Genomic DNA, 83758 nt, shown 5'->3' with positions numbered 1-83758 from the left:
GACCAAAAAAATCCAATATCTTTTTTGATTTCCCGAACCACTTGTAGGCGGATATAGCTTTGCTGATCAATGGTTATAAACGAAAAAAGTCGCCAATTGGCGACTTGTCAGTAAAGCTCCTCCTCTTGGGCTCGAACCAAGGACCCTCTGATTAACAGTCAGATGCTCTAACCAACTGAGCTAAGGAGGAATGTTCCTCTTTTAAGGTGGTGCAAAGATAATATGAAAAATAATATCAAGCAAATATTTTTTTATCAAAATTACCTAAAAAGTGCTATCGGATTATTTTTCAGGAATTTAAATTTTAAAATAATTTAAAATAGGAAAGTATTAGAATCAAAAAAGACAAGCATCGCTGTACTCTATATTGATCCCTATTTTGCGCTCGTAAGTGCTAAAGACCCTCTGATTAATCCCGAAGTTTCGGGATTCTAACCAACTGAAACAAATTTCCAGAAAATAGAGTTTAATAGAAATATTAAGGTATTAAAATCAAAAAAGACTTACATTATTGTAAGTCTTTTTTGCTCCTCCTCTTGGGCTCGAACCAAGGACCCTCTGATTAACAGTCAGATGCTCTAACCAACTGAGCTAAGGAGGAATGTTCCTCTTTTAGAGTGGTGCAAATATAGTATTGATATTTAAACCACACAAGTTTTTTATTTATTTTTTTAAATAAAATTAAAATTTATTGGTAATAATTTTAAATATGTCAGCTCCAAAAATCAGTAACATTAAGCCTAACAGAAAGATAACTCCAACCATTTGTGCATTTTCTAAAACTTTTTGTGGTACAGGTTTTCCTACGATCATTTCATATAGTGTAAAAATAACGTGACCTCCATCTAATCCAGGAATAGGAATTAAGTTTAAGAATGCTAACCAAACAGAAAACATTGCCGTAAAACTCCAAAAAGCTGTCCAGTCGATAGATACGCTTCCGTCTTGAGCTTTGTCAACTGGCATGTTTTTAATGATAGCCAAAGGACCGCCAACTTTTTTATAGCCTTGAACTTTTGAGTTGAAGATTAGCTTAAACTGCTTAATCTGGTAAGTTAAACTTTCAATTGTCAAAGTGAATCCTCTTTTTATAGATCCTCCAAAATTATATTCAATATGATTATTGTACTTATTAAGTTGCTTAGTTGCATTAATTCCAATAGCTCCTTCTTTAGAGACAGGCATTTTTAAATCTAAAATTTCAGCATTTCTGGAAACTCTTAGATCAACTGTTTTCCCGGCGAAAGGAACAACAATTGGTCTTACTTCATCAAAAAAAGTGATTGGTTTATTATTAACAGCAAGAATTTTGTCTCCAACTTTTAAACCTGCATCAGATGCTTCTTTGAAAGCAATAGTATCAATTACAGGAAGTAATCTCGGTGTTAAAAATGATTTTGGCTCAGGATCGTTGAATGCCAAAGCTTTTCCGTCGTCATTTGTGTGGAAAGTAACTTCTTTACCGCTTCTTTCAACTGTGATTTCATCGCTAAGTAAGACATCTAAAGCAAGTTTTTTAAAGTCTTTCTGAGTTTTTCCGTCAACTTTTAAAATTTTATCACCATCCTGGAAGCCCATTTTCTTTGCTGCTTCTGTATAATGAAGTGGTGTAGTCATTCTTTCAGCCTCAAAAATGTTTTCGCCATTGTTTCCGATAAGACATGAGTAAATTAACCAAGCCAAAAAGAAGTTCACCGTAACACCACCCAACATGATAATTAATCTTTGCCAAGCCGGTTTAGCTCTGAATTCCCAAGGTTGTGCAGGTTGTTTTAATTGTTCGGTATCCATGCTTTCGTCTACCATTCCGGCGATTTTCACATAACCTCCGAAAGGAAGCCAGCCAATTCCATATTCGGTCTCGCCAATTTTTTTCTTAACGATAGAAAAGTAAGGATCGAAAAAGAGATAAAATTTTTCTACTTTGGTTTTGAAATATTTTGCGGGTAAGAAATGCCCAAGTTCGTGAAGAATTACTAAGATAGAGATGCTCAATATAAATTGAAAGATCTTGATTGCTAATTCCATTAATTGTTTTTAGATTATAATTTGCAAAGGTAACAATTATCAAAAGGATGCCAAATAAAAAAGCTCCTCGAAATGAGAAGCTTTGTCATATATTGTGACATGTTTTTAGAAATTGAAAGAAACGCCTAAACTTCCGTTGTTCCCAACTTCCGCAAAAACTCCGAATTTATCGGTAAAGAAATATCTTGCGCCAATGTGAGCTCCGATTCCGAAATCTCTTCCTAAAACGCCCAAATCAACGCCCGGATAAATATCCAATTGCTCAGGTAATTGTAAGGCTTCTTTTAAATGGAAATTTACTCGACCGAAAATAAAAACTCTGTTATCTTTATTGTTGTCTCTGTAATTGTCAAAATAAGCATTTCCTCCGGCTCCAACTGAGATGAGTTGATTTAAACCGTAATCATAAGTTGCAGAAATTCCTGTTCCATATCCCCATGCATTAAGTCCCAAGTTGACTTTTTGATCTCCTTTTCCGGTGTAGGCTTGTGCGCTGACTGTCGCTCCGACAAACATCATCAACATAAAAATCAATTTCTTCATAGATTTTATTTTAAATTATTACTAATGACAATTTGCAGCAAATATAAAACCGAAACCATTTAAAAACTGTAAATTTATACAAGTTTTGAAATAGAAATATGAAATCACCATATTTATTTTTAAAGCATTTATGTAATTTTAGAAAGGCGATTATATATGACAATTAAAAAAATAGAAATCTGCGTATGAAAATTATAGGATTAAATCAGGATATTGTCTGGAAAGATAAAGCAAAAAACTTCGAACTGATTACGCAACAATTGGAAAATGAAACCGCAGATCTTTTTCTTCTGCCTGAAATGTTTTCTACAGGGTTTTGCATGGATGCAGCTGAAGTTTCAGATAAAAATGAAGAATCTCTTGAATTCTTGCAGAAAATATCAAAAGAAAAAAATGCGGCTTTTTGCGGAAGTGCCTCAGTTGAAGTTGATGGTCAATTTTACAACAGAATGTATTTTGTAAAGCCCCATTCTGAAATTGTTTATGATAAAAGGCATTTGTTTTCTTTTTCGGGAGAAGATAAAGTTTATACTCCTGGAAAACACAGAGTAATTGTTGAGTATAACGGAATTCGTTTTATGTTGCAGGTTTGTTATGATTTAAGATTTCCTGTTTTTGCAAGAAATAATGATGATTATGATGCGATTTTGTATGTGGCAAATTGGCCAGAGAAAAGAGTAGGAGCCTGGGAACATTTGTTGAAAGCGAGAGCTATTGAAAATCTTTCTTTTGTTTTTGGCCTAAACCGGATCGGAACAGATGGTAATGATTTGTCTTATAAAGAAAGTTCGCACTGTTTTTTTGCTGACGGAAAAGAAATTTCACAAAAAAATGAAAATCTTATTTCTGCAGAATTAGATATTAATGAACTGAAGGACTTTAGGGAACATTTTCAGTTTTTGAATGACAGAGATAACTTTGAGATTAAAATTTAAGACCAATATTATGGTAAAATTAATCCCAAAGATCGTAATATATCTTTGGGATTAATTTTTAATCAGTTAACTTAAATCTTATCCTCAACCTTAAATATACTGTTCTAAAAGTTGAGTCAAGCGATTCACGTCATGAACTCCGCTTTCTTTGTACAACAATTCTCCTCTTTTGAAAACGGCTAAAGTTGGAACTCCACGAACTCCATACTGAGAAGCAATCGCAGGATATTGGTCAATATCTATTTTTACAATTCTAGCACCTTCGCCAATTTTTTCTTTTACTGTCGTTAAAACAGATGACTGTACTTTGCATGGTTGACACCATGTAGCGAAAAAGTCGATGAGTACAGGTCTTTCAGATTCTATAAGTTCTTGAAATTTTTGTGACATTGTTTTAATCTTTTAATTGAAATGAATGATTTTTTATAATGTTTTAGACTGGCAAACAAAATCTGAAACTGGAAGTTTTTCTGTTTTTTTTATTCCATTAAAACCACCTTCAATTTCGGTGAAATTTCTGATTCCGTGTGAGTTAAGGATGCTTGCCGCAATCATGCTTCTATAACCTCCTGCGCAATGCAAAAAGAAATGCTCAGAATCATCAATCGTTGAAACCCAATCACTAATCGTATCTAAAGGTCGGCTGTAAGCGTTGTCAATATGTTCGGCAGAATATTCTCCGATTTTTCTTACATCAATGATTTTTGAATGTTCATTAAACTGTTCTACAAATTCAGTTGGAGTAATCCTTTTAATCTCATCACTTTCCTTTGTGGAATTTTTCCATGATTCGAAGCCTCCTTTTAAATAACCTAAAACATTATCAAAACCAACTCTACTTAATCTTGTGATCACTTCTTCTTCAGTTCCTTCGTCTGCAATCAAAAGCAGAGGGTGTTTTACATCAACAATTAAACTTCCGACCCATGGTGCGAAATCTCCTTTCAAGCCAATATTAATAGAATTTGGAATAAAACCTTTGTGAAAATCTGCAGGACCACGAGTATCTAAAATCAAAGCTCCGGTCTCTTCTGCAAAACTTTCAAAATCTTCTACAGAAATTGGGTTTAAGCCTTTTGTCATCACATCATCAAGGCTGTCGTAACCACCTTTATTCATCGCAACATTCATCCCGAAATATTTTGGTGGAGCCGTTAATCCGTCAAGAACTTCTTTAATGAATGATTCTTTATCTGGTTGATTTAGAGCATAATTTGTTTTTCTTTGATTTCCAAGAATGTCAACCGTTTCTTTCTGCATATTTTTTCCGCAAGCCGAACCAGCTCCGTGAGCGGGATAAACTGTGATGCTATCATCCAAAGGCAAAATCTTACTGTGCAAACTTTCGTACAAAATTCCGGCAAGATCTTCCTGTGTCATGCTTCCTGCTTTTTGGGCAAGATCGGGACGGCCAACATCACCTAAAAATAATGTGTCTCCTGTGAAAATTGCAGTTTCAACATCGTTTTCGTCAATTAACAGATAAGTTGTGCTTTCCATGGTGTGACCTGGAGTGTGCAGTGCTTTTATTTTGATATTTCCGATTTCGAAAATCTGATTGTCTTCAGCAATGATTGCGTCAAAATTTGGTTCTGCAGTTGGTCCGTAAACAATAGGTGCATCTGTTTTTTTACTTAAGTCTAAATGTCCCGAAACAAAATCTGCGTGAAAATGAGTTTCAAATATATATTTTAAGGTAACGTTGTCTTTTTCAAGGCGATCAAGATATGGTTTTACTTCTCTCAGCGGATCTATAATTGCGGCTTCATTTTCTGATACGATATAGTATGCGCCTTGTGCTAAGCAACCTGTATATATTTGTTCAATTTTCATTGAGTCTGATTTAATATTATGAATATACAAAGTAATGAATTAATTATAAAGAAATGATAAGTCTGATTGATAGTTTCTTTCAATATTATAATTTTCATATTTTCAATCTATGTGAAAGTGATTAAATATCAGACAGAAACTATAATTGAAAAGTGGATAAAATAGGTAGACTGTTTTATATCATATTCAACTATATTCATTTTAAATTTAGATTATTAAGAAATTCACAAAATTGAAACTCGAGATTTTGTAAAAATAATTACCTTTAAGAGTTAAAAATATCAAATGGCAGACAAAACAAAATTTATTGACGAACTTTCGACAAGATATACTCCAAAAGGAGAACATATAATTCTGGGAAAAGGTATGTTAGACGGCGATGTAGTTACAGAAGTTAATGTTACAATTCCTTTAAAAACCATCAACCGTCACGGTCTAATTGCCGGAGCCACCGGAACCGGAAAAACAAAAACACTTCAGGTTTTCGCTGAGCAGCTTTCTCATGCAGGAATTCCATCTTTGGTTTTAGACATTAAAGGAGATTTTTCTGGAATTGCTGAAGCTGGACAGATGAATTCTATAATTGAGGAGCGTTATGCAAAAACACAGCTGCCTTACAATCCGCAGGCTTTCCCGGTGGAATTAATGAGTATTTCTGGAGGAAAAGGAGTTAAATTAAGAGCTACTGTTACTGAATTCGGACCTGTTTTATTATCTAAAATTTTACAACTGAATGATACGCAGCAAAGTATCATGTCAATCGTTTTTAAATATTGTGATGACAAAGGTTTGCCTTTGATTGATTTAAATGATTTAAAGAAAGTCCTGCAATATGTAACAGACAATCCTCAAGGGAAAGCAGAGTTGTCTGCTAATTACGGTTCGATTGCATCTGCTTCCTTAGGTGCAATTTTAAGGTCAATTGTTGCATTGGAACAGCAGGGCGCCGCAGATTTCTTCGGAGAATTGAGCTTTGATGTAAATGATTTATTGGAAACAAGAGATGGAAAAGGGGTTGTCAATATTTTAAGAGTTGCTGATATTCAGAATAAACCGCAACTATTTTCAACGTTTATGCTTTCGCTTTTTGCTGAAATTTACATGACGTTTCCTGAGGAGGGCGACAGCGGAAAACCCAAATTGGTTCTTTTCATCGATGAAGCACATTTGATTTTTGATGAATCTTCCAAAGCTTTGGTTTCACAGATTGAAACGATGGTAAAACTGATCCGTTCAAAAGGGGTCGGGATTTATTTTATCACTCAGATTCCTGGTGACGTTCCGGAAAATGTGCTTTCTCAATTAGGTTTAAAAATCCAGCATGCGCTGAGAGGTTTTACCGCAAAAGATAAAAAGGAAATTTCAAAAGCTGTTGAAAATTATCCAACCACAGAATTTTATAATGCTTCTGAATTAATTCAGAATTTAGGAATTGGTGAAGCATTTGTAACGGCTTTGGACGAAAAAGGAATTCCAACGCCACTGGTTCATACCTATCTTATTTCTCCTGAGTCCAGAATGGATGTTCTGAACGATGCTGAAGTTTCAGAATTAACTTCAAGATCGGCTTTGGTTTCAAAATATGAAAAACCGATCGACAGCGAATCTGCGTACGAAATTTTAGTAAAAAGAATGGAGCACGCAGTTGAAAATTCTACCCCGACTCAAAAAACAAAGCCCGTAAAGGAGGAACCGGGAATGTTTGAGCAGGTTTTAAACAGCCGACAAGGAAGAACTTTTACTAATACTTTGTTGCGCGAAGGAGCTAAAGCAATTTTAGGAATGTTAGGTTTGGGCGGAAGAAGGAGATAAATGTGAATAGATAGTTTTTGGATTCTTTAATGTAATTTCATTATTTTAGCAGAATTGCCTTTTAGCAAATCATTTTGTCGAAAGGTTTGGTTTTTGATTATAGAAGTTTAAGTTATAATATAATGTATTCAATTATAGATATAGAAAGCAATGGTGCAGGTTTTAGGAAAGAATGCATTATAGATATTGCCATTTTTAAATATGATGGGCATAAAGTTGTCGACCAATTTATTTCGCTTGTCAATCCGGAAAGTGATATTACCCCTTTTGTTCAGAAATTGACGAATATTAGTCCGAAAATGGTAAAAACTGCTCCAAAATTCCATGAATTGGCAAAGAGAGTTGTTGAAATTACCGATGGAACAACTTTAGTCGGTCATAATATCGATTTTGATTACAGAATGCTTCGCCAGTCGTTTCAACGTCTTGGTTATGATTTTAAAATCAATACTTTAGATACAATTCCTTTAGCTAAAAAACTGATTCCGGATGAAGTAAGTTATTCTTTACAAAAATTAGTAAAATCTTTAGGAATTCCATTAGTTAATGCTCATCGTGCAGAAGGTGATGCAAGAGCGACTTTGGAATTATTTAAGCTTTTGGTTTCGAAAGACACGGAAAACGAGATTATACAGAAGCAGCATGACGAAACAAATGCCAAAACGTATATCAACAAAATCAAGCTTTTAACGCAGGATTTGCCAAGCGAAAAAGGATTTGTTTATTTCCAGGATGACGCTGGGAAGATTATACTTTCAGATTACGTTCAGGATATTAATAAATTTTCTAAAAAATTATTTAATTCCAAATCGAAGAAGTTTGAAGAAATTCAGCGTGAGGTTGAGCAGATTCATTTTGAGCTCACGGGAACGGATATTATTGCTAAATTGATTTTAAATTCAAAAGGAGTTAAAAAGAGAGAAGTTTTGCCTTTCGGACTGTATTTTAGAAATAATAAATATGTAGTAGAAAAAAACACTTTAAATAAAACCGAGAAACCAATTTTGAAGTTCAGAGCTTTTACACAAGGCTCAAAAGCAGTTCAGTTTATCAAAAACATTGAGGAATTTAAAAACATTGAAAACTTCAAGAAGAAAATCGATTTCAGAAAACGTAACGAACTGTGGCTAGGAAGTGGCAGAAAATTGGGTGAAAAAATGTTTTTAATTATCGAAAACGGAAAGGCCGTTTCTTATGGGTTTTATGAATTGTTTACTCAAATTCAGACTTTAAGTAAAATTTCAAAGTTAAAAATCGATTTGCCTCTGCCCACTTCTGATCTTACCAACGATTTGCAACTGGCTTTGCTTCGTGGTGATTTTGAGACTCTGCCATTACCAAGATAATTTTACTTTACTGTCATTTTGAAATTTTTAATAAGATTGTTATCCGAGTTTAAAACAGATAAAATATAGTTTCCTGTTTTTAAAATCTCATGATAATTAAATTGCTGCAACTCATTATTTGACAGTTTTTCTTCTGTCACAAATCTTCCGGATAAATCATAGATTTTAAAACTGCAGTTTTCCGTTTGAAGAATTTTTCCTTTTAGAGAAAATTTTCCGTTGTTGGGATTATCAAAAAGTTGTAAATCGGTTGCTACCGAAGTTTCGGAAGTTGATAATGATTTAACTGAAAATTTTGCGAGGTATGTTCCAATTCCTTCATTATTAGAATTTGGGAAAATCATATTTTGCTGTAAGCTTCCTGGTGTTGTGTGCCCAGATTGAGAATTTGTTGCCCCAAAAAGATAAAAAGCATCTTCTGTTTCTGAAAATTTTGCACGTGCAGCCCAACCAATATTGTTGTTTGCAGGAGGAGGTCCACCGTAATACGATGTTACAATTCTGTTACCGTTTGTACTGAACATTGTAAAAGCGATGTCGGGCATACTGCTTGGTTTTGTCGTTTGATAGGCTCCGGGTGTAGAATAATTGTAAGTACCGGACTGCAGATATGCAAATAATAATTTGTCACCAGAAAGACATAGATTTCCTGTAGCTCCTATGAAATATTCATCAGTAGGAGTTCCGTAATAGGTTCCCCAAACTCTGATTCCTGATTGGTTAAATTTAGTAAAATAATAATCTGAGTTTCCGCCAATCTGGGTTTTGAATGCACCTGATGTAGCATAATACGAACCAGGATTTCCACTTGCTGTGCTTATTGTTCCGATGATGTATACAGCATCTTCAGAAGCTACAATCCTATCAACTGTTGAGCTGCTTGAAAATCCGTAATACGTTCCCCAAATTCTACTGCCGTTTGATGCATTGAGTTTAGTAATTGCTCCCTTTATTTTTGTTTGCTGAAAAGTTCCTGCTGTAGCAAGATTTGCGTCACTGGCATTAATTTCGTCATTTGTGATTACAAATACATTTCCATTGTTCACATCGAAGTCTGTATAATTTTGTGAAGGGATATAAGTTGCCCATATTTTTTCACCTTGAGGATTAAGTTTTGCAACATAAACATTTGGTTTAACTAAATTTCCATTAATATTTGGAAAAGTATAGGATGGAAATGCAGTTCCTATATCGCCTAAACTCTGCCAATAAGTACTTCCTGAGATATAAATATTTCCTTCATTATCAGTTTTTACTTCGCTTAATGTCGGTATGTAGGTTCTCCATTGCAAAATATTATTTGCATTGTATTTAGCTAAAATAATCTCGTTATTGCTTGATTCAACATTTGATGTTAACCAAACATTTGAATTTACAGTAATGGGGGATGTGTAAAATTCCCTTTGGTAATAGTTGCCATTTCTTTCGCGGTGATATATTTTTTTTCCTGGCGGATTGTAAAAATAGCTTAGAAGTGTAGCTGCATTTGGTGATATTTTTGCTGATGCATTATTAACGAATCCCGTTGTAAAACCTTGTAACCCCGGATTTACAAACTGGTTGTAGTAAGATATTGGTACAGAGGAACTACCATTGGTGGAATTATAAGCAATACCTTCAGTATATATATTGTTTTGGTTGTCAAAAAAGATTTTGTCAATAAATGAATCTACAGGACCTATGTGCGTGGCCCATGTTCTTTCATAGTTAAATGTTTGCGTGTTGAACGTAACAGAACAAAATACAATTAAGAATGTTAAATATTTCCGCATAAAATTTTGTTTTGATTAATGATTTTACTGAAATTCAATTCAAAAATGTTTTAAATTTTTATCCAAATGTAGTGAAAAATAAAATAAATTGTTGTCTTCTAATTAAAATCTGAAAAATGCAATTTAATACACATATTTCACCAAATTAAACGAACATTTTACCATAAAATTAATTTTCATCAATAAGAAAGTACGTTTCAAATTAAATATTTCAAAATAAATAGTACTTTTGCAAAAGAATAAAAAATAGCAATGCAAAATTTTAAACATAAACAAACCGGAAAGAAGGGAGCTGTAAAGTTTTCAAAGGTTTGGAATACCTAAAAGAGTTGTATTGCATAAAAAATAATTGTAATGGCAGACTCTTTTCCCAAAGGATCTGCCTTTTTTTATGTTAAATTTAAAAAAATATGAATTCAAAAGAATTACTAAAGATTGCCAATGAATTTGGCACACCGGTGTACGTTTACGATGCAGAATCCATCAAAATTCAATACGAAAAGCTTACATCTTCTTTTTTAAAACACACTAAGTTTTTTTATGCTGCAAAGGCATTGACAAACATTAATATTCTAAAATATGTCAAGAACTTGGGTGCATCTTTGGATTGCGTATCAATAAATGAAGTAAAATTAGGTCTGAAAGCAGGTTTTCCAAAAGAAAAAATCCTGTTTACACCAAACTGTGTTGATTTGGCTGAAATCGAGGAGGCGATGTCTTTTGGAGTTCATATCAACATAGACAACATCTCGATTTTAGAGCAGTTCGGAAACAAATACGGAAGTTCTTATCCTATTTTAGTCAGAATTAATCCACATATTTTTGCAGGCGGAAATTATAAAATTTCAACAGGGCACATCGATTCAAAATTCGGTATTTCAATTCATCAGGTTCGTCATATTGAAAGAGTGATGAAATCGACCAACCTTAATGTAGAAGGACTTCACATGCATACCGGAAGTGAAATTAAAGACCCGGATGTTTTCCTTCAGGCTTTAGATATTATGCTTGAATTATCTGAGCATTTCCCGAATCTAAAATATCTGGATATGGGTAGCGGTTTCAAAATCCCTTACCAAGACAGCGAGGAAGAAACTGATGTGAAAACTTTAGGAAAAAAAGTTGAAAAAGTAATTGCCGAGTTTTCTAAATCAACCGGAAAGAAATTCGAACTTTGGTTTGAGCCGGGGAAATTTTTAGTTGGAAAAAGTGGTTATTTAATTGTAAAAGCAAACGTTATTAAGCAAACAACAGCGACAGTTTTTGTTGGGGTAAATTCAGGATTTAATCATTTGATTCGTCCTATGTTTTACGATTCTTACCATCAAATTGAAAATTTATCAAATCCAAAAGGTGCTGAAAGAATTTATACAGTCGTTGGAAACATCTGCGAAACCGACACTTTCGCATGGGACAGAAAATTGAATGAAGTTAGAGAAGGCGATATTTTGGCTTTCCATAATGCTGGAGCTTATGGCTTTGAGATGAGTTCAAATTTCAATTCAAGATTAAAACCTGCTGAAGTTCTTTTCTTAGACGGAAAAGCACATTTAATCAGGAAAAGAGACGAGTTTGAAGATTTGCTGAGAAATCAGATTGAAGTAATTTAAAACGATAGAACTCCACAAGAAATTGTGGAGTTTTTTTATATTTAAAATTTAATGCTTCATTTTGAATCTTTATTTATTCATTATCTTTGAAGATTAAATATTTTGCATCAGAGAATCTGTTCGATATGATTTAATATTCAATTTTCTTTTCGTGATGAGTGATTCTTTGAAGAAATTTTATGTGATTGCCTGGGTTTTTGGGCTGTTTTTTTATTTTCTTGATTACGTTATCAGATCTGCTCCGGCGGTGATGTTACCGCAACTTTCAGATCATTTTGATACCAACAATTTAGATTTGATTTGGATGATTGGGACATATTATTACACGTATTCCACTTGCAGTTTGCTTGCGGGTATCGCTTTAGATAAATTCGGAGGTAAAAAATCGCTTTTTGTAGGAACGTTTATTTTAGGAATGGGAGCTTTATTATTTCTAATTTCCAGTCAGTTTGCCGGAATTTCGGGAAGGCTTTTACAGGGAGCGGGGTGTGCTTTTGCATTTCCGGGATGTGTTTATCTCGCAAGCAAAGGTTTTTCATCCAAATCTTTGGCAACAGCAATCGGTTTCACGCAATGTATCGGAATGTTGGGCGGAGCTTCCGGACAATTTTTAGTGGGGCCATGGGTGGATTCTGGAATGGATATTTATACTTTTTGGCTTTGGTCAGGTATTTTCACAGTGATTACTGCGTTTGCACTTTATTTTATAACTCCAAAAGAAGATTCAGAAAAAGGAACTGACGCGAATTCTAAAAAAGTCGGTTACTTTGAAACCTATAAAGTTGTTTTTAAAAATCCTCAATCCTGGCTTTGCGGCTTAATCTCAGGATTATTATTCGCTCCGACAACTATTTTTGCGATGACTTGGGCAGTTGCTTTTTTCGAAAAAGACAAGCAATTTGTATTTCATGATGCTGCAGTAACAAGTGGAATGGTGGCTTTCGGTTGGGTTTTTGGCTGTCCGTTATTAGGATTTATTACTGATAAATTAGGTCGAAGAAAACCTGTTTTAATTGGTGGAGCTGTTTTAATGATCTTAAGTTTGTTGCAATTGATTTTCCTACCGGAATTATTTCCCGCAAAAATCAGCATGTTTATTTTAGGAGTTGGCTCTGGGGCGGCGATGATTCCGTATTCGGTTATCAAAGAAACTAATCCGGATTATGTGAAAGGAAGTTCGACCGGAGCGATAAATTTTATCACTTTCGGGGTAACCACTTTACTGAGCCCGATTTTTAGTAATATTTTTGGTGAAAATTTAGGAAATGTAGCTTCAGGAGATTTACACTTTCAAAACTCTATTTTATTTTGGATTGGAGGAATTGTGTTGGCAATTTTAATCTCATTCATGCTAAAAGAAACTGGAAGAAAAGTTTCAAATGTTGTGAACTAATTTGTAATTATTAGTTTTAAATCAAGATTTGTTGAAAAATTAATATTACTGTTCGAAAATTAAAAAGTAACTTTATCAAACTAAAGATTAGTAGATTATGAAAAAAACATTATCCCTTTTAGCTATTGCAATATTTACTTTTTCTTTCTCTCAGCAAAATAAAACAAGTATAGAAATTAAAACCGATAAAGATAAAATTGAAAAAGTGTATTCTAAAGGTTTTGAGAAATTTAAAGATGATTTAGTAAATAATTTACAATATACTGCAAACTCATTTCAGGTTTTGGGTGATTTTAAAGTAAACTTTACCATTAACGAAAATGGGAAAGTTTCCGATGTGAAGGTTTTTCCTGAGATTTTTGATAAATCTTTTGAAAATGAAGTGAAAAGAGATGTCTCAAGAATGCAAAAACATTTTAGTTCAAATCAAAAAGAAAATATTTCTATTAATTTGAGCTTTTCAAGAGGGTACAGAGATTTAAATGAAAGGGTACAATTTGCGTCTTACAGCAGGTAATTTTATTTAAAATATAGTAAAGAAACTTCGTTATCATGCGAGGTTTTTTTCTTTTTTGGCATAATTTTGCGTTCTATTTTCAGTAAAAATAAATTTATGAAAACATTCACTTTATTTATAGGACTTTTTGTGGCAAATTTTGCTTTTGCTCAGGATCTTGAAGACAGAGATGACTCTTTCATCGTTGAAAACAATAAAAATCTGATAAAAATCGACATCAAAGAACCTTTTATGCAGGTTGCAATTAAAGGTTGTAATGATTTTCAGGCAGCAAGCTTCGAAGGCGGAGCTACTGCATATAGAGAGATTTTAAGAAAATATATGTACACTTACCTAAATTCTGATTTTTATACTTTGACAGGTGATTTCACCTTTACTTTAACAATCGATGCAATGGGAAAAGTTGTCGATGTAATGGGAGATCCCAAAGTTTTGAATAGTGAAGTTTTCTTTGATGATATGCAATATGTGGTGAGAAGAATTAAAAAAAATTGGAAACCTGCAATGTGTAACGGACAACCCGTAAAATCTGAGATGAAATTGAAAATGAATTTCTCATCTTTGTCGGCAGATATGTAATTTATGAATAAATATTTTTTTGTACTCCTTTTATTAATAGGATTTAAAAGTTTTGCACAGGAAACAAAAGTTAGCTCTGAAAGCTTAACGGTAAATAAAACTGCTGAATTTCCAGGTGGAGATGCCGCTTTCAGTAAAGAATTTCTAAGAATGATTCATGGTTATATTGACATGAGCAAATATGCAGTAAACGGACAATTTACCTTTCTTTTTGATGTATCTGCAGAGGGAAAAGTAGAGAATCTAAATGTTTTACCAAAAGTGAAAAACAGCGAATTATTTATAGAAGACATGGATTTTGCCATTAAAAAAGTTAAAAAGAAATGGAAACCTGCAATACAAGATGGGAAACCTATTAGTTCAAAAAAAGTAATTAAAATAAATTTCACATCAGATCATTTCGATCATGGAGATTAGACTAAATTAATTCTCATTAAAATACACTAATAAATGATTTAATTCGTTTATTTTCGCCGTTACATTTAGTAATGGCTTTTTTAATATTTTTATCATGAAAATTAAAATTTTAATTCTTATTAGTTCATTTATTTTTTGCTGTATTCATGCACAGGTTTTATATAACTACCCTACTGGTCAGGATTTTTATGAAGGAGGGCGACAAGCATACAATAATGATATCCAGAAAGCAATCATAAAAAACAACCTAAAACCTTGTGCTAAAACTGAAGCTTTATTTATGAGATTCATTGTTTACCCAGATAATAAGGTTAAATATGTTTCAGATGATGATTCAGATGCAGTTGAGAATAATAAATGTATGAAAGATAAGGTTTTGGAAGTTATGAAGGATATGAAAAACTGGAAAGCAGCAGAATTGAACGGAAATAAAACGGCCGCTATGTTTTGTACTCTTTTTACTGATGATTTGCTATTTAAAGGGGAATTCAGTGAAGACGAATTTTCAAAGCCTGTATATATGCATAAAGACAAAGAAAGCAATATTATGAAGTTTAGAGAAAACTTTGTAAAATGTTTTGATGCAACTGGTTATAAATCTAATATTGATTATTCTTTTACAATTAATTTTGATGTAAATACCAAAGGGGAAGCTGGCTTTTTTTATATTGATAATGAGTCAAATTTAGAAAAGTTTAATAAAATGGTTGTTGATTGTGCATCAAATACAAAAAAATCTTACTGGAAACCAAGTTATTATAAAGGCGTTCCCATAAAACAGGTTTTTAGAATGCCAATAAGGTTTAATGCTAATTAATCTAAATATGTTTGATAAAGTATTTTAACTCTAATTATTTGGGTCTGACAATCTGTCACAATATTTTGTATCTTTGCAAATTCAATTTGTTCAAAATTTAAATTCATTATTGCATAATCTTGTATTTTTGAATTCTGAACTTTAAATCGACTACAGTGCAGGAAAAATATATAGACGAAACAAAACAGGGTGAAGCCTTTGCCATTGCAGAAAAGACCGGAAATTCTAAAAAACTGTTTTTAGAAAGCTACGGTTGTCAGATGAATTTCTCAGATTCTGAAATTGTTGCGTCAATTCTTAACGAGCAAGGTTACAATACCACTTTAAAAGTAGAAGAAGCAGATTTAATTCTCCTTAATACTTGTTCAATTCGTGAAAAGGCTGAACAAACTGTGAGAATGAGACTTGCGCAATTCAAAAATCTAAAAAAAGAACGTCCAAACATGACGGTTGGAGTTTTAGGTTGCATGGCTGAAAGACTGAAAACCAAATTCTTGGAAGAGGAACAATTGGTTGATCTTGTTGTTGGTCCCGATGCGTACAGAGATTTACCAAACTTATTAAAAGAAACTGAAGACGGAAGAGATGCCATCAATGTAATTCTTTCAAAAGAAGAGACTTACGCAGATATTAATCCGGTTCGTTTAGGCGGAAATGGCGTTACAGCGTTCGTTACAATAACGAGAGGTTGCGATAATATGTGTACTTTTTGCGTTGTTCCATTTACGAGAGGTCGTGAGAGAAGCCGTGATCCACATTCTATTTTGGAGGAATGTAAAAGTCTTTGGGAAAGCGGTTACAAAGAAATTACCTTATTGGGCCAAAACGTAGATTCTTACCTTTGGTATGGAGGCGGTCCTAAGAAAGATTTTGCCAAAGCATCTGAAATGCAGAAAGCTACAGCGATTAATTTTTCTCAACTGCTTGATTCTGTTGCAAAAGCAGTTCCTCAAATGAGAATAAGATTTTCAACATCCAATCCTCAGGATATGGATTTGGAGGTTTTCAGAATGATTGCTAAACACGATAATATCTGTAATTATGTTCACTTACCTGTTCAAAGTGGAAGCAACAAAATGCTGGAAGCTATGAACAGACAACATACAAGAGAAGAATATTTAGAATTAATTAGAAAAGCGAAAGAAATCGTTCCGGATATTTCGTTTTCACAAGATATGATTATCGGTTTCTGCAACGAAACTGAAGAAGATCATCAAGATACTTTAAGTTTAATGAGAGAAGTTGAATTCGATTACGGCTATATGTTCTCATATTCTGAAAGACCAGGAACTCCTGCTCACAAAAAAATGGAAGACAATATTCCGGCTGATGTTAAACAGAGACGATTGGCAGAAGTTATTGCTTTGCAAGGCGAACTTTCAAGAAAAAGAATGGAAGGTTATGTTGGAAGAGTACACGAAGTGTTGATTGAAGGAATTTCTAAAAAGAACAAAAACCAATGGAAAGGAAGGAATTCTCAAAATGCGGTTTGTGTGTTCGATATGCAGGAAGGTCAGAAATTGGGTGACATTGTGAACGTTTTTGTTTTTAACAATACTCAAGGCACGCTTTTAGGAGAAACGGTGAAATAGTAAGTTAGCCTAAATTTAGAATTAAATAAAATTATTATCAATATTAACTCAATAAACTAGACAATGGAAAAATTTCAAAAATATTGCCTCAGTGTTTTATTGGTGATGATTTGCAGTAATATCTCGGCGCAGGTAAGCAACGGATCTATCAAAAGTGAAGATTGCAAACAACTGTTCGAGATTTATAACCGAATTTTAGGCAATGAATGTGAAATTTCGCAAGAATATTGTTTTAGAAATGAAACAATTCGCAATTTTGCAATTGGTCATAAACAAAACGCCATTGATCTTATTGAGAAATTCTTCTCAGGAAAACAAAAAGATAATTCTTATAAAAATAAATCGGAAGCAGATTTTTCTGAAAAAGAAAAACATAATCAGCTTCTGAAAAGCTTTGAGAAAAATAGTAAAGAAAATCTCTTTGCTAATATTTTATATTTTAAAACTAAAGTTTCAAAAATCAGAAATAAAGATTATTTAAATGTAATCAGTTAATTATTATAAAGATAAAATTAAAATCATTCTTAACAAATTAACTAATCTTCTACAGATAAAAATTGAACTGTAGAAAAATAATCTAAAATTGACTATGAGCAGCGAGCTACAAAATATAAAAAACCGTTTCGGAATTATCGGAAATTTTCCCGCACTTAACCGTGCTTTAGAAAAATCAATTCAAGTTGCACCAACCGATATTTCAGTTCTTGTAATTGGAGAAAGTGGTGTTGGTAAAGAATTTATTCCAAAAATTATTCATTCAGAATCTAAAAGAAAACATCAACCGTACATTGTCGTAAACTGTGGAGCTATTCCGGAAGGAACTATTGATTCCGAGCTTTTCGGGCACGAAAAAGGAGCTTTTACAGGAGCAACAGCAACAAGAAAAGGATATTTTGAAGTCGCAGATGGCGGAACAATTTTCCTTGATGAGGTGGGCGAATTGCCTTTACAGACGCAGGTTCGTTTGTTGAGAGTTTTGGAAAGCGGTGAATTCATGAAAGTAGGTTCTTCACAGGTTCAGAAAACTAATGTGAGAATTGTTGCGGCAACCAATGTGAATATGATGAAGGCAATTCATGACGGAAGATTCCGTGAAGATTTGTTTTATCGTCTGAATACCGTTCAGATAGACATGCCTGCTTTGAGAGAAAGAAAAGGTGATATTCATCTTTTATTCAGAAAATTTGCAATCGATTTTGCCGAAAAATACAGAATGCCTGAGTTAGAACTCGACTCAAGCGCAGTACATTATATTGAAAGTTATGCTTTTCCGGGGAACGTTCGTCAGCTGAGAAATTTGGTTGAGCAAATGACAGTTGTGGAACGTGAGCGAAACGTAACGGTTGCAAAATTGGCAGAATATATTCCAATGGATGCGCATTTGCCAATGGTGGTGAATCATACTCAAAACCATCAGAAACAGAGTGATTTTGGTAACGAAAGAGAAATTATGTATAAAATTCTCTTCGATATGCGTAATGATTTAAATGATTTAAAATCCTTAACTTCGGAACTGATTAAGAACCGAGGAACTGCAGATCTGAGCAATCAGGAGAAAAATTTAATTAACAGAATTTATACTCCTGAAACACAGCAAACTGCAAATGCGAATTCTTTGTTATATTTTGAAAATAATAACAACAATAATCAGAATATTCAAAATGTTCAGAATCCGACGATTATATCAAATTCAGATGATTCGTACGAAGATTTTGAAGACATTGAAGTAGAAGAAAATACTCCCGAATCGTTGTCTCTTCAGAATAATGAAAAAGATTTAATTATCAAAGCATTAGAAAAGCACAATGGCAGAAGAAACAGAGCGGCAGATGAGTTGGGTATTTCACAAAGAACTTTATACAGGAAAATAAAACAATACAACTTAGAAGAATAAAATAATACACTAAATTATGAATGTAAATTTAACACCTAAACCAATCAATTTTAAATTTGGCGAGTACATCAACAAAGGTTTTGAACTTTTAAAGAGAGATTTCGGAAGTGTTTTCGTAGGCTTTTTGGTAACTTTTCTGATGTCGATTATCCCATTTTGTGGACTTTTAGCAATGGGGAATTTCTACAAATATTTACGTAAACTAAACAAAAATCAAAATCCAAGTGCGGGCGAAATTTTCGATTTTAAAGACTTTATGCCTTATTTTATTTTACAGTTGATTATAATTGGAGGTGTGTTTGTTTTGTACATTCCGTTTATTATTTTCGGAGGATTAGCCGCAATTACTGCTGATGGAAATGGAGAAGCAAACCCAATGTTTGCAGTTCTGATGTTCCCCTATATGTTTGTTGTGTTTTTTGCTATTTACTATTTCTTATTAAAAGGATTTTACATTTCCCCATTAATTAGTTTCAAAGGAATTACAGATATCAAAACTGCCTGGAATATTTCTAAAGTAATGACAAAAGGAAATCTGTTAAACATTTTCTTATTCTCATTGGTTGCAAGTCTTTTATCTCAAATTGGTATTCTTGCATGTGGTATCGGACTTTTTTTAACAATGCCCTTTCTTTATGCTGCAAACTATTTTGCATTCGAAGACGCTATTCAACAAATTGAATACGACGAAATTACCGAGATCGGTATCAAAGAAAAATATTAAGATTAAAATATAATTTATAATGAATCAGCTTAAAAATCTTTTACTTTTAATTGTATCTGTAGGATTGCTCAATTCTTGTTACAGCTTCACAGGATCGTCTCTTACCGACGAAAAAACTGTGCAGATTAATGAGTTTCCTAATAATTCTGCATTGGTAAATCCTACTTTATCACAGCAGTTTTCTACAGATATTCAAAACAGATTTTTACAGCGTACCACTCTGAAAGGAACAAAATCAAATCCCGATATTCTGATTGAAGGGGAAATCACAGATTATACAATTTCTCCGACAACGATTACTTCCACAACCCAACAAACTTCTGCGGGAACAATTCAGGAGTCTCAGAATAAACTGACAATCACCGTGAAAGTTCGTTATGAAAATAAATTACATCCAGAACTGAATTTTGATAAAAATTTCTCTGATGAGGCGGTTTTCAACACAAGTCTTTCGCAAGATCAGATTGAAACTTCGCAGGTGAAAATTGCAACAGACAGAATTATCAACAAAATATTTAACGACATCGTAGCGAATTGGTAATATGATGAATACTAGAGTTTTAGAATTATTAAAAAATCCGAAAAATATACAGTCAGAAGATCTCCATCTTTTGAAAGAAGAAATTAATTCTTTCCCCTATATTCAAAACATTCGTGCGCTGCATTTATACGGAGTTCATCTTTTCGATAAAGAAAATTATCAGAAAGAATTATCAACTACGGCTGCTTATACAACAGATAAGAAAATTCTTTATCATTTAATTAATGGTAAAATTCAGCAGATGAAAGCTGAAAAAGTTGTAGAAGAAACTCCTGTTATTGAAGAAAAGATAGAAGAAACTTCGATACAAAAAACAGAAGACGCTGAAATTTCAGTTGTTGAAAATATTGCTCCAAAACATGATTATGAAGCTGTTTCTGAATCTTTATTAACTCCAAAACCAGAAATAAAACACGTTTTTGTTGATGGAGAGCGCAACCGAATTTTATTTGAAGGCGAAGAAAACTTCCTTGAAGAAGTAAATAACGAAACCATTGATCTTGAATCTACTTTGGAATCGGGTGTAATTGTTACTCAAAAGCCAATTTCATCACAAGAAGAAAATCTTTCGGATAAAGAGGAAATTAAATTTGAAAATGAAGCTGATTTTGTTGCTGCACCTTCAGAAACTATTATCAATGAAGATAAAATTGATTCTGAAAAAATAGAAGAAAAGATAAATGATGAATCTGAAATAAGCTTTCAAAAAATCGAAACTTTTACGCCTGAAACAGAGGTTGTAGAAGATGAGAAGCCGGTTGAAAATGAAACCGTTTTAGATTCTAACCCAACTGAAGAAATTTCTGAAGATTTAAATATTGAAACGGTTATCAATGAAGATAAGATTGATTCAGAAAAAGTTGAAGAAAAAATTAATGACGATTCTGAATTAAGTTTCATCAAAATAGAATCTTTTAAACCTGAAACTGAAATTTCAGAAGAAAGTATTCAGGAAGAAAATAGTAATGAATCTTTAGAATCAGAAGCGATTTCAGAAGTTTTGAATCCCGAAACTATTATCGAAGAAGATAAAATTGATTCTGAAAATGTTGCCGAAAAAGTAAATGATGATGCAGAATTGAGTTTCCACGCAACCGATTCTTTCCTTCCTGAAATAAAAATTGAAGCGAATAAATCTGAGCAAAAAACTGTTGTTGCAATTCCAAAATCTAATATCAACAAACATGAAGACGAAATGCGTCGCCTGATTGAAGAAGTTGAAAAAAAGATGAAGACTCAGAAAAAAGAGGATGCAGAAAGCTCTGAAATTCAGGAAGAAGTAAGTGGAGAAATAAGTTTTGCTGAAACTCAGGAATTTCATGTAGGTGAAGAGCAAAAAGCAGCAGAAGAAACGGTGGTGAAAATCGCTGAATCAATTGTTGAAGAGAGATTAGAAGAAGGAAATTCTGACGAAAAAACGGAAAATGTAATTGAAGAAGTAGTTTCGGCTTGGAAACCAATGAGTTTTGAATCTCATACTCCGGATTCTTTTAGCAGAAAAATCGAGGTTAAATCTGAAGACGTTTTAAAAACAGAAGATATTGCAGAGGTTTCTGAAGAAATTGTTTCAGAGGAAAAGAGCTCAGAAGTTGTCGCAGAAAATAATTCAGAAGGAATTGTCGATGAAGTTGAAAATGTTAAAGAAATAGAAACTGAACAAATCTCAATAGAAAAAGATGACGTTCCTGTGATGAATGTTTCGTTTTTTGGAACTGATATTTCAAGTTTACCGATTAAGAAAGAAGAAGAAGAAGAAGAAGAAGAAGAAGAAGAAGAAGATCAACCAGTTGAAGGAAAAGTTCAAAAACCGATTTTGAGTACGGAATCTAAAATTCTTGACGATAGTAATGTCCCAGGATTTATCAATACTTGGCAAAGCTGGCTGAAAATCGACAGAACCGAAGAAGTTGAAAAAGCTAAAGTTGAAAATAAGAATAAAGTCATTGAATCATTCATTGAAAACAATCCAAAAATCAGTCAGCTGAAAGATGAGGTAAGTTTTGTTGTAAAAGAAAAAACAGACGATATTTCGCACTTAATGACCGAAACTCTGGCAAATCTTTACATTGAGCAGAAGCTGTACACAAAAGCAATCAATGCTTTTCAAGTATTAATCAATAAACATCCTGACCGAAAAGAATATTTTGAAAATAAAATTCAGGATATTAAAGATAATCGAGGAAAAAACTAAATTAAAATACAAACGGCAGAATTTCAAAGTTCTGCCGTTTTTTTATAAATAATTAGAAGTTTCTTTTCGTTTCCGTAATTTTTTTAAAGCTTTTCTTCCTAAAATCACTACTATAATTACCGTTGCGATTGCTAAAAATGCTGCAATTACCGGAGCAATCATTGCTAATATTGCCATAACTCCAGCTCCTGCGGTTTCTGTAGTTCCAACTACGGAATTTCCCAATCCGCCCGTTGTTGCTGTTGATGCCGCCCGAATTCCTGCAAACCCTGAACTGATTGTGGCTGCAGTTCCTCCTCCCGCAATTAAGGCCAATCCCCATTGTGAAAATGTTCCTAAATCTGCAAACTGACTCGCAAAAAGTAACGAACCGGCAATCGTTGCCATCGGAACAGAAATCGTATCTAAAAAATTATCAATAACAGGAATATAATACGCTAAAATTTCTGCAATCGTCGCAATTCCCGTTGTAATCAAGGCAGGAAGACCAGAAAGCCAATCAAAACTTTCATGGGTGGGAATCCATTGAAAATAGGAAGCTAAACTCACAGCAAATAATGGCAGAAAAACTCTGAAGCCGGCAGAAGCAGCAAGTCCGATACCAATAAATGCACTCAGAACATACGGAAGATAAGGAATTTGATCAAGCATTTTAATTCGTCAATTGTTTTCTTAAAGCTACAAAAAATATTCAGATTGAATTTAGAAACAATTTTTATGAAGTTTCATTATTAAAAAGTCATTTTGCTCCGTAGGAGTAAAAACCTTTGTAGAAATATGGTAACAAAATCAAATTGCGCTCCGTAGGAGCGCAACCATTATCTATAAAACGAAATTGTTTAATTTAAACAGATGGTGATTTCTTTTGAGATTGAGACTGACATAATTTTATAAATTCTGCCTCCACATCCTGAAATTTTTCGGGAAGTTCATTAGAAACCCAAAATAACATCGCAATGGTTTTGTCTCCAAAACTTTCTCTAAAAAGATCTTTATTTAAACGATAGCATTCTCGCAAAAGCCTTTTGACACGATTTCTATAAACTGCTTTTTTGAAATATCTCTTTGAAACCGAAACTCCTAGTTTTACATTTTCAGTTTGTAAATCAGCATGGTTTTTAAGAATAATAATTCGCAAATTTCCAGAACTTCTCCATTTACCTTTTGCGAAAAGTAAGGTGATCTCAGTGTCTTTTTTGAGTTTTTCTTGTTTTGGATATTTAAAATCAGACATTAGTCTTTATTCACTAAGTAATTGATGACTTCTGCAGCAGCGTACAAACCGAAAATTGCCGGAATAAAACTTATTGTTCCATAAAAAGATCTTTTGTAATTGCTTCCGTCGGTCATTTTTAAGCTGTCTTCATCCTGAATTTCATCAGAAAATACGCAACGAATTCCTTTATCGATTTTTACTTTTTTCAATCTCTTTCTCACTTCACGGGCAAGATGACAATGCTGAGTTTTGCTCAAATCACGTACAACAACTTTAGAAGGATCGGATTTTCCTCCTGCACCCATCGAGCTTACAACCTTTATTTTTCTTCGTTTTGCGGCAATTAATAAAGTGACTTTTGGGGTTACGCTATCGATACAATCTAAAACGTAATCGAAATTTCCGGCATCCAAAATTTCTTCCATTCTTTCAGGATTCAAAAATTCATTAACTTTTAAAAGTTCAAGATTGGGATTAATGTCCATCAATCGGTCTGCAACAACATCTACTTTGTGTTTTCCTATGGTAGAGTGTAAAGCGGGAAGTTGTCTGTTGATATTGGTAATATCTACTGTGTCCCCATCAACAATAGTCATTTTTCCTATTCCGGCTCTGGCTAAAAACTCAGCTGCAAAAGAGCCAACTCCTCCCAAACCGACAACCAAAACAGCTGCTTTGCTTAGTTTTTCTACACCTTCTTCTTTTATCAGTAACTCTGTTCTTTCAAGCCAAAATTTATCCATTTTGTATCGTTTCTAAATTTTCTACAATTTGTTTGTTGAGATTTTCTAAAGAAATTTCTTTTAATTCTGAAACTTTCAGGTATAATTCTTCGATATTAAAATCTTCATTATCAGTTTCTAAAAATATTTTATCTAAAGGAATTGTCTTTAAAATGTTCTGCAAAGATAGATTATACAAAACAGGTTTTCCAAAACTCAAATAAAAATTATTTTTCAGCAAATCGTCGGCAATGCTTTGTTTTTTATTAAAACCATGAATAATCATCGCTTGATGAGCGTATTTTTTAAATGAAATCACTTCATAAAACTTTCTTACACAATGAATGATCAAAGGTTTTTTAAGCTCATTTGACAGCTCAATTTGCTTTTTAAAAACGTCTCCCTGTGTTTTTTGATCAACTTCAATCAATCCATCCAATCCGCATTCTCCGATAGCAAAACAATTTTCTGTAATGTTGGAATTTAGCCAATTGAATTGATTTTCAATATTTTCTTCTTGAATATCTTGCGGATGAATTCCAATTGAATACAAATGTTGAGGCGGAGTTTTTCCATAATCCAAATTGTAAATTCCAAGCTCTTTATTTTCTTTATGATGATGAAAATCAAAAAAATCCATATTCAAAAATACTACAATTAAGCAAGATTTAAAATAATTAAACATCTGTTTATAGATATGTTAAAAATTTGCTAACTTTACTAAAAACGTAACTATGGGAAAAAAATTCTCTGAGAAGCAAATTCATATTCTTGATATTGCCGAAGAACTTATCGCCAGAAAAGGTTATGAAGGCACATCTGTAAGAGATATTTGTACAAAAGCCAACATTAATGTGGCAATGATTTCTTATTATTTCGGCTCTAAGGAAAAAATGATGGCTTATCTTTATCAGTATCGGGTTTTGAAAACGAGAGAAAATTTTTCAGAATTTGCAGATACAATCAAAGATGGCAGACCGGAAATGCAGATGAAAGAAATGATTAAATATATTGTCAGTCAACTTTTCAGGTATAATTATTTTCACGGTTTTGTTACTCAGGAACTTCGTCACACTGAGAATTTGAAAGATGAACTTTTAGATTTTTACCAGCTTTTCGTTAGAAAATTAGATGAAGTCATTAAAAAAGGTGTTACTACAGGAGTTTTTACTTTCACTCCAAAGCCTGAAGATATTTTGACTACAATTATTGGTTCTACTTTATTCGTTATCAGAAATAAAAATTTCTACGAGTTGTATGTTCCTCACAAAGATGATGAAACATACACCAAAGAAGCCGAAAAAAAGGTGAGAATGAATCTTTTAATGAATGTTTTTGCTGTTTTGGGATACGCAGCTGACTAAATTTACGTTAAATAATCATAAAAAAAAAACTTTTAGCAAAAAAGTTATATTTTTGCAAATTAATAGGTCGGTAAACCCGAGAACTGTTACATTTTATATGAAAAAGTATATTTTAGGTATTTTCGCTATTGCTGTTTTGGCAGCGTGCAAGAGTCAACAGGAAAAAGCATTGAGAAGTGCAGACAAAACCTTTATTCTTAAAGCTGCAAACGAAAATTTTGCTAAAAAGAAGTGGAAAAATGCATTGGCGCTTTACGACAGACTTCCCAATTTGGTTGCGGGTACAGATGATGCTCCAAACGTAGTTTTCAATTCTGCATATGCCAATTATTACGATAAAAACTACAGATTAGCGGGAAATCAGTTTAAGAATTTCTCAGTAAGTTTTCCTCAGGATAACAGAAAAGAAGAAGCTGCATATATGTCTGCATTGTGTTACTACAACGGTTCTATGGATTATAACCTAGATCAGTCGAGTACAGAATTGGCAATCAATGAGCTTCAGGAATTTTTGAATAACTACCCAAATTCTGAAAGATCAAAAAATATCAATACTTTAATTGATGAGCTTTCTTATAAATTAGAATTTAAAGCCTACGAAAACGCTAAGCAGTATTATAAAATGGGAGATTATAAAGCTACATCTACCGCTTTTGAAAATGTTTTAGACGATTTCCCAAGCACAAAGCTTCGTCCGAAAATCTATGATTATATGATGAAAGCTCGATATTCTTTAGCTGTAGGATCTACTTATGAATTAAAAGATGAGCGTATTACAAGTGCTTTAGCATTTACAAGACAGGTTGAAAAAGAACTTCCGAATACAGAATATGCTAAGACTGCTTTAGATTTAAGACAAAAACTTGAAAAAGAAAAGAAAGATTTTGTAGTAGTTAAAAAACAAAACGAAGAAAGAATTGCATTGTTTACTGCAAAACAGAAAAAGATTGCAGATAAGCTCGCAGAGCAGAATAAGACAGAGCAGCAAGTGAAAGATCAGATTTCAAATGAGAAGAGTGCAATGCAAATTCAAAGAGATAGTGCAGCGTTACAAACTCCTCCTCCTGCGGCGACTTTCAAAATCCAAAGATAATTCGTAAATTTGCCAACTTATAAATAATTAATTTTCTCAAAATGAGCGTAAAAGATACAAAAGCAGAAGTAAATACTATTACTTACGATAAAGACAAGATTGAAGAGAAAGTAGGTTCAATCTATGAAGCTATTGTAATCATGGGGAAAAGAGCAGAGCAGATCAATGCAGAAATCCGTACTGAATTACACAATAAATTAGACGAATTTGCTGTTCACAACTCTACTTTGGAAGAAGTTTTTGAAAACAGAGAGCAAATCGAAATCTCAAAACACTACGAAAAACTTCCAAAACCAACATCTATCGCTATCCAAGAATGGTTAGATGGTGATGTATACTTCAGAAAAACTGAAGACAGAAAATAAAACAATTTTATTTTTATAAAATCTAAGGTCATAGAAGATTCGGTTCTTTTATGACCTTTGCTGTTTTGATATGGTGAGATAATTTTAAATTAAATTTTATTTTAAACCATTAAGATTCTATTACAGAGTTAAGAATATTAAGTTGAACTTCTTAATTATCTTAATGATTTTGAATTTTCAATTGAAGTATTTAATTAAAAGAACTTCTAAGAAAAAATAAGTAAATTAGTGCTTTAAAAAAATCTACATGAGTATTTCCGGGAAAAAGATTCTCATTACCGTTTCTGGTGGAATAGCTGCGTACAAAATTCATTTTCTTATCAGAGATTTGGTGAAAAAAGGTGCCGAAGTTCAGATCATTATGTCTCCCGATGCGGAACATTTTGTAACAAAGCTAAGTCTTTCCACACTTTCAAAAAATCCTGTTTATACTGAATTTTACAGCGACAACGGAACTTGGAACAGTCACGTAGAAATGGCTCTTTGGGCAGATGTGATGATTGTTGCGCCTTGTACAGCAAATACTTTGGCAAAAATGATTCATGGAATTTGTGATAATTTGATGATTGCAACGTATATGTCTGCAAAATGTCCTGTTTTTATTGCTCCTGCAATGGATTTGGATATGTATCAACATCCTTCAACCAAAAATAATTTAAAGCTTGCGGAAGAATTTGGCCATACTGTTATTCCAGCCGAAAGTGGTGAATTAGCGAGCGGTTTGGTTGGGCAAGGAAGAATGGCTGAACTGGAAACAATTGTTAAGACAATTGAAGAGTTTTTTAATTCGGATAAAAAAAAATCTCTGGAAGGAAAAACGGTTTTAATTACCGCTGGACCAACTTATGAGGCAATTGACCCAGTACGTTTTATTGGAAATCATTCTTCCGGGAAAATGGGTTTTTCATTAGCTGAAGAAGCTGCAAAAAGAGGAGCGAAAGTGATTCTTATTTCAGGACCAAGTTCTTTAAAATCTACTCATCAAAATATAGATTTGCATCGAGTTACATCCGCAAAAGAAATGCTAAATAAAGTTTTTGAATATTACGACACAATCGACATCGGAATTGCAAGTGCAGCCGTTGCCGATTATGCTCCAAAAGTAGTAGCTTCAGAAAAGATTAAAAAAAATGAAGATACTTTTTCGATAGAATTAATCAAAAATCCGGATATTCTCAAAACCATGGGCGAAAAAAAATCACATCAGTTTTTGGTGGGTTTTGCTCTGGAAACTCAGAATGAAGAAGAAAATGCAAAAGGAAAACTTGCAAAGAAAAATTTAGATATGATCGTTCTGAATTCACTTCGTGACGAAGGCGCCGGTTTTAAAAATGATACCAACAAAATCAAGATATTCACCAAAACAGAAAAGCTGGAATTTGATCTTAAATCAAAAGAAAATGTGGCAAAAGACATTCTCGATTGTATTGAAACTCAACTTTTAAAATAAATGTTATAAATTTCCGTTTTCAATTTTTAATTAGATAATGAAAAAAATAATTATACTCTTTTTTCTGATAGTATTCAATTTCGGGTTTTCTCAGGAAATTCTCGCTACGGTACAAATCAACAATCAGCAAGTACAGGGAAGTAACCAAAGTGCTTTTAAAGCTTTAGAAAAAAGTCTTAGAGATTTTATCAATAATACAAGCTGGACAGGGAAAAAGCTTCAGAATTTTGAGAAAATTAAATCAAATTTCGCTATCGTTATAAGCAATCGAGATGGCAATAAATTTACCGCACAGATTGTTGTTCAGGCGGTTCGTCCTGTTTTTAGCAGTTCTTATGAATCTCCTCTGTTAAATTTAAAAGATAACAGATTTACTTTTGAATATGCTGAGAATGAGAATCTTATTTTTAATGAAAGACAGTTTTCCGGTAAAAATTTAATTGATGTTATCAGTTTTTATGTGTATGTAATTTTAGGTTATGATGCTGATAGTTTTCAGTCGATGGGCGGGACCCAATGGTTTTCAAAAGCGCAGCAGATTGCTCAGAATTCTCAAAACAGAGGTTATGAAGGATGGAATCAAATTAACGAACCAAGAAGCCGTTCAATTTTAATCGGTGAAATTCTTAATCCTAATATGAGTCAATTGCGTTCTACGATTTATACGTATCACAGAGCGGGTTTAGATGGTTTATTTAATCAGGATCAGACACAGTCAAAGAAAATTATTTTTGATGCTTTAATGCAACTGAAAACATACGAAAACTCTTTCCAGCAGAATTATTTCTTCAATCTTTTTATGGATACAAAAGCGGATGAAATATTTAATATTTTCAATTCTGGAAATAACGGTTCGGTAAACATCGGTACGCTGAAACAGCAAATGATTGTTTTTTCGCCGAAAAACGCAGAATCTAAGTGGAATAAATGGAAGTAAGAGGTATAATTCTTGAATTCTGAGTTCTAAATTTTATATTTGCAGTAACAAACGTAATCTGCTTTTGATCTATGCTTTCAAGAATTTATATTAAAAATTTTGCCCTTATTGATGCGCTCGAAGTATCTTTAAAGAATGGTTTACAGGTGATTACCGGTGAAACGGGAGCGGGTAAATCTATCATTTTGGGTGCGTTACGATTGATTTTAGGCGAAAGAGCAGATATAAAATCGATTTCTAAAGCAGAAGAGAAAAGTATTGTCGAAACAGAATTTGATCTGAATAATCAGTTTAAAAAATTCTTTATCGAAAACGACCTCGACTATGAACATCAAACGATTATCAGGCGCGAAATTTTGCCTTCAGGGAAGTCCAGAGCATTTATCAATGATGTTCCGGTGACTTTGGATATTTTGAAAGAACTTACTTCTCAATTGATTGATATTCATTCTCAATTTGAAACGTCTAATCTTTTTACCGCTGAATATCAATTTAAAATAATCGACGGACTTTCAGATAACAAAAAACTGATTGAAGATTACCAACATGATTTTTACGAATATCAGACTTTAAAAACTCAGCTTAAAAAATATCAGACTCAACTTTCTGAATGTACTAAAGAAGGTGATTATAAGCAATTTCTTCTTAGTGAACTGGAAGATTTGAAAATGGATGATGTCAATTATGAAGATTTACAAAACCAGCTTTCCGTACAGGAAAACGCTGGAATGATCTCTGAAAATTTAGCTCAGCTTTTATCAAGATTTCATCAGGAAGAAATCGGAATTTTTTCATTTTTTAATGAAGCAAAATCTAAACTTTCTAAAATTGCTGAAGTTTCAACCAATTTTTCTGAACTTAATACGAGATTGGAAGGCTCTTTCGTGGAAGTAAAAGATATCATTTCTGAATTGGAAGATGAGTCTGAGAAAATTGAAATGAATCCTGAAACATTAGCCCAGCTTTCGGAGTTTAATAATAAAATAAATATGCTATTCCTTAAGCATAATGTTTCAGACATTGAAGCTTTAAGGGAAATCAGAGATCAACTTTCGGGCGAACAAAAAGGAACGGCAGAAATTGAAGCTTATATAACAGAAATTCTTGAAAATATTTCTAAAAAGGAAAAATCTCTTGAATCTTTAAGTCAGAAACTTTCAAAAAACAGGAAGAAAAGTATTCCTGTTTTCATTAAAAAAGCAGAAGATTTGCTCAAAAAACTTGGCCTTGAAAAAGCAAAAGTTGATATTGAAATCAAGGATTCTTCAGAATATAATCAGTTTGGAAAAGAAAATATTCAACTTTTATTTCAGGCAAATTCAGGATTTCCTTTAAAACCTATTCAAACTGCAATTTCAGGTGGTGAAAGATCTAGAGTTATGCTTGCTGTGAAAAAAATCATTGCAGAAAGTGATGAACTTCCAACGCTTATTTTAGACGAAATCGATACAGGTGTTTCCGGGAAAGTCGCCGAGGAAATCGGAAATTTGATGCGTGAAATGTCTGGAGATATGCAGTTAATTGTTATTTCTCATTTAGCACAAGTTGCTGCAAAAGGAAATGATAATTACAAAGTCGTGAAACATGATGTTGCGGGAAAAACCCAGTCAACGATTATTCCGCTCAATGAAGAAGAAAAACTGAATGAGATTGCACAACTTCTTTCCGGAAGTAAAATTACTGAAGCTGCTTTAACACAGGCTAAAGAGTTGATAGGGTAATTTTAGTAAAAGCTTAATGGCATCTGATTTTTTTCTTTTCCCAATTTAAATAAACTTACTAAAGCTTCTCTCCACAGAAGCTTTTTTTATTCCCACAACTTTGCGTATTTTTGAGAAAATCCTTCACAATGAATTTTAAACCAATCTTATTAACTGCTGGAGTTTTGTTTTCAGCAACTATTTATGCTCAGAAAATGACGTATCCTAAAGCTACAAAAGGGAATCAAACCGATACTTACTTCGGAACTGCAGTTGCAGATCCGTACAGAGACTTAGAAAACGACTCAGAACCAACCAAAAAATGGGTGGATGAAGAAGTAGCTTTTAGTCAAAGATATTTGTCGCAAATTCCTTACAGACAAGATATTGTAAAGCAATTAACCGATATCTGGAATTACGAAAAGATTGGCGCACCTTTTAAAGAAGGAGAATATACTTATTATTACAAAAACAACGGGTTACAGGCGCAATCAGTTTTGTACAGAACAAATCATAAAACAAAAGCGACTGAAGTATTTTTAGATCCGAATAAATTTTCTGAAAAAGGAACAACTTCTCTTGCAAATCTATCTTTTAACAAAAAAGGAAATTTAGCAGCATATTCCATCTCAGAAGGTGGAAGTGACTGGAATAAAATCATCATTATCGATGCAGTAACTAAAAAACAAATCGATGAGACTATTGTTGATGTAAAATTTAGTGGTGTTGCATGGCAAGGTGATGAAGGTTTCTATTATTCAAGCTATGACAAACCAAAAGAAGGGACAGTACTTTCTGGAATGACTGATAAGCATAAGGTTTATTATCACAAATTAGGAACAAAACAATCTACAGATAAATTAATTTTCGGTGGAGAAAAAACTCCTAGAAGATATTTAGGAGCTTACCTTTCTGAGGACGAAAGATATTTAATTATTTCGGCGGCTAATGCAACCAATGGAAACGAAGTTTATATTAAAGACTTAAAAAAGGGTGGCGATTTCATCCAGATCAACAGCGGTTTTGATATCAATGCAAATATTGTGGATACAGACGGTGATGATCTATACATTTTTACTGATAAAGATGCTCCAAATATGCGTTTGGTAAAAACAACTATTCAAAATCCATCTCCTGAAACGTGGAAAGATGTTATTCCTGAAACAGAAAATGTATTGGGGATTTCCGGCGGTGGAGGTTATTTCTTTGCAACCTACATGGTTGATGCGATTGACAAAGTAAAGCAGTTCGACAAAAACGGAAAGCTGATCAGAGAAATTGCTTTGCCTGGAAAAGGAAATGTAGGACGTTTTGGAGGTAAAAAAGCTGAAAAGGAAATGTATTATTCTTTCAGCAATTATATAACTCCGGGAACAACCTACAAATTCAATGCTGATACAGGAAAATCTGAGATTTATCAAAAACCTAAAGTGAAATTTAATCCAGAAGATTATGTTTCGGAACAGGTATTTTATACATCAAAAGACGGAACAAAAGTTCCGATGATGATTAACTATAAAAAAGGGATTAAACTCGATGGTAAAAACCCAACGATGCTTTATTCTTACGGCGGTTTCAATATCAGCTTACAGCCTTCTTTCTCAGTGGTGAATGCAATCTGGATGGAAAATGGCGGAATTTACGCTGTTCCAAACATCCGTGGAGGAGGAGAGTATGGTAAGAAATGGCACGATGCAGGAACGAAAATGCAGAAGAAAAATGTATTTGAAGATTTCATCGCAGCCGGAGAATATTTGCAGTCAAAAGGTTATACTTCTAAGGAATATATGGCACTTTCAGGAAGATCAAATGGCGGTTTATTAGTTGGTGCAACGATGACGATGCGTCCTGATTTGGCAAAAGTTGCATTTCCGGGAGTTGGAGTTTTAGATATGTTGAGATATAACAAATTTACAGCTGGAGCAGGTTGGTCTTACGATTACGGAACTGCAGAAGACAACAAAGAAATGTTTGATTATTTGAAATCATATTCTCCAGTTCACAATGTTAAAGCAGGAACTTGTTATCCATCTACCATGATTATCACAAGTGATCATGACGACAGAGTTGTTCCGGCGCATTCATTTAAATTTGGTGCAGAATTGCAGGAAAAACAGAAATGTGCAAATCCAATTTTGGTAAGAATCGAGAAAAATGCAGGTCACGGAGCAGGAAGAGCAACAGATCAGGTAATCAGCGAAAATGCAGACTTGATTTCTTTTGCTTTGTATGAAATGGGGATTAAAAAGCTCGGAAAATAGGTGCTATTAAATTTTAGCAAATCGGGTTAACTATGAATTTACAAGATTTAGTGCCAAAAGAAAAAGGCAACGATAGCAACATTAGAAAACTAAAAAAGCTATCATTCGAGGAAATTCAGCCCATTATTCCTGACTTATTGGAGTGGCTTCAAGATATCAATTGGCCAATACTAAATGATGTTGCTGATGTTTTAGAACCATTTTCAGATAAATTAACGCCTTATCTGATGGAAATCTTTAAAACAAATGATGGTATGTGGAAATATTGGATTTTAACCATTTTTGGTAGAGAAACAAAAGATGAAGTTTTCTTAAAAGAGATTAATAGAATAGCGACAATTCCAACACGAGATGAGATTGATTGTGAGGTTGATATGGAGGCACAAGCAATTTTAAATAGAGATTATAAATAAATTTACCATATTTTAGATCTAAAAGCGATTTTGTAGCAGTACAAAATCGCTTTTTTAGATTAAATCCATAATAAAATCTACTCATTATAAGGAAATCAAAAGATTTTCAGAACTAATATGCTCTTCTAAAACAGAATAAAAATCAAAACTCTCTGTGATTTAAGTGTCAAAAAATCTCATTTTTAGACATATAAATCTTTCCTATTTGTATTGAAAATCAGAAGTAAAAGATTAACCCAAAAATGCTTACTTTTAAAATCTTAAATCAGAACGCATGAGAAGGGAAATTCAAAATAAAAATCCCCAGTTTAGTATATCAGAAAAGCATCTTGAAATTTATCAATTTGAGAAAGACGGATTAGAATTAAAATCAAAATATACGGCTGAAGATATTAAAGATAAAAGTATTGCAGACAGTTCTCCCGGAATTGCACCGTATTTAAGAGGTCCCTACTCAACGATGTATGTCCAAAAACCTTGGACAGTTCGTCAGTATGCCGGTTTTTCAACAGCTGAAGAATCCAACGCTTTTTACAGAAGAAATTTGGCAGCGGGACAAAAAGGACTTTCGGTAGCTTTCGATTTGGCGACGCACAGAGGTTATGATTCAGACCATGCAAGAGTTGTCGGAGATGTTGGTAAAGCTGGTGTTGCCATTGATTCGGTTGAGGATATGAAAATTTTGTTCAATGAAATTCCTTTGGATGAAATCTCGGTTTCCATGACCATGAATGGAGCTGTTTTGCCTATTCTTTCATTCTATATAGTTGCCGCAGAAGAGCAGGGAGTTTCTCAGGATAAGCTTTCAGGAACGATTCAAAATGATATTTTGAAGGAATTTATGGTGCGTAACACATACATTTATCCACCGACGCCTTCGATGAAAATTATTGCCGATATTTTTGAATATACCTCGAGAAATATTCCGAAATTCAATTCCATTTCAATTTCAGGGTATCATATGCAGGAAGCGGGTGCAACTCCTGTTTTGGAAATGGCTTACACTTTAGCCGATGGTTTAGAATATGTAAGAACCGGGATAAAAGCGGGAATGAATGTCGATGATTTCGCTCCAAGATTATCTTTTTTCTGGGCAATCGGGATGAATCACTTCATGGAAATTGCAAAAATGCGTGCTGCAAGATATATTTGGGCAACGCTTTTAAAACAATTTAATCCTCAAAATCCGAAATCTTTAGCTTTAAGAACTCATTCACAAACTTCAGGTTGGTCTTTAACGGAACAAGAGCCCTTCAATAATATTACAAGAACGGCGATTGAAGCCTTGTCTTCAGCTTTAGGCGGAACCCAATCTTTGCATACAAACGCTTTAGATGAAGCAATTGCACTTCCTACAGATTATTCGGCGAAAATTGCAAGAAACACACAGATTATCCTTCAACAGGAAAGTGGAATTTGTGATGTTGTTGACCCGATGGGAGGAAGTAATTTGGTTGAATCTCTGACTCAGCAAATGATCGAAGAAGCTATGAAATACATCGATGAAGTTGAAAAAGAAGGCGGAATGACAAAAGCCATTGAAGCAGGAATTCCAAAAATGAGGATTGAAGAAGCTGCTGCAAGAAAACAGGCAAAAATAGATAGCAGTGAAGAATTTATTATTGGAGTAAATTCATTTAAATCAGCTTTAGAACAGACTCCAATCGAAATTTTAGATATTGATAATACGGAAGTTCGCAGAAAACAAATCGAAAGATTAGATAAAATTAAATCTGAAAGAAATTCTGAATCTGTTGAAGATATTTTAAATCAAATCAGAGAATCTGCAAAAACAGGAAACGGAAATCTTTTGGCATTGTGCATTGAAGCAGCTCGCAGAAGAGTAACTTTAGGCGAAATGAGCGATGCTATGGAAGAGACTTTCGGTCGTTATAAAGCAAATATCAGAACAATTCAAGGAGTTTATGCTATGAATGCGGGTAAAAACGAATACTTTGGAAAAGCTTTGGAGCTGACTCAAAAATTTGAAGAAGAAGAAGGTCGTCGCCCAAGAATTATGGTGGCAAAAATGGGACAGGACGGTCATGACCGTGGTGCAAAAGTAGTTGCTACTGCATTTGCAGATATGGGATTTGACGTTGATGTCGCACCTTTATTTCAAACTCCGGAAGAAGTGGCGAAGCAGGCGGTCGAAAATGATATTCATATTTTAGGGGTTTCTAGTTTGGCGGCTGGTCACAAAACTTTAGTTCCACAAGTTGTTGAAGAACTGAAAAAACTTGGAGCAGACGATATTACAATTGTTGTCGGAGGCGTAATTCCACAACAGGATTATGAATTTTTATATGCTAATGGGGCTGATTTTATTTTCGGTCCGGGAACTAATCTTCCGAAATGTGCAGTGGATATTCTGAACCGTTTTTTAGATTAAAATGTGATTAGAATCCAATAAATTGCACGACGTTTGTACTGTAGACCATAACCAAAAAATAAAATGTTATGGCTTATACAGTAATTTCAGTATTTCCAGAGACTGTGGATACAGCGGAAATCAAAACAGAACTAGTGAATAATGGGTTTCAAGAAGCAGATATTGTTGTTTCTACTTCAAAATTTGATAATGATTCTACTTCTGAAGATTATCAGGAAGACGAAAAAACAAAAAGTTTCTGGGATCACGTTTTCGTCAACGATAATGAGATTTTAGCAGCTTACAGTAAGCAAAGTGTTGGGAAAATTAATTTGGTGGTTTATGCATCCACACTTGTAGAAGCACAAAATGCTAAGAAAATTTTAGACCAGCATGGAGCGCTGAAAATTTATAATAAACCGTCTTTCAATGAAGGAAATTCTGAAACAGCAGGTTTACCGGAAGATGTGTACAACGGAATTATCGCAAAAGCAAAACACGATGTTTACTTTTTAGATAAAGAAAGAGTTTACTCTCCAAACAGCAAAGGAATGGATAATACGATGGACGGACTAGGTTCTAAGGATTAAAAAGTTCTACTTTATAAACAAAAGAGACCATCAATTTGATGGTCTCTTTTTATATTTTCCAGGATTTTATTAACCATCGATAAATAAGAATATTCACGAAGAAATAAACTAAAATTGGAATGATAATAATTGCTGTCCAAAGCAACGGATTAATATACATCGATAACAAACCGTTTGAAACCTCCGATTTTGCAATAAAATATTGACCGGCTGCAATCATTCCTAAACTTAATAGTAGTACAAACATTAAACTCAGACTGAATTTTCTACTAATGTCACTCACCATTTTCTTTGGCGAATATCCTAAACTGTTTTTAATAGAAACTTCTTCCTGTTTTTCTAAAAACTGAATCTTTATAAAACTTACGATAATATAAAGACACAATGCAAAGATGAAAACTCCCAAAACAGCTATTATTTTTAAAACTAAAAACAATTTTGACTTTATTTTTGCTGAACGAAGGCTTTCTTGATTAGATTCGTAGCCATTTTCTTTCATTTTAGAAATCAAACCTTCATCACCGGAATCTTTTACCTGAACCAAAACCCGATTATAAATTTTTGGTTGTGTAGCCAGTTGAGGTTTTGCTGCGATGTTCAGAGAATCAAGGAATTTTTTTGGAATTAAAACAGAATGAATCCTGTCTGAAAGACCCACCATTTTTCCTTTATAAGTCTTATTTTCATTGTTAACGGTGATGTTGATGTTGACCACGATTTTCTTAGCAAAATCTTCAGAAATCTGTGGTAAGCCTTGGTTTAAAGCAAATCCGTAATTGTAAAGATTCAAATATTCTCTTGAAATGATAATCGGAATTTCATCTCCTTTTGCCTGAAACTCTTCCTTAGTCAAATCAGTATCAATTGCTTTCAAATCCAAACCTTCAAAATACAAATCAGTATAAAAAGGAATAAAATCTCCACCATTTGCCGAAGCCTTAAACTCATTCGCAGAAAAAGGATAAATACTTTTTACTTCAGCCCAGTTTTTGATTTTTGAAACGTCATTTTCATTAAAACCGAGAAGTTCTTTTCTTCCGATATTATCAGGCGTAATTTTCTTGCTGAAAGTCAGCCAGTAATTGCTGTCACTACTTTTACTTCCGAAAAGGCGGTTTGCATTTTCGTAAAGTTGCAGGCAAGACAAAACTAAAATAAAGGCAATGAATAATCCTGCGTATAAAATAATTGAATTAAAAATTTTCTTCATAAGCTTTTATAAATGAAGAATTTGATAATCGTGTGCAAAAGGAAACTCATTCAGCTCAAAAAAGATAACTGAACTTCCGCTTTCTTCAGAAACTTCGTTAATCAATGAGAAAGCAATCTGCTTATTATTCATATCCAAATGACTGAAACATTCATCGTAAATCAGAAAATCTGTAGGATTGATGAGGCTTCTCACAATCGCACTTCTTTGGCGTTCTCCGTAGGAACAGTTTTCTGCTTTTTTATTCAGAAGATTTTCTATTCCCAATCTTAGGGCATATTCTTTCATTTTAGGAATAAATTGTTTTCGGTCTTTATTAAAAACACGAAGCAGAATATTTTCAGAAATCGTGAGATTTTTAATCAATCTTACATCCTGAAAAAGCAGACTTACTCCATCTTTTCTATTTTTCACAATCTCTTCCAAATGGAGGTTTTTTACAGTTTGCTGGTCATATTTTATATTTCCTTCATACTGAAAATGAGCACCCAAAATTGCGGTTGCCAAAGTAGATTTTCCACTCCCGGAAGGTGCGACAATCAGAAACTTTTTTCCTTTTAAAAAAGAAATGTTTTTATTCCAGATTTCAGATTGTTCGATATTTCTGGGAGTGAAATATTTTGGGGAAATGTTTTCTAACGTTAAATTAGTCATTCATGATAAAATAATACAGTGCATTTTCGTCTTTCTTGTCTAAAGTAATTACCGATTTAGAAACTAAATTTCCAGCATTTTCTTTAGATTCGTTCGAGATTTCAACAACTTTTGCCGGAGCAGCTTCTTTTCTGTTGTAATCGCTTCCGTCAGACCAAGAGTAAGAAGTAATTCCTGATTTTTTGTTAAGCTTAGAATTTTTTGCTGCTTTTTTCGCCTGAAATTGTGCATTTATACTTTGATCATCAGAGAAAATAATCTGATTATCTACAATGGTGTATTTTTTACTTTCACCTAAAGGACCTTGAAGCAACGAAGTAAGAATACCTTTTTTCTTAGGATTAAAACCTAAAACCATTGCTTTTTTGTTGTTGTAATATCCGTAATCAGAAGAATCTGCAGGATTTGGTTTTGACTCCAGATAAGCATAATCTCCTGTGAAAGTTGTCGTAATATCTTCTAATGTTGTGTTTGTAGATGCTAAATAGTGATTTACAGTTGCTTCAAAACCGGCTTCTTTAATCAGATATTTCATAAAATCTAAACTGAAATATCCGATTGAGAAAGATTTTGCGTTGTCAAGTTCTACATTTTTTACAAGATCGTAATTCACATTGTTTTTGTTGTAATATTTCTCCACAACCTTTTTCATATCGCTGTTGAAGAACGTTTTCATATCAACTTCCACTTTTCCTTTGTCGAAACTGAAATCAAAACCAAGCCCTGAATCTTTTATCAATTTATTTACAGCAAGAGTTTCGATGTAGCCTTTAGAAACATAGCTTGCAACAGCTCCAAGGTTCATCCATCCGCTAATGTCTTTTTCGCTTACCAAAGATTCGTTTACCTGGTCGATAATTACTTTGTTTGAAGTTCCTTTTCTAGCCCAGAAATCTGTAAAGTATTTTTCTGTAAACTGAGACGGGTTATATTTTGTGTAACCTCTCATTGAGTTTTCATTTGCCATTACAGCGATGTCACCCTTAATGCTTCCGGTAAGTTTACCATCTGCAAAAATGAAATCTTTTTTATCAATGGTAATTTTAGATTTAGTAAGATCAGACATGCTTTTCTGGAACTTTGCTTTGTCGCTTATCCAAAACACAGCCTTTACATCAGGCTCAGAATTTGTCGATTTTCCTGCTTCTACCATTAGATAAAAAGGTTTATCTACATCAATACCAGATTCTTTTGGTTTACTTACAAGCTGTAAAAATAGTTTTCCCTCATTTTCGAGGTTCTTCTTTTCTTTAAGAATTTTTTCCACTGGAATTTTTTCCGAAATAGAGTTCAGATTTATTCTCGATAAACCTAGAGTAGTGTCTGTTGTGTACTTTAAAACATCGTCATTCTTGTTCGAATTACAAGACAATAGAATTACAAATGCAAATACATAAAACAGAGATTTCATTAATGTGTTTTTCATATATTTTTTTAGTTAAGAAAACAAATATAACATTTTGAATCTAATGGAACTCATTAATAAGTGATAAATAATTTTGAAATTTTATTTTGTTTTTCAGAAAATTGTATATCTTTGCATCTGAAAATCAAGTTTAACCAATTAAAAACAACGAAGCAATGTTCAAATATAATCTACATTCAACAGTAGGATTGCCTTTTGCAAAGGCGAAGCTTCGTGGTTTGGTACACTCATAGAATAACAGTATATCGAAATATCAAAACCCGGAGTCGTAAGATTTTCGGGTTTTTTATTGCGCAATATTTCAAACTCAAGACAGTTTCCCCGAAAATCTTTTTTATGAAAATTTTGGAGCTTTTCCGAAATAGCAGATAATTTTTTATTTGAAGCTGTTTCCCGCTTTCCGCTGTATCTTTTTTCGCCCTCGCTTTTTTCAAGCCAACGCAAAAAAAGGATGTCGCTGCAATCGGGGCTAGGAATTACAACTCCAAACAAACCTTTGTCAGAAAATTGAAAAATCTGACAAAAAAACAAATCAACTAAAATTATAGTTGAAAAAATAGTGTGATTTATTGAAGGCCTAACTTCTAATATCTCACATCTAAACTCTAAAACAAAACAATGGGAAATTTAAAACTAAAAGGAAAAGATATATTAAAATTAGGTTATCCAAATAATCAGAGCGTCAACATTGCTTTGGAAGTAATGAAAAGAAATTTTGCAACGAAAAATATTCATCATGTGAAATCTCTTTTAAAAGAAATTTTGATTAATCCGGAAGATTTCGAAAAAGATTTAACCTTCGGACAAATTGCGGAAGCTTTGCTTTCATCCAAGAAAACCGAAAAAAGAATGCTCAACACCAATCGGGCGTCTTTCCAGATTTTCGGAAATAATATTTCGGATGAAGCTAAAAATCAGCTTTACACCGCCCTGAAACTGCCAATTGCAACACAAGGCACTTTGATGCCCGATGCACACAGCGGTTACGGACTTCCAATCGGTGGAGTTCTCGCCGTAGAAAATGCCGTGATTCCTTATGGAGTCGGGATGGATATCGGTTGTAGAATGTCGCTCAGTATTTTGGATACACCAGTTTCATATCTCGACGGTGCTAAAGACAAATATGAAAAAGCGCTTGGCGAACACACTAAATTCGGAATGTATGAGACGCACAAATCTCACGTTGACCACGAAATTTTCGATAGAGATACATTTGATTTAATTCCGATTTTGAGACGATTAAAAGGAAAAGCCATCAAACAAATGGGAAGTTCCGGTGGTGGAAATCACTTTGTGGAATTCGGGGAAGTGGAAATTACGGAAGAAGATGCACAAATCAATCTCCCAAAAGGAAAATACCTCGGAATTCTTTCTCACAGCGGTTCGCGTGGCTTGGGAGCAGAAATCGCTCAGTATTATTCGAGAGTGGCGACCGAACAATGTCCGTTACCAAAAGAAGCGCAAAACTTTGCCTGGCTGGATTTGAACACGCATCTCGGATTAGAATATTGGACAGCGATGAATCTCGCAGGAGATTACGCTTCGGCCTGTCACGACGATATCCACCGAAGATTGGTGAAAGCGGTCGGCGGAAGAGTGAAAGCGAGAATCGAAAACCATCACAACTTTGCGTGGAAAGAAATCCACAACGGGAAAGAAGTGATAGTTCACAGAAAAGGCGCAACTCCGGCTAACGAAAACGAGTTGGGAATGATTCCCGGTTCGATGACGGCAAAAGGTTTTATCGTGCGTGGAAAAGGAAATCCGGATTCACTGAACTCGGCTTCACACGGAGCGGGACGGGCTTTTTCGAGAGGAGAATGCAGAAACCGCTTCACCCAAAATGACATCAAGAAAGAATTGAAACTCAAAAATGTCACCTTGATGGGCGGAAATGCGGAGGAAGCACCGATGGCGTACAAAGACATCAACGAAGTGATGAACGCACAAAGTGAACTGGTCGATATTCTCGGAACTTTTCAACCTCGAATTGTGAGGATGGATAAATAAGTGGTTGTTAGTTTTTGGTTTATGGTTGTTAGATTTTTTTAACACCATCAACTGACACCCATCAACAAACAACAAAAATTAGTAAAATGGGAGCACCACATAATATAAAAAGATACGGTGAAGTCTGGCCGGAATTTAGAATTCAACACGGACTGGAAATTTTAGAAAAATTAAAAAATAAAGTCATTTTATCAGGAGGTTGGGCATGGCATTTTATGTCTGAAATTGGGCATACAGAATACAAACATGCACACGACCATAAGGATATTGATGTTTTTGTAAATAAAGAAAATGTGGCTGAAGTGGTTATAATTCTTCAGCAGGAAGGTTTTCAGAAAGTCTGGACAAGATATGATCATCTTCCAAGCGAAGAAAATTTTCGCAGATATGAGAAAACAATCGAATTCGACAACGAAAAGTTTCACAGAATTACAATTGATTTCTTTGAAAGAAACGACTTGGAAACTGTCGAAACTAATGGATTTACGGTTGTAAAACCTGAAGTTTTACTTTCATTTTACAGAAATATTCATTCCAGTGATAAATGTTGGGCAGTCATGGCTGCAAAAGATTTATTGGAAAAAGGAATTAATCCTGTCGGTCATCCAAGATTAATTGAAATGCCAAAATAACAATGAACAAAATAATACAAATCACCTCGGGAAGAGGACCTTTGGAGTGTCAATGGATAGTTGCCAAAGTTCTGAAGGTTTTCCTTGAGGAAGCAAAACAAAATAAAATTGATTACGAAATCATCCACAGAGAAAATGGCGATGAGAACCTGACTTTGAAATCTGCAACCTTATTATTAAAAGGAAAAGATTTAAATGAATTTTTAAAATCTTGGCTCGGAAGCATCCTTTGGATTGGGAAAAGCACCTTTAGAAAATTCCATAAAAGAAGCAACTGGTTTATCGGAATTTTTGAACTGGAAGGTTTGGAGAAAATTGAATTTAATGAAAAAGAAATTCAGTTTCAGACCGCAAGAAGTCAGGGAAGTGGCGGACAAAATGTGAATAAAGTAGAAACTGCGGTTCGTGCGACTTATCCGAAAAGCGGACAAAGTGTTTTCGTGCAGGATTCCCGTTCGCAACTGGAGAATAAGAAGATTTCCATTATTCGCTTAAAAGAAAAAGTGATGAAATTTCACATTCAGCAACTGGAAAAACAAATGCAGGAAACGTGGGATAATCATTTGAATGTTCAGAGAGGCAATCCAATCAGAACGTTTTCAGGAACCGATTTTAAAAAGAATCATCAGGAGAAAACTTTCAAAAAAGAGAGGAATCAACTGAAAAACGAATTAAAAAACTACAGAAATGACCTTAACTAAAAGTAAATATTATTTCGAAGCTTTAGATAACTATCCTTACAATTTGCCGGATTGTATGGAAGCTTTGAATTACGCGCTTTCTTACGATTCTGAAGATGCTGACAGTTTATGTTTGATGGGAAGAATCTATTCCGAGCAACTAAAAAATTACGATTTGGCAAAACAATATTTCGAAGAAGCAATGCAGTGTGATATTACCAACTTAAATGTTCCGCAATATTATATCAGCTGCCTTTTGAATAACGAAGATTTCCATGAAGCTGAAAAGCTGATTAGATATTCCTTAAAAATAAAAGGAATCGACAAGTCTACAATTTGGTTTTGCAGATCTTTACTTTCCGAAAAAAGAGGAAGCTTTGTCAATGCTTTGAAGTTTTTAAAGCAAGCTGAAAAATATTGTTTCAATTCGCACAGTTTAGACGTTGTAAAAAGTCGCAAGAAATTTATTAAATCTAAAATGCCAAAACAAAAGAAAGTAAAAAAGAAAAAGGAGACCAATTAAGTCTCCTTTTATGTTATTTCTTATTCACAGAAATCAGATAATCATAAACCATTTGATGTTGCTCATCACTCAATTTCGCTTTTGGAGCCATTCTGCTTAATGTTTTTATCCATCCCTGATCATCATGTTTTGCAGGATCAGGTAATTTATGACATCTGTTGCAGGAATTTTCGAAAACCGTTTTTCCTTGTGCTAAATGTTCAGCTGAAGAAAATTTTGGTCCTGTTACGGCTGTACTTTTCGGCCCGCAGGAAACCATAAAGGCAGACCCTAAAATCATACTCAAAACTACTTTTTTCATAATGATATTTTTTGTTGGTTGAATATTTATTTCTTCACAGAAACCACGTAATCATAAACCCACTGATGTTGTTCTTCAGTTAGTTTTGCTTTTGGAGCCATTGCATTCATAATTCCTACCCACTCTACAGACGTAAATTGTGTGGGTTCGTATAGTTTATGGCATCTTTTACAAGATGTTTCGTAGATTGTTTTTCCTTGTGCGATTTGTTCGGCTGTGCTTGTTGCAGATTTTGGAGCTTCTGCTACAGTGGTTGCTTTTGGAGTACAAGAAGTTAATAAAACGAGGATAAATGTTGCAGAAGCAAATAAACTTTTCATGAATTTTATTGTTTAAAACAAAAATAATCAATTTTGAAGGCGCTTGATACTAAGATGTTTAATTTAGAAGCAATAAAATTAACGAACTTTTACTCGGATTTTGAAGCTTATTTTTATATTTTTGAATTCATATGAAAATATCAACTGAAGATTTTATCAATGGGATTAAATCGGGCAACAAACGTCTGATTGCGAAAGCCATTACTTTAGTTGAAAGTATAAAACCTGAACATAGAAATCAGGCAGAAGAACTTCTGAAGCAAATTCTTCCTTTAACGGGAAAATCAATCAGAGTTGGAATTACCGGAGTTCCAGGAGCAGGAAAATCTACGTTTATTGAAAATTTCGGAAGATTAGCGATTTTAAATGGTAAAAAAGTCGCCGTTTTAGCCATTGATCCAAGTTCTGCAATTAACAAAGGGAGTATTTTAGGCGATAAAACAAGAATGGAGGAATTGGCGAAAGAAGAAAATGCTTTCATTCGTCCTTCCCCAAGTTCTGGTTTTTTGGGAGGAGTTGCCAATACAACTTTTGAAACGATGATGATTTGTGAAGCTGCAGGTTATGATTATATTTTAATTGAAACTGTTGGAGTAGGGCAGTCTGAAGTTTTAGTTTCAGATATTACTGATGTTTTTTTATTTCTAAAAATTATCGGTGGTGGAGACGAACTTCAAGGTATTAAACGGGGAATTATGGAAATGGTTGATGTAATTTTCATCAATAAAGTGGAGGAATCTAATCTTCAAAAAGCAAAAAACACCAAACTCGAATTAAAACGTGCACTGGATTTTCTTCCTTCGAAAGAAAAAGACTGGAAAGTTCCTGTTTTACTAGGTTCAGCCTTAAATAATATCGGTTTGAATGAGGTTTATCAAAAAATCGATGATTTTATTTCTTTAAAAAAGAAAACAAACCGTTTTGAAGAAGTTCGAACTCAGCAATCTGAAAAGCGCTTTGAATATTGGGTTCAGGAATATATTCTGGCGATGATGAAAAAAAACGATTCTGTGGAAGAAGCATATATTCAACATAAAAAAAATGCTTCAGACCTGATTTCCAATCCAAGTACTGAAGCAAAATTATTTGTAGAAAAATTTCTTAAGAAAAATTAAAGTTTCTCTTGTTCTTTTGTTTCTTCGTTTTTAGAAATATATCCATCATAAGAAATCGGTTGTCTGTCATTACTTCTGATTGAAGTTGAAGCCTTACCATTTTTGTAAATTTCAATATTGATATCAGAAACATTTTTCACATCATTTGGTTTAATTTTATACACCCAATTTCCTTTTTTACTTTGAGATTTAGTTACTGCATAATCTTTTGATGTAAATCGATAACTTGTATCTGAACTACCATATCCAGCGTTGAATGATCTTCCGAAATAAGGAAGCGTTACTTCCATCACGCCTTTTTTAATTTCGATTCCATAGTTTTCGCCAGAAATTTGAAACGTTCTAAGTTGCTGGGCATTCGGCATTGAATTGACAACATTGATAACATCGAAATTCGTGGGATTTGCTTTTTCAGCATGAAATGTAAATTCATCAGTACTTACCAAATTGTTTACTATTTGTGGATCAGTCTTTTGCGCTGTACAATTTTGGAAAAATAAAATTAAAGCAAAAGCTGATATGATTTTTATATAATTTTTCATGATAATAAAATTAGTAAATTTATACATCAAAATACGTGCAAAAATAATTTTTAATTTTTTTTTTGGAATAGAAATTGTTAAGGTTCAAATATAATAAGCAAATTATGAAAATTACTCATCTTTTAGGAATAGGTGCAATTGCTTTAACAGTTGCTGCGTGTACTACAAATCCAATGACGGGAAGACAATCATTGCAAATAGGAACATTAAATCCTCAAATAACTTCATCTGCTGTTCAGCAATATCAACAGACTTTAAAAGAATCAAAAGTTGTAACCGGAGCTCAGGCTACAATGGTAAAAAAAGTAGGTGCAAATATCAAAACGGCAGCCGAAAAATATTATGCAAGTATTGGGAGAAGTGCAGATTTGGCAAGTTATCAATGGGAATTTAATCTTCTTCAGGATAATCAAATCAACGCTTGGTGTATGCCGGGTGGAAAAGTTGCTGTCTACACGGGAATTCTTCCGATTACTAAAGATGAAACAGGATTAGCTGTTGTAATGGGACATGAAGTTTCTCACGCTTTGGCAGGTCATGGAAATGAAAGAATTTCACAGGCAATGGTCGCTCAATATGGCGGGCAAATTCTTGGAGGGTCAATTTCAAATGCACAATTAGCAAAAGTTTTTGAAGCAGCTTATCCGATAGGTTCTCAAGTTGCACTTTTAAAATATGGCAGAACGCAGGAGTCAGAAGCTGATGAAATGGGTCTGAATTTAATGGCAATCGCAGGATATGATCCAAAGCAGGCAATTCCTTTCTGGAGTAGAATGGAATCTGCATCTTCGGGAGCGAGACAACCTGAGTTTTTATCAACTCACCCAAGTCCGCAAACAAGAATAAGTGACATACAAAAAGATTTACCAAAAGCTTTAGAATATTACAGAGCTGCAGGTGGAAAAGGATAACTATCTTAAAAACTTAAGCCCTTTCTTGAATTTGAGTAAGGGTTTTTAATTCTAAAAAAATATAGATATGAAAAGTCTCTCAGTAATCGGAATGATACTTCTAGCGGTATCGGCTTTATTATTTTATCTCACGACAGATTTTACCGTTGAAAAAATAACTATCTCTCACGTTATGGGAGTAATGGCAGGAATCGGAATCGGCTTAATATTTGGCGGATTGATTGGCTACGTGAGCAAAGGTAGTGCTATAAAAGCTGAGGCGAAAAGAAAAGAATTTTTACAGCTTCAAAAAGATAAAGTTGAGCTTGAAAAACAGGCTTTAGAAATTGAAAAACGTCAGGCTGAGCTTGAGCGAGAAAATATAAATAAAAATCCTCAAATTTAATTTGAGGATTTTTTATGTTTTAAATCCAAATTAGAATTTATATCCTAAACCTAATAAAAATAGACTTGATCTGTTGTCATAATCAATCTCCTGACTTGATCCGGCAACTGTATTGATGAATTTTCTCTGATCTTTAGAAAATGCTCCTTCGTATCTTGCAGAAAGAATAATCTTCTTAATTTCACTTTGTACACCTAATTGATATCCTACTGTGAATTCTTTAGCATCAACTTTCTGAACGAAGTTATCAAAATTATCACTTTTCGCTAAGTTAAAACTTCCAACTGGTCCTGCGTAAGCGCTTAATAAGTTCCCCAAAACATTTACACCAACCAAAACAGGAATGTCTACTCTGCTGTTTTTAGCTTTAATGGTTGTTTGAGCTGCATTAACGTCATTCTGAACCGTAACTTCATTACTGAAATTAGTATAATAAATTTCGGGCATTAAGTATAATGCAGTGGGCAAATCAATTTTCAAAGATAAACCAACATTGAAACCTGTAATATTTTTTCCGTTTTGCTCTACGGTATTCGATGCTGCAGTTTTAAAATTCTTCCAAGAAGCTGAGCTTGTAGGTATTGCTACATTTGCTTTTGCTGCCAAAGAAATCTGTGCCGAAGCAAAAACCGAAAAACCGATGAGTGCTGCACTAATTATTTTTTTCATTATCGTCAATTTTTGTAATTGTATTTTCAATAGTTTTATTATTCTCTAATAAATACTCTCTCAATTCTTTAAATAGTTCTGATGAATAAACGAAATCAATCAGATTTTTATTACCTGCTGTAATAAGAACGTCTTTATTTCCTTCCCATTCTTTGATGCCTAACCTCAGATATACAATCTTTTCACCAATAGTCATTACCGAGTTCATATCGTGCGTATTGATGATTGTTGTGGTGTTGTATTCTTTGGTAATTTCAAGCAATAAATCATCAATTACATTAGATGTATAAGGGTCTAATCCTGAGTTTGGTTCATCGCAAAAAAGATATTTCGGGTGATTCACAATGGCTCTTGCAATTGCTACACGCTTTTGCATTCCTCCTGAAATCTCTGACGGAAATTTTCTGTTTGCTTTATCTAAATGTACTCTTCCAATTACTTCAAAAACCCTTCTTTTCTTTTCTCGGAAAGTAAGATTGGTAAACATATCGAGTGGAAACATGATGTTTTCTTCTACCGTTAAAGAGTCAAACAATGCACTTCCTTGAAAAAGCGTTCCTATTTCTGAACGTAATTGTTGTTTTTCTTCACGGTTCATGATATTGATGTCTCTTCCGTCAAACAAAATTTCTCCTGATGAAGGTTGATAAACATTCAATAAACTTTTTAGGAAAACGGTTTTTCCGGAACCACTTTGCCCGATAATAAGGTTTGTTTTTCCTTTTTCGAAAGTGGTTGAAATTCCTTTAAGCACTTCAACATCACCAAAACTCTTTTTAAGATTTTTTACCTCGATCATCAGCTTAATATTAATTGTGTTAAAAGTAATTCAGAAATAATAATGAAAACCATCGTCCAAACTACCGCTTGTGTACTTGCTCTACCAACTTCCAATGACCCTCCTTTCACAAAATATCCAAAATAAGAAGGAACAGTGGCGATTACGAATGCAAAAACAATAGTTTTGGTAAAAGCGTAATAAATAAAAAGATTGGGCATATACATCTGTATTCCGGTGATGTAATCTGCAGTCGTCCAGCTTCCTGTAATCATCCCTGCAAGATAACCTCCCCCAATACCAAAAACGATACTGATAGCAATCAAAATGGGATTAAAAATTAAACATGCAATAATTTTAGGTAAAATCAAGAAATTCGGAGAGTTTACTCCCATAATGTCTAAAGCATCGATTTGCTCAGAAACCCGCATTGTACCAATTGTAGATGCAATATAGGATCCTACTTTTCCTGCTAAAATCAAACTGATAATTGTTGGGGCAAATTCCAAAATTAGAACTGCTTTTGTTGCATATCCTACAAAAGCCGGTGGAATAGGGAATGATGAAGCGTCAAAGTTATTAAACATCTGAATCGCAACCACCGCTCCCACAAATATAGAGGTGAAGATGACCAACCCAAAAGAGTTGACTCCTAAATCGTTTATTTCCCGCATAAACAGCTTCCAGAAAACTCTCATTTTCTGAGGCTTTTGCATAGATTTACCGATAAGAATCATATATTCTCCTACCGCTGAAAAAAACTTTTTTAACATTCTGCTAAATTAGACTATTTTTATTTAATTTGGTCAACGTTGAGGTCAACTGATATTAAGCTTATTTTGCGTTTTTATCTCCTTTTATAACTAATAAAATGGTTTTTAAAATAATTATAAAATCTAAAACGAAGCTCCAGTTTCTTACATAAAATGCGTCAGCCAAAATACGTTTGTTCATTTCAATTTCCACGTCTCCTGCATCTCCTCTCAACCCATTTACTTGTGCTAAACCTGTAATTCCAGGATTGGTATGACTTCTCAAACTGTATCTTCCAATTTTGGGCTTGTAATAATTATCAACAGCCAACATGTGAGGTCTTGGTCCTACAACAGACATTTCACCTTTTAAAACATTGATAAACTGCGGCATTTCATCAAGGCTGGTCTTTCTTAAAAACTTCCCGATTTTTGTTATTCTTGAATCATTCTCACTCGTTGTCTTCTTTGTTGAATCTTCATTCACAACCATCGTTCTGAATTTGATGCAATTAAAAACCTCTTCATGAAAACCATATCTTTTCTGAATGAAAAATACAGGTCCTTTAGAGCTTCTTTTAATTAATAAAGCTATTAAAGGAAATAACCACGAACAGATAAATAGCAAAACAAATACCGAAAAAATAATATCAAAAGTTCTTTTCAATAAAAAATTAGAATAATAATCTAAAGGGTATTTGGTCTGCGTTAAAACCGGTTGAGTCTGAATGTAATCTAAATCATAAAAGAAAAAGTTATTCTGAGAGATATTGGGAATCAAAGAAATGTGTACTTTGTTGGCTTCAGCTAATCTGAAAATTTTATCCTGTATTTCCTCATCAAACGAATTTTCAGTTGGAAGAAATAAAGTATGAATTCCATTTTTTTTCCAAAAATCAACCAAATTTTCAGGATTAATTTCGGAAGAATTATAATTAAATGTTTTGTAGCCGAAATCTTTTTTTTCTTCAATTATCTTTTTTAAAACATCCGTTGAATTGTTTTCGTTCAAAAACATCACATTTCTATGGTTGATTCCCATTGTCCGGATATATCTGATCAAAAAATAAACACCCGATTTTAGTAAAAAGATGAAAAAGAAAAGATAAAGTGACAGCCAAGTCAATTCTGAACCGAAAAACTGATTGCTGCTTACTTTTCGAATAAGAACCAAACCTATTATGAATAGCAGAAAATGTACAATGATACGTTCTACGAAAAGAATGTAGGTAAGGTTTCTGGAAATATTATAAATTTTTGTTCTTCCGCTTAGTAGAACCCAAAATGAAATAACCAAAAGCAATGGAAAAGAATTTTCGTACCAAATGTCCTGATTATGAACCAAATCCCGGTTTGTATTTATAAAATAGAATATAAAAACCGCTGCAATAACCAAAAGGTCAAGCAAAATGATTAAGGATTTCAGATATCGGGAATATCGTATTCTTTGCATTTATCTTTTATAGAACACAGAAGCTAATATAAGAATTTTACGGAATATTCAAGTATTTATGAGTCTGAACTGAGGCTTGCCAACGAGGATTTGCTAAAATAAAATCAGTGATTTTAGGATAAATTTCCTCACGCTTGCTCCATTCACTTTGCAGATATAATTTACAGTTTTCCGAAACTTTTGCAGCTTGTTCTTCTGCAAATTTTAAGTCATTATTATTAAAAACAATCACTTTTAGTTCATGAGCTTTCTGGTAAATTTCTTCTTTTGGTAAACCCGTTTTCTTAGGTGAAAGGGTAATCCAATCCAATTTACCGCTCATGGGATAAGCTCCAGAGGTTTCTATGTGAACAGTACAGCCTAATTCCTTTAACTTTCCAGTTAAAATATCTAAATTCCACATCAAAGGTTCGCCACCTGTTAAAACAACAATTTTACAATGTTTTGCTGCAGTTTCTGCAATTTCCTCAGCATTCATTAAAGGGTGAAGATTCGGATCCCAACTTTCTTTTACATCACACCAATGGCAACCAACATCGCAACCGCCCAATCTGATAAAATAAGCTGCTTTTCCTGTATGAGCACCTTCTCCCTGAATAGTGTAAAAATGCTCCATCACCGGGAGCATTTTACCTTCTTTTAATAATATATCTTCTACTAAATCCATTTTAAATTAGTCGTTATAGACTGAAGTTTTATAGGCAATGATGGTGTTTTTCATCAACATTGCTCTTGTCATCGGACCTACTCCTCCCGGAACCGGCGTGATCCAGCTTGCTTTTTCTGCACAGCTGTCAAAATCTACATCACCTGCCAGATAATATCCTTTTGGAGACTCGTCATCAACTCTTGTAATTCCTACGTCCACGATCACTGCTCCGTCTTTGATCATTTCACCTTTTAAAAAGTGAGGATCACCTAAAGCGGTAATAACAATGTCTGCTTTTTTTGTATATTCTTCGATGTCTTTTGTGTAAGAGTGCGTCAAGGTAACCGTAGAATTTCCTGGGAAATCTTTTCTTCCCATTAAGATACTCATCGGTCTTCCTACGATCTTGCTTCTTCCGATGATCACGCAGTCTTTACCTTTTGTTTCGATATTGTATCTCTCCAATAAAGTTAAAATTCCGAATGGAGTTGCAGGTAAAAACGTATCCATTTCCAAAGCCATTTTCCCGAAATTTGTAGGGTGGAAACCGTCAACATCTTTCCTCGGATCAATCGCATTAATAATTTTCTCCTGATCCACCTGATCGGGTAACGGTAACTGAACGATAAAACCGTCCACCGCTTTAGATTTATTTAATTCATCGATTTTCTCCAACAATTCAGACTCAGAAACCGTACTTGGAAATTTCACTAAGCTCGATTGAAAACCAACTTCTTCACAATCTTTCACTTTTGCGTTGACATAAGCTTTACTTGCTCCGTTGTTTCCAACAAGAATGGCTACCAAATGTGGCGCTCTTCTTTTGCTTGCAATGATTTTATCAACTTCAACCTTGATTTCTGCTTTTATTTCTTTGGAAACTTTTAATCCGTCAAGAATTTCTGCCATTTTTACTTTTATTACTTTATTAGACTTTCTAGATGTAGAATAAATGAATTTCAGATGAATTTACTTTCATTATTTCATCAATCATTTATCTAATATCTTCTTATTTGTTTGATTTATAATAATTAATTAACCCATTTGTAGAACTGTCATGAGAACTGATGGCCTCCCTATTTTCCAACTCGGGTAAGATTTTATTTGCTAAAACTTTTCCTAATTCAACTCCAAATTGGTCAAAACTGAAAATATTCCAGATCACACCCTGCACAAATATTTTATGCTCATACATTGCAATCAGTTGTCCTAGTGAAAAAGGAGTTAATTCTTTGATTAATAACGAGTTTGTAGGCGTGTTTCCGTGGAAGACCTTATAATTTAATAAGAAGTCAATTTCTTCTTCAGATTTTCCCGATGCTTTTAATTCAGCCTCCACTTCTTCTTCATTTTTACCGAAAGCCAGAGCTTCAGTTTGTGCAAAAAAGTTAGCCAGCAATTTATCCTGATGGTCAGAAACCTCATTCGGACTTTTTGCATACGCAATAAAATCTGCAGGAATCAATTCTGTTCCCTGGTGGATTAACTGATAGAAAGCGTGCTGCCCGTTAGTTCCCGGTTCGCCCCAAATAATGGGTCCGGTTTCATATTCTACGAATTCTCCATTTCTGTCAACACATTTTCCGTTGCTTTCCATGTCTCCCTGCTGAAGATAGGCTGCAAAGCGGTCAAGATATTGAGAGTAAGGTAAGATCGCATGCGTTGTTGCTGCGTAAAAATTACGGTACCATATTCCTAAAAGCCCCATTAAAACAGGAACGTTCTCGGAAAAATCTACCGTCTGAAAATGCTGATCTGTATTTTCAGCTCCTTTTAATAACTGTTCGAAATTGTCATATCCTACTGCAAGTACGATACTTAAACCGATCGCGCTCCACAAAGAATATCTTCCGCCAACCCAATCCCAAAATTCGAAGATATTTTCTTCAGCAATTCCAAAATCTTTCACTGCCTGAACATTGGTGGATAAGGCTACGAAATGTTTCGCAACATCTTCCTGCTTTCCTGCTTTCAAAAACCAGTCTTTTGCAGAATTGGCATTCGTCATCGTCTCCTGAGTGGTAAACGTTTTCGAAGCGATGATGAATAAAGTGGTTTCAGGATTTAAATTCTTCACCACTTCGGCGATATGATTTCCATCCACATTCGAAACGAAGTGAACATCAAGTCTTGTTTTAAAATGCTTCAACGCTGAAACTACCATCACGGGGCCCAAATCTGAACCACCGATTCCGATATTTACAACATCAGTAATTTCTTTTCCGCTAAAACCTTTATGATTTCCTGAAATTACGTTTTCAGAAAAAGATTTCATGTGATCCAAAACTCTTTTGATTTGAGGTTTGATATTTTCGCCATCAACCAAAATCTCTTTATCAGAAAAATCTCTTAGTGCTGTATGTAAAACCGCTCTTCCTTCTGTCTCGTTGATTTTATCTCCTGAAAACATTTTAGAAATCGCATCCTTCAACTGACATTCTTCTGCAAGATTTAATAATAATTCTTTTGTTCTTGCATCAATTAAATTTTTAGAATAATCGAATAAAAAATTGTCTTTTTTAATAGAAAACTCTTCGAAACGGTTCGGATTGTATTGAAAAAGACTTCTTAATTCAAAATCATTATCTCCAAAATGTTCGTCGAGAGCTTTCCAGCTATTAGTTTGTGTAGGATTTATTTTAGATAGCATATTTAGGGTTAAATTATAAGATTTCAGGAATTAATTAGAATAAAATTCTCTAAAATCGGTGTTGTTAAATTCTGATTTGCAAATTTACGGAATTTTCATGCAATGATGTTAATTGTGGATTAAAAATCAATTGGTGAGCTTTAATTCTATTCCAAGATTTCCGATACTTCGGTTATTATTATTTGAACCATTTACAAATGTCCAGCCTTCATCCGATAGATTACCGAGAATAATATTTTTAGAAGTTTCTTTAATAGAACCAATCATTGGGTCATGTGCGGTAATTTCTTTTTTCTCACCATTCATAATCATCATTTTCTGATATGAATTTTCCTGATTCAAAATCCATTCAAATCCTACAATAATTCCTTCTTTTGGAAGAAGAAATGCTTTTGGAAAGATATATTCTGTAATTTTTTTATTTTTAAAACAAGTCACAATAACTGATTTGTACAGCTCACCAGGAATTCCATTTTCATTATAATATATATTAACTTTTATTGTGGCAGATTTTTTAGAAAATAGTCTTGAGTAAAACTTGAGGGATTGGACAAATAATGGCTCTTCAGAAACGTCACTTTTCAATTCTTTAGCAACCATCCAAATGATACTGTTTACTCCATAGAAAGTGCTTTCTTTAGCTACTTTTCCTATTGTAAATGTTTTAGAGGATTTGGGTTTAGCAATTTTTACTTCATCAATATCGGTGAATTTTGGTTTTAATAAATAATTTTGCTGGATTTGTTTTACTTGAAAATTTTCATATCCAAAAGATTGTATTTCCGATATTTCTTCACCTTGTTCCAGAGTAATTTCTCCGTTTTCTTCTGTGTTTTTGTAATAATCCTTGTTTTTAAGGATAAGCTTTGCGTAAGGAATCGGCTTTTGGTTTTCTGAATCTAAAATTTTGATTCGATTTTGAGAAAAAATTGATAAGCTTAGAAAAAAAAATAGTGCAGTAAAAATTTTGGTCATTGTTTTTAATCATGAATGATTAACGCACTTTCCCGAGTTTTATTGAATGGATAGAAAATAAATATCTTCTTGTGTAGATTTATTTTTTATAAAACAAAATAAAAAAACCTCCGCAAAAGCGAAGGCTCAGAAAAATCTATGTTGATAACCTAAAGGTTAGGATGCCGTATTTTGTTCTTTTGTTTGTTGCTGAATTTTATTGTTAGATTTGTTTTTTTGGTAAAAGTAAAATGCGATTGCTGCAATTAATACAATTGGCCAAATCATAATTAATCCGACAATCAATCTTTGAATTAAATAATACCCTTCCACAAAAGCATTTTTAGCGCTGTACAAGAAATCGAATTTGTATTTATTGTCAATATTTTTAGAATTGTTCACTGCAATTTCTGCAATTCGAAGCTTTGGTTCTTTAATGTAAATATCAACCGTGCTGTATTTTAGGTTATCTGTTACATTAAGATTGGCAAATTGTTGCGAGTTGTTTTCAGACATATTTTCATCGCTCATTTTCACTTTATCTTTCGTAGTTTTAAGCTCAGAAATATTTTCACCGGTTTTTTTAATTCTTTTTTCTTCTAATTCTGCATATTTAATACTTGAAGTCACATCTTCGGCATTGATAATTCTTGAATGCAGAAACAATTTTTCATCATTAATTAAAGTTAACAATTCTCCTAATCTCGAAGTAGGAACTCTTACCTGCATTGAATTTTCGGTCTGATATTTTTTTATGAGCATTGCGTCTTCATCGGAAGTATTATAAGTTTCCTCAGAAATGACTCTGCTTTGTAAATTACTGTTTGTAACAAATCCTCCAAGTTCCTGTACTGATTTCTCAATGGAAATTGTTGCGTTATAGACATCTTTGACTTCCATATTAACATCGGCTGTCTTGATGAACTGTTTGTCTTTTACAGACATTGTTGCAACCGATGAAATACTGTCGGAGACAATTTCGTTACTTGCTTCTAATGTTTCATATGCATTTGTTGTTGCTTCACCTTTTTTACAAGAATAAATTCCTGATAAAATTGCAGTTGCAATAGTTAATCTGATGTAAGTCGTTTTCATAGTATTGATTTTTTAATGTTTTGCTCAGTTCAAAGTTCAAACAGAATCATTTGTAATGTTTGAAAATAGGAAGTAAAAAATTTGTAAATAAAATATTCAATTTAAATCATTGTAAAGCAATGTTTTGTAAAACATTATGGTTTGTGTATGTGGTGTTTCGGATTGATTTTTGCTTAAATTTTACAAATCAAACCAAAATCAATATGTCTAATACTTTTTCCAAAATCAGAAACGCCATAGAATTATTTAAATCAATCGATTTTGATCAGCTAAGCCAAATTTCGCAAAAAGTAAATCTCCCAAAACTCATGGAAAACTTTTCCAAACTGGATGATAAGCAGCTCGGCGGAATGATGAAAATGCTCGACCCCAATAAAAAGAAAAAAGAACTTCCACCGATTGATGGAGATTTCTATGATATTTACCACACTTTGACTCCTGAACAAAGAGAAGTTCAACTGAAAGTAAGAGCGTTCATGGAAAAAGAAGTGAAACCTTTAGTCAATCATTATTGGCTAAGAGATGAATTTCCTCATGAATTAATTCCAAAATTTCAAAAATTAGATATCTGTGGCGTAACGTACGAAGGTTACGGCTGCAAAGGAATGCCTTTTCTGATGGAAGGAGTTATTGCAATGGAGATGGCAAGAATTGATGCATCGATCGCTACTTTTTTCGGTGTGCAATCTGGTTTGGCAATGGGCTCTATTTACATTTGCGGCTCAGAAGAACAGAAACAAAAATGGCTTCCTCAAATGCAAAAATTTGAAAAGATCGGAGCATTTGGTTTAACAGAACCTGAAGTAGGTTCCGGAGCAGCGGGTGGTTTGACAGTAACCTGCAAAAAAACTTCAGAAGGCTGGATTTTGAACGGACAAAAGAAATGGATCGGAAATGCCACGTTTGCTGATTTAATCATTATTTGGGCAAGAGATTTAGATGATGGTGAAGTGAAAGGTTTTATCGTTGAAAAAGATAATCCCGGATATTCTGTTGAGAAAATCAGAGGAAAAATGGCTTTGAGAATTGTTCAGAATGGTTTGATTACTTTAAAAGACTGTATCGTAACAGAAGAAAACCGTTTGCAAAATGCTAATTCTTTCAAGGACACCGCAAAAGTTTTGAGAATGACAAGAGCCGGAGTTGCTTGGATGGCAACGGGTTGTGCAAGAGGAGCTTATGAAAGTGCTTTAGATTACACCAGAACAAGAGAGCAATTCGGAAAACCGATTGCTTCGTTCCAAATGATTCAGGGGCATTTGGTGGAAATGCTTTCTAACTTAACTGCAATGCAGACGATGGTTTTCAGACTTTCGGAAATGCAGGATGAAGGGATTTTGAAAGACGAACATGCTTCTTTAGCCAAAGTTTTCTGTACGATGAGAACAAGAGATATTGTTTCACGAGCACGAGAAGTTTTAGGCGGAAACGGAATTCTGCTTGAATATGATGTCGCAAGATTTGTCGCCGATGCAGAAGCCATTTACTCTTACGAAGGTACGAAAGAGATCAATTCATTGATTGTCGGAAGATCAATTACGGGCTTTAGCGCATTTGTGTAAAAGTCAATAGTGAATTGTTAATTTTACTTCTCACGTGAATTTAAAAAATTAGCAAGCAAAGCGAATTGACAATTCACTCTATTTCAAATTCTTATGTAAGCAAAGCTTTATATTTTTCTTTATTATCAAAAATCATCCAGATATTAATCAGGAAAAGAACTCCTGCAATCGACATACCCATTTGAGATTTGTCTATTGTAAATACGTGCAGAACAATTCCGACCATTACCGGTAGAATCACGATTGCTCCTAAAGCTCTTGTTTTTTGAAAGATAAATAATAAACCTCCAATTACTTCTACAGCTCCCACTAATGGTATTAACCAATGTAACTGATTGAAAGCATCGAAAACTTTCATTTGTTCGGGTGTAAATTCGGGCATCGGCATGTAGTGAAGAAATTTGTCTAATCCTGCATTGATGAACATTAATCCAAAAAGAAGACAGATAATAAATTTAACAATTTTCATAAGATGATTTTTTATTAAAATTAAATAAAATTCTAATTCGTTATCAAAAAATCAATTAAATTTTAAATTAAGAGAAGATTGTTCATTGCTTATTACCAATTATTCATGCCTCAATCCATTTCCTTCAAAGTAATATTCTTGGAAATTTTATAGCTTTTCTTTTTCTTATTGGGTTTCTCATCTTCACCTAAAAGTTTCCCCCAGGGTTTCAACCCATCCACTCTTTCAAAAATAATTTTGATGATTGCAATTGCAGGAATGCACAAAAACATTCCTGAAATTCCCCAAAGATGCTCCCCTAAAAGAATTCCGATGAAAGAAAATAAAGCGTTGATCTTTACTTTTGAACCTACGACAAACGGAAGAACAATATTTCCGTCAATTACATGAACGATGATGTAGCCGATGGCAACATACACACAAGTTGAAACTGTTCCTGTTGCAAAAGCGATGAAACATGAAATTAATAATGAAATACAAATTCCGATGTAAGGAATGACATTTAATAATCCGGTTAAAACACCTAATAAAATGGCGTATTTTACGCCCAAAATGGTAAGAACTATTGTCGTAAGAACAGAAACGATAATTACCTGAAGACACAATCCGATGATGTATCGTTTGGTCATAATTCTTACTTCAGAAACAACTTCCTGGACGCTCGCTTTATGTTTTTCATTGAACACATTCACAATGAAATTATTTAAAATTCTTCTGTAATTTAAAATGAAAATAAAGAATAAGATGAAAAAGGCTAAAAAACCTAAACTTGAAGAAAAAATACCAAAAGTAAAACCTAAAATCACTCCGGATGAAGACAGCAGCTTGCTTAAACCTTGATCCAGATAATCCAGCTGTTCATCTATTTTCACATTAAAAGTATGTGAAACCCACGTCTGAAGATTATGAAAAACCAGATTAAACTGTTTCGTGAGATGCGGAACATCACGACTAAAACTGGAAATTTGCGAACCAAAGAAAAAGATCATTCCTGTCAAAATAATCAACATCATCATCACAGAAATAATGGTAGAAATTGATCTTGGAAACCTTAGTTTCTTTTCTAAAAAATTAGCAATAGGTAAAAAAAGCATCGCCATCAAAAACGCCAGAAAGAAAGGAGCTAAAATGCTCTGCCCTAACTTGATGAGGTAGCCGATTCCGATAATGGAAATTATAATAAGGGCAAGTTTTAAAAGAAAAGGAAGTTTAAAAAGGTTCATGATGAAGTTTTTCTACACATAACAAAAACCTCACCGTTTACGATGAGGTTATAAATTTATAAATAAAAATTTTATTTTTCGATAGCCAGTTCAAGAACTTCAGTCATCCAATTCACGTAGTTTACTTTAAGATTTTTCAGATAATCCTGTTTGATTTCTTCTACGTCTTTTCTGTTGGCTTCGCAAAGAATTACTTCTTTAATTCCGGCTCTCGTTGCGGCAAGGAGTTTTTCTTTAATTCCGCCTACAGGAAGCACTTTTCCTCTTAAAGTAATTTCTCCGGTCATTGCCAGATGAGGTCTTACTTTCTTATTTCTGAATGTAGAAACCATAGAAGTCAGCATTGCGATTCCGGCAGAAGGTCCGTCTTTTGGAGTTGCGCCTTCCGGAACGTGAACGTGAATATTTTTCTTTTCTAAATCATCTTCTGTAATTCCTAAATCTTCATGTTTAGCTTTAATATATTCCAAAGCAATCGTTGCAGATTCTTTCATCACCGTCCCCAGATTTCCGGTCATGGTAAGATTTCCTTTTCCCGTGCTGGTAATACTTTCGATAAATAAAATGTCTCCTCCGACACTTGTCCACGCCAATCCGGTTACAACACCTGGAACATCTGTTAATTCAGACAAGCTTTTCGGTCTAGGAACACCTAGAATTTCATCTACTTTTTCCACGGAAATTTTAGCATCATAGTCTTTCATCATAGCAGTTTGCAGGGCAACCCAACGAGCAATTCCGGCAATTCTTTTTTCTAAAGATCTTACACCGCTTTCCGAAGTATGTGCTTCAATGATATGTTTTAATTCAGGATTTCCTAATTTGAAAGATTTTGCCGTTAAACCGTTTTCTTCTTGTTGTTTTTTAATTAAATGTCTCTTGGCAATCTCGATTTTTTCTTCCAAAGTATATCCGGCAATCTGAATGATTTCCATTCTGTCCAACAGCGGAGTCTGGATTGTGGAAAGCGAGTTTGCCGTAGCCAAAAACATCACTTTAGACAAATCATAACCCATTTCAAGGAAATTATCGTAGAAAGCATTGTTTTGTTCTGGGTCAAGAACTTCAAGTAAAGCTGAACTTGGATCGCCGTGCATTCCTTTTCCTACTTTGTCGATCTCGTCTAAGACAATCACAGGATTTGATGTTCCGGATTTTTTAATGGATTGAAGAATTCTTCCTGCCATCGCACCGATATAGGTTTTTCTGTGACCACGAATTTCACTTTCGTCATGAAGTCCGCCCAAAGAAACTCGCACATATTTTCTTCCCAAAGCATCGGCAACCGATTTTCCAAGCGAAGTTTTACCAACTCCCGGAGGTCCTACCAAAAGTAGAATAGGGGATTTCATATTGTTTTTTAATTTTAAAACAGCCATGTGCTCTAAAATTCTTTTTTTGATGTCTTCTAAACCAAAATGAGCTTTGTCTAAAACTTTCTGAGCTTTTTCAATATCAAAAGTATCTTTTGTGAAAGTATCCCAAGGTAAATCTGTAAAGAAATCTAAATAATTTCTTTGCACATTATAATCCGGCGAATTCGGGTTTTGACGCTGTAGTCTTCCGATTTCTTTTTGGAAATGCTCTTCAACTTCGGCGTTCCAGTTTTTATCTTTTGCTTTTTTCAGTAAATCTTCAATGTCGCTTTCCGGACCACCACCCAATTCATCCTGAATCGTTCTGATTTGTTGGTTTAAGAAATATTCTCGTTGTTGTTTATCAAGATCTTTTGAAGTTTTCTGATGAATTTGATTTCTCAATTCCAGCTTTCTGAAATCTTCGTGCATCATTTCATAGCAAGTATTTGCTCTTTGCATTAAGCTTTTTTCCTCCAGAAGTTTTTGCTTTTCAGAATATGGAAAATTAGCATTTGTACTGATGAAATTTAACAGATCATCATTGTTACTGATGTTTTTTATTGCAAAATTTGCAGCATTTGGAATGTTGGGATCAAGTTCAATAATTTTTAAGGCTAGATCTTTTACATTTTCCAATAATGCTTCATATTCTTCTTTGTTTTTTGCTTTTACATCTTTTAACTTGGTAATTTCAGCTTTAAAATAAGGCTTAGAATCTACAATTTTTTTGATTTTAAACCTGTGAAAACCTTTTGTAATTGCAGTAATATTTCCTTCAGGAAGTTTAATAATTTTAATAATCTTTGCTAAAGTTCCTGTTTGATAAAGATCTTTTTCAGTTGGCTGCTCAATATCTGAGTTTTTTTGGCTTACAATTCCAATATACTCTCCGTTTTGCTGAGCTTCTTCAAGCAATTGAATGGATGTTTTTCTTCCTGCAGTAATAGGAATTACCACATTCGGAAACATCACCATATTTCTTACAGGAAGTATCGGGAAAATGTCTTGATCTGAGTTTTTATCGTTGTCAACACTCAAGTCAGAAAGATTGATTTCTTCGGCTACAATATTAAAACCCTCACCAAGAATATCCTCAAAATTTATATCTTCAAATTCTGTCATAATAAATCGAATGACAAATTGTCATTTTCAGTTAAATTCGTTATAATGATATTTCACAATATGCTTCAAAAAAGCATGATATATGAACTCTGCATAAATTTGTCAAGATTAATGCCATTTCTTAATCGTTAAAAAATACGGTCAAAATTTCCATTTTAATAGTAATTGAATTTTAAAAATTAAAAACACGACTTATATTTCTGTAATTTCTTAAAAATGTGTATTTTCGCACACTGATATAAAAACTATATTTATAAAATGGCAATTTTAGGACAGATTAGAAGTAAACCTTGGCTATTGATGGGAGTTATTGCATTAGCACTTTTGGCTTTTTTGGTAAATCCTGACAGTATTGATAAGGTTTTCGGAAAAAACCCTGATGTTTTAGGAAAAGTAAATGGTGAGAAAATTACCCGTGAAGAGTATAATGATCAGCTTTTCGTATTACAGCAGCAAGCTGAGCAACAACAGCAACCAAAAACCGGACTTGAAGAGCAGGCTTGGCAATTGCTTGTACAATCGAAATTGGTAAAGCAGCAATTTGAAAAAATGGGCTTTGAAATGACAGATGATTTGTTCTGGAATCAAATTCAGTATGATCAAATGTTTGCTCAGAATCAACAGTTGTTTGACGAAAAAGGTAATTTCAAACTTCAGGAATTGAAGAAAGAAGTTGAAACTTTGCAAAATACCAATCCTGAAGCGTACAGTCAATGGCTGAAAACAAAAAAAACTATTGAGTACAGAATAATGGCAAGACAGGTTTTTGCTAATATTTCTACAGGAATCACAACTGGTAAAAAAGAAGCTGAAGAATTAATGAAAGAAAGAGATCAGCTTGCTGATATTGATTTCGTGAAAGTTGATTATGCTTCTTATCTTCAGAAAAATAAAATCAAAGTTACGACTGAAGATTTATCAAAATATATCAACGAGCATCCGGTTCAATTTAAAACTGAACCAAGCAGAAACTTAGGAATTGCATTTTTCCCTTCTAAGCCTAGTCCTGCTGATGAAGCTGCGGTACAAAAAGATATTACAAAAATCTTTTCAGGAGGTACTGATGCGAGTGGAGGAAAGGAAAATTTCCAAAACACAACAAACGATTCTATGTTTGTAATGGCAAATTCTGATATGCCTTACAATAATACATATGTTCAGGCAAACCAAATGCCTCAAGGTTTACAAGGTAAAATCGAAACTGCTGCAATCGGACAAGTTTTTGGTCCTTACAAAGAGCAGAATCTTTATGTACTTTCTAAATTAGTTGATAAAAAACCGTCTGATTCTACATTGTCAAATCATATCTTAATCGCTTATAAAGGTGCTGAAAGGTCTACGGCAACAAGATCAAAAGAAGAAGCTAAGAAAATTGCTGATAGTTTAATGGCAGGAATTAAAGCTAATCCTGCGAAATTTACTGAAGGTCTTAAGCTTTCTGACGAGCCAGGTGCTGCTGAAAGAAAAGGAAGTGTGGGTTGGACGACTCCTCAAAGTCAGTTTGCTCCGGGATATTTAGCATTTTTGGCTAATAATCCTAAAGGAACAACTGGTTTAGCTGAAACAGCTTTCGGTTACCATATTATCAATATCGAAGATAAAAAAGCTGGAACGATGGGGTATAAAGTTGCACACATCGTAAAAACAATCAAGCCTTCTGATGCTACTGAAGCTGAAGTTGATAAAAAAGCAAGAAGATTTATCCAACAAATTCAAGGAAAATCTTACAACGATTTCGTGAATATTGCTAAAAAATCAAACTACCAATATTCTAATGCTAAAACAGCAAAAAGATTTGACGGTCAGTTGCAAGGTTTGGGAACTGATAAAGATGGAGAAATCATTGCTTGGGCTTTCGATAAGAAAAGAGAAAAAGGAGATACAGAATTCTTTACAGTAGAAGGGACAGGTGATAAAATTGTTGTTTACTTAAACGGAAAACAAGAAAAAGGTCTTGCAGATCCTGAATCTGTAAGAGAGCAAATTGAAACAATTGTTCAAAATAAAATGGCTGCAAAACAGATTTCAGAGAAAATCGGAAAAGCAGGGAATTTAGATCAAGTTGCTAAAACTTTTGCTACAACAAAACAGTCTGCACAGGTTAATATGCTTAACCCTTCTGTAGCTGGAGCAATGGAGCCTAAAGTTGCAGGTGCTGCATTTGGTATTGCAAAAGGTAAAACTTCAAACCCAATTGAAGGTGGAACTGGAGTTTATGTTATCGTTAAGAAAAACGAAACTGTAAACAAGCAACCAGGAGATGCAAAACAGTTTACAGAGTCTGTTACTCAGAGAAATCAAGGAATGTTTGGTCAGGCTTGGTTGAAGAGTTTACAAGATAATGCAGATATCGATGATTATAGAATCGAAATCTGGAGCAAAATTGGAAATCAACAATAAGAATCTGATTTAAAAATATAAAAGCGTCAAAATTATTTTGGCGCTTTTTTTGTATTTAACGCAGAGCAATAAAGAGATACATTAATTTAAAATGTACTATATTTGCTAACATTAGAAAAAATTTAACAAGTGAAATTCAGTAAAGAATTAAAAGCTGGTTTAATATCGCTTTTGGCCATTATTGGCTTCGTGATTTTATTTCAGTTTATGAAAGGTAGAAGCCTTTTTACTACCGACAATATATTTTACGCAAAATATGATAATGTGGAAGGTTTAACACAATCTTCCCCAGTTTCCATTAATGGTTTGAAAGTAGGGCAGGTTGACAAAATCCTTCCTCAAACATCTAAAGATGGAAAAATTCATTTTATTGTTAAAATTACTGTTGATGATAATTTTGAATTTTCAAAAAACTCTAATCTTGAGATTTTTGAACCTAGTTTAATGGGCGGTAAAGAGATGAGAGTTAATCTTTTTTATGGCGGTCCTACTGCAAAAGACGGAGATACTTTAAAAGGTGCTTTCAAATTGGGAATGATGAACAGTCTTTCTTCTCAGGTTGGCCCGGTAAAAGATCAGTTGCAAACTGTTTTGCATAGAGTAGATTCTTTGATGGCAAATGCGAATATGGTGATGAATGCTCAAAACAGAGAAGAAATCAAAGCTTTGCTTCATAATTTAAACAAAACTGTTGGTGCATTAGAAACAACTGCGGGAAGCGTAAACAGACTGGTTGGAAACAACGATCCTAAACTTCAGAAAGTTTTAGACGAGGCAAGTCTTACCATGAAAAGTGGTAAAGTTACCTTAGATAAATACGGAAATCTTGCAGAAAGTATTGATACAAAACAGTTGAATCAAACCATTGCTAATTTGGATCAAACAGTTGGTAAGTTGAATAGTGTAGTTTCTGGAATTGACAAAGGCGAAGGAAGTTTAGGTAAAATCATGAAAGACGATCAGTTATATAACAATCTGAATTCTGCTTCTACCAACTTGAATTCTTTAATTGAAGATATGAAAGCCAATCCTAAGAGATACATCAATTTCTCAGTTTTCGGTAAGAACAGTAAAGACTAAAATCTACGCTATGCAGTATCTTGATAATGTATTATTCCTGATTTTACTTATTGCAGGTTTCGGATTATTTGGAAAAAGTCTTCTGAAAATCTACAGGAACATCAGATTAGGAAGAGAAATCAACAGAAGTGACAGAAAAGCTGAGCGCTGGGAAACCATGGCAAGAGTTGCAATGGGACAAAGCAGAATGTCTGCAAGACCTATTGCGGGAATTCTTCACCTTTTTGTTTATGTGGGTTTTGTTATTATTAATATCGAATTAATTGAAATCATTATTGACGGTATCTTCGGAACTCACCGTTTTTTAGCAACAATTTTCGGGCATACTTTTTATAACTTTTTTACGGCAACATTAGAAATTTTAGCACTTTTAGTAATTATTGGAGTTGTACTTTTCTTTATCCGTAGAAATTTTTACGGAGTGAAAAGATTAACGATGAAAGAACTTTTCGGATGGCCAAAAAATGATGCCAACTGGATTTTAATTATCGAATTTGCTTTAATGGTCGCTTTCTTCACGATGAATTCTTCTGATTTCATTTTACAGCAAAGAGGAGTTTTAGAAGAGCATGGAAGTTTTCCAATCAGTCAAATAACTTTAGTTCCGTTTTTAGAGATTTTCAGTTTCGACAATATATTTTTAGAAGTTGTTGAAAGAGGAGCATGGTGGTTTCACTTTGTGGGAATCTTGTTCTTCATGAATTATCTTTATTATTCTAAACATTTACATATTATTCTTGCTTTTCCGAGTACTTGGTACGCAAATCTGGATTTGTATGGAAAGTTTAATAATCTTGAATCAGTTACCAAAGAAATCAAATTGATGATGGATCCGAATGCAGATCCTTATACTGCACCGGCAGAAGGTGCGGAAGAAGCTCCTTCAAAATTTGGAGCAGAAGATATTTTTGATTTAAATCAGGTTCAGCTTTTAAATGCCTATTCTTGTACAGAATGCGGAAGATGTACTTCGGTTTGTCCGGCAAATATTACAGGCAAGAAACTGTCTCCGAGATTGATTTTGATGAAAACCAGAGATCGTTTGGAAGAAGTTGGAAAAAATATTGATAAAAACGGAAAGTTTGAAGATGACGGCAAAAAGTTGTTGAATGATTATATCACGAAAGAAGAACTTTGGGCTTGTACAACCTGTAATGCTTGTACACAGGCTTGTCCGGTACTTTTAGATCCGCTATCTATTATTTTTGAAATGAGAAGATTCCTGGTAATGGAACAGTCGGCAGCGCCACAGGAATTAAACCTGATGATGACCAACGTAGAAAACAATGCCGCACCTTGGCAATACAATCAGGCTGACCGTCTGAATTGGGCAAAAGACTAATTAATCAAACAATAATAAATATAGCGATGTAACATCATTGATAAACTGTTACAATGTTATATTGATAAATTTGAAGCTGATATGGATTTCAATATAAAAACAATGGCGGAATACGCAATGGAAGGCAAATCTCCAGAAGTTCTTTTCTGGGTAGGATGTGCTGGAAGTTTCGATGACAGAGCCAAAAAAATAACCAAAGCTTTCTGCAAAATTTTAAATAAAATAGGAGTTGAATTTGCTGTTTTAGGACAGGAAGAAAGCTGTACCGGTGATCCCGCAAAACGTGCAGGAAACGAGTTTGTTTTCCAGATGATGGCCATGACAAACATTGAAGTTCTGAATGCTTACGACGTGAAAAAAATCGTTACGGCTTGTCCGCACTGTTTTAATACACTTAAAAATGAATATCCGAATTTAGGCGGGAATTATGAAGTAATTCATCACACTCAGTTTTTAAGACAATTGATGAATGAAGGCAGGTTGAAAATTGAAGGCGGAACTTTCAAAGGCAGAAGAATTACTTTTCATGACCCATGTTATTTGGGAAGAGCAAACGGTGAGTATGAAGCTCCAAGAGAACTCTTGGAAAAACTTGATGCCGAATTAATTGAAATGAAGCGTTGCAAAACCAATGGTCTTTGTTGTGGAGCGGGTGGAGCACAGATGTTTAAAGAACCTGAAAAAGGGAATAAAGACATCAATATTGAAAGAACTGAAGAGGCTTTATCTTTCGAGCCCAAAGTGATTGCAACAGGTTGTCCTTTCTGCAATACGATGTTAACAGATGGTGTGAAGCATTTTAATAAAAATCACGAAGTAGAAGTAAAAGATATTGTAGAACTTTTGGCAGAAGCTGAAGATCTATAAAAGTTTTCCTGAAAGGATAAATCTTGTGTTTATGAAATTAAAATGGGGTTTATCCTTTCTTTTATTTATTCTTGGACTAAGTTTTCTTACTTATTCCTGTTATCAAAATAGAGTTTACGATTGGGATATGCCTGGTTATTTGGGCAGTATTTACTCTTGGGATTATCCTGATCATCCTCAAAAAGTACATGAGCTTACTTATTCCAGTATGAAAAGGGAAGCTCCGCAAGAAAAGTACAGCGATATTGTGGGTTTAAATTTACCCAATAAAGTTTTCGAGAAAAATTACAGCGCATTTTCTGAACAAATTCCTTATTATAAAATAAAAGTTGGCTTTAATGCTGCAGTGTATGTTTTGTATAAATGCGGGTTTTCGGGACCTTCTTCTGTATTGTTAGTCAATATTATTGCTTATTTTATTTCCGGAATTCTTCTGTTTTTATTTCTGAAATATTTTTTTCCAGATAATTATTTTATCGCTCCGGTTCTGTCACTTTTTGTGATGTGGATTCCCGCTATGAGAGGAATGGCAGAAAATCCTACACCCGATATGTTTTTGCTTGTGTTCATGATGCTTTTTGTAATAAGTGTTTTGCAAAAGAGAAGTAGCTTAATTCAATTTGTCTTTTTGCTGTGTTGTGTTTTAATACGACCTGATTATATTTTATTTGCATTGAGCTTTCTGTTTGTTCGTTTCATATATGAATATTTTAATGAGTCAAAAAAAATCAATTACCACTTAATTTTACAAGGTTTCCTTTTCGTTTCAATTTATATTTTTATTATTAAAATACATCATTATCCAGGTTGGAAAGATGTTTTTTATGACAGTTTTATCTCAAGAAGAGTTGTTATATCAGCCGAAAAAGCAGATTTTACTTTTAAACAATATTGGGATATTTTAATTTTTAAATTGATCAATTTTAAAAGAATAACACTGGTTTCTTTCGTTTTGGTTTTCTTGATTTTCTATTTTTCAAAAGACTTGTGGATGAGGATTTTGGCAATTTTGTTTTTTGCAAATATTTATATAAAATTTGTTTTCTTTCCTGATGGTGGGACTTTGAGATTCTTTTTGGGATTTGTAGTCTTACTTTTTATGGTTCTTCTTTACGTTTTAAGCAAAAAATATGATGGTTTTAAACTCAGGAAAATTGCGTAATTTTATACTTTAATTTATGCAAAATGAAAATTGAAGAATCTAATATTGTTGAAGCAAACGATTACAGAGTTATCATATATCCAGCCTCGAGACCTTTTAGTACAAAAGAAGCTAAGGTAATTACCGAAAAATTATACGACTTTTTAGCAGGTTGGGCAGCGCACGGAAAACCACTTTCCTCATCGTTTAAAATCGAAAAAAATCAGTTTATCATTATCTGTGTAGATGAAGAAAAAGAAATGGCTTCAGGATGCAGTATCGATGCTTTAGGTAAAATAATGAGAGAAATTGATGCAGAATATCAATTGGGATTGTTCGACAGAATGAAAGCCAGTTTTGTAGAAAATGGCGAAGTAAAAACGCTAAAGTTAATAGATTTTAAAAATCAAATCAGAAACGGTGAACTCTCAAAAGAGATTGAAGTTTTCGATTTTTCTAAAAATACCTATCTTGAGTTTTTAGGAAATTTCCTTTTGCCATTTAACAAAAGCTGGGCTGTTACGATAAAATAATTTTTTTGAAAATACTCTTTATTTCTTCGTGGTTTCCAAGTGAGGTAGAGCCTACAAATGGGAATTTTGTACAACGTCATGCCGAAGCAGCAGCTCTTCTGAACGACGTTGAAATATTGCATTCCATCGGAGATTTTTATCAGAAAGAAAAGTATAGAGTAGAAGAGAATATTATTAATGGGATCAGAACCTTAATTATATATTATAAAAATTCAAAGAATCCGATTCAGAATTTTTACCGTCGTATGAAATCTTACCAATTAGGATTTTCAAAAATGAGAAAACCTGATGTAGTTCATGCCAATGTAATGCACAATTCGATGCTTTTTGCGGTCTATTTAAAGAAGAAATTTAAGATTCCCTATGTTATTACCGAACATTGGACTGCATTTCAGGAAAATGCTTCAGATTCTTTAGGTTTCGTGGGAAATTTTATTGCAAAAGTTATTGGTAACAATGCGTCAAAAATTTTACCTGTTTGTGAAAGACTCGAAAGAGGAATCAGAAATAATGGAGTAAAAACGCCCATAGAAATAATTCCAAATGTTGTAGATACTGATGTTTTTAAACTCAGGAATGATGACGGGAAAAGAACCAAATTTCTCCATATATCAAGCCTGACTTACATGAAAAATATTCCGGCTATTTTGGATGTTTTTCTGAAACTGCATAAAAATGGATACGAATTTGAACTTTCCATTGGCGGAGATGGCGACACTAAACCTATCGCTGATTTTATACATAAACATGATTTAGTTGATAAAATAAATTATTTTTCTACACTTTCTCATGCGGAAGTAGCCAAGAAAATGAAAGATCATGATGCTTTTGTTTTGTTCAGCAGGTATGAAAATCAGCCTTGTGTAATCAGTGAATCCATGAGTGTGGGCTTATTTGTTTTCAGTTCTGATGTAGGTGGGATTTCTGAATTTTTTCCGGATAAATTTGGGGTTTTAATTGAAAAAGAGGATTCTGAAAGTCTTTATAAAGCATTAGAAAACTATCTTCAATATAAAACTGAAATTGCACCAACTGATGAAATGCATCTTTATGCCGTAAAAACTTTTGGCAAAAAAGCGATTTCAGAAAAATTTGATAAAAACTATCGTGAGGTCCTGCAATCATGAAAGCTTTCATACAGGATTTTATTGCAAAAAAAGGAATTTGGGTGGGCTCATCACTTCTCATTTCAAGGCTTTCTGCTTTTCTGCTCACCATATTTGTTGCTAGGATTTTAACCAAAGAAGATTTTGGTGTTGTCACCTTTGGGCTCAATTTTCTTACAATTTTTCTCGCATTTTCGGGTTTTGGCGCTTCACAGGGAGTTTTGAGGTTCGGATCTGTTATAAAAGATGAAAAATCTAAAACAATATTATTCAGGTACGCATTTTCTTACGGTCTGATTTACAATTGTGTTCTAACCGGAATCATGTTTTCAGCAGCGTTGTTGCTGTATTGGAATGAAATTTCAAAAATAGAACTCATCGCACTTTTCAGCATTCGGTTTTTAGGAATTTATCTTGTCGAACAAAAAAAAGCAGAATATCGAGCTCAACATGATAATCAGTCTTTCGCGAAACTCGATATTTTTCTTTCGGTGGCTGCACTGATTTTAGGAGTTGTTATGACTCATTTTTCAGGAATGAAGGGGTTTATTGCAAGTTTATGTCTCGCTCCATTCTTCCTGTTTTTTTATGATTTTAAATTAAATTTTTCTTTAAAAAAACATCAATTCAAAGATTTTACGACAAAAGAATTCTGGAGATTTTCCTGGACGACAGCTTTAACTACACAAATCGGTGAACTCGTTTTCATTCTTGATATATTTTTTATCGGATTATTAATGGGCGATCATGATGTGGCAAACTATAAAGTCAGTTCGATGATTCCGATGAATATTTTGGTTTTAGGTTTTATTTTTATGCAGACCGAATATCCTAAACTTTGTCAGCATCATAAAGACAGAAAATACCAATATCATTTTATTTTCAATTACTGGAAGCTTTTTGCGATTCTAAGTATTGTCATTTTAGGAATTGGTTTTTTCTTTGAAAACGAAATTCTGTCAATTTTTGGCTCACAGTACAAAAACACAGAGATTTACAGGATACTTCTTGGTGGAGCGGTTGCATCTCTTTTATTCAGGGTTTTGTTTGTCTACATGCTCGCTTCGATCGGAAAGCCAATTTGGAATTTGGTGATTTCAGTTTTTATGCTGCTACTCACTTCTGTAAGTTTGTATGTAATTATTCCTCAATATGGGTTAATTGGTGTCTCGTATGTGACATTGGGTTGTCTCAGTTTATCAGGTATTTTGCCGATGTTTGCGTATTTTTACGAATCTAAAAAGCTTTAAATTATGTGCGGAATCTGCGGTTATTATTCATTTAAGAAAGAAATTTCTTCTAAAAATATTTTAGAGATGAATAATGCAATCCGTCACCGGGGTCCGGATGATGAAGGTTTCTGGATTTCTGATGGCTTTTATGGCAAATCTTTCTCAGGACATGATTCTACACAGAAAATCAAAGAAAATTTTCCTGTTCTAAATGAAAATTCTTCAAAAATTGCTTTAGGTTTTCGTCGACTTTCGATTCTTGATTTGTCTGAAAAAGGTCATCAACCGATGCTTTCTGACGATGAAAAAATTACAATCACTTTCAATGGTGAGATTTATAATTTTAAAAAGATCAGAAAAGAACTTGAAGATTTAAATTATCAGTTTGTAAGCAATTCGGATACGGAAGTTATTTTAAAATCTTACGAAGAGTGGGGAACTGAGATGTTTTCTAAGTTTGATGGGATGTTTGCAATTGCCTTGATTGATTTAAATGAGCAGAAACTTATTCTTGGAAGAGACAGAATCGGTTTAAAACCTTTATTTTATTTTAAAAATGATGCTGTTTTAGTTTGGGCTTCAGAAATAAAATCTATTCTGAAAAATGAATTCATCAAACCTGAAATCAATTGGAACGGAGTTTATACCAATTTTCTTTTTCAGACCACTTTAGCTGCGGAAACCTGTTTTCAGAATATATTTTCTTTAGAGCCGGCTTCTTTTTTAAGTTTAGATTTAAATAATTTAACGACATCAAAACAGTTTTATTGGAGTTTTCCTTCTGTTCAAGATGAAAATATAAAGGAAGAAGAAGCGGTTGCAAAAGTCAATCAACTCCTTTCTGAAAGTGTAAAAGAGCAGCTTTTTGCAGACGTTCCTGTCACAAGTATGATGAGCGGTGGAATCGATTCTACATTGATTACTGCGAAATCAAAACCTTTTAAAGATGATATTAATGCATTCACCATTTCTTATCAGTTTTCAGAAAGTGAAGTTGAAAATGCATCTTTGTTAGCTGAAAAAATTGATATTGAACATCATGTTAAAAAAGTTTCAGATGATGAAATTTTAAATCAATTAAAAGAAAATATTCAGCATTTTGAAGAACCTTACAGCAGTTTGGAAGTGTTGATGAACGCTGCAGAATATGCAAAGAATCTTGGTTTTAAAGTTGTTTTAAGCGGAAACGGTGCCGATGAACTTTTTGCAGGATATTCCCATTCTTTGAAACTGAATAAATGGCTTTCAATAAGGAAGTTAAATTTTATCCGTCATTTTATTTTCACAAATGATGATTTTTCTAAAAAAGTTAAAAATTACTTTTCTCAGGATGATATGCTGGATTTTTTCAGACAGAGCCAGGTCGGAATGAAACCATTTGAAGCTAAATCTGTTTTTGTGAAGAATATTTTTAATTCAATTCAAACCGATTTAAAGAATAAAAAGTTGTCTGAAGCCAAAGATTATCAGGGACTTTTTGAATATGATATGAAATATTCTTTGTCTTCACATCATGTTTTCAGAGATGATTTAAGTGCAATGAAATATGGGGTAGAATTCCGTTATCCTTATCTGAGTAACGATTTGATCGACTATATTTCTTCTTTACCTGAAAAATTACGCTACAACGGAATTCAAAATAAACCATTGTTAAGAAAAGTTGCTGAAAAGTATCTTCCTTCCCGGATTTTACAAATGCCAAAACGTGGATTTTCTTTTCCTTTATCGCATTTCATTAAGACTGAACCTAAAGTCAGAGCTTTTATTGTAGAGAATTTGGAAAGTTTAAAGAAGAGAAGCTTTTTTAATTCTGAAGTTATTGATGAGTGGTGGAGTAATCAAAAAAATGAATACGACTGTGTGAAAATCTGGCAATTGGTAACTTTTGAACTTTGGTATCAGAAATATTTTGAAAATGAGTAAACTTCTTTTTCATTAATATTTTATCTTTGTGGTAATGAAGAAATTATTTCCCTTATTGATGCTTTTCGGTCTTACACTTCTCAGCTGCGGAAGTGATGAAGATTCTCTGCAGAAAATTGACCAGATTATGAACATCTACATTCAGGATGCTTCGGGTAATAATTTGTTGGTTCCGAATAAAATTGGTTCTTATACGACAGTAGGTTTCAATGACGAATTAGCGCCTAAAGACGATGCTCCAGTAAGTATGTCTCGTAAAGAAGTTATTACCGATTCGATTTATAATTTAGAATATATTTCCGGAGCGACCAGAGAATTTGTAGAAGATGCAGCCGATGGAAGTAAAATCTATAAATCTGATCTGGAAGTTTCTTTAATCAAAAAATTGTCTGATACACAGAATGCTCCTGTAGTTTTAGACAGACTCGAGATATTTTACCGATCATCTGCTAATGTTTTTGAAGTCTCAAGAGTACTTTACAACAATCAATTGGTTTTTACCAAAATTCAGGATCAACCCAATAGGGTTACAATCATAAAATAATCTTAAATTTGCACAATTGCGGGATGTATGATGTCTTAATGATTGAATTTAAACACGTTTATTTTCATTAAGTAACATCAAAACCCTATCATCAAACACCCAACAACTAATTTATGTTACAGGTTCAATTTTTGCGCGACAATAAAGAACGCGTTTTAGAAGGTCTTCAGAAAAGACAATTCAAGAATCTTGAGTTGGTAGACGAGGCTATCGTTACCGATGAAGAAAGAAAGAAAATTCAGTTTGAATTAGATTCGCAACTTTCCGAAATCAATAAAATTTCCAAAGAAATTGGTATTTTAATGAAAGAAGGAAAAAGAGAAGAAGCAGAATCATCCAAATCTAAAACAGCACAGTTTAAAGAGTCGAGCGCAGAGTTGAAATCTCAATTGGAGGCTATCGAAAAAAAATTGCTTGATATTTTATATCAAATTCCAAACGTTCCTTACGAATTGGTAAAAGCAGGTGTTTCAGCAGATGATAACGAAATAATTTATCAGTCTCACGATGTGGAAGGTCTGGGAGAGGGAGCTATTCCTCACTGGGAACTGGCAAAAAAATACAACCTTATCGATTTTGAATTGGGGGTAAAGATTGCCGGAGCCGGTTTTCCTGTGTATTTCGGGAAAGGCGCAAGATTGCAGAGAGCTTTGGTTCAGTATTTCTTAGATAAAAATGTTGATGCTGGTTATCTTGAAGTAAATCCGCCTCACGTTGTAAATGAAGCTTCTGGGTACGGAACGGGGCAGTTGCCCGATAAAGAAGGTCAGATGTATTATATTAATGCAGATGATTTATATTTAATTCCAACCGCGGAAGTTCCGGTAACGAATTTATACCGTGATGTTTTGTTGGATGAAAAAGATCTTCCGATTAAAAATACGGCTTTTTCACAATGTTACAGAAGAGAAGCGGGGAGTTACGGAGCTCATGTAAGAGGTTTGAACCGTCTTCACCAGTTTGAAAAAGTAGAAATTGTAAGAATCGAAAAGCCTGAAAATTCTTATGCTGTTCTCGAAGAAATGGTAGTGCATATCAAAGGGATTTTGGAAGACCTTGAATTGCCTTACAGAGTGTTGAGATTGTGTGGTGGCGATACAGGTTTTGCTTCAGCAATGACGTATGATTTTGAAGTTTGGAGTGCTGCTCAGGAAAAATGGCTGGAAGTAAGTTCTGTTTCAAATTTTGAGACGTTCCAGGCAAACCGATTGAAGTGCCGTTATAAAGCAGACGGAAAATCTCAATTGGTTCATACTTTGAATGGCTCTGCAATGGCGTTACCGAGAATTATGGCGGCTTTGCTTGAAAATAACCAAACAGAAGAGGGAATTAAGCTTCCTAAGAAAATCGCTGAGTATGCGAGATTTGAATTGATTAATTAATTTTAAGAAAATTTATATAATAAAACCCACCGAACTTCGGTGGGTTTTGTCATTTTGACATATTATTTTGCAAGACTATCGCTGTACAGTCGCTGTACCCTTTCTGTACCCTTCATCGTTTTCTTGATATTATAATGTTTTGGTCTCTTCTGTCAAATTGGCAGGTGCATCAGATGCCGTTACTGTGATTTTATCACCTGCTAAATCAGGATTGGATGCTGTTGCAGTATAAATCCACTCGGCACCATTATTTACTGCTGCTCCCTGCTCTACCAGACTTCCATCTGCGTTCTCTATTTTCACATTGACTGATACGACTCCAAAATCATCTGTAGCCATAATTTTGATAATATCTCCAGGATTCCCTGTATATCCAGATAGGTTGATTTCTTCAATGTCCGGAGCGTTTAATAAATCGGCGACAGCTACGTTATAGGTGCTCATCCCAATAGAATTATCAGACTTAGCCTCGTACAATTGTCTTTTAACCGGATCATTCAAAACTGCTTTTGCATATAAGACTGCTTTTTGGAATCTTAGTTTGTGTGCTTCCTGCTTATCCGAAAGTTCACCTGTTCGTTCTTTCGGAGCTTTTGAAACGATGGTTTTTCCGTTTCTTTGGCTGAACACCAATAAATCTCCTACTTTTCCACTTAATCCGTGGGTTACAATGTTGTTTTTACTTTCTGCCATTTTTATGTTTTTTAATTGTGAATCAAATATATAAAAATAATTATATTCAATACAGGTAGGGATATAATTATTTAAATTAAATGCATTTTGTGTGAGTTTATTTCAGATTTGTTTTCTTAATTATTAATTTATCATAATATTTACCCAATTAAATTACGTCTTATAAATCATCATATTTAATGCAATGATGAAATTTTAAAAATATTTATTATATTCGCAATAGATTTTAACGAAAAAAATAAAAGCGTAAGCTATCATAATTGGTATTAGAAAACCGCGAATTTTCTCTAAAAGACCAAATTTTGATAGACTTACGCCTGTGTCAACTACTGGCGCGGGCGTAGTCTTTCTGGTCTTTGGGCTCTTCGCGGTGCCTCTAATACGGATCGACTTCTGCTCTGCGCCTTTCTTATTTTCTATAATCAAAAATCAGTTTAATAAAAGAAAGTTTTGAATTAAAAATACTACGTCATCGTTTGTCGTATTTGCGATTGATATTTGCATTAAAGTAGGTTATAACATCAACACAAACAGATGAAATGGAAAAAAGAACATTTAAAATTAAAAAATCATCAATTTTTAACCAACCTTATGGTTTTCCTCATAGCAGGAAATAAATATAGTTTTATATTAGCAAAAATTTAATAATCATAAAAGCTCAAATTATGAAAAAACTCTACATGAGTGCATACTTTTTATGTGCTGTCACGGGCTTTTCAGCCCAAGAAGTTTTGTGGCAGAAAGACATTAAATCCTCTACGCAGGATTTTCTTTCGCAGGTTACCACAACCATCGACCAGCAATATCTTATCACAGGTAGTTCCATTCAGACCAAAAACCAACAACTATCAACCAACAACCAAAACAACGGTTACGATTTCCATTTGGTAAAACTTGACCAACAAGGGAAGGAAGTTTGGGAAAAGTATTTCTCAGGACAGAATCATGATTTTTTATCGGCAACAGTTGCTACACAGGAAGGAGGTTTTCTTTTAGCCGGAACTTCATTCTCAGGAAAAGGTTTAGATAAAAAAGATGACTCTAAAGGTGGTTCTGATGTCTGGCTGATAAGAATCAATGAATTCGGAGACGAGCTTTGGCAAAAAACCTTGGGAACTTCACAAGATGAAGAAGCAAAGTCTGTCATTCAAACCACTAATTTTGGATTTATGGTGGCAGGAAATGTTCAGAATTCACGCAACGGTTTTGGCTCTAAAGATGTCACGGTGACCACATTGGATAAAAATGGGAAAGTTCTTTCGGAACTGATTTTAGGTGGAAGAGGTTTGGATGAAGTGGAAAAAATGATTCCAACTCCGGACGGAGGTGCTTTGCTGGGGATGTATTCCAGAAGTTCAGAATATGCCGGAAGTGGGAAGCGGGAGGATGGAAGTTCGACGATCAGCTATCAACCAAAAACCACCAACAATTTCGGAGAAGGCGATTTCTGGATTGTAAAGCTGAACAACGACGGAAAAGTGGAATGGGAAAAGAATTTCGGAGGTAAAGGAGATGATCATTTAAGAACCATGGCTTTTACTTCATCAGGATATATCATTGGCGGAGAATCGAGATCTGAAAGATCAGGAAATAAAACCGTCGGAATTGAAGAAGGAACAGACATTTGGTTAATTTCTTTAAATACAAAAGGTGATGAACAGTGGCAGAAATCGTATAATTTTAAAAACCGTGATATTCTGATGAGCATGAATGTGATCAGCGGCAAACCATCAACCGACAACCGACAGCCATCAACCAAAGGCGTTTTGCTGGGCGGTTACACTCAGGCGGAAGGAAGAATTGAAGCCGATGATGAAACGTTTTGGATGTTATATATTGATAATAATGGCAATGAGCAGTGGAGAAAACACGTAAAAGGAGAATCGAGAAAAAAAGAGGAAAGACTTTCTGATCTGAAGATGAACAAGGACGGTTCGATTGTCTTGGCAGGAACGAGTGCTGAAGAATTGGGAAAAGAAAACTGGAAGATTGTGAAATTGGGAGACAGCCAGATTGATCAGCTAATCGAAAAGCAGGATATTAAGATTTATCCGAATCCGGTTTCAGATTACTGTTATGTAGAAGTTGGTTTTGATTTTAAGGAAGCGGAGATTATTCTTTATGATATGGGCGGAAGACAATTGCAAAGTCTGAAAACTAAGAATAAAGTAACAAAGATAAATACGCAGAATTTGATTCAGGGAGCTTATCTGATTGTTGTGAAAACGGATACTGAGAAAACTGCGAATGCTAAATTGATAAAAAAATAAAACATGATGAAAAAAATTTTAACAATATTACTATTCCTGATAAATCTTGCCGTTATAGGTCAGGCATACGAGTCTACCATACCGGGATTAAATATCACAGCCCCATCGGCTTCAGGTATTGCCAGCAAAATTAAATCTCCTTCAGCGCTTTCTACAGGTATTCCTGAAATAGGAATTCCATTCTTTTCATTAGCAACTCATGATAAAAATGTTTCTTTTAATCTTGGATTAAGCTATCATCCCAACAATACATTTATGGAAAGCAAGGCAAGTGATGTGGGATTAGGATGGAACTTATCGGGATCCGTTAATCTTATTTACCGGGAAGTAAATCCTGCTAACGGAATCCCTACCGATAAATATCATTTTAGTTTTTTAGGTAAAGCAGGAAGTTTTCAGTTTAGAGATCAGATACTTTCTAAAATTACAGAGAATCAGTATAAGATTTCTGCCACAGAAACGGGAACCAATCTTTATAAATTTAAGATTATTGACGAAAACGGGATTTCTTATTATTTTGAGACGCTGGATAATTCTTATTATTTTCAGGATGGAAATGGAGGCATGAATAATGCATTTACAGGATGTTATTATCTCACAAAAATTGATGATGCCAATGGAAATGAGGTAGCAGTGTTTGAATATCAACAGGATAATTACACAGTACCCAGATACATCAATACCCCCAATTACATTCAGATTCCTGTAAAACTATTAAAACCGAGTAAAATTACTTCCCCAGATTTTGGAAGTATTCATTTTGACTACACATTTAATGCGAATGATAGAAAATCATACCAGGATTCTTTTAGATTAAACTCCGTGGAACTTAGAAACAAAGCAGGTAAGCAAATCGAGAAATATGTAATGCAATCAACAGAGACTCCTATTAATTACCCTTTAGGATTTATCGCTCAGGGACCTAACTATGGTTGCCTTACCCAAGAAGAGCAATCAAAAAGATTATTGAACAAGGTTTTGAGATATGGAACAGGCACTTCGTATGAAACGACTGAGATTAAATATCCTATGTTCTATCCCGGAAATAATTTTGATTTCTTGGATTACTGGACAGAATATCCGAATTTTGATCAATCATACAAATGTTTTCCTGAAGAATATAAAAATCCTAAATATTTAGGAATTGGGCTATTGCAAAGTATCAAATATTCTAACGGGACTGAAGTAAAATACACTTTTGAACCCAATCAATATTTCGTAGATAAAAGCTCTCCCGATTATGCCACATCTCTACCACCCTACGAAGTGAAAGACAGAGAAGCTCAGTATTATGAAGATATTCTCACCTATCCGTTTGATGTACAGTCTGGTTCTAATGTAAAGACATTTACGCTTCCGTCTAATCCTGATGAAACTGATGGACACAGCTATCTTCTGTTTCATTTGGCAGTAGGTGAGCTGTATACCAACGGACCAATCCAGCCCGGAGATGGGAATTATTTTATCAATGGTACATTAACCGGAGGAGTTGATGGGAACAGTGGATACAAAAAATATCCACCAGGGCAAAACACATTCTCAATTAGTGGTACCGGAGGAAAAGGTACTGTTATTATTAAAAGGGTAAGGTATAAGTTTTTGCCTGTGGAAAATTATATAACCGGAAAAGGAGTTCGTATCAAAAAAATCGAATATCTTGACAATAATGTTGTGGCGGAAGCATTAACAAGAAAATATGAATACAAGAATTTTGACGGAAGCAATAAAACAAGCGGTTATCTTAATAACATTGAAGATGTACAGACCGTTGTCTACAAAAATGTGAAGGAAACGGTTGGGGAAAACAAAGGATATGCAAAATATTATTACAAAACACTTTTTGATAAAACTGAAGCAGTTCAGAATCCTCAGGATTCTCTGGTAGTTGTAGGAAACGAGATGCGTTATGTGAATATTTTGTCTAATGGGTTGCTTGAAAAAAAAGAAATCTATAACAGCAATAACCACTTAGTGCAAAAAGACACTATTATTTCAGATATGAGATCTCTAAGCAGCTCCTACATTGCTGTAGCAGATTACTATGGTGCAACGATAGATGCCATCAGAAACGGAATTGTTCAGAATCAAAAAACAATTTCTACGATTTACACTCCATCAGGTAATTATTCAAACACATCTGAAATTACAAGAGATATAAGTGACTACAATATTGTTTATCAAAAAACTACAGGAGCAGAAGGGACGGTTACAGAATCTAATATTACTTACCCCAAAGGAAGAGTCAATAGATTTGTCGCCAACAATGTGAAAAGTATTCCATTGGCTGTAGAAACCAAAAAGAATGGTACAGTCATTTCAAAATCAGAGACGAAGTTTGAGAATACAGCTAACTTCTATCCTACTTCACAGGTTAGCTTTTTACCGGATAATCTAAACCAGACCTTAAAAAGTACTTCTTATGATATCTATGATGACAAAGGAAACCCGGTACAGTTTACCGCTTTTCCAGATGCGGGTTCGGGTGGAGTTTCAACAACGATTATTTACGGATATAATAAAACGCTTCCTATTGCAAAAATAGAAGGTGCAAAACTTTCGGATATTCCTGCGAATCTTATAACTGCCATTGTGAACGCATCCAATGAAGATGCAGATGCTGCTCCGGCTCAAGAAGAAGCCAAAGAACAGGCACTTGTTACAGCTCTGAATACTTTTAAAAATGATCCTGCTGTTAGGAATTTTATGATTACCTGCTATACCTACAATCCATTGGTAGGAATCACCACCACAATTCCACCAAATGGGCTTATGGAACTATATAAATATGACTCTTTCAACAGACTTCTTAAAGTGGTAGATGTAAACGGAAATACGGTAAAAGAGCACCTATACAATTATAAAAACTAACACGAATCATGAAAAAACTTATTATCATATTTTTGTTGTTTGCGGCTCATTGTATATGGGCGCAAACATTGCCAAGCAACGAAAATTACATCTATACAAAAACCTATCTCTCAGCTGACGGAAGCAAGAAAACAGAAACCGTACAATATTTTGACGGTCTGGGAAGAGCCAAGGAAGTAATACAGGTAAAAGCAACAGTTTCAGGGAAAGATATTGTGGCGCCTGTTATCTATGACGAGTTGGGAAGATCGTCTAAAACACTTCTGCCAATTCCTGTGGCGACTTCTAACTATGCAGCACACAACACAACGGAAGCCGATGTCAATACCTATTATGGGGTTGCCAATGCTTTTACTGAGCAGAAGATTGAAGCTTCCCCTTTAGCCAGGGTCTTTGAAGTGGCTAATCCCGGGACAGAGTGGGCAATGTCTTCAGGGCATACCACCAAAATGCAGTATCTCACCAATATCGAATCTGATCAGGTGAAAAGATATAACACCGATGTATCTTGGGCAAATGCGACTTTAACGACAACCATTAGCAGTATTACATTCTATACTCCCAATCAGTTATGTAAAAGCGTTGTAACCGATGAAGACGGCAAAATAACCACAGAGTTTAAAAACTCTGAGGGGCAAACCATATTGCTGAGAAAAGGAACTGGTTCGGGAAAATTGGATACTTACTATGTCTACAATATTTACAATCAGCTGGCGTTTGTAATTTCTCCGAAAGCCGAACAGCAGATTGCCGCAAACAATAATGTCATCACTTCACAGATTTTAAATGAATTGTGCTATCAGTATGTGTATGACAACCGTTTCAGACAGGTAGAGAAAAAACTTCCCGGAAAAGGATGGGAATACATCGTGTATGACCAGCAAAACCGTGTGGTGGCTTCTCAGGATGCCAATATGAAAAACAATACCGAGCAGCCCAACCGATGGTTATTCTCCCGCTATGACAAGTTTGGAAGAGTGGTCTATACAGGGAAATTTACTGGAGGAACAAGGCTTCAAGAGCAAACCAATGCCAATGCAAAAGGTCTGAACAATGAAAACAGAAATACAGCATCATTTACCCTGAACGGGCAACAAATTTTCTATACCAATACAGCCTATCCTACTGCTGCATTTGTTCCTTACACGGTTAATTATTATGATTCTTATACGGCAACCGGTCTTGCTCCTACTTTTTATCCGCTTAATACGGATGTTTTGGAATTTTACATGGTCAACGGATCACAAAGTTTTTCCAGCAACGGGGTAAACAGCATCAGAAGTCTGAAATCTATGCCGACAAGCTCGTTTGTGAAAAATCTGGATGATGACAGCTGGTCTGCTTCACAAATATGGTATGATGCATTACTGAGACCGGTAGGAAGCAGGAGCGTTAATCATTTGGGAGGCTATACCAATACCGAAAAACAGCTTGACTTTTCGGGAGCCGTTTTAAAAGCCAATAGCTATCACAAAAAGACCAATGCAGACCCTTCTGAAATAGTGATAAAAGAAAGGTTTGTGTATGATGACCAGTTTAGAATGAAGCAGCATTACCATCAGGTAAATGGTAATCCCGAAGAGCTTCTTTCTGATTACACCTATAATGATCTGGGACAGGTTACCACTAAAAAAGTGGGCAATAATCTGCAAAGCATAGACTACACTTACAATATTCGGGGCTGGGTAACCAAAGTAAACAATCCCTCCAATCTCGGAACCGATCTTTTCGGATATGAGCTGAAGTTTGCATCTACCTCCAATGCATCCGTGGCACAGGCAAACTACAACGGAAACATCACTGAAATGATTTGGAAAAATTCGTCAGAAGATGTATTGAAAAAGTACAGTTACCAATATGACACCTACAACAGATTAACCGCAGCATTATATCAGGAGCCCAATTCTA

75 protein-coding genes and 2 tRNA genes are annotated in these 83758 nt (G+C 34.0%); 47 read left to right on the top strand and 30 right to left on the bottom strand.

What is annotated here, in order from left to right:
* Positions 1 to 116 precede the first annotated feature (116 nt).
* The 4 genes from OEA66_RS19655 to OEA66_RS19640 all read right to left on the bottom strand — a co-directional run bounded on the left by OEA66_RS19655 (position 117) and on the right by OEA66_RS19640 (position 2571).
* Positions 117 to 190 (bottom strand) — tRNA-Asn (locus OEA66_RS19655).
* Between the two features lie 337 nt (positions 191 to 527).
* A tRNA-Asn gene (locus OEA66_RS19650) sits at positions 528 to 601 on the bottom strand.
* An 80-nt stretch (positions 602 to 681) separates the two neighbouring features.
* A complete protein-coding gene (gene rseP, locus OEA66_RS19645) occupies positions 682 to 2028 on the bottom strand; it encodes an RIP metalloprotease RseP (RefSeq protein WP_267283011.1) in 1347 nt (448 codons plus the stop codon).
* A 105-nt stretch (positions 2029 to 2133) separates the two neighbouring features.
* Positions 2134 to 2571, bottom strand: coding sequence for a DUF6646 family protein (locus OEA66_RS19640; protein ID WP_267283010.1), 438 nt, complete (start codon positions 2569 to 2571; stop codon positions 2134 to 2136).
* A gap of 185 nt (positions 2572 to 2756) precedes the next feature.
* Between OEA66_RS19640 and OEA66_RS19635 the strand changes: the two genes are divergently transcribed.
* Positions 2757 to 3506: a nitrilase-related carbon-nitrogen hydrolase gene (locus OEA66_RS19635; protein WP_267283009.1), complete on the top strand. Its 750-nt coding sequence runs from the start codon at positions 2757 to 2759 to the stop codon at positions 3504 to 3506.
* 90 nt (positions 3507 to 3596) lie between these two features.
* Here OEA66_RS19635 and OEA66_RS19630 read toward each other — a convergent pair whose 3' ends face one another.
* Both OEA66_RS19630 and OEA66_RS19625 read right to left on the bottom strand, forming a co-directional pair.
* Positions 3597 to 3896 carry a thioredoxin family protein gene (locus OEA66_RS19630; RefSeq protein ID WP_267264106.1) on the bottom strand — a complete coding sequence of 100 codons (300 nt, stop codon included), beginning with the start codon at positions 3894 to 3896 and terminating at the stop codon, positions 3597 to 3599.
* Positions 3897 to 3929: 33 nt separating this feature from the next.
* The gene (locus OEA66_RS19625) at positions 3930 to 5339 is read right to left on the bottom strand and encodes an MBL fold metallo-hydrolase (protein WP_267283008.1); all 1410 of its coding nucleotides are present in this window, start codon (positions 5337 to 5339) and stop codon (positions 3930 to 3932) included.
* Between the two features lie 285 nt (positions 5340 to 5624).
* Between OEA66_RS19625 and OEA66_RS19620 the strand changes: the two genes are divergently transcribed.
* Positions 5625 to 7151 (top strand): helicase HerA-like domain-containing protein, encoded by a 1527-nt coding sequence (locus OEA66_RS19620; protein ID WP_267283007.1) that lies wholly within the window; start codon positions 5625 to 5627, stop codon positions 7149 to 7151.
* A gap of 122 nt (positions 7152 to 7273) precedes the next feature.
* Positions 7274 to 8497 carry a 3'-5' exonuclease gene (locus OEA66_RS19615; protein WP_267283006.1) on the top strand — a complete coding sequence of 408 codons (1224 nt, stop codon included), beginning with the start codon at positions 7274 to 7276 and terminating at the stop codon, positions 8495 to 8497.
* Positions 8498 to 8499: 2 nt separating this feature from the next.
* On the opposite strand, the gene OEA66_RS19610 is transcribed toward OEA66_RS19615, so the two are convergent.
* Entirely contained in the window at positions 8500 to 10269 is a 1770-nt protein-coding gene (locus tag OEA66_RS19610) for a T9SS type A sorting domain-containing protein (RefSeq protein WP_267283005.1), read from the bottom strand.
* 410 nt (positions 10270 to 10679) lie between these two features.
* On the opposite strand from OEA66_RS19610, the gene lysA reads away from it, so the two are divergent.
* The 12 genes from lysA to OEA66_RS19550 all read left to right on the top strand — a co-directional run bounded on the left by lysA (position 10680) and on the right by OEA66_RS19550 (position 22544).
* Positions 10680 to 11879, top strand: coding sequence for a diaminopimelate decarboxylase (gene lysA, locus OEA66_RS19605; RefSeq protein WP_267283004.1), 1200 nt, complete (start codon positions 10680 to 10682; stop codon positions 11877 to 11879).
* 154 nt (positions 11880 to 12033) lie between these two features.
* Positions 12034 to 13272 carry an MFS transporter gene (locus tag OEA66_RS19600; protein WP_267283003.1) on the top strand — a complete coding sequence of 413 codons (1239 nt, stop codon included), beginning with the start codon at positions 12034 to 12036 and terminating at the stop codon, positions 13270 to 13272.
* 97 nt (positions 13273 to 13369) lie between these two features.
* The gene (locus OEA66_RS19595; protein ID WP_267283002.1) at positions 13370 to 13789 is read left to right on the top strand and encodes a hypothetical protein; all 420 of its coding nucleotides are present in this window, start codon (positions 13370 to 13372) and stop codon (positions 13787 to 13789) included.
* Between the two features lie 96 nt (positions 13790 to 13885).
* Positions 13886 to 14368, top strand: a complete 483-nt coding sequence (locus OEA66_RS19590; RefSeq protein ID WP_267283001.1) for an energy transducer TonB — start codon at positions 13886 to 13888, stop codon at positions 14366 to 14368.
* Positions 14369 to 14371: 3 nt separating this feature from the next.
* Positions 14372 to 14785 (top strand): energy transducer TonB, encoded by a 414-nt coding sequence (locus tag OEA66_RS19585; protein ID WP_267283000.1) that lies wholly within the window; start codon positions 14372 to 14374, stop codon positions 14783 to 14785.
* Between the two features lie 94 nt (positions 14786 to 14879).
* On the top strand, positions 14880 to 15602 hold the full coding sequence (locus tag OEA66_RS19580; protein WP_267282999.1) for a hypothetical protein: 723 nt from the start codon (positions 14880 to 14882) through the stop codon (positions 15600 to 15602).
* A 155-nt stretch (positions 15603 to 15757) separates the two neighbouring features.
* Positions 15758 to 17194: a tRNA (N6-isopentenyl adenosine(37)-C2)-methylthiotransferase MiaB gene (miaB, locus tag OEA66_RS19575; protein ID WP_267282998.1), complete on the top strand. Its 1437-nt coding sequence runs from the start codon at positions 15758 to 15760 to the stop codon at positions 17192 to 17194.
* Positions 17195 to 17257: 63 nt separating this feature from the next.
* Positions 17258 to 17689 (top strand): hypothetical protein, encoded by a 432-nt coding sequence (locus OEA66_RS19570; protein ID WP_267282997.1) that lies wholly within the window; start codon positions 17258 to 17260, stop codon positions 17687 to 17689.
* Between the two features lie 94 nt (positions 17690 to 17783).
* Positions 17784 to 19088: a sigma-54 interaction domain-containing protein gene (locus OEA66_RS19565; RefSeq protein ID WP_267282996.1), complete on the top strand. Its 1305-nt coding sequence runs from the start codon at positions 17784 to 17786 to the stop codon at positions 19086 to 19088.
* Between the two features lie 16 nt (positions 19089 to 19104).
* Entirely contained in the window at positions 19105 to 19812 is a 708-nt protein-coding gene (locus tag OEA66_RS19560; RefSeq protein WP_267282995.1) for a hypothetical protein, read from the top strand.
* A 19-nt stretch (positions 19813 to 19831) separates the two neighbouring features.
* On the top strand, positions 19832 to 20353 hold the full coding sequence (locus tag OEA66_RS19555) for an LptE family protein (RefSeq protein ID WP_267282994.1): 522 nt from the start codon (positions 19832 to 19834) through the stop codon (positions 20351 to 20353).
* A 1-nt stretch (position 20354) separates the two neighbouring features.
* The gene (locus tag OEA66_RS19550) at positions 20355 to 22544 is read left to right on the top strand and encodes a DUF8458 domain-containing protein (RefSeq protein WP_267282993.1); all 2190 of its coding nucleotides are present in this window, start codon (positions 20355 to 20357) and stop codon (positions 22542 to 22544) included.
* Between the two features lie 42 nt (positions 22545 to 22586).
* On the opposite strand, the gene OEA66_RS19545 is transcribed toward OEA66_RS19550, so the two are convergent.
* The 4 genes from OEA66_RS19545 to OEA66_RS19530 all read right to left on the bottom strand — a co-directional run bounded on the left by OEA66_RS19545 (position 22587) and on the right by OEA66_RS19530 (position 25122).
* Entirely contained in the window at positions 22587 to 23195 is a 609-nt protein-coding gene (locus OEA66_RS19545) for a DUF4126 domain-containing protein (RefSeq protein WP_267282992.1), read from the bottom strand.
* A 193-nt stretch (positions 23196 to 23388) separates the two neighbouring features.
* Positions 23389 to 23778, bottom strand: coding sequence for a ribonuclease P protein component (gene rnpA, locus OEA66_RS19540; protein WP_267282991.1), 390 nt, complete (start codon positions 23776 to 23778; stop codon positions 23389 to 23391).
* Positions 23778 to 24503 carry a tRNA threonylcarbamoyladenosine dehydratase gene (locus OEA66_RS19535; RefSeq protein WP_267282990.1) on the bottom strand — a complete coding sequence of 242 codons (726 nt, stop codon included), beginning with the start codon at positions 24501 to 24503 and terminating at the stop codon, positions 23778 to 23780. The genes rnpA and OEA66_RS19535 overlap by 1 nt, the downstream gene beginning before the upstream one ends.
* Positions 24496 to 25122: a TatD family hydrolase gene (locus OEA66_RS19530; protein WP_267282989.1), complete on the bottom strand. Its 627-nt coding sequence runs from the start codon at positions 25120 to 25122 to the stop codon at positions 24496 to 24498. The genes OEA66_RS19535 and OEA66_RS19530 overlap by 8 nt, the downstream gene beginning before the upstream one ends.
* Before the next feature lie 94 nt (positions 25123 to 25216).
* Here OEA66_RS19530 and OEA66_RS19525 point away from each other — a divergent pair, with 94 nt between their 5' ends.
* From OEA66_RS19525 to OEA66_RS19480, 10 genes are all read left to right on the top strand, one after another.
* On the top strand, positions 25217 to 25846 hold the full coding sequence (locus OEA66_RS19525) for a TetR/AcrR family transcriptional regulator (RefSeq protein WP_267282988.1): 630 nt from the start codon (positions 25217 to 25219) through the stop codon (positions 25844 to 25846).
* A gap of 97 nt (positions 25847 to 25943) precedes the next feature.
* Positions 25944 to 26939, top strand: coding sequence for an outer membrane protein assembly factor BamD (locus OEA66_RS19520; protein ID WP_267282987.1), 996 nt, complete (start codon positions 25944 to 25946; stop codon positions 26937 to 26939).
* 41 nt (positions 26940 to 26980) lie between these two features.
* Positions 26981 to 27304 carry a DNA-directed RNA polymerase subunit omega gene (locus OEA66_RS19515; protein WP_267282986.1) on the top strand — a complete coding sequence of 108 codons (324 nt, stop codon included), beginning with the start codon at positions 26981 to 26983 and terminating at the stop codon, positions 27302 to 27304.
* A gap of 247 nt (positions 27305 to 27551) precedes the next feature.
* Positions 27552 to 28754, top strand: coding sequence for a bifunctional phosphopantothenoylcysteine decarboxylase/phosphopantothenate--cysteine ligase CoaBC (coaBC, locus tag OEA66_RS19510; RefSeq protein WP_267282985.1), 1203 nt, complete (start codon positions 27552 to 27554; stop codon positions 28752 to 28754).
* Between the two features lie 37 nt (positions 28755 to 28791).
* Positions 28792 to 29691, top strand: coding sequence for a type IX secretion system protein PorD (porD, locus tag OEA66_RS19505; RefSeq protein ID WP_267282984.1), 900 nt, complete (start codon positions 28792 to 28794; stop codon positions 29689 to 29691).
* A 71-nt stretch (positions 29692 to 29762) separates the two neighbouring features.
* Positions 29763 to 31412 (top strand): DNA repair protein RecN, encoded by a 1650-nt coding sequence (locus OEA66_RS19500; RefSeq protein ID WP_267282983.1) that lies wholly within the window; start codon positions 29763 to 29765, stop codon positions 31410 to 31412.
* Positions 31413 to 31606: 194 nt separating this feature from the next.
* Positions 31607 to 33652, top strand: coding sequence for a prolyl oligopeptidase family serine peptidase (locus tag OEA66_RS19495; RefSeq protein WP_267283012.1), 2046 nt, complete (start codon positions 31607 to 31609; stop codon positions 33650 to 33652).
* A 32-nt stretch (positions 33653 to 33684) separates the two neighbouring features.
* A complete protein-coding gene (locus OEA66_RS19490) occupies positions 33685 to 34065 on the top strand; it encodes a DUF5071 domain-containing protein (protein WP_267282982.1) in 381 nt (126 codons plus the stop codon).
* A gap of 274 nt (positions 34066 to 34339) precedes the next feature.
* Positions 34340 to 36457 carry a methylmalonyl-CoA mutase gene (gene scpA / locus OEA66_RS19485; RefSeq protein ID WP_267282981.1) on the top strand — a complete coding sequence of 706 codons (2118 nt, stop codon included), beginning with the start codon at positions 34340 to 34342 and terminating at the stop codon, positions 36455 to 36457.
* Between the two features lie 68 nt (positions 36458 to 36525).
* On the top strand, positions 36526 to 37026 hold the full coding sequence (locus OEA66_RS19480) for a hypothetical protein (protein ID WP_267282980.1): 501 nt from the start codon (positions 36526 to 36528) through the stop codon (positions 37024 to 37026).
* Between the two features lie 49 nt (positions 37027 to 37075).
* Here OEA66_RS19480 and OEA66_RS19475 read toward each other — a convergent pair whose 3' ends face one another.
* Genes OEA66_RS19475 through OEA66_RS19465 form a run of 3 tightly spaced genes read right to left on the bottom strand, consistent with a single transcriptional unit; the run spans position 37076 to position 40316 of the window.
* Positions 37076 to 38236, bottom strand: a complete 1161-nt coding sequence (locus tag OEA66_RS19475) for an ABC transporter permease (protein WP_267282979.1) — start codon at positions 38234 to 38236, stop codon at positions 37076 to 37078.
* A 6-nt stretch (positions 38237 to 38242) separates the two neighbouring features.
* Complete coding sequence (locus tag OEA66_RS19470) at positions 38243 to 38890, bottom strand: ATP-binding cassette domain-containing protein (protein ID WP_267282978.1); 648 nt, start codon at positions 38888 to 38890, stop codon at positions 38243 to 38245.
* The gene (locus OEA66_RS19465) at positions 38883 to 40316 is read right to left on the bottom strand and encodes a hypothetical protein (protein WP_267282977.1); all 1434 of its coding nucleotides are present in this window, start codon (positions 40314 to 40316) and stop codon (positions 38883 to 38885) included. Before OEA66_RS19465 ends, OEA66_RS19470 begins: the two co-directional genes overlap by 8 nt.
* A 618-nt stretch (positions 40317 to 40934) precedes the next feature.
* On the opposite strand from OEA66_RS19465, the gene OEA66_RS19460 reads away from it, so the two are divergent.
* The 4 genes from OEA66_RS19460 to OEA66_RS19445 all read left to right on the top strand — a co-directional run bounded on the left by OEA66_RS19460 (position 40935) and on the right by OEA66_RS19445 (position 44161).
* Entirely contained in the window at positions 40935 to 42326 is a 1392-nt protein-coding gene (locus tag OEA66_RS19460) for an RtcB family protein (RefSeq protein ID WP_267282976.1), read from the top strand.
* Between the two features lie 86 nt (positions 42327 to 42412).
* Positions 42413 to 42958, top strand: a complete 546-nt coding sequence (locus OEA66_RS19455) for a nucleotidyltransferase family protein (protein WP_267282975.1) — start codon at positions 42413 to 42415, stop codon at positions 42956 to 42958.
* Positions 42959 to 42960: 2 nt separating this feature from the next.
* Complete coding sequence (gene prfH, locus OEA66_RS19450) at positions 42961 to 43659, top strand: peptide chain release factor H (RefSeq protein WP_267282974.1); 699 nt, start codon at positions 42961 to 42963, stop codon at positions 43657 to 43659.
* On the top strand, positions 43646 to 44161 hold the full coding sequence (locus OEA66_RS19445; RefSeq protein ID WP_267282973.1) for a tetratricopeptide repeat protein: 516 nt from the start codon (positions 43646 to 43648) through the stop codon (positions 44159 to 44161). The genes prfH and OEA66_RS19445 overlap by 14 nt, the downstream gene beginning before the upstream one ends.
* 13 nt (positions 44162 to 44174) lie before the next feature.
* Here OEA66_RS19445 and OEA66_RS19440 read toward each other — a convergent pair whose 3' ends face one another.
* Together OEA66_RS19440 and OEA66_RS19435 are read right to left on the bottom strand one after the other, a co-directional pair.
* Positions 44175 to 44462, bottom strand: a complete 288-nt coding sequence (locus tag OEA66_RS19440) for a cytochrome C (RefSeq protein ID WP_267282972.1) — start codon at positions 44460 to 44462, stop codon at positions 44175 to 44177.
* 26 nt (positions 44463 to 44488) lie between these two features.
* Positions 44489 to 44782: a c-type cytochrome gene (locus OEA66_RS19435; RefSeq protein WP_267282971.1), complete on the bottom strand. Its 294-nt coding sequence runs from the start codon at positions 44780 to 44782 to the stop codon at positions 44489 to 44491.
* A gap of 131 nt (positions 44783 to 44913) precedes the next feature.
* Here OEA66_RS19435 and meaB point away from each other — a divergent pair, with 131 nt between their 5' ends.
* On the top strand, positions 44914 to 45897 hold the full coding sequence (gene meaB, locus OEA66_RS19430) for a methylmalonyl Co-A mutase-associated GTPase MeaB (protein ID WP_267282970.1): 984 nt from the start codon (positions 44914 to 44916) through the stop codon (positions 45895 to 45897).
* Here meaB and OEA66_RS19425 read toward each other — a convergent pair.
* Positions 45894 to 46439: a DUF4251 domain-containing protein gene (locus tag OEA66_RS19425; protein ID WP_267282969.1), complete on the bottom strand. Its 546-nt coding sequence runs from the start codon at positions 46437 to 46439 to the stop codon at positions 45894 to 45896. The genes meaB and OEA66_RS19425 overlap by 4 nt on opposite strands.
* Positions 46440 to 46543: 104 nt before the next feature.
* Between OEA66_RS19425 and OEA66_RS19420 the strand changes: the two genes are divergently transcribed.
* Both OEA66_RS19420 and OEA66_RS19415 read left to right on the top strand, forming a co-directional pair.
* Entirely contained in the window at positions 46544 to 47350 is an 807-nt protein-coding gene (locus OEA66_RS19420; RefSeq protein WP_267282968.1) for a M48 family metallopeptidase, read from the top strand.
* 67 nt (positions 47351 to 47417) lie between these two features.
* On the top strand, positions 47418 to 47735 hold the full coding sequence (locus OEA66_RS19415) for a hypothetical protein (protein WP_267282967.1): 318 nt from the start codon (positions 47418 to 47420) through the stop codon (positions 47733 to 47735).
* Positions 47736 to 47765: 30 nt separating this feature from the next.
* Here the strand turns inward: OEA66_RS19415 and OEA66_RS19410 are convergent, their stop codons facing one another.
* From OEA66_RS19410 to OEA66_RS19370, 9 genes are all read right to left on the bottom strand, one after another.
* Positions 47766 to 48404 (bottom strand): outer membrane beta-barrel protein, encoded by a 639-nt coding sequence (locus tag OEA66_RS19410; protein WP_267282966.1) that lies wholly within the window; start codon positions 48402 to 48404, stop codon positions 47766 to 47768.
* Positions 48388 to 49203 carry an ABC transporter ATP-binding protein gene (locus OEA66_RS19405; protein ID WP_267282965.1) on the bottom strand — a complete coding sequence of 272 codons (816 nt, stop codon included), beginning with the start codon at positions 49201 to 49203 and terminating at the stop codon, positions 48388 to 48390. The genes OEA66_RS19410 and OEA66_RS19405 overlap by 17 nt, the downstream gene beginning before the upstream one ends.
* Positions 49203 to 49955: an MlaE family ABC transporter permease gene (locus tag OEA66_RS19400; RefSeq protein WP_267282964.1), complete on the bottom strand. Its 753-nt coding sequence runs from the start codon at positions 49953 to 49955 to the stop codon at positions 49203 to 49205. Before OEA66_RS19400 ends, OEA66_RS19405 begins: the two co-directional genes overlap by 1 nt.
* A gap of 61 nt (positions 49956 to 50016) precedes the next feature.
* Complete coding sequence (locus OEA66_RS19395; protein WP_267282963.1) at positions 50017 to 51387, bottom strand: exopolysaccharide biosynthesis polyprenyl glycosylphosphotransferase; 1371 nt, start codon at positions 51385 to 51387, stop codon at positions 50017 to 50019.
* A 37-nt stretch (positions 51388 to 51424) separates the two neighbouring features.
* A complete protein-coding gene (locus OEA66_RS19390) occupies positions 51425 to 52054 on the bottom strand; it encodes a 7-carboxy-7-deazaguanine synthase QueE (protein WP_267282962.1) in 630 nt (209 codons plus the stop codon).
* Between the two features lie 6 nt (positions 52055 to 52060).
* Complete coding sequence (locus OEA66_RS19385) at positions 52061 to 52945, bottom strand: bifunctional 5,10-methylenetetrahydrofolate dehydrogenase/5,10-methenyltetrahydrofolate cyclohydrolase (RefSeq protein WP_267282961.1); 885 nt, start codon at positions 52943 to 52945, stop codon at positions 52061 to 52063.
* Positions 52946 to 53045: 100 nt separating this feature from the next.
* Positions 53046 to 54686: a glucose-6-phosphate isomerase gene (gene pgi / locus OEA66_RS19380; protein ID WP_267282960.1), complete on the bottom strand. Its 1641-nt coding sequence runs from the start codon at positions 54684 to 54686 to the stop codon at positions 53046 to 53048.
* A gap of 126 nt (positions 54687 to 54812) precedes the next feature.
* Entirely contained in the window at positions 54813 to 55661 is an 849-nt protein-coding gene (locus tag OEA66_RS19375) for a hypothetical protein (RefSeq protein ID WP_267282959.1), read from the bottom strand.
* A gap of 156 nt (positions 55662 to 55817) precedes the next feature.
* Positions 55818 to 56735 (bottom strand): DUF4349 domain-containing protein, encoded by a 918-nt coding sequence (locus tag OEA66_RS19370; protein ID WP_267282958.1) that lies wholly within the window; start codon positions 56733 to 56735, stop codon positions 55818 to 55820.
* A 203-nt stretch (positions 56736 to 56938) separates the two neighbouring features.
* Between OEA66_RS19370 and OEA66_RS19365 the strand changes: the two genes are divergently transcribed.
* Positions 56939 to 58297, top strand: coding sequence for an acyl-CoA dehydrogenase family protein (locus OEA66_RS19365; RefSeq protein ID WP_267282957.1), 1359 nt, complete (start codon positions 56939 to 56941; stop codon positions 58295 to 58297).
* A 91-nt stretch (positions 58298 to 58388) separates the two neighbouring features.
* On the opposite strand, the gene OEA66_RS19360 is transcribed toward OEA66_RS19365, so the two are convergent.
* The 3 genes from OEA66_RS19360 to lon form a co-directional block, all read right to left on the bottom strand.
* Positions 58389 to 58766 carry a MauE/DoxX family redox-associated membrane protein gene (locus OEA66_RS19360; RefSeq protein WP_267282956.1) on the bottom strand — a complete coding sequence of 126 codons (378 nt, stop codon included), beginning with the start codon at positions 58764 to 58766 and terminating at the stop codon, positions 58389 to 58391.
* A gap of 110 nt (positions 58767 to 58876) precedes the next feature.
* Positions 58877 to 59989: an AI-2E family transporter gene (locus tag OEA66_RS19355; protein WP_267282955.1), complete on the bottom strand. Its 1113-nt coding sequence runs from the start codon at positions 59987 to 59989 to the stop codon at positions 58877 to 58879.
* A gap of 71 nt (positions 59990 to 60060) precedes the next feature.
* Positions 60061 to 62469, bottom strand: coding sequence for an endopeptidase La (gene lon, locus OEA66_RS19350; RefSeq protein WP_267282954.1), 2409 nt, complete (start codon positions 62467 to 62469; stop codon positions 60061 to 60063).
* A 258-nt stretch (positions 62470 to 62727) separates the two neighbouring features.
* On the opposite strand from lon, the gene OEA66_RS19345 reads away from it, so the two are divergent.
* The 11 genes from OEA66_RS19345 to serS all read left to right on the top strand — a co-directional run bounded on the left by OEA66_RS19345 (position 62728) and on the right by serS (position 76019).
* On the top strand, positions 62728 to 64869 hold the full coding sequence (locus tag OEA66_RS19345; protein ID WP_267282953.1) for a peptidylprolyl isomerase: 2142 nt from the start codon (positions 62728 to 62730) through the stop codon (positions 64867 to 64869).
* A gap of 129 nt (positions 64870 to 64998) precedes the next feature.
* On the top strand, positions 64999 to 65949 hold the full coding sequence (locus tag OEA66_RS19340) for an MlaD family protein (protein ID WP_267282952.1): 951 nt from the start codon (positions 64999 to 65001) through the stop codon (positions 65947 to 65949).
* A gap of 10 nt (positions 65950 to 65959) precedes the next feature.
* Complete coding sequence (locus OEA66_RS19335) at positions 65960 to 67291, top strand: 4Fe-4S dicluster domain-containing protein (RefSeq protein WP_267282951.1); 1332 nt, start codon at positions 65960 to 65962, stop codon at positions 67289 to 67291.
* Between the two features lie 81 nt (positions 67292 to 67372).
* Complete coding sequence (locus OEA66_RS19330; protein ID WP_267282950.1) at positions 67373 to 68158, top strand: (Fe-S)-binding protein; 786 nt, start codon at positions 67373 to 67375, stop codon at positions 68156 to 68158.
* Between the two features lie 31 nt (positions 68159 to 68189).
* A complete protein-coding gene (locus OEA66_RS19325; protein WP_267282949.1) occupies positions 68190 to 69320 on the top strand; it encodes a hypothetical protein in 1131 nt (376 codons plus the stop codon).
* A gap of 23 nt (positions 69321 to 69343) precedes the next feature.
* Positions 69344 to 69832: a hypothetical protein gene (locus tag OEA66_RS19320; RefSeq protein ID WP_267282948.1), complete on the top strand. Its 489-nt coding sequence runs from the start codon at positions 69344 to 69346 to the stop codon at positions 69830 to 69832.
* A 5-nt stretch (positions 69833 to 69837) separates the two neighbouring features.
* Positions 69838 to 70959, top strand: a complete 1122-nt coding sequence (locus tag OEA66_RS19315; RefSeq protein ID WP_267282947.1) for a glycosyltransferase — start codon at positions 69838 to 69840, stop codon at positions 70957 to 70959.
* Positions 70956 to 72188 carry an oligosaccharide flippase family protein gene (locus tag OEA66_RS19310; protein ID WP_267282946.1) on the top strand — a complete coding sequence of 411 codons (1233 nt, stop codon included), beginning with the start codon at positions 70956 to 70958 and terminating at the stop codon, positions 72186 to 72188. Before OEA66_RS19315 ends, OEA66_RS19310 begins: the two co-directional genes overlap by 4 nt.
* Positions 72189 to 72191: 3 nt before the next feature.
* A complete protein-coding gene (gene asnB / locus OEA66_RS19305) occupies positions 72192 to 74093 on the top strand; it encodes an asparagine synthase (glutamine-hydrolyzing) (RefSeq protein ID WP_267282945.1) in 1902 nt (633 codons plus the stop codon).
* Between the two features lie 34 nt (positions 74094 to 74127).
* Positions 74128 to 74637: a hypothetical protein gene (locus OEA66_RS19300; protein ID WP_267282944.1), complete on the top strand. Its 510-nt coding sequence runs from the start codon at positions 74128 to 74130 to the stop codon at positions 74635 to 74637.
* Between the two features lie 113 nt (positions 74638 to 74750).
* On the top strand, positions 74751 to 76019 hold the full coding sequence (gene serS / locus OEA66_RS19295) for a serine--tRNA ligase (RefSeq protein WP_267282943.1): 1269 nt from the start codon (positions 74751 to 74753) through the stop codon (positions 76017 to 76019).
* A gap of 129 nt (positions 76020 to 76148) precedes the next feature.
* Here the strand turns inward: serS and OEA66_RS19290 are convergent, their stop codons facing one another.
* Positions 76149 to 76712 (bottom strand): hypothetical protein, encoded by a 564-nt coding sequence (locus tag OEA66_RS19290; RefSeq protein ID WP_267282942.1) that lies wholly within the window; start codon positions 76710 to 76712, stop codon positions 76149 to 76151.
* Positions 76713 to 77377: 665 nt separating this feature from the next.
* On the opposite strand from OEA66_RS19290, the gene OEA66_RS19285 reads away from it, so the two are divergent.
* The 3 genes from OEA66_RS19285 to OEA66_RS19275 all read left to right on the top strand — a co-directional run.
* On the top strand, positions 77378 to 78982 hold the full coding sequence (locus tag OEA66_RS19285; protein WP_267282941.1) for a T9SS type A sorting domain-containing protein: 1605 nt from the start codon (positions 77378 to 77380) through the stop codon (positions 78980 to 78982).
* Positions 78983 to 78985: 3 nt separating this feature from the next.
* The gene (locus tag OEA66_RS19280) at positions 78986 to 81850 is read left to right on the top strand and encodes a hypothetical protein (protein ID WP_267282940.1); all 2865 of its coding nucleotides are present in this window, start codon (positions 78986 to 78988) and stop codon (positions 81848 to 81850) included.
* 8 nt (positions 81851 to 81858) lie between these two features.
* A partial coding sequence (locus tag OEA66_RS19275) for a DUF6443 domain-containing protein (RefSeq protein WP_267282939.1) occupies positions 81859 to 83758 on the top strand: 1900 nt, incomplete at its 3' end.

The sequence above is a fragment of the Chryseobacterium luquanense genome (assembly GCF_026460945.1).
GTDB lineage: Bacteria > Bacteroidota > Bacteroidia > Flavobacteriales > Weeksellaceae > Chryseobacterium > Chryseobacterium luquanense.
This window is presented reverse-complemented; position numbering and strand designations above follow the sequence as displayed.

Excerpts from the sequence above, each read along its gene's own strand:
- OEA66_RS19400 (WP_267282964.1), bottom strand. The coding sequence starts at position 49,955 with ATGTTAAAAAAGTTTTTTTCAGCGGTAGGAGAATATATGATTCTTATC.
- OEA66_RS19555 (WP_267282994.1), top strand. The coding sequence starts at position 19,832 with ATGAATCAGCTTAAAAATCTTTTACTTTTAATTGTATCTGTAGGATTG.
- OEA66_RS19545 (WP_267282992.1), bottom strand. The coding sequence starts at position 23,195 with ATGCTTGATCAAATTCCTTATCTTCCGTATGTTCTGAGTGCATTTATT.
- OEA66_RS19520 (WP_267282987.1), top strand. The coding sequence starts at position 25,944 with ATGAAAAAGTATATTTTAGGTATTTTCGCTATTGCTGTTTTGGCAGCG.
- OEA66_RS19290 (WP_267282942.1), bottom strand. The coding sequence starts at position 76,712 with ATGGCAGAAAGTAAAAACAACATTGTAACCCACGGATTAAGTGGAAAA.
- OEA66_RS19425 (WP_267282969.1), bottom strand. The coding sequence starts at position 46,439 with ATGAAAAATTATATAAAAATCATATCAGCTTTTGCTTTAATTTTATTT.
- OEA66_RS19525 (WP_267282988.1), top strand. The coding sequence starts at position 25,217 with ATGGGAAAAAAATTCTCTGAGAAGCAAATTCATATTCTTGATATTGCC.
- serS (WP_267282943.1), top strand. The coding sequence starts at position 74,751 with ATGTTACAGGTTCAATTTTTGCGCGACAATAAAGAACGCGTTTTAGAA.
- OEA66_RS19325 (WP_267282949.1), top strand. The coding sequence starts at position 68,190 with ATGAAATTAAAATGGGGTTTATCCTTTCTTTTATTTATTCTTGGACTA.
- OEA66_RS19600 (WP_267283003.1), top strand. The coding sequence starts at position 12,034 with ATGAGTGATTCTTTGAAGAAATTTTATGTGATTGCCTGGGTTTTTGGG.
- meaB (WP_267282970.1), top strand. The coding sequence starts at position 44,914 with ATGAAAATATCAACTGAAGATTTTATCAATGGGATTAAATCGGGCAAC.
- lon (WP_267282954.1), bottom strand. The coding sequence starts at position 62,469 with ATGACAGAATTTGAAGATATAAATTTTGAGGATATTCTTGGTGAGGGT.
- OEA66_RS19500 (WP_267282983.1), top strand. The coding sequence starts at position 29,763 with ATGCTTTCAAGAATTTATATTAAAAATTTTGCCCTTATTGATGCGCTC.
- OEA66_RS19635 (WP_267283009.1), top strand. The coding sequence starts at position 2,757 with ATGAAAATTATAGGATTAAATCAGGATATTGTCTGGAAAGATAAAGCA.
- OEA66_RS19440 (WP_267282972.1), bottom strand. The coding sequence starts at position 44,462 with ATGAAAAAAGTAGTTTTGAGTATGATTTTAGGGTCTGCCTTTATGGTT.
- OEA66_RS19625 (WP_267283008.1), bottom strand. The coding sequence starts at position 5,339 with ATGAAAATTGAACAAATATATACAGGTTGCTTAGCACAAGGCGCATAC.
- OEA66_RS19395 (WP_267282963.1), bottom strand. The coding sequence starts at position 51,387 with ATGCAAAGAATACGATATTCCCGATATCTGAAATCCTTAATCATTTTG.
- OEA66_RS19330 (WP_267282950.1), top strand. The coding sequence starts at position 67,373 with ATGGATTTCAATATAAAAACAATGGCGGAATACGCAATGGAAGGCAAA.
- OEA66_RS19365 (WP_267282957.1), top strand. The coding sequence starts at position 56,939 with ATGTCTAATACTTTTTCCAAAATCAGAAACGCCATAGAATTATTTAAA.
- rseP (WP_267283011.1), bottom strand. The coding sequence starts at position 2,028 with ATGGAATTAGCAATCAAGATCTTTCAATTTATATTGAGCATCTCTATC.
- OEA66_RS19620 (WP_267283007.1), top strand. The coding sequence starts at position 5,625 with ATGGCAGACAAAACAAAATTTATTGACGAACTTTCGACAAGATATACT.
- OEA66_RS19565 (WP_267282996.1), top strand. The coding sequence starts at position 17,784 with ATGAGCAGCGAGCTACAAAATATAAAAAACCGTTTCGGAATTATCGGA.
- OEA66_RS19585 (WP_267283000.1), top strand. The coding sequence starts at position 14,372 with ATGAATAAATATTTTTTTGTACTCCTTTTATTAATAGGATTTAAAAGT.
- OEA66_RS19480 (WP_267282980.1), top strand. The coding sequence starts at position 36,526 with ATGGCTTATACAGTAATTTCAGTATTTCCAGAGACTGTGGATACAGCG.
- OEA66_RS19535 (WP_267282990.1), bottom strand. The coding sequence starts at position 24,503 with ATGGATAAATTTTGGCTTGAAAGAACAGAGTTACTGATAAAAGAAGAA.
- OEA66_RS19360 (WP_267282956.1), bottom strand. The coding sequence starts at position 58,766 with ATGAAAATTGTTAAATTTATTATCTGTCTTCTTTTTGGATTAATGTTC.
- OEA66_RS19375 (WP_267282959.1), bottom strand. The coding sequence starts at position 55,661 with ATGACCAAAATTTTTACTGCACTATTTTTTTTTCTAAGCTTATCAATT.
- OEA66_RS19630 (WP_267264106.1), bottom strand. The coding sequence starts at position 3,896 with ATGTCACAAAAATTTCAAGAACTTATAGAATCTGAAAGACCTGTACTC.
- OEA66_RS19310 (WP_267282946.1), top strand. The coding sequence starts at position 70,956 with ATGAAAGCTTTCATACAGGATTTTATTGCAAAAAAAGGAATTTGGGTG.
- OEA66_RS19515 (WP_267282986.1), top strand. The coding sequence starts at position 26,981 with ATGAGCGTAAAAGATACAAAAGCAGAAGTAAATACTATTACTTACGAT.
- OEA66_RS19580 (WP_267282999.1), top strand. The coding sequence starts at position 14,880 with ATGAAAATTAAAATTTTAATTCTTATTAGTTCATTTATTTTTTGCTGT.
- OEA66_RS19335 (WP_267282951.1), top strand. The coding sequence starts at position 65,960 with ATGCAGTATCTTGATAATGTATTATTCCTGATTTTACTTATTGCAGGT.
- OEA66_RS19615 (WP_267283006.1), top strand. The coding sequence starts at position 7,274 with ATGTATTCAATTATAGATATAGAAAGCAATGGTGCAGGTTTTAGGAAA.
- OEA66_RS19405 (WP_267282965.1), bottom strand. The coding sequence starts at position 49,203 with ATGATCGAGGTAAAAAATCTTAAAAAGAGTTTTGGTGATGTTGAAGTG.
- OEA66_RS19460 (WP_267282976.1), top strand. The coding sequence starts at position 40,935 with ATGGGAAATTTAAAACTAAAAGGAAAAGATATATTAAAATTAGGTTAT.
- rnpA (WP_267282991.1), bottom strand. The coding sequence starts at position 23,778 with ATGTCTGATTTTAAATATCCAAAACAAGAAAAACTCAAAAAAGACACT.
- OEA66_RS19370 (WP_267282958.1), bottom strand. The coding sequence starts at position 56,735 with ATGAAAACGACTTACATCAGATTAACTATTGCAACTGCAATTTTATCA.
- OEA66_RS19590 (WP_267283001.1), top strand. The coding sequence starts at position 13,886 with ATGAAAACATTCACTTTATTTATAGGACTTTTTGTGGCAAATTTTGCT.
- OEA66_RS19465 (WP_267282977.1), bottom strand. The coding sequence starts at position 40,316 with ATGAAAAACACATTAATGAAATCTCTGTTTTATGTATTTGCATTTGTA.
- OEA66_RS19420 (WP_267282968.1), top strand. The coding sequence starts at position 46,544 with ATGAAAATTACTCATCTTTTAGGAATAGGTGCAATTGCTTTAACAGTT.
- OEA66_RS19640 (WP_267283010.1), bottom strand. The coding sequence starts at position 2,571 with ATGAAGAAATTGATTTTTATGTTGATGATGTTTGTCGGAGCGACAGTC.
- OEA66_RS19495 (WP_267283012.1), top strand. The coding sequence starts at position 31,607 with ATGACGTATCCTAAAGCTACAAAAGGGAATCAAACCGATACTTACTTC.
- OEA66_RS19355 (WP_267282955.1), bottom strand. The coding sequence starts at position 59,989 with ATGAACCTTTTTAAACTTCCTTTTCTTTTAAAACTTGCCCTTATTATA.
- OEA66_RS19570 (WP_267282997.1), top strand. The coding sequence starts at position 17,258 with ATGGAAAAATTTCAAAAATATTGCCTCAGTGTTTTATTGGTGATGATT.
- OEA66_RS19475 (WP_267282979.1), bottom strand. The coding sequence starts at position 38,236 with ATGAAGAAAATTTTTAATTCAATTATTTTATACGCAGGATTATTCATT.
- lysA (WP_267283004.1), top strand. The coding sequence starts at position 10,680 with ATGAATTCAAAAGAATTACTAAAGATTGCCAATGAATTTGGCACACCG.
- prfH (WP_267282974.1), top strand. The coding sequence starts at position 42,961 with ATGAACAAAATAATACAAATCACCTCGGGAAGAGGACCTTTGGAGTGT.
- OEA66_RS19320 (WP_267282948.1), top strand. The coding sequence starts at position 69,344 with ATGAAAATTGAAGAATCTAATATTGTTGAAGCAAACGATTACAGAGTT.
- porD (WP_267282984.1), top strand. The coding sequence starts at position 28,792 with ATGAAAAAAATAATTATACTCTTTTTTCTGATAGTATTCAATTTCGGG.
- OEA66_RS19385 (WP_267282961.1), bottom strand. The coding sequence starts at position 52,945 with ATGGCAGAAATTCTTGACGGATTAAAAGTTTCCAAAGAAATAAAAGCA.
- OEA66_RS19390 (WP_267282962.1), bottom strand. The coding sequence starts at position 52,054 with ATGGATTTAGTAGAAGATATATTATTAAAAGAAGGTAAAATGCTCCCG.
- pgi (WP_267282960.1), bottom strand. The coding sequence starts at position 54,686 with ATGCTATCTAAAATAAATCCTACACAAACTAATAGCTGGAAAGCTCTC.
- OEA66_RS19445 (WP_267282973.1), top strand. The coding sequence starts at position 43,646 with ATGACCTTAACTAAAAGTAAATATTATTTCGAAGCTTTAGATAACTAT.
- OEA66_RS19345 (WP_267282953.1), top strand. The coding sequence starts at position 62,728 with ATGGCAATTTTAGGACAGATTAGAAGTAAACCTTGGCTATTGATGGGA.
- OEA66_RS19300 (WP_267282944.1), top strand. The coding sequence starts at position 74,128 with ATGAAGAAATTATTTCCCTTATTGATGCTTTTCGGTCTTACACTTCTC.
- OEA66_RS19415 (WP_267282967.1), top strand. The coding sequence starts at position 47,418 with ATGAAAAGTCTCTCAGTAATCGGAATGATACTTCTAGCGGTATCGGCT.
- OEA66_RS19470 (WP_267282978.1), bottom strand. The coding sequence starts at position 38,890 with ATGACTAATTTAACGTTAGAAAACATTTCCCCAAAATATTTCACTCCC.
- OEA66_RS19435 (WP_267282971.1), bottom strand. The coding sequence starts at position 44,782 with ATGAAAAGTTTATTTGCTTCTGCAACATTTATCCTCGTTTTATTAACT.
- OEA66_RS19610 (WP_267283005.1), bottom strand. The coding sequence starts at position 10,269 with ATGCGGAAATATTTAACATTCTTAATTGTATTTTGTTCTGTTACGTTC.
- OEA66_RS19410 (WP_267282966.1), bottom strand. The coding sequence starts at position 48,404 with ATGAAAAAAATAATTAGTGCAGCACTCATCGGTTTTTCGGTTTTTGCT.
- OEA66_RS19455 (WP_267282975.1), top strand. The coding sequence starts at position 42,413 with ATGGGAGCACCACATAATATAAAAAGATACGGTGAAGTCTGGCCGGAA.
- OEA66_RS19530 (WP_267282989.1), bottom strand. The coding sequence starts at position 25,122 with ATGGATTTTTTTGATTTTCATCATCATAAAGAAAATAAAGAGCTTGGA.
- asnB (WP_267282945.1), top strand. The coding sequence starts at position 72,192 with ATGTGCGGAATCTGCGGTTATTATTCATTTAAGAAAGAAATTTCTTCT.
- OEA66_RS19490 (WP_267282982.1), top strand. The coding sequence starts at position 33,685 with ATGAATTTACAAGATTTAGTGCCAAAAGAAAAAGGCAACGATAGCAAC.
- OEA66_RS19560 (WP_267282995.1), top strand. The coding sequence starts at position 19,105 with ATGAATGTAAATTTAACACCTAAACCAATCAATTTTAAATTTGGCGAG.
- OEA66_RS19595 (WP_267283002.1), top strand. The coding sequence starts at position 13,370 with ATGAAAAAAACATTATCCCTTTTAGCTATTGCAATATTTACTTTTTCT.
- coaBC (WP_267282985.1), top strand. The coding sequence starts at position 27,552 with ATGAGTATTTCCGGGAAAAAGATTCTCATTACCGTTTCTGGTGGAATA.
- OEA66_RS19550 (WP_267282993.1), top strand. The coding sequence starts at position 20,355 with ATGATGAATACTAGAGTTTTAGAATTATTAAAAAATCCGAAAAATATA.
- OEA66_RS19280 (WP_267282940.1), top strand. The coding sequence starts at position 78,986 with ATGATGAAAAAAATTTTAACAATATTACTATTCCTGATAAATCTTGCC.
- OEA66_RS19285 (WP_267282941.1), top strand. The coding sequence starts at position 77,378 with ATGAAAAAACTCTACATGAGTGCATACTTTTTATGTGCTGTCACGGGC.
- scpA (WP_267282981.1), top strand. The coding sequence starts at position 34,340 with ATGAGAAGGGAAATTCAAAATAAAAATCCCCAGTTTAGTATATCAGAA.